The organism is Kribbella sp. NBC_00889, assembly GCF_045207705.1.
Taxonomy (GTDB): Bacteria; Actinomycetota; Actinomycetes; order Propionibacteriales; family Kribbellaceae; genus Kribbella.
In genome coordinates this window covers 8,439,598-8,552,224 of record NZ_CP108783.1, presented here as the reverse complement: position 1 = coordinate 8,552,224, position 112,627 = coordinate 8,439,598, and the positions used below count along the sequence as shown (strand labels likewise).

Here is a 112,627-nt window from a genome sequence, read left to right as displayed (position 1 = left end):
CCTCGCGGCCGACCGCGCGGACGGTGGCGACCAGCAGGATCCAGCCCAGCGACACCGGGATCAGGATCTTCCAGCCCAGCTTCATGAACTGGTCGTAGCGCAGCCGCGGCAGTGTTCCGCGCAGCCAGATGTAGAAGAAGATGAAGCACATCATCTTGCCGACGAACCACAGCACCGGCCAGAAGCCGGAGTTCGCGCCGTCCCAGATCGAGATCGGCCAGGGTGCCCGCCAGCCGCCCAGGAACAGCGTGGTGGCCAGCGCCGACACGGTCGCCATGTTGATGTACTCGGCCAGGAAGAACATCGCGTACTTCATCGAGGAGTACTCGGTCAGGAAGCCGGCCACCAGCTCACCCTCGGCCTCCGGCAGGTCGAACGGCGCGCGGTTCGTCTCGCCGATCATCGAGACCACGTAGATCACGAACGACGGGAACAGCAGGAACGCGTACCAGCCCGGGATCGGGATGTCCGCGCCGAACAGGTTGACCGACTGGTGCGAGCCCTGCGCCGCGACGATCTCCGAGGTGGACATCGATCCGGCGAACAGGAACACCGTCACCAGCGCGAGGCCCATGCCGACCTCGTAGGAGATCATCTGCGCGCTGGACCGCAGGCCACCGAGCAGCGAGTACGTCGAGTTGGACGACCAGCCGCCGAGCACGATGCCGTAGATGCCGATCGAGGCGACCGCCATCACGTACAGCACCGAGACCGGCAAGTCGGTGATCTGCAGCCGGGTGTAAATGTCGGTGAACGGGATCTTCACCGTCGGCCCGAACGGGATCACCGCGAAGGTCAGGAAGGCCGGGATCGACACGATCACCGGGGCCGCGACGAAGACGAACCTGTCGACGCCCTTCGGCATCAGGTCTTCCTTGAACATCAGCTTCATACCGTCGGCGAGCGACTGCAGCAGGCCCTGCGGGCCGTGCACGTTCGGCCCGATCCGCTGCTGCATCCGGGCCACGACCCGGCGCTCCCACCAGATGTTGAACAGCGTCAGCACGACCAGGAAGACGAAGACCAGCAGCACCTTGAGGCCCACGACCCACCACGGGTCGTGGCCGACCCCGGCGTCCGGCACCGCGAGCGGGATGTTCATGCGTTCCCTCCGGCGATCGTCACGATCGAGCCATGGTCTGCGTGCAGCGACCGGCGTACATGGGAGTCGGCCGAGTTGGTCGGCAGCCAGACCACGTTGTCGGGCATCGGAGTGATCACGACCGGCAGCCGGATCGACCCGGCGTCCGTGCTCACCACCAGCTCGTCGCCGTCGGCGACACCGACCCGGCGCGCCGTGGTGAGCGAGATCCGGGCGACCGGCGTACGGGCGGTGGCCGTCAGGTGCGGCTCACCGTCGTTCGCGCGGCTGTCGTCGATCAGCATCCGCCAGGTCGCGAGCCGGGTGGAGTCGAACGCGCCGAGCGACGGACCGGCCTGGTACGTCGGCTCCTGCGCGCGGTCACCGTCCCAGCGGCCGAGCTCGTCGTACTCCTTCTTCGCGCCGGCCGGAGTGCTGAACCCGAGCGACCGGTCCATCTCCTGCGCCAGCGCCGCCAGCGCCCGTACGTCGGGCATCGCGGCCGCGACCTTCAGTACCACCGGGAACGACCGCTCGCGGCCCTCCCAGTTGACGAAGGTGCCGTCCTTCTCCGCCGGCGGAACCACCGGGAAGACGACGTCGGCGTACTCGGTCACCTGCGACTTGCGGACCTCGAAGCTGACCACGAACGGCGCTGCCTCCAGCGCGGCCAGCGCCGCGGCCGGGTCGGGCAGGTCGTCGATCTCGACCCCCGCGACCACCAGCGCGTCCAGCGATTCCGCTGCCGCGAGGATCTCGGTCAGGTCCTTGCCTACCGTCGACGGCAGGCTGTCCACACCCCACGCGGCCTGCAGGTCGACCCGCGCCTGCGGGTCGGTCACCAGCCGGCCACCGGGCAGCAGCCCCGGGAGGCAACCGGCCTCGAGGGCAGCCCGGTCACCCGCACGCCGCGGGATCCAGGCCAGCTGGGCGCCCGTGTCGAGCGCCAGCCGCAGTGCGGTCGAGTAGCCACCCGGAACGCTCGCCAGCCGCTCGCCGACGATGATGATCGAGTCGGAGCCCAGCGCGGCCCGCGCAGCGGCTCCGGCCTCGCCCGCACTGCCGAGGTCGGCCAGTAGGGCGGCCTCCGTGCCGGGCGATGCCTGGACGACCACGCCGTCGAGCTTCTCGACTCCGCGGGACGCGTACGCCGCCACGCTGAAGACCTTGGTGCCATGCGCCCGGACGCCCTTGCGCAGCCGCAGGAACACGGCAGGCGCTTCCTCCTCGGGCTCGAACCCGACGAGCAGCACCGATCCGGCCTTCTCCAGGTCGGAGAACGTCGTACCGAGGCCGGTGCCGGCGACCGCGGCGGCGAGGAAGTCCACTTCCTCCACGGAGTGCGGCCGGGACCGGAAGTCGATGTCGTTCGTGCCGAGGACGACGCGCGCGAACTTCGAGTACGCGTAGGAGTCCTCGAGGGTCAGCCGGCCACCGGTCAGCACCGCCGCGTTGCCGCGGGCCGCCGTCAGCTTCTCGCCCGCGAAGGTCAGCGCCTCCGGCCAGGACGCCGGCCGCAGCTCGCCGTCCTCGCGGATCATCGGGTGGGTCAGCCGGTCACCGGTGGTGGCGTAGTTGAACGCGAACCGGTCCTTGTCGGAGATCCACTCCTCGTTGACCTCGGGGTCGTCGCCGGCCAGCCGGCGCATCACCTTGCCGCGCCGATAGTCGACCCGGATCGCCGCACCGGACGAGTCGTGCTCCGCCACCGACGGCACCGACACGAGGTCGAACGGCCGGGACCGGAACCGGTACGCCGCGCTGGTCAGCGCACCCACCGGGCAGATCTGGATGGTGTTGCCGGAGAAGTAGCTCTCGAACGGCTCCTTCTCGTAGATGCCGACCTGCTGCAGCGCGCCGCGCTCGACCAGCGCGATGAACGGGTCACCGGCGATCTGCTCGGAGAACCGGGTGCAGCGCGCACACAGCACGCAGCGCTCGCGATCCAGCAGCACCTCGGCCGAGATGTTGATCGGCTTGGGGTAGGTCCGCTTGATCTCGTGGAACCGCGACTCGCCGTACCCGTTGCTCATCGCCTGGTTCTGCAGCGGGCACTCGCCGCCCTTGTCGCAGACCGGGCAGTCCAGCGGGTGGTTGATCAGCAGGAACTCCATGTTCCCGTGCTGCGCCTTGTTCGCCACCGGCGAGCTCACCTGGGTGCGGACCACCATGCCGTCGGCGACGGTGATCGTGCAGGAGGCCTGCGGCTTCGGCATCCCGCGGCCGTTGCCGGCATCGGTGATCTCGACCAGGCACTGGCGGCAGGCGCCGACCGGGTCGAGCAGCGGGTGGTCGCAGAATCGCGGGATCTGGATCCCGATCTGCTCCGCCGCGCGGATCAGCAGGGTGTTCTTGGGAACCTTCACCTCGATGTCGTCGATGGTGACGGTGATCAGATCGGTCCGCTCCACCTCCGACCCGGCCGGTGGGTTCGCTTGGATCGTCATGCGCTTGCTCCAGCGGTAGCGAAGACTGTGCTTGCCATCGGGTCGAACGGGCAGCCGCCGTTCTCGAAGTGCGCCAGGTACTCGTCCTTGAAGTGCTGGATCGAGCTGGTGATCGGCGCGGTCGCACCATCGGCCAGCGCGCAGAACGCCCGGCCGGTGATGTTCTCGCACAGGTCGAGAAGCGTGGCCAGGTCGTCCTTGCTGCCCTTGCCGTGCTCCAGCCGCTCGAGGATCTGCACCAGCCACCAGGTGCCCTCGCGGCACGGCGTGCACTTGCCGCAGGACTCGTGCTTGTAGAACTCGGTCCAGCGCAGCACCGAGCGCACCACGCAGGTCGTCTCGTCGAAGATCTGCAGCGCCTTGGTGCCGAGCATCGAGCCGGCCGCGCCGACGCCCTCGTAGTCCAGCGGGATGTCGAGATGCTCGGCGGTCAGCAGCGGCGTGGACGAACCACCGGGCGTCCAGAACTTCAGCTCGTGGCCCTCCCGGACCCCGCCGGCCAGGTCGATCAGTTGCCGCAGCGTGATGCCCATCGGCGCCTCGTACTGGCCCGGGCGGGTGACGTGCCCGGACAGCGAGTACAGCGTCATGCCCTTGGACTTCTCGGTGCCCATCGAGGAGAACCAGTCGGCGCCGTTCTTGATGATGACGGGAACCGATGCGATCGACTCGACGTTGTTGATGACAGTGGGGCTTCCGTACAGACCGGCCACGGCCGGGAAGGGGGGACGCAGCCGAGGTTGACCGCGACGACCTTCCAGCGAGTCGAGCAGCGCCGTCTCCTCGCCGCAGATGTAGGCGCCGGCGCCGGCGTGCACGATCACGTCCAGGTCGTAGCCGGTGCCGAGGATGTCGGTGCCGATGAAGCCGGCTTCCTTGGCCTCGGCGACCGCCTGCTGCAACCGGCGGACGACGTGCAGCACCTCACCGCGGACGTAGATGAACGCGACCGACGCGCGGATCGCGTAGGACGCGATGATGACGCCCTCGACCAGCGTGTGCGGCGAGGCGAGCATCAGCGGGATGTCCTTGCAGGTGCCCGGCTCGGACTCGTCCGCGTTCACCACCAGGTACTTCGGCTTCGGGTTGTCCTGCGGGATGAACGACCACTTCATGCCGGTCGGGAAGCCCGCGCCGCCACGGCCGCGCAGTCCGGAGTCCTTGACGGCGTTCACCACGTCGGCCGGCTGCATCCGCAGCGCGGTACGCAGAGCGTCGTACCCGCCGGACCGCTGATACGACGCAAGTTGCCAGGAACGGATCTGGTCCCAGTTGTCGGACAGTACCGGGGTCAGCATGGTCAGTCCTCCTTCTGGGTGTCGGCGCCCTGCGTACCACCAGGGGCGGTCCAGTTGCGTTCGCGGGCCAGGCGGAGGCCGGCCAATGTCGCCTTGCCGCCGGTCGGGCCCTCGTCGGCGCGGCCGTCGGGGAAGCCGGCCAGCACGCGCTCGGCTTCCTTCCAGGTGCAGATCGTCGCGCCGCGCGGGGACTTCACCTCGTTGCCCTCACGCAGGTCGTCGACCAGCTGGGTGGCCGACTCCGGCGTCATGTCGTCGAAGAACTCCCAGTTCACCATCATCACCGGCGCGTAGTCGCAGGCGGCGTTGCACTCCAGGTGCTCGAGGGTGATCTTGCCGTCCTCGGTGGTCTCGTCGTTGCCGACGTCGAGATGCTGCTTGAGCCGGTCGAAGATCACGTCGCCGCCCATCACGGCGCACAGCGTGTTGGTGCAGACCCCGACGTGGTAGTCACCGACCGGGCGGCGCTTGTACATCGTGTAGAAGGTCGCCACCGCGGACACCTCGGCACCGGTCAGCCCGAGGATCTCGGCGCACGCCTCGATGCCCTCCGGGGTGACCCGGCCCTCGACCGACTGCACCAGGTGCAGCATCGGCAGCAGCGCGGACCGGCCGACCGGGTACCGGGCGGCCAGCTCGCGCATCTCCGCGATCGTGGTGTCGGTGATCTTCGAGTCACCGGTGCTGTACGGCACCGGGACGTCGGTCGCAGTCGCGTGATTCTCGGCCATCTATCGGTCCACTCCACCCATCACCGGGTCAAGGCTGGCGACGGCGACGATCACGTCGGCGACCTGTGCGCCCTCGCACATGATCGGCATCGCCTGCAGGTTTGCGAAGGACGGGTCACGGAAGTGCGCCCGGTACGGCTTGGTACCGCCGTCGGAGACCAGGTGGCAGCCCAGTTCCCCGCGCGGCGACTCCAGCGCCACATAGGCCTGGCCGGCCGGCACCCGGAAGCCCTCGGTGACCAGCTTGAAGTGATGGATCAGCGCTTCCATCGACTCGCCCATGATGTGCTTGATGTGGTCGAGCGAGTTGCCCATCCCGTCGGTGCCGACGGCCAGCTGGCTCGGCCAGCCGATCTTCTTGTCGGCCACCATCACCGGCTCGCCCTCCATCTTGGCCAGCCGGTCGGCGCACTGCTCGACGATCTTCAGCGACTCGTGCATCTCCTGCAGCCGGACGCGGAACCGCCCGTAGGAGTCCGAGGAGTCCCAGGTCGGTACGTCGAAGTCGTACGTCTCGTAACCGCAGTACGGCTGGGTCTTGCGCAGGTCCAGCGCGTACCCGGTCGAGCGCACCGGCGGACCGGAGATGCCCAGCGCCATGCAGCCGGCCAGATCCAGGTAGCCGACGTTCTGCAGCCGGGCCTTGAAGATCGGGTTCGCGTTGCACAGCTCGGCGTACTCCGGCAGGTGCTTGTTCATCCAGGTGATGTACTCGCGGATCTTGTCCAGCGCACCCGGGGGCAGGTCCTGGGCGACACCACCCGGCCGGATGAACGCGTGGTTCATCCGCAGGCCGGTGATCAGCTCGAACAGGTCCAGCGTCATCTCGCGCTCGCGGAAGCCGATCGTCATCACGGTCAGCGCGCCGATCTCCATGCCACCGGTGGCGATGCAGACCAGGTGGCTCGAGATCCGGTTGAGCTCCATCAGGAGCACCCGCATCACGTTGGCCTTCTCCGGGATCTGGTCCTCGATCCCGAGCAGCCGCTCGACCGCGAGGCTGTAGGCCGCCTCGTTGTAGAACGGCGACAGGTAGTCCATCCGGGTGCAGAACGTGACGCCCTGCACCCAGGAGCGGAACTCCATGTTCTTCTCGATGCCGGTGTGCAGGTAGCCGATGCCACAGCGGGCCTCGGTCACCGTCTCGCCCTCGAGCTCCAGGATGAGCCGGAGCACGCCGTGGGTGGACGGGTGCTGCGGGCCCATGTTGACGACGACGCGCTCCTCGGGCTCGTCACCGAGGCCGGCGACGACCGAGTCCCAGTCCTGACCGGTGACGGTGAAGACCTTGCCCTCGGTGGTGTCGCGAGTGGTCGCGTACGGGTCTGACTGTGTCGATTCTGTCTGGGTCATCAGTTGTACGACCTCCGCGTGTCGGGCGGCGGGATGACCGCGCCCTTGTACTCGACGTCGATCCCGCCGAGCGGGTAGTCCTTGCGCTGCGGGTGTCCGGGCCAGTCGTCCGGCATCTGGATCCTGGTCAGCGCCGGGTGCCCGTCGAAGATGATGCCGAAGAAGTCCCAGGTCTCCCGCTCGTGCCAGTCGTTGGCCGGGTAGACCGAGACGACCGACGGGATGTGCGGGTCGGCGTCCGGGCAGGAGACCTCCAGCCGGATCCGCCGGTTGTGCGTGATCGACAGCAGGTGGTAGACCGCGTGCAGCTCGCGGCCGGTCTCGTTCGGGTAGTGCACACCGCTGACGCCGGAGCAGAACTCGAACCGGAGCGCCTCGTCGTCGCGCAGGTGCCGGCAGACCTCGACCAGGTCCTCGCGCTTGATGTGCAGGGTCAGTTCGTTGCGGTCGACCACGACCTTCTCGATCGCGGCGTCGCCGACCAGGCTCTGCAGCCGCTCGGTCGCGCCGTCGAACCAGGAGCCGTACGGCTTCGGCGTACCGCCCGGCAGTGCGACCTGGCGGCGCAGACCGCCGAAGCCGGAGGTGTCACCGGTGCCGCGGACACCGAACATGCCCTCGCGCTGGTCCACCACCTCGGCCGCCGGAGTCTGAGCGTCCCCGGCCGCGGACATCGCCGGAAGGTTCTCCGGTTGCGTGTCACTCACCGAAGCAGCCCCTTCATCTCGATCGTCGGCGAGGCAGCCAGTGCGGCGACCTCCCGCTCCTGCAGCTCCGCCCGCTTGTTCGCGCCGAGCTTGCTGTGCTGGATGTCGTCGTGCAGCTTGAGGAACGCGTCCAGCAGCATCTCCGGCCGCGGCGGGCAGCCGGGCAGATACATGTCGACCGGTACGACGTGGTCCACGCCCTGCACGATCGCGTAGTTGTTGAACATGCCGCCGGACGACGCGCAGACACCCATCGCCAGCACCCACTTCGGGTTCGGCATCTGGTCGTAGATCTGGCGCAGTACCGGGGCCATCTTCTGGCTCACCCGGCCGGCCACGATCATCAGGTCGGCCTGCCGCGGCGACGCCCGGAAGACCTCCATCCCGAACCGGGCCGCGTCGTAGCGCGGCGCACCGGTGGTCATCATCTCGATCGCGCAGCAGGCCAGCCCGAAGGTTGCCGGCCACAACGAGGCCTTGCGCATGTAGCCGGACAGGCCCTCGATCGTGGTCAGCAGTACGCCGGCCGGAAGCTGTTCCTCAACACCCATAACTCAGTCCCACTCCAGTCCGCCGCGCCGCCACACGTAGGCGTACGCGATGAAGACGGTGACGATGAAGATGACCATCTCGACCAACCCGAACAGCGCCATCTGGTCGAAGGCGACCGCCCACGGGTAGAGGAAGATGATCTCGATGTCGAACACGATGAAGAGCATCGCGGTGATGTAGTACTTCACCGGGAAGCGCCCGCCACCGACCGGCTGCGGGGTCGGCTCGATCCCGCACTCGTAGGAGTCGAGCTTGGCCCGGTTGTAGCGCTTGGGTCCGACCAGCGCGCTCGTCACCAGCGTGCCCGCCACGAAGATCGCCGCGAGTACACCGAGAACGAGGATCGGTACGTAAGGGTGCATCGGTCTCGTGCTCCCTCTCCTTCAGCCGGTGGTCTGTCTTTTCTGTCTGTTTCGGAACAGCACTGTGTTATCAGTACCGCTGTAGCTCAGCTCACTCGCCCCGCCGGTCAGGCCGCCGGTGCGAGCTTGGTGAGACCGTTGATGATCTTGTCCATCACGTCCCCGTCACGCGGGTCGGTGAGGTTCGCGAGCAACTTCAAGGTGAACTTCATCAGCGTGGTGCGCGGCAGACCGTACTTCGTGCACAGCCGCATCACCTCCGGATTTCCAATCAGCTTCACGAAGATCCGGCCGAGTGTGTAATAGCCGCCGTACTCCTGCTTCAGCGCCTTCGGGTACGCCGTCAGCGCACGCTCGCGCTGGTTCGGCTGCCGGCGCAGTGCCTGGGCGGCGACCTCGGCGGCGAACGCCCCGGACTCCATCGCGTACGGGATGCCCTCGCCGTTGAACGGGTTGACCATGCCGCCGGCGTCGCCGAGCAGCATCAGGCCGCGGGTGTAGTGCGGCTGCCGGTTGAAGCCCATCGGCAAGGCGGCACCACGGATCGGGATGGTCTGGAACTCGTCGCGGAACTGCCACTCCTCCGGCGTGTTCTTCAGCCACTGCTTGAGCAGGTCGGCGTAGTCGACCTTGCCGAAGGCGTCGGAGGTGTTCAGGATGCCGAGACCGACGTTGACCGTGCCGTCGCCCATCCCGAAGATCCAGCCGTACCCGGGCAGCAGCACGCGGCCACCGGGCTGCTTCGGGTCGTCGGCCCACAGCTCGAGCCAGGACTCCAGGTAGTCGTCGTTGGTCCGCGGGCTGGTGAAGTACGTCCGGACCGCGACGCCCATCGGGCGGTCGTCGCGCTTGTGCAGGCCCATCGCGATGCTCAGCCGCGACGAGTTGCCGTCGGCGGCCATCACCAGCGGCGCCCGGAACTCCAGGTCGTCTCCGGCCCGCCGGCCGTTGTCGTCCACCGGCTTCGCGGTGACGCCGACGATGTGACCCCGGTCGTCCAGGATCGGGCCGCTCACGTTGGTCCGCTCACGCAGCCGCGCCCCGGCCTTCACGGCCTGCCGGGCGAGCATGTCGTCGAAGTCCATCCGGTTCCGGGTCAGCCCGTAGTTCGGGTGGCTGGACAGGTCCGGCCAGTCCAGTTGCAGGACATGCCCGGAGCCCTGGATGCGCAGGCCGTAGTTGCGGATCCAGCCGGCCTCTTCGGAGATGTCGATGCCCATGTTGATGAGCTGCTTGGTGCCGCGCGGGGTGAGCCCGTCGCCGCACACCTTCTCGCGCGGGAAGGCCGTCTTCTCCAGCAGCAGGACGTCGAGGCCGGCGTTGGCCAGGTGGTACGCGGCGGCCGAGCCTGCGGGTCCGGCGCCGACGACGATCACATCGGCGGTCTCGGCCTGCTGCCCGTGCGGCACGCTCTGGCTCATCTCGATTCCCGGCCTGATTTAGGGGCTGTGCGCTCGTGAAGGGATTCACTAAGCCTCGTCACCCGACAGTCTAGGACTGCCTGACGCGGACACGAAACCGGCCCTGACTCCCTTGCCTGCAAGCAAATTACGCGCAGACCTTCTTGCGTAATTACACGGGCTTGACCGCCCGGTGGATGGCGACCAGACCACCGGTCAGGTTGCGCCACTGGACCCGGGTCCAGCCCGAGGCCTCGATGGTCCTGGCCAGCGGTTCCTGGCCCGGCCAGGCGCGGACCGACTCGGCCAGGTACTCGTACGCGTCCGGATTGGTCGACACCGCCTTCGCGACCACCGGCACCGCCCGCATCATGTACTCCAGGTAAGCGATCCGGAACGGCTTCCAGGTCGGGTGCGAGTTCTCCAGTACGACGAGCCGTCCGCCCGGCCGGGTCACCCGCAGCATCTCCTGCAGGGCGACCGTGACGTCGTTCACGTTCCGCAGTGCCCAGGAGATCGTCACCACGTCGAACGTCGAGTCGGCGAACGGCAGCCGCAGCGCGTCCCCGGCGATCAGGTCGAGGTCCGGGTAGCGGCGCTTGCCGACCCGCAGCATCCCGACCGAGAAGTCGCACGACACGACCTCGGCGCCGGCCTCCCGCAACCTGATGCTGGACGCGCCGGTCCCGGCGGCCAGGTCGAGGATCCTCATGCCCTTGCGCGGCGCGATCTCGGCCAGCGTCTGTGGCCGCCAGTAATGCTTCTCCAGACCCATCGTCGCCACCGCGTTGGTCCGGTCGTACCCCTCGGCCACGTTGTCGAACATGGCCGCCACGGCCTGTGGTTCCTTGGTCAGATCTGCGCGGGTCACCTGTCTAGTGTCCTGCACCGCCTGCCGTGCGCCAGCTCCGGTGTCCAGGTGGGCACCTCATGGGCGCCGGAGATGGTGTGCGGAAGGCGGTGCAGGACGCGAGGTTGATCACGGGCCAGATGGGCGCCGAAACTCGCTGGACATCGGGCAGGCATACGCTTGCATCTCGTGAGTGCATCTCCAGTACGCAGACCGGCCACCGTGATCCGGGGCCGGAGCGCTAGCGAGGGGTGGAGCCGTGAGCTTGTCTGACCCGGTCCGATCCGGTCATCAGCCGGCACCGCATCTGGTGATCCGCAGCCAGCCCGTCGACGAAGTGTCGGCGCAGCTGATGGACCATCTGCCCACCGAGGGCGGCCTGGCCTGGGTACGACGTGGCGACGGCCACGTCGGCTGGGGCGTCGCGGCCCGCCTCGATGTTGCCGGCAGCAACCGCTTCCAGGACGCGGTGTCCTGGTGGAAGGAGCTGGTCGCGGCCGCCGTGATCCGCGACGAGGTCGGCGTACCAGGATCGGGACTGGTCTGCTTCGGGTCGTTCGGGTTCACCGACCAGGACCCGAGTGAGCTGGTCGTTCCCGAGGTGATCGTCGGCCGCCGCGGCGGCACCACCTGGGTGACCACGATCTCGCCTGCCAGCTCGCTGACCGCGCCGCCCGAGCTGGTCGCGAACGAGCCGAACCCGGTGTACGACGTGACGTTCTCCGACGGAGCCCGGTCCGGAACGGACTGGTCGAGCATCGTCGCGGACGCGGTGCAGCGGATCACGGCCGGTGAGCTGGACAAGGTGGTGCTCGCCCGCGACCTGATCGCGATCGCCGAGCAGCCGATCGACCTGCGCTGGCCGTTGCGCCGGCTCGCAGCGGCGTACCCGAACTGCTGGACGTTCTCCGTCGACGGCTTGATCGGTGCCACCCCGGAGCTGCTGGTCCGGCGGGAGAAGGGCCTGATCACGTCCCGCGTGCTGGCCGGCACGATCCGCCGTACCGGGGACGACGCGCACGACCTGGCGCTGGCCGCATCACTGGCCCGGTCGAGCAAGGACCTCGAGGAGCACGAGTACGCCGTACGGTCGGTGGCCGAGGCGCTCAGGCCGCACTGCAAGTCCATGCAGGTGCCCGAGACCCCGTTCGTCCTGCACCTGCCGAATGTGATGCATCTCGCCTCGGACGTGGCCGGCGTCGCGGCGAACGGGGCGTCCGCGCTCGGCCTCGCCGCCGCGCTGCACCCGTCCGCGGCGATCTGCGGTACGCCGACACCGGTCGCCCGCAACCTGATCGGTGAGATCGAGGGGATGCAGCGTGGCCGGTTCAGCGGACCGGTCGGATGGATGGACGCGGCCGGCGACGGCGAGTGGTGCATCGCACTGCGCTGTGGCCAGGCCGACCCTGACAACCCACGCCGGATGCGGCTCTTCGCCGGCGCGGGCATCGTGGCGGGCTCCGATCCCGTCGCCGAGCTGGCGGAAACGAACGCCAAGCTGGTTCCGATGAGAGACGCGTTGGGAGACTGATGAAGCTCACGAAGTTCACGCATGCCTGTGTGCGGATCGAGAAGGACGGGAAGGTGCTGCTGGTCGATCCGGGGTCGTTCAGTGAGGACGCCGCGTTCGAGCGGGCCGACGCGATCCTGGTCACGCACGAGCACCAGGACCACATCGACATCGATCGGGTGAAGGCGCTGGACGCGCCGGTCTACACCAACTCCGGTGTCGCTGGGCAGTTGACCGACCTGGGTGACCGGGTGAACGTGGTGGCCGGCGGGCAGTCCTTCGAGGCGGCCGGGTTCCGGGTCAGTGCCTATGGCAAGGACCACGCGGTGATCCTGCCGGAGCTGGGCGTTCCGTGCGAGAACATCGGCTTCCTGATCGAGGACGCGGTGTACCACCCGGGCGACTCGTTCACCCAGCCGGATCGCGCCGTCCACACCAACCTGGTGCCGATCTCCGGCCCGTGGTTCGCGCTTCCGCCGGCCGTCGGCTACGCCCGCGAGATCAAGTCCGAGCAGCTCGTCGGCATCCACGACGCTCTGCTCAGCCAGCTCGGCCTCGGCATGATGGGCCGCTTCCTCAACTCCGACGAGCGCCCGTACCACGGCCTCGCGCCGGGCGACACGCTCGAGATCAACTGACGACGAACCACCGCAGGTCCAGCACGTCAGGTGAAGGTATGGCCGACGAAGTCCTGGACGGGGTGGAAGCCGATGGCGGCGTAGATCTTGTTGGAGGTGGGATTGGCGAGGTCGGTGAACAGGCAGACCTCGTCGCCCGCCTCCCGCAGGCGCCGCGAGACCTCGGCGGTCAGAGCGCTGGCGTAGCCGCGGCCGCGTGACTCCGGTGGGGTGTAGACCGGCCCGATCCGGACGGCGCCGAACATCGGGCTCTGGTGCCCGACCAGGCTCACGAGGCGACCTTCGTCCTCCCACACCCACAGGCGTCCGCGCTCGATCCGCTGCTCCAGCCAGCGCCGGTCCTCCGCCGCGCCTTCCGCCACGTGACCGGCCTCGGCACGGTAGGCGCCGAACATCGGCGTGAGCACCGCAAGGTCCGTCTCCGCCGCCGGCCGCGGCGCACCGTCCGCCTTCTGCTCGACGAACCGGCCGAGCTTGTGCAGCCTGCTCCGCTCGACTTCGCGCGAACTTCTCCCGGTCCGCGCGGAGTACAGCTCGGCGAACAAGGGCACCGCGTCCTCCCTGCCTGTGACGCCGATCGAGTGCGGTGCCGCCTCGGCCAGCGGATCGGCCACGACCGGCACGAGCTCGGCGGGCAGGTTACCCAGGAGGATCCCGCGCAACGCCGTACCCAGGACCGCGCCGACCACCTCGTCGCCGTCATGTACCGAGACGAAGACCGGTGGCTCAGGATCGGCCAGGATGCCTCGGATCCGGTCCTCGGTGCCGGTCAGCAGCGCCGAGTTGAGCACCGGATCGCGTTGCAGGAAAGGGAAGACGAGGTCCTTGAACACCGCCGGATCACCTGTGCTTCGGGCGATCACGCGGCGAACTCCACGTCGACGAAGTCGGCCACCGGGCGGTAGCCGGCCTGGTGGTAGATCTTGTTGGACGTCGGGTTCGACAGATCGGTGTAGAGGCACGCCTGGTTGCCCTGGGCAAGGATCAGCGCGGACACGTGACTGGTGAGCGCCCCGGCGTACCCGTGCCGGCGCTGGTCGAGCGGGGTGTAGACCGGGCCGATCCGGCTCACCCCGAATGTCGGAAGGCGGTAGCCGACCATGCTCACCGGCTCACCGTCGGCTTCCCAGATCCACAGGGTCTCCTGGTCCAGGTGTTGCTCGGCCCACTCCCGGTGGCCGGTGCGCAGCTCGTGCGGAAACCCATCGACTCCCCAGGCGCCGACCAGGTCGAGCTCGTCCGCGCGCATCAGTCGCGGATGGCCGGCGTCTGCGGTCAGTGGCGTGAGGGTGCCCAGCTTGTGCAGCCGGGTCGCCATGGTCTCGGTCGCCCGACCGCCGCGCAGTTCACACCACCGCTGCCCGAACCGCGTGGCCGCGGGCCGATCGCCCGCGACACCGTCCAGTTCCGGCAGTACGTCGGCGTACGCCTCGGCCACCGGCTCCGCGAGGTCGGCTCGCAGCGCGCCGAGGTAGACCGCCCGCCCCGAGGTCCGCATTGCCGCCCCGACCACGTCACCGTCATGCACCGAGACGAAGTACGACGGCCCGGACTCGGCGCGGGCAGTGCCGGTCGCGCGCCGGCGGACGTTGCTCAGGATGAGGGTGTGCAGCACCGGATCACGTTGCAGGAAAGGGGAGACGGTCTGCTCGAACGCGGCCGCATCGGTCGTCACACGCACATCCATGCTCCGGGAGACTACGCCTTGACCGCTGTTCAGGGCGCCCGGATTTACACTGCGAGCATGTCCACCACGCGGTTGCTGTTGCTCGGGGTCGTGCGGATCTTCCAGCCGGCCTACGGCTATCAGTTGCGTCGTGAGTTGCTCACCTGGGACGTGGAGCAGTGGGCCAACATCAACCCGGGCTCGATCTACACGGGGCTGCGGACGCTGGCCAAGCACGGCTACCTGCAGGAGCTCGAGGAGAGTGACCAGCGGCCGGGCCGCACCTCCTACAAGCTGACGAGCGACGGCGAGACGGAGTACTTCTCGCTGCTGCGCGGCATGCTCTGGACGGTCGACAGCTTCCACCCCGACAAGATGCAGGCGGCGCTGGCCTTCCTCTGGTCGCTGCGCCGGGACGAGGTCCTGGCCGCCCTCGAGGCCCGCGTCGCCCAGGTGGAGTCGTGGCTCAAGGCCGAGCCGTTCTCCGAACGCCAGATCCTCGAGGACCCCGCCACCCCCAACCATGTGGTCGAGATGTTCCGCATCTCGACCGCCCGGGACAAGGGCGAGCTGGAGTGGACCCGCGAGTTCCACCAACGCGTCGCCGACGGCGCCTACGCGTTCGCCGGCGAACCCACCGACTGGGAACCGTACCCCGGCATGGTCACCCACTGGCGCGAGATCCCCGACCGCTCCGGCGACGGCCCGGACCGCTCCGGGAAGTGACCTGATTCGAGTTTTAATCAACATTGACTAGTCAATGTTGATCACTCAGACTGTCCGCATGATGATCGAAGCTCGCGGACTTGTCCGCACCTTCAAGACCAAGCGCGGGCCGGTGCAGGCCGTGCAGGGGGTTGATCTGGATGTCGCCGACGGGGAGATCGTCGGCTTTCTCGGCCCGAACGGGGCCGGCAAGACCACCACGCTGCGGATGCTGGCCACGCTGATCCAGCCGACCAGCGGGACCGCGACCGTGGCCGGCTGCGACCTGGCCAAGGACCCGGTCGGCGTACGGCGTGGAATCGGCTACGTGCCGCAGAGTGGGTCGACACTGCCCGAGGCGATCGCCGGGGACGAGGTCGTCGACCACGCCCGGCTGTACGGCGTACCGAAGGCCAAGGCCGCCGCGGACGGTCAGCGGCTGTTCGAGGAGATGGACCTGCCCGGGCTGTGGCGGCGGCAGTGCAAGACGCTGTCCGGCGGCCAGCGGCGCCGGCTCGACATCGTGATGGGGCTGATCCACGAGCCGAAGCTGATCTTCCTGGACGAGCCGACCACCGGCCTCGACCCGCAGGCGCGGGCGAACCTGTGGGAGCACATCCGCAGCCTGCGCGATCGCGGTGCGACAATCTTCCTCACCACCCACTACTTGGACGAGGCGGACGCGCTGTGCGACCGGATCCTGGTCATCGACCACGGCAAGATCGTTGCCGCCGGCACCCCTGAGGCGCTGAAGCAGCAGGTCTCCGGCGACGCGGTCCGGCTCAGTCTGGCCGATGCAGGCCAGGCGCCGACGGTGAGCAAGATCGTCAGCGAACTGGACGGTGCGGTCGAGGTGGAGACCGACGGCGACGTGGTCGGCTTCCGGATCCCGCGCGGCGGGTCGGTGCTGCCCGGGCTGCTCCGCTCGATCGATGCCCAGGGCATCGAGCTGCAGGGGGTCGAGGTGCACCGTCCGACGCTGGACGACGTGTTCCTGAGCATGACAGGCCGGTCGTTGCGCGACGAGGACATCACCCCGGCCCAGACCGAGGAGAAGCAGGAGGCGGTGGCATGACCACGCTTCGCGAGACCTGGATCGTGTTCCACCGGGCCATGCGGCTGTCGCTGCGGAACCCGATGTGGTCGATCCTGATGCTCAGCCAGCCGCTGATGTACCTGTTCCTGTTCGGCCCGCTGCTGAAGCCGATCACCGCGCAGATCAGCCAGGGCGCGACCACCAACGCCTACCAGGTGTTCATCCCGGGCCTGATCGTCCAGCTCGGCATGTTCGGTGCGATGTTCGTCGGCTTCGGCCTGATCGCGGAGTACCGGGCCGGTGTGATCGAGGCCGACCGGGTGACGCCGGCGTCTCGCATCGCCTTGATGGCAGGCCGGGTACTGCGTGACGTCGTCGTACTCGTGGTCCAGTCCATCCTCCTGCTGGTCGCGGCAATCCCCCTCGGCCTGCGCGCACCGTGGAGCGGCGTACTGCTGTCGCTGGTGATCGTCGCCCTGCTCGGCGCGACCTTCGCCTCGCTGTCGTACTCCGTCGCGCTCATCACCAAGAGCGAGGACGCACTGGCCCCACTGCTGAACGGCATCGCGATGCCGTTGCTGCTGTTGTCCGGCATCCTGCTGCCGATGCAGATCGGCCCGACGTGGCTGCAGCGGCTGTCCGACATCAGCCCGCTGAAGCACGTGGTGAACGGCGTCCGTTCGCTGTTCCGCGGCGACATCAGCAGCTCGTCGTCGCTGTGGGGCCTGTTCTGGGTCGTGCTGTTGACGGTCGTCGGACTGGCCGTCGGAGCCCGCACCTTCCGCAAGGAATCCGCCTGACGCAAGTTGTTGTTCATCGGGGAGTTGCCCGGCCTGCCTAACCTCCGGCTGTGCGCTCGCTGATGATCCGGGGAGTGGTCGGCTCCACCGTCGTCGCCGTCGCGAGTCTGGTGACCTCGGTGGTGCCGCCCTCGTCGTGGGTGGCGGAGCTGCCGATCACCGGCGACCTGCGGACCACTCTGGCCGGCCGCATGGTCGGACTCTCGTTCATGGTGGCCGGGCTCGGGCTGATGGCCTGGGCCTGGCTGTCGGCGGGGCACCAGGTGATGACTGGGCAGCGCACACCGTTGCTGCGGATGGCGGCGTACTGGAGTGCACCGCTGCTGCTGATCCCGCCGCTGTTCAGCCGGGACGCCTGGAGCTACGCCGCGCAGGGCGCACTGGTGGCCGAGGGGTACAACCCGTACGAGGTCGGCCCCGGCGTACTGTCCGGCCACATCGTCGAAGCGGTCGATCCGATGTGGATGCAGACTCCGGCGCCGTACGGGCCGCTGCCACTCGCGTACGGCGGCCTGATGGCCCACCTGACGATGGATCCGTACGTCCTGATGCTGACCCACCGGCTCCTCGCTGTCCTGGGCATCGTGCTGATCGCTTGGTCCGTGCCACGGCTGGCGACGGCCTGCCGCGGCGATCCGGCGATCGCGACCTGGCTGGTGGTTGCCAACCCGATGCTGATCACGCATGGCATCGGCGCCGCGCACAACGACATTCTGATGCTCGGACTGGCCTGCAGCGCCTTCGCTCTGGCCCTCACCGGCCGCTGGGGTACGGCGGCTGTGATCGCAGGTGCTGCGGCTGCGGTGAAGCTACCTGGTGGGCTCGTGGTCATCGCCATCGCCGCTGTGATGAGTCCGCTGGCCGGACGGGCGCTCCGCTTCGCCAGTCTGGTGATTGCCGGCGCGGTGTCGGTTCTCACGCTGATGACGATTGGCGAACTGACCGGTGTGGGCTCCGGGTGGCTGGGTGCGCTCGACGTACCTGGGCTGGTCCGCTCGCCGTTCTCCATCGCGAATCTGATCGGCATGGCGGCGTCCGGCGTACTGGAGTGGCTGGGCGAGGACACCGCCGCGCAGCAGTCGCTCCAGATCGTCCGACTGGTCGGCATGGTTCTGGCTGTAACGCTGATCGCCGTACTGAGCCTGCGGTCGTCCATCCATCACGCGGCGCGGGCTGTCGGCATCGCCCTGCTGGCCGTGGTCCTGCTGGGGCCGACGGCGCACGACTGGTACTTCCTGTGGTGTCTGCCGTTCCTGGCCGTTGCCCGGCCTGGCCGGCGGTTGACCACCACCATCACCGCGGTCAGTCTGATCTTCACCATCGCCGCGCCACTCAACTCGTCGCTGCGCGGTGCGACCATCCCGATCCTCACCACCACGGCGCTGGCGATCGCAACCATCGCGCCGCTGCTCAACCACTTGCGCACGCTGCAGCCCTCGAAGAAGGCCCGGGTCGCGGTTACTGCTGGCTGAGTGCTGCCACCAGCGCCTCGGTGACCGGGCGGTGGGTGGTGCGCGGGATCCGGGCTTCGACAACGTCCACACCGGCGACCGTACGGGTGAGTGCGGCGCGGAGAGTCTCTGGCGTTTCCGCGAGCGTGTACGGCGTACTGGTCGCGGCGCACAACGCACCGAGGTCGGTGTTGTGGGGTGTGCCGAAGACCCGCTCGAAGTGGGTGGCGTGGGTCGGATCGCCCTGCTCGAGGGTGGAGAAGATGCCGCCGCCGTTGTCGTTCACCACCACGATGCGCAGATCGGGCCGCGCCTCGTCGGGCCCGATGATCAGGCCGTTGGAGTCGTGCAGGAAGGCCAGGTCGCCGATCAGCGCGTACGTCGGCCCGGCGTTCGCGAGGGCCGCGCCGACGGCGGTCGAGATGGTGCCGTCGATGCCGGCCAGGCCGCGGTTGGCGATGGTCCGGATCGGAACCACCGGAGCGAGGTCGAGATCGCGCACCGGGTTCGAGGAGGCGACCACGAGCATGCCGTCGGCACCGACCGCCTCACCGACGATGGCGGCGACGCCCGGTCCGGTCAGGCCGTCCGTCACGACCTTGTCGATCGCCGGGCGGGCCAGTTGGTCCGCCCGCTGCCAGCGCTCCAGCCAGTCTGTGGTGTCTGCGCCGGTGACCTCCAGCCCGGTGACGACAGACGCGGCGCGGCGGGCCGGGTCCGGCCACGGCCCGGTCGGTGAGACTACAACCACCTCGACGTCAGGACGGGCCAGCAGCTTGGAGATCGGCCGGGACAGCGTCGGGTGCCCGAACACCAGCACCCGCTGGATCTCGCCCGCCAAAGCGTTGGCCTGCAGCAACAACCGGTACGCCGAGATGACCGCCGGACCGATCCGTGCCCGGCTGGACGGCTCGGCGAACAACGGCCACTGACCCGCCTCTGCCACCAGCCGCGCCGCCTGCGACGCACCATCGCCTGCAACCACCACCGTCTTCGGGCCGGGCGATACGGCCGTCGGCGGTCCGCCGGCCGCGTGCACGGCGGTCCAAGGCCCGGTACTACGACCAGCCAGCGACTCCGGCCAGTCGGGACCGTCGGTGGGCACCAGCGGTTCTGACAGCGGGCAGTTGAGCTGCACCGGGCCCGGATCGGCAGACCGTGCTCCCACCGCGTTGGCCACGGCGCGGGCAACCTGTGAGCGCCAGTAGGCCACCTGCCCGACCTCACGTACCGGCGTACCCATCTCGTGGAACAGCCGCACGGCGGAGCCGAACACCTTCAACTGATCCGTCGTCTGGTTCGCTCCGCTCCCCCGCAGCGCCGGCGGGCGATCCGCACTCAGGACGATCAAGGGCAGGCCGCTGTGCGACGCCTCGAGGACTGCCGGGTGCAGGTTGGCGACCGCGGTGCCGGAGGTTGTCACCACCGGTACCGGCAGTCCGGTCCCGCGGATCAGGCCGATCGCGAGGAAGCCCGCCGTCCGCTCGTCGATCCGGACGTGCAGCCGCAGTCGTCCCTCCCGGTCCGCAGCGGCGAACGCCAACGCCAGCGGGGCGCTGCGCGAACCGGGGGCAACCACAGCCTCGCGCACGCCGCTCCGGATCAGCTCGTCGACCACCACCGTCGCGAACGCTGTGGACGGGTTCATCCAGCACTCCTCTTCTGCACACGGGTCATGCGTTCCTCCCACACTGCGGTCCTGGTCGCATCCGCACGGGCCGCGGCCAGCAGCGCCGCGTCCGGCTGCACGCGTCTGACCGGCAGGAGGCCGTCCACCGGCAGCAGCGGCTCCGCGACGACCTCACTGGTGAACATCGACACCGTGGCGAGGCCGCATGCGTAGGGCAGGTCCGGAAGGGCGGCAGCCAGTGCGACGCCGGCGGCGATCCCCACTGACGTTTCCAGTGCGGACGACACCACCACAGGTAGTCCGATCTGCTCGGCGATCTCCAAGCAGGCACGGACTCCGCCGATCGGCTGCACCTTGAGTACGGCGATGTCCGCCGCCTCCAGCTTCTTCACCAGCAGCGGGTCTTCGGCTCGCCGGATCGATTCGTCCGCTGCCACGGGTACGTCGGTACGCCGTCGTACCGCGGCCAGGTCCTCCACCGCGGCACACGGCTGCTCGACGTACTCCAGGTCGAAGCGGGCCAGCTCCTTCAGGCTCTTCACAGCCTCGTCCACGGTCCAGGCGCCGTTGGCGTCGATCCGCACGCGGCCCGCGCCGATGGCGTCCCGCACCGCCTCCACCCGCTCCAGGTCGTCCGCCAGCGTCTGCCCCGGCTCGGCCACCTTGACCTTGGCCGTGCCGCACCCGGACGCCCGGACGATCTCCGCCGCCTTCGACGGACCGATCGCCGGCACCGTGCAGTTCACGGGTACGACGTCCCGCACCGGCGCCGGCCAGCCGTCGACAGCCGCCTCGCGGGCGGCCCGCAGCCAGGAAACGCAGGTGGCGTCGTCGTAGTCCAGGAACGGGCTCCACTCGGCCCAGCCCGCCGGGCCCTCGAACAGCATGCCTTCGCGCACGGTGATGCCACGGAACTTGTTCTTCAGGCCGATCGAGTACGTGATCACCGCACGGTCTCCAGCAGCCCCTGCCGATCGACCTTGCCCGAGGCAAGCATCGGCAAGGTGTCCAGGGCAACCACCTGGCGTGGCGCCCAGGTCCGCGGCAGTGCCTCCGCTACGAAGTCCCGCAGCTCGTCGCGGCCGGGCTCTCCGACGACGAAGGCGACCACTCTGGTCCCCCACTCCGCGTCTGGCACTCCCAGCACTACGGCGTCCTTCACGCCGGGATGCTCCAGTAGCCGCGCCTGGACGGTGGTCAGGGTGACGTTGACCCCGCCGGAGATCACCACGTCGTCGATCCGGCCGATCACGCGCAGACGCCCGTCCACGATCTCGCCGCGGTCCTGCGTCCGGAACCAGCCGTCCCGCAGCACCTCCGCGGTCAGCTCCGGCTGCAGCCGGTACCCGGAGAACAGCGTGGTGCCCTTGATCAGGACCCGCCCATCGTCCAGCGCGATCGACGTACCGTCCAGCGGCTCACCGGCGTACACACAGCCACTGCCGGTCTCGGTCATCCCGTACGCCGGGATCGCTGTGACGCCGGCCGCGGCGGCACGGGCCTTCAGCGGAGCCGGACTGGCGGCGCCGCCGATGATGATGGCGTCGAACGACCGCAGCGCGTCCAGATCGGTGTCCAGGTAGCGCGCTAGCTGCGTCGGAACCATCGCGGTGTAGCGGCGTGGGCCGGTCATCGACGCGGCCGCCTCGGTGAAGCTCTCGCCGAGCATCACTGGTGTTTGGCCGGCCACCACCGAGCGGGTGAGGATCTGCAGGCCGCCGACGAAGTACGGCTTCATCGGGAGCAGCCACTGCCCCGGTCCGCCGAGGCGGGCGTGCGTGGCGATCGCGGACGCGAGCAGGGCGTCGCGGGAGAGCAGTACGCCCTTGGGCTCACCGGATGACCCGGATGTGGTCAGCACCACAGCGCAGCCGTCCTCCAGCGGCTCGTCCGGTGCGGCTGCCTGCCTGACGCGGGCGGCCGCGGCCGGATCGGACGGTACTGGAGCGAACGGCGTACCACTGCCGTCCAGTACGCCGCTCAACGCGGACAACACGGCATCCGGTGTACCGGGGACCAGGCGCAGGCTAGACATGTCACTCCGAGCGTACGGCCCGGCTTCGGACCTTCGACTCGCGGCTGACAGAATCGACGGTCATGGCCACCCCTGCCCAGTGGATCGAAGGCGCGCGCCCACGCACGCTGCCCGCCGCGATCTCCCCTGTCCTCGTCGGAACCGGTGCGGCCGCGTACCTGGACGGCTTCGTCTGGTGGAAGGCGCTGCTCGCGCTCGGCGTCGCTCTGACGCTGCAGATCGGCGTCAACTACGCCAACGACTACAGCGACGGCATCCGCGGCACCGACGAGAACCGGGTCGGCCCACTGCGCCTGGTCGGCTCCAAGGTCGCCACTCCGGGACAGGTGAAGACCGCAGCCTTCACCTGCTTCGGCGTGGGCGCCGTACTCGGGGTCATCCTGTCCGCCACCTCCAACTGGTGGCTTCTGGTCGCTGGGGCGGCGTCTCTACTCGGTGCGTGGTTCTACACGGGTGGGAAGAGGCCGTACGGGTACCGCGCGCTGGGTGAGGTCAGCGTCTTCCTCTTCTTCGGGCTGGTCGCCGTACTAGGTACGACGTACGTCCAGGCGGAGACGCTGAGCTGGACGGCCGTGGCCGGTGCGGTCTCGATCGGGTCGATCGCCTGCGCCCTCCTGGTCGCCAACAACCTCCGCGACATCCCCACCGACACCGTCACCGGCAAACGCACTCTCGCCGTAGTCCTCGGCGCCGCAAACTCCCGCCGCCTGTACGCCGCCCTCGTAGTACTGGCGTTCGTCCTGGCGGCCGCCTCCGCAATCGCAACCCCCTGGACCCTCCTGGCCTTCATCGCCATCCCCCTGGCCGTCCAGTCCATCCGAGTAGTACTCAGCGACGCAGTAGGCCCAGCCCTCATCCCCGTCCTCAAAGGCACCGGCCTCACCGAACTCCTCTACGCCCTCGGCCTAGCCATCGGACTCGCCCTCGGTGGCTGATGGCCTGCAGGTCCCGGGCAAGGCTTACGTGGGGTCGGACCTCGTCAGCCGCAGGCCGGTGAAGATGGCGGTGATCAAGGTGACGGCGCCGGCAACGACGAAGGCCCTGTCGAGGCCGGATTCGAAGGAGCCGCCGCCGGATTCCCTGGTGCGGACGATGGCTCCGAGCAGCGCGACGCCGAGCACCGCGCCGATCTGCCGGGTGGTGCTGCTGATCCCCGAGGCGAGGCCTCCCTCCTGCGGGCTGACCGCCTGGATGGCGGCGCCGGTCAGCGGGGACATCGTCAACGCGAAGCCGATGCCGACGACTGCAAGCCGCCACCACACATTCCCGTAGCCGGTGTCCGCGTGCACCATGCCCAGGGTCAGCAGCCCCATCCCGGCCACCGCGAGCCCGATGGTGACCACGATCCGGAAGCCGTACCGCGCGGCGAGTCGGCCTGCGTACGGGCTGACGAAGACCATCGCGAGTGAGGTGGGCAGGGTCTGCAGGCCTGCCTGCAGAAGCGAGCTGCCCTGCACGTACACGAAGAACTGGGAGAAGAAGAACGACGAGCCCATCAGCGCGAACCCGACCACGACCATCGCCGTGTTGGCCGCAGTGAACAGCCGCTGCCGGAACAGCCGCAGCGGCAACATCGGCGCCACCCGACGGCCTTCGACTGCGACGAAGCACGCGAGCAGCACGGTCGCGGCGGCGAAGCTGCCCAAGATCACTGGCGACGTCCAGCCGCGGGACCCGCCCTCGATCAGCCCGTAGGTCAGCGCCCCTACCCCGAAGACGGACAGGATCGTCCCAGGGATGTCGACTGCGGGGGCGCTCGGATTGCGGGACTCGCCCAGGACGCGCAGACCGGCCAGCAGCAGGACGACACCGATCGGCACGTTGACGAGGAAGATGGCCGGCCAGCCGAAGGCATCTGCCAGCACTCCGCCGGCCACGGGCCCGGCGGCCAGACCGATGCCGCTGAGTCCGGCCCACAGCCCGATCGCCTTGACTCGCTGCTGAGGCACGGGATACGCGGAGGCCAGCAACGCCAGGGAGGCCGGGCTGAGCGCTGCCGCACCGACCCCCTGCAACACCCGCCCGGTGATCAGCCAACCGATCGACGGTGCGAGGGAGCACAGTACGGATGCTGCGGTGAACACCGCGACACCGGCCAGATACGCCCGCTTGCGGCCGAACCGGTCGGCGAGGACTCCGCCGGACAGCAGCAGCATGGCGACCAGCAGAACGTAGGCGTCGACGATCCATTGCAGGCCGGTCAACTGGGTGTGCAGTCGTTGCTGCATGTCGGGCAGCGCCGCGCCGACGATCGTGTTGTCGAGCAGCACCATGAACTGGCCCAAGCAGGTCAGCGCGAGCAACGCTGCCCGGCTCGATCGACCCATCGGCGGTGCAGCCGTCGCAGTGTCTTCGTACGCGCTCAAGACTCGTTCCCTCTTTCACCTGTCGATGCCTAAACGCAGTCCCTGACTGCGTTAAAACACTACGGTGCTTCGTGGCGTAAACGCAACTGAGAACTGCGTTAAGGTGGAGACATGGATGATCGAGAGCGAGCCCGGCGGCCCGGCGGGCGCAGCGCTCGTGTCAGCGCGGCGGTGCACCAGGCGGTCACCGACCTGGTCGGCGAACGCGGCTACGGCAGCTTCACCGTCGCCGACATCGCCGCCCGCGCGGGCGTGGCCGACAGCAGCATCTACCGCCGGTGGGGCAGCCTGGAAACCCTGCTCACCGACGTCGCACTCACCCGCCTCAACGCGCGATCGCCAATGCCAGACACCGGGAGCCTGGCCGGCGACCTGCGCACTTATGCGGCCGCCGTGGCCCGCGAGATCACCGGACCCGAGGGCCTGGCGGTCCTGCGCCTGACCATCGCCCTGACCGGTAGCGGCCAACAGGGCCTGCAGGCACGGGACGACTTCCTCGGCGAACGAAGGCGCCTGCTGGAGTCCATGCTCGATCGCGCCCGCGAACGCGGCGAGAACCCGCCCGACGTCCTCGACGTCCTCGACCACATCATGGCCCCGCTGTACATCCGGGTCCTGTTCGGCGCGAGCCCACTCACGCCCGATTACGTCGACGGACTGGTCGACCGATTACTGCGAGCACAACCGCCCTCACGCCGCCGAGACGAAGGAGAGCCTGCGTAGCGCGCTGGGGAAGAACTACTCGCCTGGTTCGCGCCAGCGGCCGGTGGTGGCGAAGGTTTCGAGGGTGGTGGTGTACGGCGTGATGTCGATGCCGCTCGTGCGTAGCCAGGCGTCGTCGTAGTACGTGTTGCCGTAGCGTTCGCCGCTGTCGCAGAGCAGGGTGACGATGCTGCCGCGGACGCCCGTACGCCGCATCTCCGCGGCCAGCCGGAGTGAGCCCCACAGGTTGGTGCCGGTGGAGCCGCCGACCAACCGCCCGGTGACCCGCGAGCAGAAGCGCATCGCGGCGATCGAGGCGGCGTCGGGGACCGAGATCATCCGGTCGACCACGCCGAGGACGAACGACGGTTCGACTCGGGGGCGGCCGATGCCTTCGATCCGGGAGGGGCGGCCGGTGGAGTAGTCGTCGTCGCCGGCTTCGAATGCGGGGAAGAAGGCCGAGTTCTCCGGGTCGACGACCGCGACCGAGGTGTCGTGCCGTTGGTAGCGGACGTAGCGTCCGATGGTGGCCGACGTACCCCCGGTGCCGGCACCGACGACGACCCAGCTCGGCACCGGGTGCTGCTCCAACCGGAGCTGATCGAAGATCGACTCCGCGATGTTGTTGTTCCCGCGCCAGTCGGTGGCCCGCTCGGCGTACGTGAACTGGTCCATGTAGTGGCCGCCGGTCTCCTCGGCCAGCCGCTTCGCCTCGCCGTAGATCTGGCCGGACCGCTCGACGAAGTGGCAGCTGCCGCCGTAGAACTCGATCAGCTCGACTTTCTCCGGGCTGGTGGAGCGCGGCATCACCGCCACGAACGGCAGCCCGAGCAGGCGGGCGAAGTACGCCTCGCTGACCGCGGTCGAGCCGCTGGACGCCTCGATCACCGTGGTGCCCTCGCCGATCCAGCCGTTGCACAGTGCGTAGAGGAACAGCGAGCGGGCCAGCCGGTGCTTGAGCGAGCCGGTCGGGTGCACGGACTCGTCCTTCAGGTACAGGTCCACGCCCAGCGCGTCCGGCATCGGGAACACGTGCAGGTGGGTGTCCGCGCTCCGGTTCGCGTCGGCGTCCACGATCCGGATCGCCTCCGACACCCAGGCTCGCGCCTTGTCGTCGCGCCGGTCCACCTCACGGCACACGTCAACCTCACTCATGCGGGCCAGGCTAGGGCGTACCAGGCGATTTGAGTATTCCTACGCTGAGCAACCGGTGTCCCGGACGGAACGATGAGACCCATGGTGCCCCTGGGATTCGAGCCACACTTCTCCACCGGCGAGATCGTGCTCATCGCAACCGTCGTCGTCGCCTTCGGAGTGTTCAGCGCCCTTCCGGCGACGGCCACGCTGGCGGCGGTCGGCTACCGCAGAGGCATCCGCCACCCCGGATGGAACGCCTTCTGGTACTGGCTCTGGGGCACCGCCCTCGCGCTGGCCGGCGTGGTCGGCATCCTCTTCGTACACCCGTCCTGGTGGTCCGTCCCCCTGAGCTGGCCGCTCCCGCTCCTGTTCGCCTGGATCCTCAATCCGAAGGTACGGCGACCCAGGAGCGAGCTAGGTTGGACGGACACGAGGCCCAGTCAGCAGGGGGAACGATGAGCGAGAACGAAGAGCGCCCGACCCGGCAGCGGGTCACGCTGACCGACATCAGCTCGCGGGCGTGGGAGCACCCGGCCGACCGCGGCGCGCTGGTGGCGTTGCGGCAGCTGAAGGGGTTCGACTACCTGCTCCGGAAGATGTCCGGGATGATCAACGAGCGGGCCTTCCGGCTGCAGTTCCTCGGCGGGGCGATCCGGGTCGACGAACGGCAGTTCCCCCGGGTGCACCGCCTCTACACCGAGGCCGCCAGCACCCTCGACGTCCGCGAACTGCCCGAGCTGTACATCGCCAACAACCCGATCTGGAACGCCGTCACGATCGGCATGGACCGGCCGTTCATCGTGGTCAACAGCGCGCTGCTGCAGGGCATGGACGAGGAGGAACTGCGGTTCATTCTCGGACACGAGCTCGGCCACGCGCAGAGCGGGCACGCGCTGTACCAGTCGCTGCTGCTCTGGCTGATGCGGCTGACCGGTGCGATCAACTGGATGCCGATCGGCGCGCTCGGGATCCGCGCGATCATCGCCGCGCTGCACGAATGGTCCCGCAAGGCCGAGCTCTCCGGCGACCGGGCCGGCCTGCTGGCCGTCCAGGACCCGGCGGTCCCACTCCGCGTGCAGATGAAGCTCGCCAGCGCCGGCCAGCTCGGTGAGCTCGACACCACGGCGTTCCTCGCGCAGGGGACGGAGTACGAGAGCGCCGGCGACCTGCGCGACAGCGTGCTGAAGCTGCTGCTGCTCGAGGCGCAGTCGCACCCGATGGCCGTCATCCGCGCGCACGAGCTGCGCCGCTGGGTGGACGACGGCGAGTACACCTCGATCGTGTCCGGCGCCTACCCGAAGCGCCAGGACGACGCCACCGCCTCCATGTCCCAGGAGGCCAAGAACGCGGCCAAGTCGTACTCCGACGCCTTCAGCCGCTCGCAGGACCCGCTCGCCAAGCTCCTCCGCGATCTCAGCGACGGCCTGGGCGGCGTCCGCGACTGGGTCTCGTCCAGGATCCCGCCCCGAAACTGAGTGGCGCCGGCCGCCCCGCACGCTGGATCCTGTCCTCTGTGATCGAACTACGAGACATCGGTGCGGACGACTGGAAACTGTGGCGCGACCTCCGGGTGGCCGCGCTGACGGAAGCGCCGTACGCGTTCGGCTCCCAGCTGGCCGACTGGCTCGACGCGCCCGAAGAACGCTGGCGCGAACGGCTCAGCGCACCCGGTGCCTACCAGGTGATCGCCAGTCTGGACGGTACGCCGGTCGGCATGGTCGGCGGGTTCCCCGGGGAGGAGACCGGCACGGCCGAGCTCGTGTCGATGTGGATCGCCCCGACCGGCCGGGGCCGCGGCGTCGGCGACACGCTCATCACCACCATCGCGCAGTGGGCCGCCGGCACCGGCGCCCGGGTCCTGAGGCTGTCCGTTGCGGACGGCAATGATCCGGCGCACAAGCTCTATCTCCGCAACGGTTTCGCCGACACCGACGAGCTCGGCGACCTGATGCCGGACGGCGTCCGCCGCGAGCTCGTGATGCGCAAGCAGCTCTGAGGTACGACGAAGGGCCCGCTTTCCCCTCCTCCCGTGGAAAGCGGACCCTTCGAGACTCGCGGGCTGGATCAGCCCATGTGGACCGGACCGTTCTGGTTGTCGGTGGCCAGATCCTTGTACTTGACCGACAGGCCGACCAGCGTGACCACGGCCGCGCCGAGCATCAGGAACGTCGACCACAGGAACGCGCGGGTGAAGCCGTGCGTGGTGGCGACCGCCGTGAACTGACCCTCCAACTGCTTCAGCTGAGTCGGCGACTGACCGGACTCGGCCGCCTTCTGCAGGCCTGGGGCCAGCTCGGTGAACTTGTCCTTGATCGCGCTGGTGGAGATCGTGCCCAGCAGCGCCAGGCCGATCGCACCACCGATCTGCTGGACCGTGTTCAGTACGGCGGAGCCGACACCGGAGTCCTCGTTCGCGACGCCACTGACCGCGGTCAGCGTCAGCGGCACGAAGATCAGGCCCATGCCGAACGACAGCAGCAGGATGAACGGCAGCAGATGGGTCAGGTACGACGAGTCGACGTCGAGCTGACTGAATCCGAACATCCCGCCCGAGACCAGCACCGCACCGGCGCCGGCGATCCAGCGCGGGTCCATCCGGGCGATCAGCGTCGAGGCGACCTGCGCGGCCACCACGATGCCGAGGCTGAACGGCAGGAACGCGAAGCCGGTCTTCAGCGCGCTGTAGCCCATGATGTTCTGCACGAAGATGCCCAGGAAGTAGAACATCGAGAACATCGCCGCGCCGACCACCAGCATCACGAAGAAGCTGACCCCGCGGGTCCGGTTCGCGAGGATCCGGAACGGCATCAGCGGGTGCCGCGAACGGGCCTCGATCAGCAGGAAGGTCGCGATCAGCGCCAGCCCGCCGAGGATGAAGGTCAGCGTCACCGGGTCACCCCAGCCGTCCGAGGCCGCGTGGTTCAGGCCGTAGACCAGACCGGCCAGACCGACCGAGCCGGTGATCGCACCGGGCAGGTCGAACTTCCCGCTCTGCCGGGCCGACTCGCCCAGGTACCGCAACGCCAGCACCGCCACGATCAGGCCGATCGGCGTGTTGATGAAGAAGGTCCACCGCCAGGACGCCTCGGTCAGCGCACCGCCGAGGATCAGGCCGACGGCCGCACCGGCCCCGGACATCGCGGCGTACACGCCCATCGCGCGGTTGCGCTCTTTGCCGGCCGGGAAGGTGGTGGTGATGAGTGCCAGCGCGTTCGGCGAGGCCGCCGCGGCGGCGACACCCTGCAGGATCCGGCTGGCCAGCAGCACGCTCTCACTCTGTGCGATGCCGCCGACGAACGACGCCGCACCGAACAGCACGACGCCGAAGATGAACACCTTGCGGCGGCCGAGGATGTCCCCGATCCGGCCGCCGAGCAGCAGCAGACCGCCGAAGGCCAGCGCGTAGGCGTTGACCACCCACGGCAGCGAGGCGTTGCTGATGCCCAGATCGGTCTGGATGTGCGGAAGGGCGATGTTGACGATGGTGCCGTCCAGCACCACCATCAACTGCGCCATGCAGATCAGCGCGAGCGCGATACCGAGGTTCCGGTGGCCGTGGGCGGTCTCCGTCACCGCGTCAACCGGCCGGCCCTCGGGCGGATCAGCTTTGACGACGTCTTCGGACATAGAACTATTCCCCTCTTGGGCGTAACTGCTTTGTGGTCGCGGACCGGCCCCTCACCGGTCAGCTCGCCTGCGACCCCCGCGCCGCAGGCAGAATCACGTTGTCGATCACTCGGAGGATCAGGTCGTCGGTCGGCTCGACGCCGAGCAGGAAGGCATGGTGGATGATCACGGCCGGAAGCGTGTTGGCCAGCAGTTCGACGTCGATGTCCGGGCTGACCTCGCCGCGGTCGACCGCACGCTGGTAGACCGTTGCCACCAGCCCCAATCGCGGCGCCAGGAACCGCTCCCGGAACGCGTTCTGCAGTTCGGCGTCGTGCTGCAGAGCCGTCAGCAGCCCCGCCATCACCGACATCGGCATCTCGTCGGTGAAGCCACCGGCGCCGCACGCCAGCGAGATCAGGTCACCGCGCAGGCTGCCGGTGTCGACGTTCTCCGGCATCGGGCAACCCTTGGCCCGGCTGACCGCGTCCACCACGAGCTCGGCCTTGCTGGTCCAGCGCCGGTACAGCGTCGCCTTGCTGGCCTTCGCCGCCGTCGCCACCGCGTCCATGGTCAGCCGGTCGTACCCCAGCTCGGCCACGAGCGCGACGGTCGCGGCGAGGATCTCTTCCTCACGACCACCTTCGACCCGCGGACGGTGCCGCACTCCGGCTGTCTCGACCATGACCACCCTGTGTGAGTTCGTAGTAGCAGATAGAACGAAACGGTTTCGTTCTATCCACGACCCTACGACTCATGTGAAGGGATGCACAAACAATTTTGCCAAGAACCTGACCGTGGCCTAGGTCACTCTCCGTACCAGTTGACCCAGTGGTACGCCGCCCGTCCCGTCCGCCTGATCGCGGGCCGCCTCCGCCCCGTGGGTTCACCCAGGAGATGGTGGGTTGGCTAGTCGCGTGCGGTACGCCAACCCACCCTCTGATGGGTCAACCCATCAGAGACGGGCGGGAGCGGGCTCGGCGCGAGGTGGGGTGGGGCGGGGCGGGGCGGCGCGGGGCGGGGCGGCGCGGGGCGGGGCGGCGCGGGGCGGCGCGGGGCGGGTACGGGGTGGGGTGGTGGGTCAGTCGTCGTCTTCGGCGGAGCGGGCCTGTTCGATCCGCTGCGACATCCTCGAGGCCCGGCGTTCGATCTGGCCGGCCAGCCGCTCGCGGGCGGCGCGCAGTACGAAGATGGACAGGATCGAGGACAGGATCAGTGCCAGCAGCAACAACGGGAAGACACCCAGCCGGGCGCTCAGCGAGAACCACAGAACGGCGAAGCAGACCGCGAACAACGCGGCCCGCAAGCCGGTGTAGATGGCGAACTCCTTCATCTCACACCCCGGCGTAGGAGTGCATACCGGAGACCAGCAGGTTCACTCCGACGAAGTTGAAGATGAACACGAACCACCCGACGATCGCGATCGTCGCGGCGTTCCGGCCCCGCCAGCCGGCGGTCGCCCGCGCATGCAGGTAGGCGGCGTACACCACCCAGGTGACCAGCGACCAGACTTCCTTGGGGTCCCAGCCCCAGTACCGGCCCCAGGCGTACTCCGCCCAGATCGGCCCGGCCACCAGGACGCCGAAGGTCCACAGCGGGAAGGCGAACGCGAGCACCTTGTACGCCGTACCGTCCATCGCCTCGGCACTCGGGAGCCGCCGCAGCGACGCCGACATCGTGCCGCCGGCCAGCACCCGGCGCTCCGCACGGGCCTTGACCAGGTACAGCACCGACACCAGACCGCCGATGGTGAACGCGCCACCGGAGATGGCGGCCGCGGACACGTGGATGACGAGCCAGTACGAGTGCAGCGCCGGCACGAGCGGACCGGCCGGGGTGTAGAGCGCGAGCGTCGCGAGCCCGAGTACGGCGGCGACCACGAGCGTCACGCCGAGACCCAGCCACTGCAGCTTGTAGCGCTGCACGAAGATCAGGTACACGGCCGCGACAGCCAGCGACGCCGTGATCGAGAACTCGTACATGTTGCCCCACGGCACCCGCCCCGCGGCGAGGCCGCGGGTCACCACACCCGCGAGGTGCAGCACGAAGGCCAGGTAGGTCAGCGTCAGCCCGATCCGGCTCGCCGCCTCCATCCGCTCCGCCCCGGGAACGGCGGGCTCGGCCACCCCAGCCGAAGCAGTGCCGCCCGAAGCAGCGCCGGCGGTGACCCCTTCGCCACCGGACGCGACCAGAACGTCCTGCTTCACCTCGGCGTCCTTGACCACGACGGCGCGGCCGAGCGCCCATTCGAGCGCGTGCGACATCATCGCCAGCGCGTAGATCACCGTGGCGGTCGGGACGACCAGGTTGGAGACGTGCGCGAAGGTCTCCGCACTCATGGCTGCTCCTGGGTGCTCGATCGGTCTGGTTGTGGTTTCAGGCTGTCGGTGATGGCCCGGATCTCGTCGCCGAGCCCCCGCTCGGGTCCGCGGTCCAGACCCGCGACCTCGACAACGGTACGCCCGTCTTCGGTGCGGACGCGCACCCAGGTACGCCGCGGGTGCACGAACAGCGAGCCCATCAGCCCGAGGATGGCCAGCAGGATGCCCCCCAGCGCCAGATTCGTGCCCGGGGTGTGGCTGACCTGCAGCTTCACCCAGCGGCTGTAGCCGTCGAAGGTGATCGACCCGGCCTTGTCGGGCAGCGTCGTGGTCTGCCCGGGCGCGAGCTGGAAGCGCAGCTTGTCGCCGTCCTTCTCGAACTGGGTGAGCTTCGACTTGTCCAGCTGGTACACCGACTCCGGTTTCCCGGTCTCGGGCTGCGGGCGGCCGTAGTACCCGGTCATCACCAGGGCCGGGTTCAGGTCGTCGGGGAAGACCGAGACCGGGCCTCGCTGGTCGATCACCGCGGTCGGCAGGAAGAAGCCCTCGAAGCCGAGCTGCATAGGCCGCGCGTCCGGCGCCTTGATCACGCCGAACGACGAGAAGTTGCTGTCCTGCGGCAGGAACGGCGCCGGTCCGGAGAACGCGACCTGCCCGTTGCCGTCCCGCACCGTGACCCGCGGCGCGTAGCCGTGGCCGAGCAGGTAGATGCTGCTGCCGTCGAGCTTGAGCGGGTGGTTGACCTCGAGCTGGTACGACTTCTCCGGCGCGTCCGGCGTCTCCTGATAGCTCAGCTGCGCCTTGAACTCGCGGGCCGCGCCCTTCTGCGGACCGTCCTGCTGGAACTTCACCTCGAAGTCCTTGACCGTCAGCGAGAACGGCGGCAGGTTGTCGCCGTCGAACACCCGGCCCGGCGCGAAGTCGTCGTACTGCGCCAGTGAGTTCGCAAAACCGTTGCCCACGACAACCAGAACGGTGCCGCGGTAGCCGAACAGCGAACCCCAGGCGACACCGATCAGCGCCAGGATCAGGGAGAAGTGGAAGAGCAGGTTGCCCGCCTCGCGCAGGTAGCCGCGCTCCGCGCCGACCGCGCCGTCGTACGCCTGGACGCGGAACCGGCGGCGGCGCAGCTCACGGGTGGCGGTCGCCAGGAAGTCGCCCTCGGAATCGATGGTGAAACGCTGGTAGCCGGGCAGCCGGTTCAGGTTGCGCGGCGGCTTCGGCGGGCGGGCCCGGACCGCCCTCAGGTACACGCCGAGCCGGGGCACCACACACCCGATCAGCGAGATGAACAGCAGCAGGTAGATCGCCGAGAACCAGGGCGACTTGTAGACGTCGAACAGCCCGAGCTTGTCGTAGAACGGGCCGAGCTTCGGATGCGCGGTGAGGAAGTCCGACACCTTGATCGGGTCGATCGGCGTCTGCGGGATGAGCGATCCCGGCACCGCACCCAGCGCGAGCAGGAACAGCAGCACCAGCGCGGTCTTCATCGAGGTGAGCTGGCGCCACATCCAGCGCAGCCAGCCGACCAGGCCGAGCGCGGGCGGTTCGTTCCCGGAGCCGCCGGTCGGTGCGGTGATGTGGTCCTTGACGTCGGTCACGTCACACCGCCGATCCGAAGTTGGCGACCCACTGCCTCAGGTCCGCGGTCATCGAATCCCACACTCCCGTCAGCAGCAGCAGTCCCACCGCGATCATCAGTACGCCGCCGATCCGGATCACCAGCACCTGGTGCCGCCGGACCCACGCGACGGCGCCCAGCATCCGCCGGAACGCCAGCGCCGCGACGATGAACGGAATGCCCAGCCCGAGGCTGAACACCAACGCCAGCGTCGCACCCCGCCCGGTGCTGCCCTCGGTCGCGGCCAGCGTCATCACGGTCCCGAGCGTCGGACCGATACACGGCGTCCAGCCGAATCCGAACAGTACGCCGAGCAGCGGTGCGGCCGCGATCCCGACCGCGGGCACCCGATGCACCCGCACGTCCTTCTGCAGGAACCCGAATCCACCCAGGAAGACCAGTCCCAGTACGACGGTCAGCCCTCCGAGCACCCGGGTGATCGCGGTCTGGTGCTCGATCAGCAGGTCGCCGGCGGTGCCGAACAGTACGCCGGTCAGGATGAAGACCGCCGAGAATCCCGCCACGAACAAGGCGGTCCCGGCCAGCATCCGGCCGCGCTGCTTCGAGCCGAGCTCGGCCGCGGACAGCCCGGTGACGTAGGACAGGTAGCCGGGCAGCAGCGGTACGACGCAGGGTGAGAAGAACGAGATCGCGCCGGCCAGCACCGCGATCGGCAGTGCCACCAGCATCGAACCCGTCATCGACTGCGCGAACCACTCACCCATCAGGTCAACCGGCGTCCTTGACCATGCCCAGCAGCGTCTGCTTGGTCACGTCGCCGATCACTCGCGCCGCGACCTTGCCGGTCTTGTCGATCACCAGCGTGCTCGGGATCGACGCCGCCGAGATCTGGCCGCGGAAGCGCAGCAGCGACTTGCCGTTCGGGTCGTACACGCTCGGGTACTGCACGCCGAACTCCTGGACGAACTTCTTGGCCGGCGCCGGGTCGAGATCGCGCGTGTTCAGGCCGATGAACTCCACCGACGGGCCGAGTTCCTTGTTCGCCGCGACCAGGTCCGGCGCCTCCTTGCGGCAGGGCGGGCACCACGAGCCCCAGACGTTCAGCACGACCACCTTGCCCAGGTGGTCCGACAGCGTCCAGGTCTTGCCGTCGAGCGTCGTACCGGTGAACACCGGCGCCGGCTTGCGGTCGGCCGGGGCGAAGACGGACACGTTGTGCGTCCCGCTCACGAATCCGGCCTGACCCTGCCGGTTCTCCGCGGCCTGCTGCCCGGACGAGCACGCGGTCAGCGCCAGCACCAACCCGGCCACCACAGCGGCCGCACGCTTCATCACGCGCCCCCGACGAACTTCTTCGGGTTCTTCACCGGCAGCATGTCTTTGGCCGGCTCGGCGTATCCGACGGAGACGATCGACTCGCCGTGGAAGGTGAACGAGGTCAGGCTGGCCAGGCTGCACTGCCGCTTGCGCGGGTCGTGCGGCAGTCGGCGGCCCTCGATCGCGGACCGGACGATCCAGATCGGCAACTGGTGCGACACGATCAGAGCCTCGTGCCCGGCAGCCTTCTGCCGAGCGGTCTCGATCGCGTCACGCATCCGCCGGACGATCTGCTGGTACGGCTCGCCCCAGGACGGCTTCAGCGGATTACGGAGCAGCCACCAGGCGCCCGGGTTCTTCAGGGCTCCGTCGCCGACACCGAACTTCTTGCCCTCGAACAGGTTCGCGGCCTCGATCACCCTCTCGTCGATGTCCGGGGTCAGCCCGAACACCTTGGCGATCGGCTCCATCGTCTCCTGGGCCCGCTCCAACGGCGAGCTGACCAGGTGGACGATGTCGCGGCCCTTCACGGACTCGGCGACACGCTCGGCCATCGCCCGGCCCAGTTCGGACAGGTGGAAGTCGGGGATCCGGCCGTAGAGCACACCGGTCGGGTTGTGCACCTCGCCGTGACGCATCAGGTGCACGACCGTCGTTTCGGTCACCGCTGCCGTTCCCTTCAGTTCGGTACTGCGGCCGCCGCGGCTGCCGCAAGGGCCAGGGCGGACTCGAGTTCGGCCAGCGCGTCGTCGTCGATGGCGGCGCTGACGAACCAGGCCTCGAAGGCGCTCGGCGGCAGGTAGACGCCGGCGTCCAGCATGGCATGGAAGAACGCCGCGAACCGGGGCAGCACCTGGGCGCTCGCACCGGCGAAGTCCCGGATCTCGGCAGGTCCCTCCTCCGACTCCACGAAGAAGACGCTGAAGAGGTTCCCGGCCGCCGAGATGACGTGCGGCACACCTTCCTTGTCCAGCGCGGTCGAGACCAGCCGCTGGATGGTGGCCGACGTCTCGTCGAGCTTGGCGTAGACCTCGTCGGTGGCCAGTCGCAGCGTGGTCAGGCCGGCGGTGGTGGCGATCGGGTTCCCGGACAGGGTGCCGGCCTGGTAGACCGAGCCCTCCGGAGCCAGGTGGGCCATGACGTCGGCCCGTCCGCCGAACGCCGCGGCCGGGAAGCCGCCGCCCATCACCTTGCCGAACGTCATCAGATCGGGCCGTACGCCGTCGACGCCGTACCAGCCGGAGCGGGTGATCCGGAAGCCGGTCATCACCTCGTCGGAGATGAACAGTGCGCCGTTGTCCTTGCAGGTCCTGGCCAGGAAGGCGTTGAAGTTGTCCCGGGGCGGTACGACGCCCATGTTGCCGGGTGACGCCTCGGTGATGACGGCCGCGATCTGGTCGCCGTACTCGGCGAAGGCTGCGGAGACGGCGGCCTGGTCGTTGTACGGCAGCACGATGGTGTCGGCCGTGGTCGCCTCGGTGACGCCCGGCGTACCGGGGATGCCCAGCGTCAGAACGCCGGATCCCGCCTGCGCGAGCAGCGCATCGACGTGCCCGTGGTAGCAGCCGGCGAACTTCACGATCTTCGCCCGGCCGGTGTACCCGCGGGCCAGCCGGAGCGCGGACATGGTCGCCTCGGTGCCGGACGACACCAGCCGGACCTTGTCCACCGGGGTCCGCGCGACGATCTCCTCGCCGAGCAGTACTTCGGTCTCGGTCGGCGTCCCGTACGACGTACCGCGGGCGACGGCGGCCTGGACCGCGGCGGTCACCTCCGGATGGGCGTGGCCGAGCAGCATCGGCCCCCAGGAGCAGACCAGATCGAGGTAGCGGTTGCCGTCGACATCGGTGATGTGACATCGATCACCCGATGCCATGAAGCGCGGTACGCCGCCAACGGCGCGGAACGCTCGTACGGGAGAGTTGACCCCGCCCGGCGTGACTGCGGACGCCCTGTCGAAGAGCGTGGCGGACTGTTCTGTGTGGTCGGGCACGGCCGCCATTCTTCCCGACCGGCCAGGCGGGCCGATGGGCGGGCAGCCCGGTTCGGTCCCATCGGGGGGTTCACAGGAGCGTTGTTACGCGCCAGTATGGGTACCCGGTAACCGACCGTAGATGGTCTGAGTTCGGTGCGTAACCCACGCACGGACTGGACGTTAGACCCAGTACGACGGCAACCGACAGCGACGAAATGATTTGTCCGCAGCGTGGGGCTGGACAGGTCGATGAGTCACGGAGGGATCATCGATGGCGAAGGGCAAGCGCCGCGCCACGGGTAGCGGGTGGCGTCAGGTGGCGCCGCTCATCCCGTTGGCGTTGTTCGCGAGCGCATTCACCGTCAGTGCCACGGATGATCCGGCGATCGCCACGGCGTCGCTGGAGCAGGGTCTGTCCGGCAAGAGTCCGGTCGTCGTACCGAAGCAGCCGATCGCCGAGCCGGCCAACGTGCCGGTGCCGGGCGTCGTCGGCCACGGTGTCGACCCCGGCGAGCAGCCGACCCAGGTCGTCTCCGGCCTGTCCCGCAACGGGATCCCGAACGCCGCGTTGAAGGCCTACTCCCGGGCCCAGCAGGTGATGGCGCAGGTCGATCCGGCCTGCAACCTGCCGTGGACGCTGGTGGCCGCGATCGGCCGCGTCGAGTCGAACCACGGCCGCTTCGGCGGCAACGCGCTGAACACCCAGGGCGTCGCGGTGCCAGGCATCTTCGGCCCCCGGCTGGACGGCGTGCGCACGGCCAAGATCAACGACACGGACGCCGGCGCGTTCGACGGTGACGGCGCGTTCGACCGCGCGGTCGGGCCGATGCAGTTCATCCCGGGCACGTGGCGGTCGATGGGTGTGGACGGCGACGGCGACGGCGTGCGGAACCCGCAGGACATCGACGACGCGGCCATGTCCACCGCGGTGTACCTGTGCTCCGGCAAGACCGACCTGTCCAAGGCGAGCGACCTGAACTCCGCGATCCTGCGCTACAACCACTCCCAGCAGTACGCCGATCTCGTGATCAGCATCGCCAAGGCGTACGCCGGTGGCAGTTGGATCGCGGTCGGCAACGGGACCGAGAGCGACGGCCAGGGCATCGACACCGCCGGCGACCAGGTCGGCGACCCGACCATCGACGCCCCGGCCGACAACAACCTGCCGCAGGCGAACGACCTGCCCACCTACCCGGGCGCCGCGAAGCCGACGACGGGGCCGGTCCAGGGTGGCGACGGCAAGCCAGGCACGCAGCCGACCAAGACCCCGCCGGGCAGCAAGCCGACGACGCCGGGCGACCAGCCGTCGACGGACGACCCCACGCCGACGCCGAAGCCACCGACGTCGAGCAAGCCGCCGGCGCCGGGCGTCGCAACCCTGCAGACGGCGGCCGGCCTGATCGTCGGCACGGTCGGCAGTACTGTGAACGAGCTGACCAAGGCCACGCAGTACTGCCAGGCGGAGATGAAGAAGGTGACCATCACCTCGCCGACGCAGGACCAGTTGCAGAAGTGCGTGACGGCGTACCAGACCGGTGGTACCGCGGCCGTCGACCAAGTGATCCGCAACCTGCTGTCCGTGCTCGGACTGCTGGGCGTTCTCGGTGGAGGCATCCTCGGGAGCTGATCCACACAGACCGGCGCGCCTGCCCCCACCCCTCCCTTGGCGCGCCTCTGGCGACGCCACGGAGCAACTCCCCCCGGCTTCGTGGCGTCGCCCTTTTTGATCGATCACATCACTGCATCGATCACATCACTGCACGGTCCACGCCTTCTCGATGGTCTGGCTGAGCTTGTTGCCGACCAGGTCGGTCGCCGTGACCCGGAGGTTCGCCGCCGACGCTCCTTCGGGGGCGGCCGGGATCCGTGCGGTGACCGTGCCGTCCAGTCCCTGCGGAAACAGCGTGAGCCGCTGCCACGTCGTCCCGTCGTACGAGATCTCGGCCGTGGTGCGGAAGATGCCCAGGCCGTGCACACCCGGCTGGTACGCCGGCTTGAGCTGGAGCCGGTCATCGGCCCGTTGGTAGTCGACCTGGACGAGCGGGAGCACCGATCGCCCGCTGGTCGGCTTGGACAGGAAATGCCACTCGGTGTGGGTCGCGGTCGAGGTCTTGGCCCAGCTGCTCGGACCACGCTTCTGGTCCAGCGTCAGGTCGTACCACGCGGCCTCGGCCGGCACCGCGAACTGTCCGACGGACCAGTCCTCGCTGCCGAGTTCGACACCGTTGCTGCTGAGCTTCATGCTCGTCGTGTCACCGCGGTCGCCCCAGCCGTAGACGGTGCGATCACCACTGACGTACTGCGGAATCGCGAACCGCAGCGCGTTCTCGTACCGCGCCGGCGGCCAGCCCTGCACCTCGTTCACGGCTCCCCCTCCGTCCGGAACGGCAGGACGCGTCAGCGACTCCCACCAGCCACGGTTCGCCTTCTCGTTCGGGCGGTAGCCGCGCGCGATCGTGTACTCGAAGCCGGACTCGTTCCAGTCCCCTGCCGACGTCTGCTCGTCCCAGAGGACGCCCTGCACGTCGCTGGCGAGGTAGTCGGTACGCGTGACCGGTCCGGTGACTCCACGGATCGCGCTCAGACCGGCCGGCACACCGGGCAGGTGCGCGATCCGCTCGTCGTTGTGCAGCTTGAACGCGTCGTTGCGCTGGAAGTCCGTGGTCACCACAGCCGGCCGCAGCTTCGCGACGTCATAGCTGAGCGGGCCGCGTACGACCGACGGCCCGAGGACCACGTCGTACCGGTAGGTGCTGTCACGCAAGCCGTTCAGCCGCACGGACACCGGGCCCTTGGACAGTACGTCGAGCAACTGCCGGCCTTGCTCGGCGCGCAGCAGATAGAACGGGACGCCCTGGTTGGAACTGGTCGACCAGAAGCCAGGAATCTCGTTGTACATCAGGACGAACCGCGCCCCCGCCTCCTTGGCCGCGGTGATCTGCGCCGCCGTCTGACCGGAACCCCGGAAACGCAGCAGAACCGCGGCGTCCTTGGCCCCGGCCAGCTCGGCTGCCGTCCCGTCGCCTCCGTTCACCAGGGGCAGTGTCGTGCTGCCGACGTACGACGAGTCGAAGGTCGTCTCGCTCGGGGTCGGCAACCGGAAGGTCCCGTCCACGCCGGTGACGTCGGCGGTCAGCTCGGGCTGGGCGAGATCCCACCGCTGCACGACCTGGAAGGTGCCGTTGGCAACCTTCCCGAAGTCCTGTACGTAGATGCCGCCGGTGGCGCGTTGCGGCACCGTCCAGCCGGACACCGCGTCGCGGGCGCCGACGTTGCGGTGCCACGCGAACCCGACCTTCTGCGCGTCGGCGGGCCGCGGGGTCTTGATGGTGACCTTGTTCGCCGTACGGGCGTCGAAGCTGAAGGTCCGGTCGCCGTCGATCCACTCGTCCGGATCACCGAGCAACGAGTACGAGTTGGACCAGCCGGCCTGGTCGGCGCCGACCACGAACACCATCACGGCGTACCGTCCGGTCGGTAATTCGAGGGTCCGGCTGCCGGTGGCGCTGTCGAAGGCGACCACCTTCACCGCGCCGGTGTCCTGGTTCCACAGCTGCACGCCGCTGGACCCGCCCTTGAGACTGGCGGGCTTGCCGTCGCGACCGATCGCCTTCACGGTCACGGAGTTCAGCCTCCCACCGGCCGCGAACCCCAGCCCGGTCCGGTACGACGTGTGGCCGCTGCGGGCCGTGAGCACACCGGTGTACTTGGCCGGCTGGGTCTTCGCCAGGTCGAGGGTGACGGTGGCGGACGCTGTACCGCCGGCCGGGATGGTCAGCCGCGCAGGGCTCACGGTGACTGCCGCGTTCACCTTGCCGGGCGACTGCGCGCCGACGCTCAGGTCCAGCGTCACGTTCCGGGTGGAGTTGTTGCGGTAAGCAACCGTACGGCTGACCGGCGCCGGGGCCGTCGTACCGCTCCAGGAAAGATCACCGAAGAACAGGCTGGCCGCATCCGGCAGGATCACCGGGTCGAGGGCGTTCGGGATGTCGATCCGGCCGAGGCCCTGCTGGGCGGGGGTCGCGTCCTTGGACGGCACCGCTGTCGCGGCGAGCACGGCCTTCAGTTGCTGACCGGACCAGTCCGGGTGCCGCTGGGCCAGGATCGCTGCCGCACCAGCCACGTGTGGCGTGGCCATCGAGGTGCCGCTCAGCCTTGTGTAGTACTGGCCGAGCACATGGCCTTGTTCGGTGCCGGCCGCGCGGGCGGCAGCGATCTCCACGCCGGGTGCGGTCACCTCGGGCTTCAGCGCACCGTCACCTAGCCGCGGACCACGGCTGGAGAAGCTCGCCAGCTTGTCGTCACGGTCGACGGCGCCCACGGTCAGTGCCTCCGACGCCGCACCGAGCGAACTGACGGAGTCCTCCGTACCGGCGTTTCCTGCGGCAACGACGAACAGCGCACCGCTCGACTCTGACAACCTGTCGACGGCCTGGCTCATCGGATCGGAACCGTCGGACGGCTTGCCGCCGAGGCTCATGCTGACGACCTTGGCACCCTGCTGCACCGCCCACTCCATGCCGGCGATCGCCTCGGAGTCGAGACCGTGGCCGCTGTTGTCGAGCACCTTGCCGATCAGCAGGTCGGCGCCCGGTGCGACCCCCTTGCGCGCACCGTCGGACGCCGTACCGAGGCCGGCGACGATCGACGCGGTGTGGGTGCCGTGGCCGTGCAGGTCCTGGACCGGCTGGTCCGGGACGAAGCTCTGGGACGCGACGACCTGCTGGGCGAGGTCCGGGTGGCCCGCGTCGTAGCCGGTGTCGAGCACCGCCACCTTGACGCCCTGGCCGTCGTACCCGGACCGCCAGGCGGTCGGGGCGCCGATCTGTTGCGTGGACTGGTCGAGGGTCGCCTCGGTCCGGCCGTCGAGCCAGATCTTGGACACCTGGCTGCCGGTCTTGAAGGTGGTCGGGCCGCTGATGCTGCTCCAGAACGTCTTCGCGTCGGCCTTCTCCACGCTGACCGCGGTGCTCCCGACGCTGGGGAGAGTACGGCGTACGGTCGCTGCCTGCGGGGCGGCCGGCATACTGCGCAGGGTGGACGGCGCGGCCAGGAGGAGTGGGAGTTCGTCGCTGCTCGCGTCGTCATACCCCTGCTCGACCAGCTCGGTGACGTTGAAGAGGCGCTCGTCCAGGCGGCCCTCGCTCAGCAGCGGGTACGCCGAGGCGGGGACCACGCTGAGGTCGCCGTCGAAGCTGCCGAAGCAGTACGGCTCGTCGCTGGTCAGGTGGGCCGAGACCTGGCCGTTGGAGCTCGTGGTCAGTTCGGCGACGTCACCGGTCACCAGCGTGATCCGGTGGGTGCTGCCGGCCGGCGTCGCGTGCGCGGTCGTGGCTCCGGCGTGGGCCGGGGTGGTCGCCAGCAGCAGGGAACTGGCGACCACCGCCGTCGCGAGCAGGCCCGCGGTGAGGCGTGGCGATCGAGTAGTCACGGGGCGGTCCTCCCGATGCCCCGACCCTCGCGAGGCCATCCTCGCGAGCCTGTCAGTCGCCCTCGGCCCGGTCCACCGATGCCGGTGACGGACTCCCGCCATGGCCGATTCTGGTCAGCGCCGCCTCCGTGCGTAAGGGGTCAGGCGAAACGCTTGGTGACCTGCTCGACGCGGTCCATCAGATCGAGGTCGTAGGCGACGCCGGGGACGTAGAAGATGACATAGTCGGCGCCGGCCTCGAGTGCGGCCTCGACCTTGTCGGCGATCTCGTCCTCGGTGCCGATCAGGTTGTCCCGGTCGAACTTCTCCCGGTTCATCGGGCCGAGCGCCTTCTCGGTCGCCTTCTGCGGATCGTCACCCTTGTCGATCGGGAACACGTTGAAGTTGGTCGACTTGATGATCTCGTCGTAGTCGCGGCCGACGGTCTCGCAGTGGCCCCGCAGGATGGCCGCCTTCTCCTTGAACACCTCCGGGTTGCCGCCGCCGATGTTCGCCGCGTCGCCGTACTGCGCGACCAGCTTCAGCGTGACCTTCGGGCCACCGCCACCGATCCAGAACGAAGGGTGCGGCTTGCGCACACCCTTCGGCTCGTTGATCGGCTCGTTGATCGAGTAGTGCTTGCCGTTGTAGACCGGCTTGTCCTCGGTCCACATCTTGTAGATGATCTCGGTGGCCTCCCGGAACGCGGCCATCCGCGGCGGGATGTCGGTCCACTCGTAGCCGTAGGCCTTCCATTCGTGCTCGTACCAGCCCGCGCCGATGCCGGCGTACAGGCGGCCGTGGCTGGCGACGTCGACGGTGGACGCGATCTTCGCGTACAGCGCGGGGTTGCGGTACCCGTTGCAGCCGACCATCTGGCCGATGTTGACCCGGCTGGTGTCGCGGGCCAGCGCGGCGGTCGCACTCCAGCACTCGAAGGTGGTGTTGTCACTGGGTTCCGGCACGGTGTGGAAGTGGTCGAACAACCAGATCGAGTCCCAGGACTGCTCATCGGCCCGCTTGGCGACATCCGTCATCGCCTCCCACTGCTCCACCGGATCCGCGATCTGCGCCAGATCCATCTTCCAGCCCTGCGGGACGAAAATCCCGAAACGTGTAGTCATGCCCTCATCCTTTCCGGCCACGCCGGTCAGGGTCCATCACTCTGGCTACTGAATTCGTTCTCAATCAGACCACTCCAACTTCTGAATCCCGTCCGGCGTCGTACCGCCCGTGACCAAGTTCGACGACCTCTTCGCCACCGCCGCACCCCTGATCGCCCGCGGAGACCATCAGCGGGACGAACCTCCCCGCGCGGGCGGCCGCTGGCCAGTGAGCGTCGTACTGCGTCCTCCGGCCGACGGTGATCTCGCCCAACGCCTGGATGCAGTCACAGCCGAGGCGGCGGAGCTGGCCGGTCCGGGCCACTGGCAGACCGGTCAACTGAGATCGGCCCACCTCACCGTCCGCGCCCTGGAGGGCTACCGCGCCACCATCGCCCCGGACGACCCCGCGATCGGGCGCTATCTGTCCGCTCTGCGGCGGGCCACCGCCGGCCCGACTCGCTTCCGTGTCACCGGTCTCACGCTGACCCCGGGGTCGGTGATGGCCTCCGCGATCCCCCTCGACGGAGCAGCCGACGCCTTCATGGACCGGTTCGCCACCGAGCTCGGCCCCGACGACTGGTTCGAGCGCCCGCACGGCCGCCGCGACATCTGGTACCTGAACCTGCTGCACTTCACCTCCGATATCGCGAACCCGCTGAAGCTGATCGACTGGGCGGCAGAGCGCCGCACCACCACGATCGGCGAGGTCGAGGTCGAGGCGCCCGAGCTCGTTCGTTTCTGCCTTCAGGACGGAGATCGCGCGCACATGCGGCCGATCGTGAGAGCGCTCTAGTTCCGGAACCGCTGAGGTCTTGACCGGCGGGTGGGGAGAGCTGAGAGTCAGGGCCGAACGCGGGTGTGAGGCTCGCGCGGAGTGGGGAGTCGGCCATGCGTGGTTTCCGTCAGACAGCACTGGTCGCGGCAGCGGCCCTGATCACCGGGCTACTCCCGCTGCCGGCGGTGGGCGCCGACGACCCGGCGCCGATCGTGCTGGCCGCGTTCGAAGGCGCGGAGCCGTTCGCGTCGCCGCCGAACGCCGGGATCTTCGGCTGGGGCAGCGACGCCGACGACCCGCCGACGATGGAGCTGCAGGCGCGCGCCGACGCGCCGTCCGGCGAGAAGGTGCTGCACGGCACCTACAACATCAGCGGGTACGGCGGGTTCAGCCACGACGTGACGTTCGACCAGAACCCCGGCGACTGGTCCGCGCACAAGGGCATCCGGTTCTGGTGGTACGGCCAGAACACCGCACCACTGCCACCCGGCTCGGGCAAGCGGATCTTCTTCGAGATCAAGGACGGCGGCGCCAACGCCGAGGCCTCCGAACTGTGGAACACCAGCTTCACCGACGACTGGCAGGGCTGGCACCTGGTCGAGATCCCGTTCAGCGACCTGGTGTACCGCACCGACTTCCAGCCGGTCGGCGGCATCGACCAGGTGCTGAATCTGACCCAGATGTGGGGTTACGCGATCACCATGCCGGTCGGGTCCCCGGGTGAGTTCGCGATCGACCAGGTCGAGGTCTACGGCAAGGCCGATCCCGCACTGAAGGCGAGCGTCGGCACCGATGCCGGTGTCTACCCGGTCAAGGAAGGCGGCACCGCGCAGGTCAAGATCTCCGTCGCGACCACCGGCAGCACCCCGCTCGACGAGCCGGTCACCGTCGAGTACCGCACCGGCACCGGATCCGCCGGAGCCGACGACTACAACCCGGTCACCGGCACGATCACCTTCCCAGCCGGTACGGCGTCCGGCACCGCGCGGACCGTGGCCGTCACCACCCGCAAGGACCACTCCGCGGAGGCCGCCGAGACCATCCCGCTCGAGCTCACCGTCACCGGTGCGAAGGCGCCGTCGACCCAGCCGGTCGTCGTGATCAACGCCCACGACCTGCCCTACCTGAACAGCAAGCTCCCGGTGAAGGAGCGGGTCGCCGACCTGCTCGCCCGGATGACGACGGCCGAGAAGGTCGGCCAGATGACCCAGGCCGAACGCAACGCACTCCGCTCGCGGACCGACATCGCGTCGTACGCGCTCGGCTCGCTGCTGTCCGGTGGCGGCTCGGTGCCGACGCCGAACACGCCGGCCGCGTGGGCGGCAATGGTCGACAACTTCCAGCTCAACGCTCAGGCCACCAGGCTGCAGATCCCGCTGATCTATGGCGTCGACGCGGTGCACGGGCACAACAACGTGGTCGGCGCGACGATCCTGCCGCACAACATCGGCATCGGCGCGACCCGCGATCCGAACCTGGCCCGCCGGACCGGTGAGGTGACCGCGACCGAGGTACGCGCGACCGGCATCCCGTGGGACTTCTCGCCCTGCGTCTGCGTGGTCCGTGACGACCGCTGGGGCCGGGCATACGAGGGGTACGGCGAGGACCCGGCGCTGGTGCAGTCGATGGCGACCGTGATCACCGGCATGCAGGGCAAGGCGGACGGCAGCCAACTCGCACAGAACACCCGTGTACTGGCGACCGCGAAGCACTTCGTCGGCGACGGCGGTACGACGTACGGATCGTCGGCCACCGGTAGCTACAAGATCGACCAGGGCATCACCGAGGTCACCCGTCAGCAGTTGGAGACGCTGCACCTGGCGCCGTTCGGGACGGCGGTGGATCTCGGGGTCGGGACCGTGATGCCGTCGTACTCCAGCGTCGCCATCGATGGCCAGGCTCCGGTCAAGATGCACGGCGACAGCGAGCTGATCAACGGCGTACTCAAGCAGCGGATGGGCTTCGACGGGTTCGTGATCAGCGACTGGCAGGCGATCGACCAGCTGCCCGGCGACTACGCGAGCGACATCCGGACCTCGATCAACGCCGGGCTCGACATGATCATGGTGCCGACCAACTACCAGGGCTTCACCCAGGGCCTGACCGACGAGATCGCTGCCGGCCGGGTGCCGATGACCCGGGTCGACGACGCGGTCCGGCGGATCCTGACCGAGAAGTTCAAGCTCGGCCTGTTCGAGCACCCGTACGCCGACACCTCGCACCTCGCCGACATCGGGTCCGCCGCACACCGTGCGGTCGGGCGGGAGGCGGCCGCGAAGTCCCAGGTGCTGCTGAAGAACGACGGCAACCTGTTGCCGCTGGCATCCACCTCGAAGGTGTACGTGGCCGGCAGCAACGCGAACGACCTTGGCAACCAGATGGGCGGCTGGAGCATCACCTGGCAGGGCGGCTCCGGTACGACGACCACCGGTACGACGATCCTGGACGGGATCAAGCAGGTGGTGCCGACGGCAACGTTCAGCGCGGATGCCTCGGCTCCACTGGAGGGTCACGACGTCGGCGTGGTCGTCGTCGGCGAACGCCCGTACGCCGAGGGGATCGGTGACGTCGGCAACGGTCACGACCTGCTGCTGTCGGACGCCGACAAGGCAGCGGTGGACAAGGTCTGCGGCGCGATGAAGTGCGTCGTGCTGATCGTGTCCGGCCGCCCGCAGGCGATCGCCGACCAGCTCGGCACGATGAACGCCGTGGTCGCGTCGTGGCTGCCGGGCACCGAGGGCGCCGGGGTCGCGGACGTCCTGTTCGGCAAGCGGCCGTTCACCGGTCGGCTGCCGGTCACCTGGCCGCGGACCGAAGCGCAGCAGCCGCTGAACGTCGGTGACGCCTCCTACGATCCGCAGTACCCCTACGGTTGGGGTCTGACCACCCAGGCGACGGCTCGGCAGAAGCTGACGGAGGCCCGGAACACCCTTCTGCAGAAGCACGATCCCTACGCCCTGGCCGCTGCGGTCGCCGCCTCGGTCGCTCTCCAGGCGAAGGACTGGTCAGGGCCCCAGGCAACTATTGCTCTCGCCGCTCTGACCCAATCCGCCAAGTCCCTGGAGCGCACCAAGGTGGACTCCTTCGCCGAGGGCGACGCGGTTGTCGGCGCGGCCCGCTGGATCGCTCAGAACCACATCGGCCAGAACGTCACAGAGCCGGCGTCCAAACTCACGTCGGACGCCGAGCACCTGCTCCTGACCGGACAGCTGAGTGCCGCCGTCAGCAAACTGACGGCGGCTTCCAAGCTCAGCTGATCGGCACGAGTTCCTGGTCGGGAACACTGGTTGCGGCCTGGCGGTGGAGACGGTTCGGCCACCAGGCCTTGCGGCCCAGGAGGACGAGGACGGAGGGAAGCATCACGATCCGGACCAGGGTCGCGTCGATGAGGACGGCGACGGCCAGGCCGATGCCCATCTGCTTCATCTCGAGCATGCCGAGGGTCGCGAACACGGCGAAGACCGACACCATCACCGCGGCCGCGCTGGTCACCACACCGGCCGATTCGGTGACGCCCTTGCGGACCGCATCGCGAGGCGTCAGCCCTTCGGCCACTCCTTCGCGGATCCGGCCGAGGACGAACACGTGGTAGTCCATCGACAGCCCGACCAGGATCACGAACAGGAACAGCGGGATCCACGACACCACGAAGCCCGAGGACGTGAAACCGAGCAGCCCTTCGGCCCAGCTGTGCTGGAACACCAGCGCCAGTACCCCGAAGCACGCCGCCACCGAGGCGAGGTTGAGCACCGTGGTCAGCAGCGCGATCGCCACGCTCCGGAACGTGATGGCCATCATCACCAGCGTCAGCGCCAGCACGAACGCGATCACCCACGGCAGCTTGTCCCGCTGGTTGTTGCCGTAGTCAACCGATTCCGCCTGCTCCCCGCCGACCGCCCAGGTCGGCACGGACCCGAGCGAGGCCGGTACGAAGTCCGACCGCAACTGGTTCAACGCCGTCTCGGCGTTCGCACTGCTCTCCGGCAGGACCGACACCAGCGTCAGCACCGCGGTCCCGTCCGCCTGCCGGATCGCCTCTCCTTGCGGTACGACGAACTTGCCGCTGCGTACTGCGGATTGCTGCAGCCCGGTCAACGCCGCGACCGCATCCTCGCCGCGCGCGACCACGTCGTACGAGAGACCGCCCTGTGACGGGAAGTTCTCATGCAGGGCCTTGAACGTGCGTACCTCGGGGATGCTCTGGGGCAGCGTGTTCAGGTCGGACGGTTCGGTCTTCATCCCCAGTGCCGGTACGGCGAGAGCGGCCACGGCGAGGATCGACACGGACAGTGCCGCCCGCGGATGGCTCAGTACCGGAGCCAGGATGCGACGGCTGATCCCGCCGGGACCGATGCGTCGGTTCAGCCGCCAGAGCAGCGGGACGCGGGGCCGGTCGACCCGGTGCCCCAGCTTCGCGAGCAGCGCGGGCAGCACGGTCAAGGAGCCGAGGACCGCCACGGCGACGACCACGATCGTTGCCGTTGCCATCGACGCGAACGTCATGTCCTGAGCGACGTACAGGCCGGCCATCGAGACGATCACGGCGAGACCGGAGACGACCACCGAGTGACCGGAGGTCGCCGCGGCGATCTCGACGGCGTCCAGGGTGCTGCGACCCTTGCGCCGTTCCTCGCGTTCTCGCTTGAGGTAGAAGAGCGAGTAGTCGACGCCGACCGCCATCCCGATCAGCAGGACGACGTTGGCGACCGACCCGCCGTCGGGGAAGAGGAACGACAGCGGCGCGTAGAAGCCGAGCGCGGCGCCGACCGCCGAGAACGCCAGCAGGACAGGGATCCCGGCCGCGATCAGCGCACCGAACGCCAGCAGCATCAGCACGAACGTGATCGGCAGGCTGAGCTTCTCCGCCTTGGCGAGGTCGGACCCGACCTGCTTCCAGATCCCCGCGTCCAGTGAGGCCGTGCCGGCCTGGGCGATGCTGAGGTCCGGGTTGGCCTGCTGCACCTCCGCGGTGGTGGCGACGACCTTCTCGATCGCGTCGGCCGCGTCGTCCGCCGTTCCCTTCAACTCGATCGGCAGCAGGGCGGCCTTGCCGTTCTCCGACCAGACCGGCTGACCGACCGCCTGGACCGAGTCCAGTGCGGTGAGTTTCTGCCGGAGCTGGGTCATCGCGGTCGTCGCGGCCGTCTTGTCCAGCCGACCGTCGGGATCGGTCAGGAGGACGGTCTCCGCGGGCCGATCACCCAGCCCGGCTTGCTCGATCATCTCGGCTGCCTGGCCGGACTGGCCGACCCAGGTGTCCTTGCTCTGCATCTGCTGCTTCGGGATGACCACCGACATCCCGACCGCGACGACGACGAGCAGCAGCCAAAGGCCGATCGCTCGCCATGGATGGATCGCACTCCACCGTGCAACCCGCACGGTCACGCCACCAGCGCTCACGCTGTCCCCACCTCTCGTTGTTCCGGACACAACGAGCCTCGTGGGACGGCGGGCGGAACTCAGGAGCGCTGGGTCCCCCGGCCGGGTGGACCTAGGTCTACCCCGCGACCGGTTCCGCGGTGCGGGCGCGGAGGCGGCGGAGCATCCGGGCATCCTCGAAGCCGACAGTGCGAGCGGCTGCCTCGACGGTGGCACCGTGGCCGATCAGGTGTTCGGCTCGCTCGAGGCGGAGGAGTTGCTGGTACCGCAGCGGGGTCAGACCCGTGGCATTGGTGAAGATCCGGGTCAGGGTCCGTTCGCTCACGCCGACCTCGTGCGCGAGCTCGGCGAGCAGGAGGCGGTCGGCGTACCGGGCGTCGATGACGTCCTGCACCCGGTGGGCGAGGTCGCTCAGGTGACCGCGGTACCGCAGCATCACGCTGTCCTGCAGTTCGTCGCCGTTGCGCCGCGCGTACACGACCATCTCCCGCGCCACCCGGGCCGCCGCCTCGGCGCCCCGCTCGACCGCGACCAGGTGCAGCGCCAGGTCGATCCCGCTCGCGATCCCCGCGGAGGTGATGACGCGCTCGTCCACGACGTACAGGACGTCCCGCACGATGGTCGCCTTCGGGTACCGCGCGGTCAGCTCCTCGGTCAGATCGTGGTGCGTGGTGTAGCGGTGGCCGTCGAGTAGCCCAGCAGCGCCGAGTGCATCGGCACCCGAACACACGCTGGCCACCGATCCCCCGGCTGCGTGATGACTGCGCAGGCGCTGCCTGGTCTCGGGCCCGATCGGCGGCAGCGGCGACAACCGCGGCGACCGCCAACCCGGTACGACGATCAGGTCGCCCGGACCGAGGTCGGGCCAATCCAGCCGCGCCTTCACCGGCACGCCCTGGGCGGTGGCGATCTCCTCGACCTCCGCCACGTAGCTCAGCTGGTAGCCGTAGCCGAGGTCGTTCGCGGTCGAGAAGACCTGCGCCGGCCCGGCCAGATCCAGCAGGTGCAGCTTCGGCACCAGCAGGAAGACGACCCGAGTACTACTCATGATCTGGTCAGGATGACACGGGTACGCCGGTCAGTTCGTCGAGTGTCCGAATGGTGGCGAACCGGCCCGCCAGCGCGTACTCGGTCCGCTCGGTGACGAGCTCGGGACTGAGCGTGCGCGGATCCGCCAGAATCTCGTCCAGGGTCGCGTCGGCCGGCATCGTCCAGTGCGGCAACGGGGTCGTCGCCGTGGCCTCGGTGACGAACACGACGTCGTAGCCGAGGTCCGAGGCGATCCGGGTGGTGGTCTCGCAGCACTGCTCGGTCCGGATGCCGCCGATCACCAACTCCGTGACGCCGTGCTGGGTCAGGAGTTGCTGCAGATTCGTTGTGGTGAAGGCGTTGTGCGAGGTCTTGGTGATGACCGGCTCGCCGTCGATCGGCTCGAGTCCTTCGATCAGCCGGACGTGGCCGTTGGCCGGATCGAACGCGCCGCCGGTGCCCGGCTCGGTGTGCAGCACCCAGACGACGAGGTCGCCCTGGTCCCGGGCGGCGCGGACCAGGCGGCCGACCCGGTCGGCGATGTCGGGGTGGTTGACGGCCCGCCAGTTCGGCCGGACGCGGAAGGACTCCTGGACGTCGATGACGATCAGTGCGGTTGCGCTCATACCGTCCATGCTCGCGTGCTGCCGGCGTACCGGAGAAGACCCGATCGGGGCCGGGACCGGACCGATCCGGTCAGCGGTCGGCGGACCTTTCGATACCCGTGCAGTCATCGGACGAATTCAAACCGTTACGAACTGTTCCAAACACTGGACACCCGTGCTTATCGTGCCCGGGTCGGCGTGGAAACGCTCTCGCCGACGACCGTCGACTCAGTGAGGGGAATGCGATGCCCGACCACCTGCCCCGCCGCCAGGTCCTGCGTACGGCCGGCGCCCTGGGTCTGGGTGCCGCCGCCGCGGGCGCTCTGAGCAGTACCGCGGAGGCGACCACCCAGGCCGGTTCGGCCGCTGGTACGCCCGATAAGTTGGCCGCCATGGGCGCACACCACGGCAAGCTGGAGATCCGCAAGGACCCGTTCGGCACCACCCCGGAGGGCGTTGCGGTGGACGTCTACACGTTCACCAACGGCCGGGTCACGATCTCGATGCTGACCTGGGGTGCCACCATCCAGCGGGTCGAGACCCCGGACCGGCGCGGCCGGACCAAGAACATCAGCCTGGGCTTCGACAACCTGCCCGACTACGCCGCCCTCAGCCCGTACTTCGGCGCCACCATCGGCCGCTACGGCAACCGGATCGCGAAGGGCCGGTTCACGCTGGACGGGACGACGTACCAGATCCCGGTCAACAACGGCGAGAACGCGTTGCACGGCGGCACCATCGGCTTCGACAAGAAGGTGTGGAAGGCCAAGACCGTCCGCACCGACGACTCGGTCGGCGTCGCGTTCAGCTACGTCAGCCCGGACGGCGAGATGGGCTTCCCGGGTGAGCTCAGCACCACGGTGACCTACACGCTGGACCGGCGCGACAACCTGCGGATCGACTACCACGCGACCGTCGCGGGCAAGCCGACCGTGGTGAACCTGACCAACCACGTGTACTTCAACCTGGCCGGTGAGGGCAGCGGCTCCATCGACGATCATGTGCTCGAGCTGAAAGCACCGTCGTACACCCCGGTCGACGCCGGCCTGATCCCGACCGGCGAGATCGCCCCGGTCGCGGGTACGCCGTTCGACTTCAACAAGCCGACCGCGATCGGCGCCCGGCTGCGGGGCGACCACCCGCAACTCATCGTCGGCCGCGGCTACGACCACAACTTCGTCCTGGGCGGCAAGGCCGATCACGACGGCCTCCGCTTCGCCGCCCGCTTCTGGGAGCCCGAGGACGGCCGCACCGTCACGGTCCACACCGACCAACCGGGCGCGCAGTTCTACAGCGGCAACTTCCTCGACGGCACGTTCCTGGGCATCGGCAACAAGGCCTACCGCCAAGGCGACGCCTTCGCCTTCGAGACCCAGCACTTCCCGGACTCCCCCAACCAGCCGAACTTCCCGTCCACGGTCCTCCGCCCCGGCCAGACCTACGCGACCACCACCATCTACACCTTCGGCACCAAGTAGCACCCGTACCGAAGAACAGGAGGTAGTCGGGCCGGCCGGTCCGCCGCAGGCTCACGCAGCGAGGTGGTCCCGTCACCGACGGGACCACCTCCTGTCCTTAGGTACCTCACGCATTGCCTGCACCGGTGAACGGGCGCAGGCTGGCGTTAGAGGGTGGGTGACGGGTTGTGGCGAGGGGGGCCCTGGCAGAACCGGCCCGCGGCCCCGGGCCGTGGGCCTTGTGGACGACCGTCGTGGCAGGGTTCGGCACGCTGGTCGTCTCGGTCGCCCTCGCGCTCGCCGGCGACGAACTGGTGCGGCCCGGACTGCAGGCGTTGCTGTTCAACTGGATCACCGTCCCGTACCTGATCAGCGGGACCATCGCCTGGTGGCGCCGGCCGGAGAGCCGGCTCGGCCCGCTGATGATCGCGACCGGCTTCGTGATGGCCCTGACCGCCTTGCAGTGGTCGACGGTGCCTGCACTGCTCTCCATCGGTCATCTGCTCGACCTTGTGCCGGCTGCGATGTTCCTGCACGTGTTCCTCGCCTACCCCACCGGACGGGTGGTCGGGCGTCCCCGCCAGCTGGTCGTCGTCTGCGGCTACGTGACCGCGGTGGTCCTGCAGCTCGCGAAGATCGTGCTCGGGATCAATCCGGAGAGCCTCTTCACCGTCACGACCAGGCCGCTCCTGGCCAGCCGGATCGAACAAATCCAGCTGATCACCATGAGCGTTCTGCTCCTGACCGGCACCGTTCTGCTCTTCGTACGACGCCCTGCCGCGGCCGGTACTCGCAGACGTCCGGTGACACTGCTGGTGGACACGTTCGGACTGGCCCTGATCGCGCTCGCGGTCCTGTTCGTCGCAGGTCTGCGCGGCTGGCCGCAGATCGAAACGGTCCGCCACGTCGCCTTCGCCGCACTCGGGCTCGCCCCGGTCGCGTTCCTGCTCGGCCTGCTGGATGCCCGGCTGGCCCGGACCGACGTGGGCGCGCTCCTGATGGAGTTGCGCGCCCACCCGACCGACGATCTGCGCGAACCACTGGCGCGAGCACTGCATGATCCCTCCCTGACGCTTGCGTATTGGTTGCCTCAGTACGGCACGTGGGCGGACCACGAGGGACAGGCCATCACGTTGCGGGGAGCCGAGGAGGGGCGGGCGACGCGGGTCATCAACCGAGACGGCGAACCGATCATCGCGCTGGAGTTCGACCGATCGCTCGAGGACGAGCGGGAGTTGCTGGACGCCGTCGCCGCGGCGGCGGGCATCGCGCTGGAGAACAACCGCCTGCAGGTGGAACTCCGCGCCCGGCTGCAAGAACTGCAGGGTTCACGGGCCCGGGTCATCGACGCCGGCCAGAAAGAGCGGCAGCGACTCGAGCGCAATCTCCACGACGGTGCCCAGCAGCGGTTGGTTGCCCTGTCGCTCGAACTCGGTCTGCTCGCCGGCAGCTCCGGGGGCGAGACCTCGGAACGGCTGCTGCAGGCCAAGCGTGAGGTCACCGTCTCGCTCGACGAGTTGCGAGATGTTGCCCGCGGCATCCATCCTGCCGTGCTCACCGGCCACGGCCTGGCCGTCGCGCTGGAGTCGCTGGCCGCACAGGCCGCCGTACCCGTCGAACTCGAGGTCACGGTCGGCGGACGGCTGACCGAGCGGATCGAGGTCGCCGCGTACTACGTCGTCAGCGAGAGCCTGACCAACATCGCCAAGCACGCCCACGCGACCGTGGCCTCGGTCCACGTCACGCGCTCGGCGGACACGGTCGTGGTCGAGGTCGTCGACGACGGCGTCGGCGGGGCGGACACCGAGCGCGGGACCGGGCTTCGCGGACTCGCCGATCGGGTCGAGGCGGTCGGAGGCCGGCTGCGGATCTGGAGCCCGGCCGGGAACGGGACCCGGCTCGAAGCGGAGTTCCCGTGCGAGTAGCGATCGCCGAGGACAGCGTGCTGCTGCGCGAGGGGGTCACCCGGATCCTGACTGGCGCCGGGCTCGAGGTGGTCGCGGCGTACGACAACGCCGACGACCTGCTGCGGTACGTCCGCAGCTTCCCGCCGCAGGTCGCGATCCTCGACATCCGGTTGCCGCCGACGCACAACGACGAAGGGATGCGCGCCGCTCTGCGGATCCGCGCGCAGCATCCGGGGGTCGGCGTACTCGTGCTGTCGCAGTACCTCGAACTCGGTCTCGCGATGCAACTGCTGTCGGAGTCCGCCGAGGGCGTCGGCTACTTGCTCAAGGACCGGATCAGCGACGTCGAGGACTTCGTCGCCGCGGTACGGCGGGTGGCCACCGGCGGCTCGGCCATCGACCCGAAGATCGTCTCCACCCTGCTGAAGCGCCGCCGTGGTGACGATCCGCTCGCAGTGCTCACGCCGCGCGAGCGCGAGGCGCTGGAGCTGATGGCCACCGGCGCCTCCAACCAGGGCATCGCGGACGCGCTGACGATCACGCTGCGCGCCGCGGAGAAGTACGTGTCCGGCATCTTCACCAAGCTCGGCATCCCGTCCACCCGCAGCGAATCCCGCCGGGTGCTCGCCGTGCTGCTCTACCTGCGCGCCTGACACCAGAAACCCGAACCAGTCCTCCACCGGTCGACCGGTCTCCCGAACGCGCCCAGGAGCGCGAGTCTCGGACGTAGACCGAGTCCCTGGAGGAGCAGTGCACAAGTCCCGCGTGATCCAGAACGACCCCGAGCCTCCACGCCGGCCGAACCAAGACCCAAGTCCGCAGCCGCCCCCGATCCGCAGGAGAACCGTCATGACCTTCATCCGCAATCACCCCGTGCTCAGTTTCTTCGTGCTCGCCTACGTCCTCGCCTGGGGAGCCGTCCCGTTCGGAAGCTTCTTCGCCCCGGGCGCCCTGGTCGCCGCCGTCGTCATCGTGTTCCTCACCGAAGGGCTCGCCGGTCTGCGAGCCCTCGGCGCCCGGGTGATCCGCTGGCGGGTCCGCTGGGTCTGGTACGTCGTCGCGATCGCCGTACCGCTCGCCGTCCACTTCGTCACGATCTCGCTCAACCAGGCGCTGGGCGCACCGGCGCCGGACACCGGGCAATTCACGCCCTGGTACGCCCTGGCGATGGTTGTCGGCATGATCATGGTCGACCCGACCGGTGGCCCGTTCAACGAGGAACCGAGCTTCCGCGGCTACGCGCAGCCGAAGCTGCAGGCCACCCGCACGCCGCTTGCGGCGACCGCGATCCTGGCCGTGGCGATCACCGGCTGGCACGCGCCGCTGTTCTTCATCTCCTCGTTCGGGCTCCAGCCCTTCGAGGCCCTGACCACCATCGCTGTCACGTTCTGGTACGCGTGGCTGTTCAACCACGCAGCCGGCAGCGTGCTCATCACCCTCATCGCCCACGCCACCGAAGGCAGCGTCAACACCAGCGAACTCTGGCCGACCGGCTCCGCCGACTTGACCCGCGAGACCTGGCTGTACGTCGGCGTGTGGTGGGCAGTCGCCATCGGGCTCCTGATCGTGAGCCGCCGCTTCTGGACCAGCCCCGCACCAGCCGCCGCAGTCGACAACCAGCCCCCAACCCATGCCAAGGAGGCAGTCTCATGACCACCACACCGAGCCTTACGCCAACTGTTCAGCGCTCGTGGAGCGGCCGCCGTACTCTGCTGGTTGTCGTCGGCGCCTTCTTCGGCATGGTCAGCCTCATCTTGTTCGCGATCGGCGGCTTCGGTCTGTGGGCGCAGCAGCAACGCGACAACGGCTACTTCACCGCCGGACCGGAGCGCGTCACGACCAACTCCTACGCACTGCTGGCGCCGTCACTCGATGTCGGCGGCACCGGGCCGGACGCCTTGTACGCCGACGACTTCCTCGGCGAGGTCCGCATCGACATCGAGTCGAAGAACGGCACGCCGGTGTTCGTCGGGATCGGTCCGGCTGCCGAGGTTGCGACGTACCTGAACGGCGTCAGCCACGACGAGGTCGCGGACTTCGACGTCGATCCGTTCAAGCTGTCAACCACGGCACACGCCGGGGACAAGCCCCTTGCCGCACCCGCCGACCAGTCGTTCTGGGTCGCTTCCGGCTCCAGAACCCTCGACTGGAAGGCCGTCGGAGGCGACTGGTCCGTCGTCATCATGAACGCCGACGGTTCGCCGAACGTCGACGCCGAGCTCAGCCTGGGCGGCACCCTGCCCGTGGTCGAGGGCATCACCATCGGATCCCTCATCGGCGCGGTCCTGATGCTGCTCATCGCAGCCGCCTTCATCGTCCCGGCGATCGCGACCCGCCCCTCCCCATCGACTCGCTGAGCAGCGGGCAAGGGTTACCTAAGTCGCTTAGGGTCGAAGACATGTCGGAGCCGGTGCTCGAGATTCCGTTCGAGGATGCCTTTCAGTTCGATCCCTCGCCTACGTTCGCCGAGCTGCGGGAGAACCGTCCCGTGGCTCGGGTGCGGACGCTGGCGGGGGCCGAGGTCTGGCTGGTGACGCGGTACGACGACGTACGGATGGTGCTCGCGGACCCACGGTTCTCGCGGGCCGCGGTGGTCAAGCAAGGAGCACCCCGGGTCGCGCTGGCGAAACCGATGCCGAACAGCCTGACCACGACCGACCCGCCCGAGCACACCCGGCTGCGCAGGCTGGTCGTGCCGACGTTCGCGCATCGGAAGATCGAGCAGACCCGGCCGTGGGTCGCGGAGTTGTCGGCTCAGCTCGCGGAAGATGTCGCGGCGGCCGGCGACGGTGCGGACATCCGGCAACTGGTCGCGTTGCCACTGCCGATCCAGGTGATCTGCCAACTGCTCGGCGTACCGTACGCGGACCGCGCGCAGTTCCGTGAGTGGACCGAGCTCGGGTACAGCATGAAGATGGCGGAGAAGGACCTGGTCGAGGACGCGATGACCAACCTCACCGCGTACATCGAGGACCTGGTCACGAAGAAGCTGGCGAACACCGACCAGCCCGCGGAAGACCTGCTGGACGAACTGGTCCGGGCCCGCGAGGACGGCGACCGGCTCAGCCAGGAAGAGCTGATCGCATTCGGTGTGAATCTGCTGGTCGCCGGCCACGAGACTTCCGCGAATCAGATCTCGAGCTGCGTCGCGACCCTGCTGCGCTGGCCGGAGAACTGGGCCAAGCTGGTCGCCGATCCCACGTTGGTCCCGTCCGCGATCGAGGAGCTGCTGCGCTTCAACCGCTTCAGCGAGGTCGGCCAGTTGCGCGTCGCACTCGAGGACGTCGAGCTGCACGGCGTACGGATCAAGGCCGGAGAAGGCGTGATGGCCGCGCTGAACTCGGCCAACCGGGATCCCCGCGCGTACGACGCTCCCGACGAGCTGCGGCTGGACCGGACGGACAACAAGCACCTGTCGTTCGGGTTCGGGCCGCACTTCTGCCTCGGGGCACAGCTGGCCCGGATCGAACTGCAGGAGTCGTTGCTGGCCCTGGTACGACGGTTCCCGCGGATGAGCCTGGCCAAGCCGGCCGAGGACCTCGAGTGGCGCCGCGTCCTGGTCAGTGGCCTCGCGGAACTACCGGTCAACCTCGGGAACTGAACCCGCGCCGGGGTGCGGCCGGCGCGGGATCGTCAGTTCTGTGAGGTGAACACGAGGCCGTGCTCGGCCTCGTACTGCTCGATGAAGCGTGCGGCCATCGGCTCGCTGGACGCGATCGCGTCGGCGAGCTTCTTCGCCGTACGCTCGTGTCCCTCCGGCCAGTCGGACAGCAGCGCCCACGCCCGCATCCGCTTCTTCTCCAGTGCGGTCGGTTCGGCGGCCGGCTCCTCGATCTTCATCGACTCCATCGCCGGCTTAGCCACCACCGATTCGTCCACGACCGACTTCCGCACAGGAGGTTCGGCGGGCGCCGTCGTGATCAGCGCCGGCGGCTGGGTGTCCGTCGCGTCCGCGAACGGCGACGGCGGCTGCGGCTTCTGCACCACCGGCTCGGCCTTCGGCTGCGGCGCCAGCGGCTTGAGCTTGCCATGCACCGACGCCGTCACCGACCCGTTCACCGCACCGTTGGACGCGCCGTTCTGGACGACGTGCTCCGGTTCGCTCTCGTCCTCGACGACGACCGCCTCGGCGACCGACTCGTCGTTGGGGACCTGGTAGTCGACAGCCATCAGCTCGCCGGTCCAGGCGTCCTCGTCGCGCAGCGACACCCCGGTGCCCTCGGCCCGACGCGGCTGCCCACCCTCGAGCACCCAGACCGCGGCCGGTACGGCGGGACGCTCCTCGGGCTCCGGCGGCGGCGAGATCGCCTTGGTCAGCTTGCTGGTGATGACCTCGTAGTTGATCCGCTCCTCGAGCATCCCGGCCAGCCGGTCCGGGTCGTACGTCGTCTCGGCGATCTTCGCCAGCCGCTCGTCCTGGTGCTCGGAACGGATGTACTCGGCAACGGTCCCGGCGATGGCGTCGCGCCGGGACTTGTTCCGGATCTGGTGATGGGCGGCGCGCAGGCTCTCGTACAGGCTGTACCCGTGCTCGATCGCCAGCGACCGCGCCAGCCAGGTCACGCGCGGCTCGCGCATCCACTGGACCACGCCGTACACCGGGCCGGTCTCGCGCATCTGCCCCGCCCGGCGCAGCGCGTCGCGGCGGCGGGCCGAGCTGTGGATCAGCCAGAGCACGTAGGCGAACGCGGACAGGCCGCCGAAGCCGAAGGCGAGGAACCGCTCCTCCGGGCGCCAGTGACCGACGACGTTGAAGACGACCGCGACCAGCGCCGCGAAGAACGACATCGCGCGGTAGGCGTAGGCCTGCTCACCCTTGCGCCGGCGCAGGTCGGCCAGCGCGGCGGTGGCGACACCACCGAGCTCGAGCACGGCCACCGCGGGCGTCACGACGGCGATCTTGAGGAACTGCGAGAAGCCTTCCTCGGGCCAGGGGATATGGGTCACGCCGGCCCAGACCTGGCCGACTAGTGCGGCCGCGGCCGCAGTGGCGTAGAAGGCATAGGCGACCTTGTCCGCACCGGTAAGGGGCACGTTCGCCAGTTCGCCAGTACTGGGATTGCTGGTGTTCTCCTGCAAGACGTGGTCTCCTGACCGGTTTGGGCTCTCCGGCAGTTCGTCGGGATGGATGCGGCGGCTCGGTAGGCCTCCCCCAAGGACCGCTGAACGAGGCTACCGGTTTCCGGCCCCAGAAGGGGAGGCGAATCCGGAAACATTGCGAACCTCCCCACTCCGTCCGGACTTCACACCTCGAATTCACAGGATTTACGGAGCCCAGTCTCCTAGGGTCGGGCCATGGTCCGGACCCTGCGATCGTTGCCTGACCCACGCGCTCTGAGCGCTTACCTCGGCGAGCTCTACGGCCTCCGCTTCACCGGCTGCGAGCTGCTGCGGTCACTGGTCAACGACGTCTACGTGCTGACCACCGGAGACGTCCGGTACGTCCTCAAGCTCTATCGATACGACGGACGCCACCCGGACGAAATCCGTTGGGAGGCAGGGCTTTCGGAACATCTGCGGTCCACCGGACTGCTCGTTCCAGCAATTCGTCCGTTGCCTTCCGGTGACCTTCTCGGCGTCCTCGACGCACCTGAGGGACCACGGCCGTTCACCCTGTCCGAGTTCGTCGACGGCACCACCCCACGACCGCCGTTCGACGACGATCTGTACGCTGCCTTCGGCGCGCAACTCGCCGCGTTCCACGATGCCGCCGACAACTACTCGTCGCCGTACCGGCGTCGTCCGGCGGATGTCGCCCATCGGCTCGACGAACCGCTCGAACAGATCCTTGCGATCGACCGCGCGGAGGAAAACCTGCTCCGCGAACTCGCGGCCGCAGTACGGAACAACGTCGCGCAGTACTCCGACCATGGTGTCTGCCATGGCGACGTGACTCTCGACAACGTTCTACTGACGCCGCAGGGACTGCTTTTGCTCGACTTCGACCTCGCCGCGATCGGTCCCCGGGCCGCGGACTTCACCGGCGTCGCGTCGACGCCGTACTGGTCATCGTTCAAGTCGGGGTACTGGAAGCGGCGGCCGATCGCGGCGTCCGACGAAGCCGCCATCCCGTACCTGCGGGTCGTCGGCCGGATCTTCAACCTGCGTTTCCACCTGGTCGACAAGCCGACGTTCCGCGGCACCGAGTCGCGGACCGAGGGGTGGGCTGCTGGTGAGCTCGAGGCACTGCGACAGGACGCGGCCGAGATCCTCTGACTCACAGCAATTCCCCAGCCGGCGCGGAGGTTCCTCCAGGGCTGGTTGCTCATGCTGGGGTGCATGACGCGGTTCGTGCCTGCCTCGCTGACCGCACGGGTCGCGGCCGCGGTCGTGCTGCTGGTCGCGGTCGTGAGTGTGCTGATCAGTGTGCTGACGACCGCCGCCATCAGCTCGTACCTGACCAAGCAACTCGACACCAAGGTGATGGCGACGCATGGGCGGGCGCTCGGCGTGCTGACCAACGGCGGCGGGAACAAGCCGCCGCCGGACGTTCCGCACGGGCAGGACGCCGGCACTGTGACCGTCTACCGCAGTGCGTCGGATGCCATCGGCAACGTGATCACAACCGCAGGCGAGGTCACCACCCTGTCCGACCAAGACCTCGCTGTCCTGGAGGCCGTACCCGCCGGTGGCACGAATGCGACCGTGACCGTTCCCGGTCTGGGGCAGTACCGGGTGCACGCTTCCCGGATCGGCGACGTCACGGTCATCACCGGGTTGCCGACCAAGGACATCGATGACACGGTCAACAGTCTGATCGGGTGGGAGGTGCTGTTCGGCGGCGTCGGCGTGCTGGCCGCGGGCGGTGCCGCGGTGTTCGTCGTACGACGGCAACTGCGGCCGCTGCGGCGAGTCGCGCAGACGGCTCGTGAGGTGGCGGGGTTGCCGCTGGACACCGGTGAGATCGGGGTGACGGCGCGGGTGCCGTCACGGCTGACGGACGAACGGACCGAGGTCGGTCAGGTCGCGGTCGCCTTGAACACGTTGCTGGGGCACATGGAGCGGTCGCTGGATGCGCGGCATCGGAGTGAGGTTCAGGTGCGGCAGTTCGTTGCCGATGCCTCCCATGAGCTGCGGACGCCTCTGACCACGATTCACGGGTATGCGCAGTTGAGTCTGCAGCGGCGTGATCCCGAGTTGTACGCGCAGGCGATGGGCAAGGTGATGGTCGAGGCGACCCGGATGGCGGCGCTCGTGGAGGACCTCCTGTTGCTGGCTCGTCTCGATGCGGGCCGTCCGCTCGACCGTCGTCCGGTGGACCTCAGCCGGCTGGCGCACGACTCGATCGCCGACGCGCGGATCGTGGCGCCCGAGCACGTGTGGCGGTTGAGCCTGCCGTCGGATCCCGTTGTCGTCATCGGCGACGAGCAACGCCTGCACCAGGTCGTCACCAACCTCCTCGGCAACGCCCGCCGTCACACTCCTCCGGGTACGACGGTCACGGTCGTCCTGACCTCGTCCACCGACTCCGCCGTCCTCACCATCCACGACGACGGACCCGGCATCCCCACCGACCTGCAACCCACCGTCTTCCAGCGCTTCACCCGAGCCGACACCTCCCGCACCCGAACCTCCGGCGGCGCCGGCCTAGGCCTGTCCCTCGCCCACTCGATCACCCAAGCCCACCAAGGCACCCTCACCCTCACCTCTCAGCCGGAGAGCACGACCTTCACTCTCGCACTGCCCCGCTGACGCTCGTCTACTTCAGGAGGCTCTCCACCAGCGGGCGCGCCTGGGCTGCCGGCCCGACGCTGCCGAGCGCCTGGACCGAGGCGTAGGCGCCCTCGAAGATCAGCGTGAGATGCGCGGCCAGCTGGTCCGGGTCATCGGCCTCCAGGTCGTTGGCCAAGGCAACGAACTGGTCGCGGACCCACTCCTTCAACTGGATCGCCCGCTGGTGTCCGGCCAGCTTCTCGTCCGGGAACTCGGTCAGCACCATCAGGAACGGGCAGCCCCGGCAGATGTCGGGCTGGAGCATCGCGTTCTGCTCGGAGAAGAGCGCCAGCACCCGGTCGCGCGGATCGTCGCCACCGCGTTCGAGCGACGTACGGAACCACTCGCGGTACGCCTCGTAGGCACGGTCGACGTACGCCGCGACCAGATCGTCCTTGGACGCGAACAGGCGGTACAGCGTGGTCGGAGCGATGCCGGCCTCGGCCGCGATCCGGTCCACGCCGATCGCCCGGATCCCCTGCCAGTAGAACAGCTCGTGCGCGATCTCCAGCACGTGTGCACGGGTCTCGTCCGAGCTTCTGCGGGTCCTCATGAGAAACAGGGTAGCAATGTCAGGGATCGTTCCCTTACATTGATGTTAGGGATCGTTCCGTTTCGAGAGGGGCCACGATATGAGCTTGCAGGGAAAGACGGCGTTGGTGACCGGTGGATCACGCGGGATCGGGCGGGCCGCGGCCGAGCGGCTGGCCGCGGACGGTGCGCGCGTCGGGGTGCATTACGGCACGAACGAGGCGGCGGCCAAGGAGACCGTGGAGGCGATCACCGCTGCCGGCGGAGACGCGTTCGCGGTCGGCGCGGAGTTCGGCACCGACGGCGACGTCGACACGTTGTACGACGGCCTGGTCGCCGGACTCGACGGCGCCGGTCTCGACATCCTGGTCAACAACGCCGCCGTCATCGACTACGCCGACAGCATCGACGGCATCACGCCCGAAGCGTTCGACCGGCTGATCGCGGTGAACGTCAAGGCGCCGCTCTTCGTCACCCAGCGGTTCCTGCCCCTGATGCCCGACGGCGGCCGCATCGTCAACGTGTCGTCGGGTGTCACCTGGTTCGCCCAGCCCGAGATCGGCTACGGCATGACCAAGGGAGCACTGAACGTCTTCACCCGCTCGCTCGCCCGGACCCTCGGCCCGCGCCAGATCACCGTGAACACGGTGTCTCCCGGCATCACCGAGACCGACATGAACGGCTGGCTGCAGGACCCGAACTCCGCCGCACTGGTGGCCGGCATGGTCGCCCTCGGGCGGCACGGTCAGTCCGCCGACCTCGCCGACGTGATCGCGTTCTTCGCGTCCGCCGACGCGCGCTGGGTCACCGGCCAGGTCCTCGAAGCCAACGGCGGGCTCTGGCTCGGCCCGAACGAGCGCTGACACCCGCTTCACCGGACCGCCAGGCCATCGCGATCACCAGCCAACTGCGGCGTCAGGCGGAGGAGACCTGCGCCGGCGGCGATTGTGATGGCCTGGCGGTTCTCGACCTCACCCGGCGCCTTCGACCGTCCGGATCGGGTGGAAGTAGGGCCGCGGCGACTCCAGTTGCCGATCCGTGGCCCGGTAGACATAGGTGAACAGCTCGCCGTCGCCCGCGGTGACCTGGATCGAGTGGCCGACGGCGTGGTTGCAGCCGAGGTTCTGCGTCATCGAATCTCCTGTTCCCGTGGATTCGTCCATGGCGCGCCGAGTTCGCTGAACACGGCGAGTTCGTCGGCGGCCCGATCCACCCACTTCTCCACGTCGAGCACGATCGGCCGCCGCTCGAGTCCCTCCCCCTCCCACCGGACCAGCCCGGCCGGGATCTCGACCGGCTCGTCCGCCACCCGTACCGCTTCGACCACGCGGGTGAATCCCCCGGTCGCGGCCAGCGGGACATACAGCGGTACGCCGGGATCCGCACGATGGTCGAGCAGGTTCTCCAGCAGCCCGGCCCGGCCGTACGTCGTCTCGGTCGTGCCACTGGCGTCGGTGATCTCGAGCGTGTCCGTCGTGTACCGCAGTTCGGCGCGACCAGCGGACCCGTGCACGATCACGCGCGGCTCGAGATGTTCCGACGCGCACAGCGTCACCGCGATCAGGATCGTCGTACCGCGACCCGTCACGATCCGCACCGTGGACGTGTCGTCGGACTCGATCGGGTTCGCGTGGAACAACTCCGTCTCGACGGACCGTACGTCGTCCACCCCGGTCGACCCGTCGAGCAACAACGCAGCCGCGGCCGCATGGGCCAGCGGGTTCGTCACCGCGCCGTCGACCACCGCAACACCGTCGAGCGTACGTCGACCGGCCCACCGCGCCCGCTGGAAGTACTGCGCCTTCCGCACCCACTTGCCAACGGCGCTGATCCCGCGGATCTCCCCAAGCCGCCCGTCGGCCACCATCGACGCCAACGTCAACGTGGCCTCAGATGCCTGAGCCTGAAAGCCGACCTGACAGTCCCGGCCCGTCTCAGCGACGACCGCGGACAACTTCTCGAACTCCGCCAGCGACGCCGTCGGAGGTTTCTCCAGCAGTACGTCGGCCCCGGCCCGCAACGCCGCCTCGGCCAGCGCAACGTGCGTCTGGATCGGCGTACTGATGATCACCACGTCGACCGCCGTCGACGCGAGCACGTCGTCCAGCCCACCGAAGACCTCAACCCCTGCGGGCAGGTCCTCGGCCGGCCGAGGGTCGGCGACAGCGACGAGCTGCGCCTTCCCCTCAGCGGCCAGTCGGATGACGTTGCGGACGTGGGACGCCCCGTGGCCGTGGACACCTGCCACGGCCACGCGAGGCGTCATGGCCAATCAGTTGCCGTCAGCAACACTATTTGAGCTCCCCGTTGACCTCGTCGATGAACGCAGTCGCGGCCTTGTCGGGCGTGAGCCGGCCGAACAGTACCTCGGTGGTGTAGCGCTGGGTGATCTTCTCCACCTGACCACCACCGACCGGCGGCGCCGGCGACGGGTCGCCGAGCTCCTTGCCGATGTCCTGGATGAACTTCGACGAGGCCGCGTCGGCCGGCTGCAGCTTCGGGTCGACCGCCGCGCGGATCTCGGTGTTCGGCGGCACGCCGCGCTCGGCGAGCAGGATGTTGCCGGCTGCGGTGCTGTTGGCCAGGAAGTTGACGAACTCGGTCGCCTCCTTCTGGTGCTTCGACCGCGACGAGATCGACCAGAACATCGAGCCCTTGTAGTACGAGCCGTTGTCGGCCGCCGTGCCGTCGGTGCTCGGGATGCGCAGCAGCTTGAGCTCGGTCCCGGCCGCCTTGCTGAACGCGACCAGCTGGTTGCTCCAGATGAAGCTCATGCCCAGCTTGCCGGTCGCCATCGCGGACTGGTCCAGCGGCGCGTTCATGTCCTGCGAGATGGACTCGGCCGACGGGATCGCCTTCGCGTCGCGCATCTTCAGCAGGTTCTTGTAGAAGTCGGTCACCTGACCGGCCGAGATGCCGAGCTTGCCGTCCTGGGTCCACAGCGACTCGCCGTGCTGGCGGGCCCACAGGTTCAGCGCGGCCTCGTTGGTACCGGGTGCACCGGTCCCGGACACCTTGCCGCCGGACTTGGCGGTGATCTCCGCGGCGATCCGGGTGTAGTCGTCCCAGGTCCACTTGGTGTCGTCGGGCAGGGCGACCCCGGCGGCCTTGAACACGGCCGGGTTGGCGACCACGGCGAACGAGTTGATCCCGGCGTTCAGCCCGTAGAGACCACCGTCGAACTCGCCGGCGCCGAGGGTGTCCTTCTCGAACTTGCCGGTGTCCAGGCCGTCGGCCTTCTTCAGGTCCTGCAGCGCGCCGCGGTCGGCGTACTCACGCAGGTACTTCTCGTCCATCTGGATGATGTCCGGCGCGTCGTTGGCCGCGACGGTGGTGGCGAGCTTGTCCCAGTACCCGGACCATTCGCCGAACTCACCCTTGATCTTGATGTTCGGGTGGTCCTTCTGGAAGGCCTCGATGGCCTGCTGGGTCATCTTCTGCCGGGTGTCGCCGCCCCACCAGGTGAAGCGGAGTGTGACCTCGCCGTTGGCGGAGTCGCCACCGCCGCCACCGCCGGAGTCACCACCGCACGCGCTGGCGGCCAGCAGGGTGGAAGCGATCGCGACGGCGGCCAGGGCCCGCAGGCGCCGGCCCGCGGTGGGTGGGATGAGCGGCCTCATGATGTGTGCACCTTTCAGGGGGTTACTTGATGCCGGTGGTGGCGATGCCCTTGATCAGGAACCGCTGGCCGAGCAGGAATGCGAGGAAGACGGGAACGAGGGAGACGACCGACATCGCGAACATCGACCCCCAGTTCGTACTCGAGGTCGCGTCGACGAACGACCGCAGCGCGACCGGCACGGTGTACATCTTCGGATCGGTCAGGTAGATCAGCTGGCTGAAGAAGTCGTTCCAGGTCCAGATGAAGGTGAAGATCGCGGTGGTGGCCAGGGCCGGCGTCATCAGCGGCAGGATCACCCGCAGGAAGATCCCGGCCCGGCCGCAGCCGTCGATCCGGGCCGCCTCGTCCAGCTCACGCGGGATGCCGCGGATGAACTGCACCATCAAGAAGACGAAGAACGCGTCGGTGGCCAGCAGCTTCGGCACCACCAGCGGCAGGAACGTGTTGATCCAGCCGGCCTGCGAGAACAAGATGTACTGCGGCACGATCACCACGTGGATCGGCAGCATGATGCTGACCAGCATGATCGCGAACCAGAACTTCTTGCCGTTGAAGTCGAGCCGGGCGAACGCGTACGCCGCCATCGAGCAGGACACCAGGTTGCCGATGATCGCGCCGAGCACCACCGCCGCCGAGTTCAGCAGGTAGCGGGTGAACGGTTCGGCCAGCGCGTTCCAGCCGAGCCGGTAGTTGTCGATGTGCAGGTCCCTCACCAGGATCCCGGGCTCGCGGAAGATCTCGTTGCCCGGCCGCAGTGAGCTGACCACCATCCAGATCAACGGGTAGAGCATCACCAGGGCGGCCGCGGCCAGCGCGACGTGGATCAGCACCGGGCGGACCCGGGCCCAGCTCACACCGGTGGTCCGCCGCGCGGCGAGGCTGCTGCGGATCGTCTCAGTCGTCATAGAACACCCAGTACTTCGAGGCGAAGAAGTTCGCCGCGGTGAAGACTCCGATGATCACGAGCAGGAACCACGCCATCGCGGACGCATAGCCCATGTCGAAATTGCCGAAGCCCCGGTCGTAGAGGTAGAGCGTGAAGAACATGGTCGAGTCCGACGGCCCGCCGCTGCCCCCGGAGACCACGAAGGCCTGGGTGAACGACTGGAACGCGTGGATGATCTGCAGCACCAGGTTGAAGAAGATGATCGGGGTGAGCAGCGGCAGCGTGATGCTGAAGAACCGGCGCAGTACGCCGGCGCCGTCGACCGAGGCCGCCTCGTAGTACATCGTCGGGATCTGCCGCAGGCCGGCCAGGAAGATCACCATCGGCGACCCGAACGTCCACACGTTCAGCACCACCAGCGTGCCGAGCGCCGTACTCGGGTCGGAGATCCAGCCCTTGCCGTCGACGCCGACCAGGGCGAGCAACTGGTTGAACAGGCCCTCGGTGCCGAACACCTGCCGCCACAAGACGGCGATCGCGACGCTCGAGCCGAGCAGCGACGGCAGGTAGAAGACCGAACGGTAGAACGCCATCCCGCGGACGCCGCGGTCGAGTACGACGGCGAGCAGCAAGGCGATCGCCAGTTGCAGCGGGACCGAGACGAACACGTAGGTGAAGGTCACCCGCAGCGAGTTGTGCAGCCGCTCGTCGGACAGCATCCGGGTGAAGTTCTCCAGCCCGATCCACTTCGGCGCCTGGATCAGGTTGTAGTCCGTGAACGACAGGTAGAGCGAGGCCAGCATCGGCCCGATGGTGATCAGGAACAGGCCGAGCAGCCACGGCGTCAGGAACAGGTACGCGGACAGGTTGTCCTTCTTCTTCACGTTCCCGGTCCAACGGTTCCGGTTCGGCTGCTGCCCGGCCACTTTCTTCCGCCGGAGGCTGCCGAGCTCACCCAGCGCACTCATACTTTCTTCCCTCCGGAAAGCTCCAGGCGGTTGCCGGAAAGCGTTTGCCTTGGCCGGTCAAGCTAGTACGAGAAACCGGTTTACGCAAGACCTCGGTGAGGGCCGGACTGACCGGATGCGGTCAGCTGCGAGCTCTTGACAGGACATACTCCCGAGGCAACAGTTCTGCGCAACGGGAAACCGCTTTCCTGTATTCTCCGTGGAGGCCGCCCGATGCAGCGCCGTACCTTTCTCGCCGGTTCGCTGACCACTCTTACGGTCGGTGCACTGCACTCGACCACCCAGCACCCCACCGCCGCGGCGAACGCCGCAGGAGCCACCGTGGACGACGACTTCCTGACCGTTCTCACCAACGCCAACCAGAAGCAGATCCCGCTGGTGCTCGGCAACTACCAGAACGCCTCCGACAGCATCCGGACCGTGGCCCGCAAGGCGCGGCGCCTCATCTCCGGATACGTCTGGGGCCGGTCGTCGTACCACCATGACGCCTCGCTGCTGGCGCCACTGCAGTGGCTGGTCGAGCAGTTGGCCGCGCGGCAGCACGACGACGGCCTGTACGACGTCGGCAACCTGCACTCACCGCCGGACAGCGCGTTCGCGATCCAGGACGTCTGCATGCTCTACGCCCTGCTCGACGCCGACGACCAGCCGGCCACGCTGCCGCACCGCACGATCCTCGAGCAGGTACTGCGGAAGGCCGGCCCGGCCCTGGCGAGCGGTGGGGTGCACACGCCCAACCACCGCTGGGAAGTCTCCGCAGCACTGGCGCGGACCCACCACCTGTTCCCGGATCGCCGGTACGCCGCCCGGATCGACGACTGGCTGGACGAGGGCATCGACGCGACCCCGGAAGGCTTCTACAGCGAGCGGAGTTCGACGTACGCCGCCGAGGTGACGAACCCTTGTCTGCTGACGATCGCCTGGCTGCGGGACAAGTCTGAACTGCTCGGGTACGTCCGGCGCAACCTGGATTCGACGCTGTACCTGCTGGAGCCGAACGGGGAGGTCGACACGACCGCGTCGCGCCGGCAGGACCAGAAGGGGATCCGCGAGGTCTGGTGGTACCTGACGCAGTACCGCGAGCTCGCGCTGCACGACCGGGACGGACGGTTCGCGACCGTTGCCAAGAGCATCGAGCAGCGCGGGACCGGTGAGCTCGGCGACTTCCTCGCCGAGGTGCTCGAGCGGCCGGAGCTGGCCGCGGCCCTGCCTGGCGCCGAGCCCGTACCGATCGACTTCGCCCAGCACTTCCCGACCCAGGGGTCGGCCCGGATCCGGCGCGGCGATCGGACCGCGACCGTGTTCGGCGGGACCGACTTCCACGACCTCCCGGTGATCTCGTCCGGGCTGTCCACCAACCCGACCTTCTTCAAGCTCCGCCAAGGTGCCGCGATCCTCGACTCGGTCCGGTTGTCGCCACAGTTCTTCAGTACCGGCCATTTCCGCAGCGACGGACTGCGTCGTACGGGCGATCGCAGCTTCGAGCTCGCGGACGAGGTGAAGGTGCCGTACCACCTGCCGTTGCCCAAGCGGTACCGGCGCAGGGACGGGCTGTACGCGCTGACGCCGGACGGCCGGTTCTACGCGTCGATGGACTTCCCGCACCGGCCGAAGCAGTTCCGCACGCTGCGGACCGAGGTCACCGTCGTCGAGGTCGGCAACGGCTTCGACCTGACCTTCGATCTCGACGGCGACGAGACGTCGTACGCGATCGAGCTCTGTTTCCGGCCCGGCGGCACGCTGGCCGGCGTCGAGGCCTTGGATGCCCCAGGCAACTACCAGCTGGTGAGCGGCACCGGCAGCTACACCGTCGGCTCCGACCGGATCGAGTTCGGCCCTGGCTCGGGCGCCGCCCGGGTCGGCATGGACCCGGGCGAGCGCTACACCTACCTCGGCGGCAACCTGACCCCGGACGGCCTCCGCGTGTACCTCACCGGCCGCATCCCGACCCGTCAGGTGCTCAGACTACGGACCGCCTAGGGATTGAAGTACGGATCGGACGCGAACCCGACCAGCGAGCTCAACGCCGGGTTCGCGGCCGGTGTGTCGACCCGCCAGTGGTTGTCGGTGTCGTCGCCGTCGGTGTGGAAGTAGAGGAACGCCTTGAGCTGCGGGACGTTCATCATGCGGCAGTTCTTCATCACGCTCTCCGCTGAGCCCGAGGAAGCCGGTCGCGTGGACGGTCTCGGCCGCTTCGGCCTGTTCTGGCGGGTCTGCCTCCCGCTGGCCCGGCCGGCGATCGGCGCGGTCGCCATCTTCACCTTCCTGCACAGCTGGAACCTCTACCCGGAGCCGATCGTCTTCCTGTCCAGCAAGTCCAAGTTCACCATCCCGCACGCGCTGACCCAGTACGTCGACGCGTACGGCGGCCCGATGTGGAACACCCAACTCGCCGCCGCCACCCTGTCGGCGCTGCCGGTGCTGATCATCTTCGTGCTGGCGCAACGCCAGTTCGTCGAGGGCCTGGCCCAGACCGGCCTGAAGGGCTGATCGCCTGCGGCCCGTCCGCTTCTCCGCGCGTGAGGAGTGTGGTCTACTGCGCGAAAGGGGGTGCGGGCGGATGGCCACAGCACGAGAGTTGGGCGAGGTCGAGATCGCGAACACCTCGGGGCGGCCGGTGGTGATGTTCGTGCATGGGCTGTGGTTGCTGGCCGGGAGCTGGCTGCGGTGGCGGGAGAAGTTCGAAGCGGCCGGGTACGCGACCGTCGCGCCAGGCTGGCCGGATGATCCGGAGAGCGTCGGCGAAGGGCGGGCCAATCCGGCGAGCTTCGCGGGGAAATCGGTCGGGGCGGTCACGGAGTACTACGCGGACATGATCTCGCGGCTGGAGCGGCAGCCGGCGATCGTCGGACACTCGTTCGGCGGGCTGATCACGCAGAAGCTGGCCGGGATGGGCCTCGCGACTGTCTCGGTCCCGATCGACCCGGCGCCAGGGCGAGGCATCCTGCCGTTGCCGCTGTCCGCGCTGCGGGCGTCGTTCCCGGCCCTGCGGAATCCCGCGAACCGGAAGAAGGCCGTGATGCTGACCTACGGCCAGTTCCGGTACGCCTTCGTCAACGCCGTACCGGAGGACGAGGCCCGGAAGCTGTACGACGAGTTCCCGGTGCCGGGGCCAGGGCTGCCGCTGTTCCAGGCAGCGGGCGCCAACTTCAACCCGGACAGCGAGACGGCGGTCGACCGAGCCAACCCGAACCGCGGCCCGATGAAGTTCCTCTCCGGCGAGCACGACCACACCGTCCCCTGGGCCATCACCAACGCGTCGTACCGCAAACAGCTCGTCAACCCGTCCATCACCGAGATCGAAGAAATCCCCACCCGGGGCCACTCCCTGGTCATCGACTCCGGCTGGGAACAGGTCGCCGACACCGCGCTCGCCTTCATCCAGAAACACCACACCTAATTCGTTGCTCGAAGCAACGTCTCGGGATCGGTTGTCCACAGGACGCTTGGCTGTGAATAACCTCGTGTCTTGAGATCCCTTGAGAACAAGGGGTTTTCGGAGTGGGAAACTGTCGGAGGGCCTGTCTAGAGTCCTTGGCATGGAGATCCTCGGCGAACGACCCTTCTGGTCGATGAGCGACAGCGAGAAGCTGTCGGCTCTCGACGCAGTGGTCGCCGGGGTGGCTCGGCTGGAGACGATCAAGTGGCAGCTGATCGCCGGCCTCGACCAATCCGGGTACGCCAAGGACCTCGGCGCCGGTGACACCGCCCGCCTGCTGTCCCAGCGCTACCGCATCGACGCGACCGAAGCTCACCGGGACGTCCGCGTCGCCAGCCGTCTGACCAGGCACCCCGCCACCACGGCCGCTCTCCCTGACCCGAGCGTCCCCTTCGCCAACCCGACCACCGCCCATCCTGCAGCCAGTGAGACTGAGGCACTCAGCGACCCGGACGGCTCCACGGCTGGAGCCTGGCGCGTCCATCCCGCGCAGGCCGAGGCGATCATGTCGGTCATGGCCAGGCTGCCCTCAACGGTGCCTGCCGAGGACGTCGAGTTCGCCGAACGGCAACTGATCGGCCTGGCGGCCACCCACACGCCCTCCGCGCTACGCCGCGCAGGCAAGAAGATCCACGACATCCTCGACCCCGACGGCCCCGAACCGGACGAGCAGACGGCGTACGCCCGTGAATCCCTCACAATGAAAACCGCCGATCGCGGCGTGACCTTCCGTGGCTACCTGGCCAATGAGAACGCGGAACTGCTGCGCACCCTCATCCATGCCCAAGCCAGACCACACAAGACTGTCGACGGTGAGCTCGACCCGCGTCCTCGTGACAAGCGCCAGGCCGACGCCCTCACCACGGTCCTGAACACCGCCGCCACCGCACACCTGACAAGCGGTGCCGCCCGGCACACCGACCGTGCCACGAACCCCGCGTCGTCAGCTCCAACTCGGACCGGGGAGGGTGATGGTCCGGGTGTGGATGGCGGTCCGGGTGTGGACGGTGGTGGATTCGTGCCGGGGTTCGGCCCGAAGGCACAGCTCAGCGTGACCATCGACTTCGACGATCTCAAAGCCGCGACCGCGAACGCGACCGGTGCCCTGGTGTTCGGGGACAACCTGTCGGCCGGAGCCATCCGCCGCTTGGCCTGCGATGCCGAGATCCTCCCGATCGTGCTCGGCTCCAAGTCGCAGCCCCTCGACGTCGGCACCAGCCAACGCCTCGTCACCCGACCGATGCGGCGCGCGCTGAACGCCCGCGACAAGGGTTGCGTCGTGTGCGGCGCGCCGCCGATCCAGTGCGAGGCCCATCATGTCGTGCCGTGGCTGGAGGGTGGTGTGACTGCCGTGTCGAACCTGGTACTGCTCTGCAAGCGCCACCACAACGACCTGCACTCCGGCCATTGGCACATCCGCATCATCGACGGCATAGTCCGCGTCACCCGCCCCGCCTGGACCGGCGCCACCGCGATCCCACCAGGCAGATACCGACCGCCCGTCGCTCCCCCAACTCACCAACCCACAAGCTCAACCCATGCGTCGACCCATGGAACGACGGCCCCGAGCCCGCCGTACACACGTCCACGCCACCTCCACCCACGTCCGGCGCGCCCCCACCCTTCAATCCGTGGGACGACGACACCTTCACGGCGACCGACGCCCGGCGCCCCGCGTGAACCATCACGCCTGATCCGTCGGTGATGCAGTTGCTGAGAGCAAGCACGCCAGACGTTTCACATGCCGAGCCAACACATGCCGCCCAGCGGAGACACGGGTAGGCCGGAGTGGGCGCGACGTGCGCGGGGTGGACCTCGGTGGGTCAGTGGTGGTTCAGGAGGTGTACGGCTTCTGCTGCCCAGTAGGTGAGGATGGTGTCGGCGCCGGCCCGGCGGATGGAGGTCAGGGTCTCCAGGATTGCGCGGTCGCGGTCGATCCAGCCGTTGGCGGCTGCGGCCTCGACCATCGCGTATTCGCCGGAGATGTTGTACGCCGCGACCGGGACGTTCACGTGGTCGCGGACCTGGCGGATGATGTCGAGGTACGCCAGGGCCGGCTTCACCATCACGATGTCGGCGCCTTCGGCGATGTCGAGGTCGACCTCGCGGATCGCGTCGCGGGCGTTCGCGCTGTCCTGCTGGTACGTCTTCCGGTCGCCCTGCAGCGACGAGTCCACCGCCTCGCGGAACGGACCGAAGAACGCGGACGCGTACTTCACGGCGTACGCCAGGATGACCGTGTCCAGGTGACCGGCCGCGTCGAGCGCCGTACGGATCGCGCCGACCTGGCCGTCCATCATCCCGGACGGGCCGACCACGTGCGCGCCGGCGGAAGCCTGCGCGACGCCCATCTCCGCGTAGATCGACAGCGTCGCGTCGTTGTCCACGCGACCGGAGGAGTCGAGTACGCCGCAATGCCCGTGCGAGGTGAACTCGTCCAGGCATAGGTCCGACATCACCAGCAACGCGTCGCCGGCCTCCGAGACAGCGTCCCGGATCGCGACGTTGAGGATCCCGTCCGGATCCAGCGAACCAGACCCGACCTCGTCCTTGACGGCAGGGATGCCGAACAGCATCACGCCGCCGAGTCCGAGCTGAGCCGCCTCGGCGATCGCCTTCCGCGCGGTGTCGCGGGTGTGCTGCACGACGCCCGGCATGGACTTGATCGCGATCGGCTCCCGGGCGCCTTCCCGGATGAACATCGGCAGGATCAGCTGCCGCGGCTCCAGCGTGGTCTCCGCGACCAGCCTGCGCACCGCCGCCGACGACCGAAGCCGCCGCGGCCTGACCTCCGGGAAACCACCAGACACGGACCTAGCTCTTCCTGCGTGAGCCCGAGCGCCGCTCGGACGGGCGGGTGACCGGTTCCCCGGCCTCGACCATGGTGTCACGCCGGTCCGCACCGAACCGGGCGAGGGCGTCGGCCAGCTCCTCGGCGGCCGGCGTCTCGGCCATCGCGTCGACCCGCAGGCCGTGCTCCTCGGCCGTCTTCAGCGTGGCCGGGCCGATGACCGCGATCACCGTGGACGCGTGCGGCTTGCCGGCGATGCCGACCAGGTTGCGCACCGTCGAGGAGGAGGTGAACACCACCGCGTCGAACTTGCCGGACTTGATCGCCTCGCGGGTCGGCGCGGGCGGCGGCGCGGCCCGGACGGTCCGGTACGCCGTCACGTCGTCGACCTCCCAGCCGAGATCGGTCAGGCCCGCGACCAGCGTCTCGGTGGCGATGTCCGCGCGCGGCAGGAACACCCGGTTGATCGGGTCCAGCACCTCGTCGAACGGCGGCCAGTCCTCGACCAGGCCGGCGGCCGACTGCTCGCCGGACGGGACCAGGTCCGGACGGATGCCCCAGGCACCGATCGCCTCGGCGGTCTTGTCGCCGACCGCGGCGATCTTCAGCCCGGAGAACGCCCGCGCGTCCAGGCCGTACTCGTCGAACTTCTCCCGGACCGCCTTGACCGCGTTGACCGAGGTGAACGCGACCCACTCGTACCGGCCCTCGACCAGGCCACGGATGGCCTTGTCCATCTGCTGCGGGTTGCGCGGCGGCTCGACCGAGATCGTCGGGACCTCTTCGGGCATCGCGCCGTAGCGGCGAAGCCGATCCATCAGGGGCCCGGCCTGGTCCTTGGTGCGCGGCACCAGGATCCGCCAGCCGAACAGCGGCTTGGTCTCGAACCAGGACAGCGCCTCGCGCTGCTCGACCACGGCACCGACCACGATCACGGCCTCGCCGGTCACCTTGGCCGCGCGCAGGTCAGCGACGATCGTCTCCAAGGTCCCGACCACACTGGTCTGTGCGGTCGTCGTCCCGCCGACGGTCACCGCGACCGGCGTGCTGCCGTCGAAGCCGGACTCGATCAGAGCGTTGGCGGTGTCCTTCAGAACGTCCACAGCGTTCAGCAGCACCAGCGTCTGCTTCGGGTTCAGCCGGCCGAGGTCGAGCTTGGCCTCGGCCAGGTCGAGCACGGTGACCTCGCGGTCACCCTTCATCGTCAGCGGGATACCGGCGTACGTCGGAACGGCGCTGACCTCGCTGACACCGGGGATGACGTTGAAGCCGATGCCGGCCTTCCGGCACGCGGACGCCTCCTCGGCTCCGCTGGAGAAGGTGAACGGGTCGCCGGTGAGCAGGCGGACCACGTTCGCCGAGGTCTTGGCCGTCTTCACCACGAGTCGGGCCCGGGCGGCGACCTTCAGTGCCCGGCTGCCCTCGGCGCCGGAACCGTCGATCACCTCGACGCCCGGCCGGCAGTACGCCAGGAACGCGTTGTGCTCGGGGCCCTCGACAACGACCGCGTCGGCGTTCGCCAGTACGTCGCGGCCGGCCAGGGTCAGCAAGGACGGGTCACCCGGCCCGACGCCGACGAACGTGACATGGCCGAGTGGTCTGGTCTGCTTGACCGTGCTGGTGGCGGCGGCCTTCGCCGGCACTTTCTGAGGTGTGCTGGATGCTGCGGTGGCCGCTGTCTTCGCGCTGCTCACGTCTGCCTTCGCCCTCGTCCTCGTCCTGCTCGTCTTGTGCGCCGTCTCATGGGCCCCCTTGTGGGCGGCCGTCGTTCCCCGTGCCGGTGTCATGTTCGCTCCAGCAACTCGTTCGCCAGCGCTTTGCCCAGGGCCACCGGATCGTCCACCGGCCCGTTCGCGGAGAGCCGCCGTACGCCGTCGTCCTGGCCGAGCGCGCCCCGCAGCCACAGCTCGGGGCCGTCCTCACCGTCGACCACCTCGGCGAGTGCACCGACCGGAGCCGTGCAGCCTGCCTCGAGCGTGGCCAGCAGTTGCCGTTCCGCCGTGACCGCGGCCCGGGTGGCCGCATCGTCCAGCGGAGCCAGGGCGGCCAGCACCTCGGTGTCACCCGCCCGGCATTCGATGCCCAGGGCACCTTGTCCCGGTGCGGGCAGGACCTGGATCGGATCCAGGGTCTCGGTCACCTCGGCGAGCCGTCCCAACCGGGACAACCCTGCCCTCGCGAGGACCACCGCGTCCAATTTGCCGTCGGTGACCATCCCGATCCGGGTGTCCACGTTGCCGCGGATCCCGGTGCATTCGATGCCGAGGCCGAGCGCATCGAGCTGCGCCACCCGGCGAGCCGCGCCGGTGCCGACGAGCGCACCCGATGGCAGCTCTCCCAGGGTGAGCCCGTCGCGGGCGACCAGCACGTCGCGTGGGTCCTCGCGGACCGGGATGGCACCCATGGCCAGGCCCTCGAGTGGTTGGGTCGGCAGATCCTTCAACGAGTGCACGGCGATGTCGATCTCGTCGGCCAGCAAGGCGTCGCGCAGTGCGCTGACGAAGATGCCGGTACCGCCGATCTGCTCCACCGGCGCCCTGTTGACGTCCCCGGTCGTGACGATCGGCACCAGCTCGACTTCGTGGCCGAGCTCGCGCAGCCAGTCGGCGACCATGGTTGCCTGTACGGTCGCCAGCGCGGACCGCCGGGTGCCGAGCCTGATCATGCGTGCTCACCTCCGGGCGCCTTCGGCGTGGTCACCGCGTCGACCGTCGCCTGATCGAGGGCGAAGAGTTCGCGCAGTGCGTTCGCGTACGTCGGCCCGCCCGGATCAGCGGCGAGCTCTTTCACCCGAACCGTCGGGTTGTGCAGCACCTTGTCGACCACGCGGCGGATCGTCCGGGTGACCTCTTCCCGCTGGACGTCGTCCAGGCCGGGCAGCCTGCGCTCCAGCCGGGCCAGCTCGGAGTCGACCAGCTCGGTCGCCATCGCCCGCAGCGCGACGACCGTCGGCGCGACCGACGCGGCCCGCCGGGTCGCCTCGAACGCCCCGGTCTCCTCGCTGACGATCCGGCGTACCTCGTCGATGTCGGCCTCACTGCCGCCGGACGTCCCTGCGATGTCGGCGAGGGTGACCAGCGTGACGCCCGGGATGCGCGCGGCCTCAGGAGCCACGTCTCGCGGCAGAGCGACGTCCAGTACGCCGAACGGCTGCCCGTCCGTCGCGTTCCGGATCATCTCCTCGGTCAGTACGACGCCCCGCGCACCGGTGCAGGACACGACCAGCTCGGCCTCGGCCAGCGCGTCGGGCACGTTCGCGAGCTGGATCGCCGTACCGCCGACCCGCTCGGCCAGCGCGACCGCGCGGTCGTAGTTGCGGTTGGCAATGGTCACGCTCTTCGCGCCGCCGTTGAGCAGCGTCTGCGCGGCCAGCGAGGCCATCGAGCCGGCGCCTACGACGAGCGCGCGGCGGCCTTCGAACCCGCCGAGAGCTTCCAGCCCGGCCGACACGACCGAGCGCCCGGCCGAGTCGATGCCGGTCTCGGCGTGCGCCCGCTTGCCGACCCGCAACGCGTGCTGGAGCAGGGCGTTCAGGTCGGTGCCGATGGTCTCCAGGTCCTGGCCGACGCGCAGCGTTTCCTTCACCTGGCCGAGGATCTGGCTCTCGCCGACGACCATCGAGTCCAGCCCGACCGCGACCTGGAACAGGTGTGCGACGGCACCTTCCTCGAAGTGCACGTAGAGGTGCTCGGCCAGATCCAGCAGCGGGACGCCGGTGACGTCGGACAGGATCGCGGTGACCTCGTCCATACCCGCGTGGAAGCGGTCGACGGTCGCGTAGACCTCGGTCCGGTTGCAGGTGGCGATCACCGCGGACTCGGCGACGGCCGGACTGTTCTTGACCGCCAGGGCCAGCTTGGTCGCCGCGTCCGGATCGAGCGCCACGCGCTCGAGGACGTTGATGTCAGCTGAGCGGTGGCTGATACCGACGACCAAGTAGCTCATGCCCCGACACCTCCGCCCACGCTCGGCAGATCCGTCAGACCGTTCATCGCTGGTAGCTCGGGCACCTGGGGGAGCGCCGCCTCTCCGGACTTTCGTTGTTCGTGGTACGCCAGGATCTGCAACTCGATCGAGAGGTCCACCTTGCGGATGTCGACACCGGTGGGCACGGACAGCACCACCGGCGCGAAGTTCAGGATGCTGGTCACCCCGGCGGCGACCAACCGGTCGCACACCCCCTGGGCCGGACCGGCGGGAGTGGTGATGACGCCGATCGAGACCCGGTCGGCCTTGACGATGTCCTCCAGCTCGGCGAAGTCGCGGACCTCCATGTCGCCGATCCGCTCGCCGATCAGGTTCGGGTCGGCATCCAGCAGCGCCACGATCCGGAACCCGCGGGTGCCGAAACCGGAGTAGTTCGCCAGCGCGTGGCCCAGGTTTCCGATCCCGACGATGACGACGGCCCAGTCCTGGGTGACACCGATCTCACGGGCGATCTGGTACCGCAGGTACTCGACGTCGTACCCGACGCCGCGGGTGCCGTACGAGCCCAGGTAGGACAGATCCTTGCGCAGCTTGGCCGAGTTGACTCCGGCGGCGGTGGCCAGGTCCTCACTCGAGGCGGTCGCGATACCGCTGTCCGACAGTGCGGTCAGGGCCCGCAGGTAGACCGGCAAGCGCGCGACAGTCGCCTCGGGGATACCGCGTTCGGTTCTCGTCGGCGGGCCCGGTCGACGGCTGCTGGCACGCGTCACAATTCTCCTGGGAACGGTTGCTCGGCCGCGGTCTGACGGCCGGCGGCCCGTTCCTTACTCTAGGAGCTTGTGAACGTGAGAACAAAATCGGCGAGAGTGACCCAGCGCACTACGCGGTCAAGGCCTTCGTGAGTCTCGCCGGGTCGACGCGCCAGAAGTCGTGCTGCTTGCCGTCCACGAACGTGACCGGGATCTGTTCGCCGTACTCCGTGAACAGCCGCGCGTCCTGGGTGATGTCGACCTCGGTCCACTCCACCCCGAGCTCGGCACAGACCGCGCGGACGATCTCCCGGGCGTCGTCACACAGGTGACAGCCGGGCTTCCCGTACAGCGTGACCCTGCTCACCGGTCCGCCTCCCGGAGCCGGCCCTTGGCGACCTTGCCGGTGACCGAGTGCGGCAGATGGTCGACCACCTCGATCTCCACCGGGCACTTGAACCTGGCCAGCCGCGTCCCGGCGTACTCCCGGACCTCGGCGGTGTCGACGGTCGCGCCGGCCTGCGGTACGACGAACGCCTTCACCCCTTCGCCGGTCTCCTCGGACGGTACGCCGATGACCGCGGCCTCACGGACCCCGGGCGCACCGACCAGCACCTCCTCGACCTCGCTCGGGAAGACGTTGAACCCGGACACGATGATCAACTCGCGGAGCCGGTCGACCAGGAACAGGTCGCCGTCGGAATCCAGGAAACCGACGTCGCCGGTGCGGTACCACCCGTCGCGGTCCGGGCCTTCGGCACCGTCCGGCCAGTAGCCGGAGAACAGGTTGCCGCCGCGGATCACGATCTCGCCGGGGTCGTCGCCCTCGACGTCCTCGCCCTGCTCGTCGGCGATCCGGAGCTCGACGTTCGGCAGCGGACGGCCGACCGAGCCGGGCTTCGGCTCGCTCTCCCCCAGCGTGGTGGTGACACCGGGCGAAGCCTCGGTCAGGCCGTAGCCCTGGTGCACGAACTTGCCGGTCTCACGCTCGAACCGGTCCGCCATCTCGCGGTCGAGGGTGGACGCGCCGGTCAGCACGACCTTGATCGTCTTCAGCGCGTCCCGCAGGTCCGATCGGGCCAGCAGGGCATTCAGCGCCGGCGGCGCGAGTGGCAGCCGCGTCACGCCGTACTTGCCGATCAGGTCGAGCGTGTGAGCGGGGTCGAACCGCTGGTCGATCACGAGCGCGGCGCCGGTGGCGACGGCCCAGCCCAGTACGGCGTTCAGCCCGAACGCGTGGAACATCGGCAGGACCCCGAGGACGACGTCCTCCGGGCCCATCCGGTCCTCGCCGAGCTCGGAAAGATTCTTCACGTTCGCAGCCAGGGCCCGATGGCTGAGCATCGCCGCCCGCGGATCGCCACTGGTTCCGGACGTGTACAGCAGGACCGCGAGTGTCTCAGGGTCGATCGACGGAAGTAACGGAGCGTCACCCTGGAGCGCGCCCGGACGCACCGTCCGGACCCCCTCGCCGACCTTCGCCGCAAGGTCCCCGTCGGTGACCGCGAGACGGGCTCCGGAGTGCTTCAGGACGGCCGCGATCTCGGGCTCGGTCAGCCCGGTGTTCAGCGGTACGGCGACCAGCCCGGCGCGGAGAATCCCCAGGTAGGACGTGACGAACTCGATGCTGTTGGCCATCAGCAGGACGACCCGGTACCCGGGCACCAGGCCGGCCGCGGCGAACCCCTGCGCGGTCGCGCCGACGATCTCGTCGAGTTCGCGCCAGGTCAGCCGCCGGTCGCCGTCGACCAGCGCCAGACGTTCACCGTGACGTTGCGCTGTGTCACGAAGAATGTCAGTGAAATTGAAGTTCACCAGGCGAGTCTGCCATGTCGCCGGTGCGTGCTTCCGGCACGGTTGGGGCGTTCGGCTCGCTCAGATCGGTTGCAGCAGAGCGTGACGGGCGATATACAGGTGAACTCGTGGGCGAGCTTCTGCTGAACCTCACACTGCAGAAACCGTCCAGCCGGGGTTCCTATGCGCAATTACCCCCGGCAGCAGGCTGCGCCGTTGTCCGGTGCCGGCCCGCTGGCGCATTCGTGACGACTCGGACCGGACGGAAGGCGGCACGCCTCAGGCTGTTGACAGCGAGTGCTTAAGGCATAACGCTCGGTGCTGTCTCAGCCGCTGTGGCCATTCGCGGATGTGTCAGACGACGTGTCAGTTGAACGGGGAGAAATCTTGACGACGCCGGAGCCAAGCCCGGACGGGATGAGACGTGCGGAGCTCGTCGATCGCGCCCAGGCCGGGGACGTCGGTGCCTTCGGTGAGCTGTACGACGAGTACTCGCTCACCGTCTATCGCTACATCTACGCACGGGTGTCGTCCTCGGCACTCGCCGAGGACCTGACCAGCGAGACGTTCGTCCGGGCGCTGCGCGCACTGGACTCGTTCCGCTGGCAGGGCCGGGACTTCGGCGCCTGGCTGGTGACGATCGCCCGGAACCTGATCACCGACCACTACAAGTCCGGCCGGGTCCGGCTCGAGGTGGTCACGGACGAGATCGAGACGCACGACCGGCAGACCGAGGGGCCGGAGGTCGACGTACTGGCCGCCGCCACCGCCGAGGTCCTGCGGGACGCCGTCGCGGCCTTGCCCGAGGAGCAACGCGACTGCCTGACGATGCGATTCTTCGCCGGATTGTCGATCGCGGAAACGGCCAAGGCGCTGGAGAAGTCCGAAGGCGCCGTCAAGCAACTGCAACTGAGGGCCGTACGGCACTTGGCGAAGGTTATCCCCAAGGACTTGAGGTGAGGAGGATGACAACGAATGTCTTTCGTAACCCGTCAGCGAGTTTCCTCGTTCTCCTTCGTGAGGACCTGTCGGTGACCCCGGCTGGCCATTGAGGAGAACGAGAACACATGAGTGACCTACACAGGGCTCGAGCGCGCGCGGAGTCATTCGCGCACGCCGTCGATCACGGGCCCCGTCACTCTTCGCGACTGAGCGATGACCCGGAGCTTGTGGAGGCTGTGGAGCTGGTCGGACGGCTGAGGACCGCCGGCGCAGTGGCACCGCGTCCGGAGTTCAGTGCCGAGCTACGGCACCGCCTGATGGAACAGGCGGCTGCCCGCGCGGCGACGACTCCGATGGTGGTGCACAGCACTCCCGACGGTCCGGACGACCCGCCGACCCGCGAGGACGTCGACGCGTCCGTGACACCTATCCGCCATCGTCACGGCCGGCGCATCCGGCTCGTGGCCAGTACCGCCGCGCTGGTCCTGCTCGGGGGTGGCATCGGTTCCGCCGCGGCCGCTCAGCAGGCGATGCCCGGCGACACCTTGTACGGGATGAAGCGCAGCATCGAGAACGTGGCCACCAACGTGGGCGTCGGGGACGACTCCCGCGGCCGGCGCGATCTCGAGCACGCGATGACCCGACTGTCCGAGGTCCGCGCGCTGGCCGAGCACGGCGGCGACGTGGGCACGATCAACGGCACTCTGGACGACTTCTCGGCGCAGGCCCGCAAAGGCGTGTCCCGCCTGGTCGCGTCGTACCAGCAGGACGGCGACGAGGGTTCGATCACGGCGATCACCACCTTCATCACGAACGCCCGCCAGGCTCTTGGTGAGCTCGCGCCGAAACTGCCCGCGGAGTCGCTGAAGTCCGCCGTGGAGGCGCTGGCCACGATCGAGCAACTGGCCCAGCACACCACGGCCGCCTGCCCGAAGTGCGATCAGCCGAAGCCGGCCAAGGGCACCCAGCCTGCCGGTCCGAGCGTAGGCACCGAGCCGAGCAATCCGTCCAACGGATCGCCCAGTTCGAAGTCGTCCACCGCGCCGGCGCCTGGTGCGTCCACGCAGCCGAGTGGGTCGCCGGCCAAGCTGCCGAACACCACGATCGTCGAGGAGTCCAACACTCCCCCGCCGAGTCTGAAGACGCCCCCGAAGCCCAACACCCCGAACTCGTCGACGACCCCCACGATCGTCCCGAGCCTCCCGCCAGGCACACCGTCGTGGCCCTGGCCCTTCCCGACCCTCAGCATCCCGACTCTCATCAATCTCCCCGGCGTCGTCCAGACCTTGCTCCCACCCTGGAAGTAGGCCTCAGACGCACAGAAGCCCGGCATACACGATGTGCCGGGCTTCTTCTGTGCTCGCCGGGATGCTGTCAGAAGAAGACTGAGCGGCGTCGCATCAGCAGTGTGTAGAGGGTCTGCTGGATGGTTTCGCGGACCTGGTCGGTGACGTTGAAAACGAGCATCGGGTCGTCGGCGGCGCCGTCGGGGAACTCGTCGGTCCGGATCGGCTCGCCGAACTCGATCAGCCACTTGGACGGGAGTGGGATCAGCCCCAGCGGTCCGAGCAGCGGGAAGAACGGCGTGATCGGGATGTACGGAACGCCGAGCAACCGCGCCAGCGACGCGATGTTGCCGACCAGTGGGTAGATCTCCTCGGCGCCGACGATCGAGCATGGAATGATCGGTACGCCGGTCCGCATCGCGGCGCTGACGAACCCGCCCCGCCCGAAGCGCTGGAGTTTGTACCGCTCGGAGAACGGCTTGCCGAGACCTTTGAACCCCTCCGGCCAGACACCGACCAGATTGCCCTGCCGCAGCAGCCGCTCGGCGTCGTCGTTGCTCGCCAGCGTCGCCCCGCCCTTGCGGGCCAGCTCCCCGACGAACGGCGTCTGGAACACGAGATCCGCCGCGAGCGTGCGCAGCGGCCGGTTCGTGTGATCCGAGACGACCACCTGGGTGACCAGCCCGTCGAGCGGCATCGTGCCGGAGTGGTTCGCGACCACCAGGGCGCTGCCGGTCTCCGGGATGTTCTCGATCCCCCGCACCTCGACCCGGAACCACTTCTCCACCATCGGCCGCAGCATCGGCAGCAGTACCTGGTCGGTCAGGTCGGAGTCGTACCCGAACTCGTCGAGCTCGTACTCCCCGCTCACCCGCCGCCGCAGGAACGCGAGCCACTCCGCGACCCGCCGCTCCCCGTCCTCGCCGAACAGCTCGCGCACGACCCGCTCGAGTCCCGCGAAGTCCAGCGGTGCCGCCTCGACCACCGGCTCCTGCGGTCGCGGTCCGGCCTCGACCGGCTCCGCCGCGGGCGGCTCCACCGACCGCTTGCCCGTCTTCTTCAACCGCGTTCCGGGCCCCGCGAGTGCGCGAGCAGCCGCGGACGGCGTCGTACGGCGGCCTGATCCGCGGCCCGGACGTCCGCCGGCACCGATCGGGATGACCTCCGCGTCAACCACGCAACGCTCCCAGTCCGGCCGTCAGCAGCGACGCCGCGCGGGCGACCGCGCCGGGGCCGAGCGAGTCACGGAAGTCGTCGAAGGCGGCCGCGGTCGTGTACTTCGGCTCGAACCCGAACTCGGACCGCATCCGGGTGGTGTCCACCGCGCGGCCGTAGGTCAGGAAGGTGATCTGGTCCGGCGAGAAGTCCGCGAGCCGGGCCCGGCGTACGGCGGCCGCCGTACCGGACGCGGTGAAGGACGGCAGCCGGAGCGCGGGACGGCCGAGTTTGCGGATCGCCTGGGACAGCGAGAGCACTCCGTCGCCGGCCAGGTTGAAGGTCCCGGGCAGGTCGTTCACGGTGGCGTGGTGGATCGCCTCGACGCCGTCGTCCTCGTGCAGGAACTGCAGGCGGGCGTCGTACCCGAAGACGGTCGGTACGACGGGCATCGCGAAGTACCGGGTGATCGGGGAGTCGGTCCTGGGGCCGATCCAGTTCGCCATCCGGAGCGTGGAGACGCGGACGTCGGGGCGGCGCCGGGCGAAGCCGCGCACGTACCCCTCGACCTCGACCGCGTCCTTGCTCAGCCCGGTCTGGTGGATCGCCCGCGGCGCCATCTCCTCGGTGAACATGGCCGGATCCCGCGGACCGGCGCCGTACACCGTGGTCGACGACTTCACCACCAGCTTGGCCACGCCAGGCGCCTTCTGGCAGGCGGCGAGCAGCTGCATGGTGCCGATGACGTTGATCTCCTTCATCGACGAGCGGCCGCCGGCGCTACCGGGGGTGGCCACGACGCCGGTGTGGACGACCGTGTCGACGCCCTCGGCGGCGATCACCTTCGCGATCACGGGGTTGCGGATGTCGGCCCGAACGAACCGGACCCGGCCCAGCTCGGCCCGTGGCGGCACCACATCGACGCCGAGCACCGTGCCGATCGACGGATCGTCGGCCAGTCTGCGGGCACAGCGAGCACCGGCGTCCCGGGAGACGCCGGTCACCATCACTACCTGTGCCACGAGAAACCCCCAGCCAGACAGCAACCCCACAAGTGGCCGCGCCGGCCCCCGGCGCGGCGGGAACTGCTTACTTGCCGAGCTTGCGGCGCTGCACCCGCGTCTTCTTCAGCAGCTTGCGGTGCTTCTTCTTCGCCATACGCTTACGGCGCTTCTTGATAACAGAACCCACAGTGGACCATCCAAACTCAAAGAGAACGTCGGCAAAGCTTACCCGCAGGTCAGGCGGTGAACCTAAAGCAGCCTGCTTCGATAGGCTGGGCGGTGACCTGGGGAGGCGCCGATGACAAGCAGTACGACGGCCCGGTACGACGGTCTGGCCGACTGGTACGACGCGAAGTACGTGGCCGGAGCGGAACCACATCAGCCGGGTCTGCTCGAGCTCCTCGGGCCTGGATCCGGTCCCTGCCTGGACATCGGGTGTGGCACCGGGCGCAACTTCGAGACCATTCGGGCGAGTGGGCGCAGTGTGGTCGGGGTGGACTTCTCCGCCGACCAGTTGCGGCTGGCACGGAGCCGGACCGACGGTCCGCTGATGGTCGCGGACGCCGCCGGCCTCCCGTTCGCCGACGAGTCCTTCGGCACCGCGATGGTGATGTGGATCTCCACGGACGTGGATGACTTCGCCCAGGTCGTGCGCGAGGCCACGCGGGTGCTCCGGCCGGACGGGGTGCTCGTCGTGTACGGCGTACATCCGTGCTTCAACGGCCCGCACGTCGTCTGGAACGAGGACGGCAGCCGCCTCATCCACCCCTCCTACCGCCGGCTGGGCTGGCACGAGGAGTCGCCGTACTGGGGCGACGGGATCCGGCGTCACGTCGGCATGCACCACCTCACGCTCGCCGACTACCTGAACGCCTTCCTCACTACCGGCTTGACCCTCGAACGCTTCGAGGAACCGGACACAAGAGGCGTCCCCCACTCCCTCGCCGCCCGCGCTCGCCGCTCCACCTGACGAAAGGCTGTCGGTGCCGGCTGGTTGACTGGTCGGCATGGTGACGCTGGATTCGTGGAGTAAGCAGGACTTCACCCTGCTCGAGGGCTGCAACACGCCCGAGATGACCGCTCACCTGGGCGGCCCGGAGACCCCGGCCAAGCTGCGCGAGAGGCAGCAGCGGTACGTCGAGAACGCCTTCACGGGTCAAATGTTCGTGATCGTCACCGACGACGGCGACCGGGCCGGGTTGGTCGGCTACTGGGAGCACACCGAGCCGGCCGAGACGGTCTGGGAGACCGGCTGGGCGATCCTGCCGGAGTTCCAGGGGCGTGGGCTGGCGACCGCCGCAGTAGCCGAGGTGGCGAAGGTCGCCGCTGCGGCCGGCAGGCACAGCACGCTGCACGCTTACCCCGGCGTGACGAACGCCGCTTCCAACGCGCTGTGCCGCAAGGCCGGCTTCGTCCTGCTCGGCGATCGCGACTTCGAGTATCCCAAGGGTCACTGGATGCGTTGCAACGACTGGTCCCTCGACCTCTAGGCGGCTTTGCGGGTCGGGAGCTGGACGGGGTCGGTGAGAACGACCAGGTGTGGGGTGGCGGTCTGGTTGGTGGTCGAGGCGTAGGCGGCGGGAGTGAAGGCGACGGCGGCGAGGCCGAGGGTGATGATGGTGCCTGTGGCAACGGTCTTGACGATCTTGAGCTGCATCGTGGACTCCTGGAGGTCATGGATTCGGCTGTGATTCCATCCTCAGGGCCGGTACTGCGATCGTTCTGAGAGGAAGCTGGGAGCTTCCTGGGAGTCACAGCCCCGCGACCTCCGGCACCGCTGCGGTGAGGATCCCGACCGACTCCGGCGTCCAGGGTCCGGTACGGATCACGATCGCGTGATCGATACCCCATGACGCTTGCTCGCGGCAACGTTCAACGAAGGTGCCGACAGTGTCGTCCGGGGTGAGCCGGGTCGACAGTGTCTTCGCGATCTCGTCGTACCCGCGGCCGAGTTCGTCGCAGTGCGCGCGGAGTACGTCGAGCTTGTGGCGCACCGTCGTACCTGCGTCGGGCAGGTCGAAGAGGTTGCAGGCATCGGCCCGCTGCGCCACCATCCGCAGCGTCTTCTGTTCACCCGTTCCACCGATCAGCACCGGCGGACGCCGTTCCGGCCGCGGGCTGCAGATCGGTCCCTCGAGCTGGAAATGCTTGCCCTGGTACGGCGAACTGTCGCCGGCGAACATGCGGTCCGCGATGTCCAGCAACTCCTCGAGTTGCTCGAACCGATCCTTGGTGGGCCCGAGCGGGATCCCCATCGCCCGCGCCTCATCGCCTTCCCACCCGATCCCGACCCCGAACCACGCCCGCCCACGGGTGAGCGCGTCCAGCGTCGCGATCGCCTTCACCTGAACGGCGGGCGGCCGGAACGGCACCGGCGACACGAGCATCCCGAGCCGCGCCCGGCTGGTCGTCGCGGCCAGGAACCCGAGCATCGTGATCGCCTCGTACAACTCGGCCTGCGGATGACTCGTCGGGTCGGCCTGGAACAGATGATCCGGCACCCAGATCGTGTCCAGCCCACCCTCGTCCGCGATCGACGCGATCCGCCGCAGCCCGTCCACGCCATCCGCCCAGGCGTGATCCGTCACCGTCACACTGACCTTCACTCGCCCGCCTCCGCAATCCCGGCCGCCGACATGTTGTGCCTCCGAATTCTTAGGGTGACCCTATATTTACGGTCACTCTAGAGCCACTACCCTGACCGTGTGAAGGACGCGGACGGACTGCGGGCGCGGAAGAAGCGGGAGACGCGGGAGCGGATCGCGGCGGCGGCGCGCGAGTTGTTCGTCGCGCACGGGTTCGACGCGGTCACCGTGGTCGACGTGGCCCGGGCCGCCCAGGTGTCCGAGGCAACAGTCTTCAACTACTTCCCGACCAAGGACGATCTGTTCTTCGGTGGCGGACTGGAACAGTTCCAGGCGACGACGCTGGCTGCGGTCAGCGACCGCCCGGCCGGAGAGTCGGCGATCGGCGCGTTCCGCCGGTTCACGATCGCGAACGTCGCGCACGCCGCCGACCCGGGCGCGGTCGACCTGATCACCACCGCCGCCCGGGTCGTGGCCGGCAGTCCGTCGCTGCAGGCCCGCGAGCGCGAGATCGTCGCCGCCACTACCGACGCACTCGCCACCCTGCTGCGCTCGGAGGGAACGGGACGGATGGAGTCGTGGGCGATTGCCAACGCCTTGGTCGGTGTCCAGCGATCGATCGTCACCGAGGTCCGGGCCGAGGTTCTGGCCGGACGGCACGGCCCGCAACTCGTCGCCCGTGTCCAGCACGGCGCCGACATCCTCCTCGCCCGACTCGAGTCCGCCTTCAACCGTTGACGGGTAGCCTGCCGAGATGGCCTACGTGGTGTGGACACTAGAGGTAGCTGGCAACAGGTCCGAGGGTTAGTAGGCCGGACCCGGCTCCTGCTTGTTCTGTCGCGGCTGGAGCCAGAGCGGCTCGGGCACGTGCCAGCGGTTGCTGGTGGTTGAGGATCTTGGCCGCTGCGGCAATGAGGCCCCAGTGGGCTTCCAGGAGTAGGCCAGGTGGTGGGTCGGGGATGTGGTCGAGCGCCTCGGCTGCTTCGGCGGGACGGTTCTGCGACAGCAGCACGAGCGGACGGACCCACGGCCTGTGGGGACCATAGTCGGCTTCGAGGACCGGCTGGTCGTGCCGGATGGTGTAGCAGGCCAGAGCTAGTGGGAGCAGGCCGGACTGGAGACCTGGCATGGACGCGTTGTCGAGGAGGGCGCTGGCCTCGCGGTAAGCATCGGGAGTGTCTTCGCGGAGGGCGGAGTACCACCGAGTGAAGACGGCGACCAGCGGCAACTCGTGCCGGGCGGCCAACTCGTCAGCAGCTTCGGCATGGTGGTCGGCGGCCGCATAGTCCGCCACAGCGCAGGACGACTGCAGCCGGATGAGATGGCCCAGAACCTCATAGGTAAAGAGGCCATGGCGTCGGGACAGCTCAACCAGCTCAGCACCGATCGCATCGCGGTCGCGGGAGAGGCCAGCGCGATAGCACGTCTGCAGGACGACGCCATTCAGCGCAAACGCCAGCAAAACAGGATCATCCAGGCCCCGCGCGATCGACTCAGCCTCGAGCGCCGCCTCTCGCACCCGCGGATCCAGCGAACCACGCGACTCGAGCGCAATCGTCGTCAGCAACCGCGCCCGCACCCCCGGATGCTCCTGCGTAGGCAACACCCGCTCCGCCGCCGCCACAATCGCCGCAGCGTGGGACTCATCGTCCGACCGCGTCCAGATCGCCGGTACGTCGTACGCCCCGATGACTCGCGCGGTGAGATCGGCATCGCCCAGCTCCTCAGCCGCTGCAACCGCCGCGAGACGGTGCCGACGGGCGGCCTCGAGACCGCCACCACCGGTGACGGCGAGATTCCGGAGCAGTCCCACCGTCGACTCCAGCCGAGCCCGAGTGCCCCCAACGGCCCGGTCGTACGCCGCAGCAGCATCGGCCCAGACATGTCCGGCCGCCACCGGCTCCAGGTGCGCGGCCTGGTTGAGGATGTCGGTCTCCAACCCACCGAGCGCCCGACCGGGATCCACCCCGAGCTGACCGACCAGCATCGCCCGAGCCCGACGCAGTACGGCGAGAGCGTCGCCCTGCCGACCAGTCCGGTACAGAGCGAGCGCCAGCAACCGCCACGCGTCCTCACGCCACGGATGCTCGGTCACATGCGCATCCAGCTCAGGCACAGCCTCAGCAGCAAGCCCTAGCGCCAGCCGCGCCTCCCCCAACCGCTCCACCGCCCGCAGTCGCAACTCCGTCAACCGCGACCGTTCGCCCTGAGCCCATCCCTCATCAGCAAACTCGGCGTACGCCGGACCTCGCCACAGCTCCAGCGCCTTCGTCAGCTCCGGCACCAACTCCCCGGCCGGCAACGCCGCACCGACAGCCGCTTCGAACCGCCACGCGTCAACAGCATCCGTCCGCAACGCATAGCCCGGACCATCGGTCACCAGCAGCCGAGCCGGCGACCGCGGCGCCCGCTCCGGTTCCAGCGCCCGCCGCAACGCCGCGACGAACGTCCGCACCGCGCTCAACGCACCCTCCGGCGGATCCACCCAGAGGTCGTCCACCAGGACAGTCGCCGGTACGACGCGCCCGCGCGCAACGATCAACCGCGCCAGCACGGCCCGATGCCGCGGCCCTTTCAGACCCACCGGCCGCCCGGAATCATCCCAGGCCACCACCGGCCCGAGCACCCCGAAGTCCACCCGGCCACCGTAGCGCTCATCCACTGCTCATCCGCGCGCGCGATCCTGGCCGGCATGAAGATCAACGGCTTCGACTACCACCGCAGCTCCGGCACCGGTGACGTGAAACTCAACGTCGCCGTCGGCGGTTCCGGTACGCCGATCGTCCTCCTGCACGGGTTCCCCCAGACCCATCTGATGTGGCGGCACGTCGCCACCGACCTGGCCGCCGACCACACCGTTATCTGTCCCGATCTCCGCGGCTACGGCGAGAGCGACAAGCCGGCCGACGGGTACGCGAAACGAGTGATGGCCGCGGACATCGTGGCCGTGGCGCGGAACCTCGGACACAGTCAGTTCGCCCTGGCCGGGCACGATCGCGGCGCTCTGGTCGCGTTCCGCGCCGGCCTCGACCACCCGGACACGATCACCCAGCTGATGTGCCTGGACGTGCTGCCCACCCTCGACATGTGGGACGTGATGCGCGGAACGAGCGCCGCCGTCGGCTTCCACCTCTACCTGATGGCGCAGCCACCCGGACTACCTGAGGAGCTGATCGCAGCCCGCCCGGACACGTTCTTCGGCCATTTCCTCGACCTGTGGGCGAACGATCCCACCGCGATCCCGCCCGATGTCCGGGCCACCTATCTGGACGCATGCCGGGCCGCGGTGCCGTCGATCGTCGCGGACTACCGTGCCTCGGCAGCGATCGACGTCACCCACGACCAGGAAGATCTTGCCCAGGGCAACAAGCTGCGCATGCCGGTGACGGTGATCCAGCAGGACTGGGGAGCCGCACTCGGCTTCGACGCCGCGGCGCTCTGGCAAGCGTGGGCTCCCGACCTTCACCACCAGACCACGACCGCCGGTCACTTCATGGCCGAGGAGTCCCCCGCAGAGGTCACCACCGCGATCAGAGTCTTGCTCAAGCGCTGAGACAGGCAGTCGACGTATCCCGGACATAGCGAAGCGGCCGGTCCCGAGGGATCCGACCGCTTGCTCTTCTCGTGGTTATCCGGCCTGGAAGAAGGCGCCCTTGAGGTAGTCGTGCACGGCATCCTCGGACACCCGGAACGAACGACCCACCCGCACCGCGGGCAGCTCACCGGAGTGCACCAGGCGGTACACCGTCATCTTGGACACGCGCATGGCCGTGGCGACCTCCGCCACGGTCAGGAACTTCACCTCGGCGAGCGGCTGCTCACCACCGGACTTCTTTGATGCCATTGCGCACCGCACTTCCAGCACGGATCGTGCGCCGGCTTCCCCTCCGGCACCTCCGTCCGTGCATGCAACGAGCGTAGTGGCTGTTGGTACGAATGGGAAAGAGGGGGACTCGTGTGACGACCTAGTAGGTGGGGTCGAGGCCCAGCAGCGGGAAGCTGACGTCGCGGGTCGCCTTGATCGATCGGTCCAGCCAGGTGTCCGGGTTGTAACCGGTCGACCAGTCCGTGTACGACGCGTCCTGGCCGTCGGTCATCCGCATCGGCGCGACCCGCTGGAACCGGATCCGGACCTCTTCGCGCCACGTTTCGGGCACCGGGGTCTGCGGGTCGATCGGGTTCCCCGCGACGATCGCCAGCAGGTGAGTCCAGGCCCGCGGTACGACGTCGATGATCGCGTACCCACCACCACCGGTGGCGATCCACTTCCCGTCCGTGAGCTCGTGCGCCAGGTCGTGCAACGCCAGGTACGCCGCGCGCTGCCCGTCGACCGTCTTCGTCAAGTGAGCCAGGGGATCCTCGACATGCGAGTCACACCCGTGCTGGGTCACCAGGACCTGCGGCCGGAACGCCTTCACCACGTCCGGAACGATCGCGTGGAACGCCCGCAGCCAGCCGGCGTCCCCGGTCCCGGGCGGCAACGGGATGTTGACCGCAGTACCTTCCGCGTCAGGTCCACCGGTCTCCCCGGCGCTGCCGGTGCCCGGAAAGAGCGTGGTCGGCGACTCGTGCAGACTCACGGTCAACACTCGCGGATCGTTGTAGAACACCTCTTGTACGCCGTCCCCGTGGTGCACGTCGACGTCGACGTACGCGACCCTCTCGGCACCGTGATCGAGCAGCCACTGGATGGCGACGGCCGGATCGTTGTAGACGCAGAAGCCGCTGGCGCGGTCGGGCATCGCGTGGTGCAGACCGCCAGAGATGTTCGCGGCGTGCCGGACCTCGCCCTCCCAGACGGCCCGCGCCGCCTCCACGCTCGCGCCGACGATGCGTGCGGAGACGTCGTGCATCCCCGGAAAGCAGTAGGTGTCGTCCGTGCCGAGTCCGTGCTCCAGATCCGGCACGTCCGGGTGCTCCCCGGCGCGCTTGACCGCGGCGATGTAGTCGGCCGTGTGCACGGTCTGCAACAGCGCGTCGTCAGCCGTCGGAGGCGGAACGACCTTGAGTTCGTCGAGTACGCCGAGCGCCTGCGCCAGGTGCATCGTCAATTCCACCCGGATCGGACTCATCGGATGCCCGCGCCCGAAGTCGTACGCCGTCAGACCCTCGTCGAAGACCAGCATCGCCTCACCGCTCATGCCTCCGACCTTAGCCGTCACTTCACGGGCACTGGTTTCCCGAATCTGGCGTTCAGCCGGTAAGCACCACCACGCGCGTGGAACACGGACATCAGCAGCACACCCACGACGGCTGCGACTGCTGCCGCCAGCGGATGATCGCCCACATGCGCCCAGAAGGTGAGCAGCCCGGCGATGACGAACGCGCCTACGCCGCCGACCGCGTTGCGGACCGGCGAGTTGCCGGTCAGGTTCGGGTACTCCCGGGCGGTGATGCCGAGGACGAAGTGCGGGATCCCGTTGGTCCCCATCAGCCCGGCCAGGAAGCTCAGCACGATCGCCAGTGTCATGATCAAGCCCTTTCAGTCTACGTGTGTTGACTGAAATCTAGGCGGGTTCGGCGACTGAGTCAACATGCGTAGACTGAGCGGCGTGACGACCAGGATGGAGCAGCGACGGCGGACCGAAGAGCGGATCCTGGCGGCGGCGCGGCAGTTGTTCGGCGAGAACGGGTACGACCGGACCACGATCCGCGCTGTCGCCGAGGCGGCCGGGAGCGACGCCGGCCTGGTGATGCGGTACTTCGGGTCCAAGGACAAGCTGTTCGCCCAGGCCGCGACCATTCCCCCGGACGGTCCGATCACGGGTTCGCCCGAGGAGATCGCCGGGATGCTGACGGCTGCTCTGACCGCCAAACTGGCCGACGAACCGGCAGCCGCGCTGGCGGCGATGCGGGCGATGTTCAGTCATCCGGAAGCGGCCGCGGAGGTCCGGGCGGCGATGACAGGACAGCAACGACAGATCGCCGAGCAGTTGCCGGGTGAGGACGCCGTACTGCGCTCGGGGGTGATCGGAGCGTTGACGCTCGGGCTCGTGATCGGGCGGCACCTGGTCAGGCTGGACGGACTGGACGCGTCACCCGAGGAGCTGATGGCGGTGGCCAGGCCCATCATCGAGGAACTGGCCAACGGTTCCGGCTGAGCCGACAGCGGAAACGGGCGGGCGCGGCACCCCTCCAAGGCCGCGCTCGCCCGTCCCGATCGTGCTGGTGCCAGGCATGGGCTTCATCGCGCAAACACTGCAAGGTGTTACAAGAATTGCAGGAACCTGCAATTCAGGCCGCGATTCGGTCACGGAGGGTTGCACTCGAGGCGGTCTAGGCCTCACTGTTCCATCCCGTGCGGAACGCCATGAACTCGGCGAGACCCAATCGGCGGCAGATCTTTACGGCGGGGGCCGTGGTTGCTGTTTCGACGGTGGCTGTCTCGACTGCGACATCGACTGAAGCCGCCTTCGGCGGCCCGTACGGCTCCGGTGACCTCGGGGCCTGGCGAGCCATGAGCAAGGCGATCTCGACCGAGACCCAGATCAAGCGGGTGCTCGCGACCAACGGGGTCTTCATGTTCGGCGACAGCATCGCCGTCCAGGACGGGAAGACGCTGGCGACCCGGCTGATCGGCCGCGACGGAAGCCAGATGGCGGTGCACAACTGGTCCGGGCGGCCGACGTCCGGTGCCGTCGACGCGATGGTCCAGTGGGCGACGGCGTACGGCCTGCCGCGCCGGATCCTGATGGCGGCCGGCAGCAACGACATCTTCGACCCGCCCAAGTTCGCCGCCCAGGTCGACCGGGCGATGAAGCTGGCCGGCACGAACCGGTACGTGTACTGGGTCAACGTGCACGCCACCCGGTGGTCCAAGACCGCGGCGGTGCAGATGGCCGACCAGCGCAACTCCGCCTGGGTCAACCTGCAGTTGTCCGACGCCCAGAAGAAGTACCCGAACCTGCGGATCATCCGCTGGGCCGAGTACCTGGCCGCCAAGCCGAGCCGGATCAGCTCCTACCTGCGCGACGGCGTGCACACCTCGATCACGCTCGGCCAGGACGCCCGCAACGAGCTGACCGTCCAGTCCCTGGTGGCGCCGCTGCCGGCCGCCAAGTGACCGGGCCGTCGATCGGTTATGCTGATGATGTGAACACGAACTTGCAGCTGTGGTGGGCCGTCTAGGGCGGTCCCCAGCGTTCACACGCATCCAAGAGGCCGCCTCGCCGAGGCGGCCTTTTTTGATGCCCTCGGTGAGGCATCCACGCACCGAAAGGGCATCGACATGACCACGCTTTCCGGCATCACCCCGTCCGGCCGTCTGACGCTGGGCAACCACCTCGGCGCACTGCGCCGGTTCACTGACCCCGAGGGGTTCTACTTCGTCGCGAACCTGCACGCGATGACGACCAGACACGACCCCAGACGGCTCGCCGCGCTGACCCGGGAGTTCGCGACCCTGATGCTCGCGACCGGCACCGCACCGGGCACGGTGTTCGTCCAGTCCGACGTCAACACCCACGCACAGCTCGCGTACCTGCTCGAATGCACGTCGTACGTCGGCGAGCTGTCCCGGATGATCCAGTACAAGGAGAAGGGCAAGGGCCGGCCGATGACGCGGGCCTCACTGTTCACCTACCCGTGCCTGATGGCCGCGGACATCCTGCTGTACGGCGCCGACCGGGTCCCCGTGGGCGGCGACCAGTCCCAGCACGTGGAGCTGGCTCGTGACGTGGCGATCCGGTTCAACCGCGAGTACGGCGAGACGTTCGTCGTACCGCAGCTGGCCAAGGCGGCGTACGCGACCCGGGTCAAGGATCTGGCCGACCCGACGAAGAAGATGAGCAAGTCCGAGGCCGACGACGCGGTCGGGACGATCCGGCTGCTGGACCCGCCGGACGTGATCCGGCGCCAGATCATGCGGGCCGTGACGGACTCCGACAACGAGGTTCGCCACGACGAGGCCGCGAAACCCGGGATCACCAACCTGCTCGACGTCCTGGCCGCCTGCACCGACGGCGACCCGGTGCAGCTGGCGACGGCGTACTCGTCGTACGGCGAGCTGAAGCGCGACGTCGCGGACGCGGTGCTGGCCGTGCTCGAGCCGCTGCAGAAGGAGTACGCCCGGCTGACGACCGACCCCGGCGCGATCGACGAGCTGCTCGCGCAAGGCCGCGACCGGGCGCTGGAAGCGAGCCTGCCCCGGCTCCGGGCGGCGGAGCGCGCGATGGGTTTGGCAGGATCTGCTCCATGAAGCTTCGCGCCGCCACCTTCAACATCCGCAACTCCTCAGCACCGGACGGCGACAACGCCTGGCCGGTCCGCAGGGATGCGACGGTGGCGGCGATCGAACACCTCGACGCGGACGTGGTCGGGCTGCAGGAAGTGCTGCCCGACCAGCTCGAGTACCTGCTCTGGCGCTTCCCGCGGTACGAGATCGTCGGCGTCGGCCGCGACGACGGGATGGACGCGGGCGAACGTTGCACCGTCATGGTCCGGCCGGGTGACTGGCGGGTCGACAAGCACGAGACTCGCTGGCTGTCCGACGACCCGAACACGCCGGGATCCGTCGGCTGGGACGCGCAGCTGACCCGGATCGCGACGCTGGTCTGGCTGCGCCACCGCAACGGTACGACGGTCGGCGTGGCGAACGCGCACTACGACCACGCCGGCGAGGTCGCCCAACTCCAGTCCTCGCGGCTGATCGCCCGGTGGACGACCGGTGCGCTGCCGTGGATCGTGATGGGCGACCTGAACGCGACGCCGGACTCGCCGGCCTTGAAGGTGCTGACCGAGGCCGGCCTGCGGAACGCCGTACCGATCGCGACCGGTGGGAGCTGGCACGACTTCACCGGCGCGGAGGACGACGACCGGATCGACCACATCCTGGTCAGCGCCGGGTGGACCGTGGACGAGGCAGCCGTCTCCCACTACCGCCCCGGCGGACGGCTGCCCAGCGACCACTGGCCCCTCATGGCCACGCTGTCCCTCTGACCGTCCCCCGCCCCTCCACTCCTGCCCTCGCCCCGTCCCGCCCTGCCTGATTGGCTGACCCACCAGAGCCGTCGCGGGGCCAACCGGCCCGTGGGCTGACCCACCAGACGGCGGGTTCACCCACCGCGTGCGATAGGCCAACCCATCGGCTCGTGGGCTGACCCACCAGAGCCGTCGCGGGGCCAACCGGCCCGTGGGCTGACCCACCAGACGGCGGGTTCACCCACCGCGTGCGATAGGCCAACCCATCGGCTCGTGGGTCAGCCCACGAGAGGTCGCGCGGGGTCAGATCTTGGCGAAGACTTCTTCGCGGAGGCGTTCCAGGGCGTCGAAGCGGCGGTTGCCGGCGCCGAGCATCGAGTCCGGGACGAGGACCTCGTCGATCCCGGCCGCCGGGTACTGCGCGACGGTGTCGAGCACCTCCTGGGCCGAACCCATGATCACGTGCCCGCCGCGGCTCTCCAGTCGCTCCTTGCGCTCGGCCGCCTCGGTGTCCCCCGGTACGACGACCTCCAGCATCGTCTGGGCGGAACGGCGTACCGACTGGGGGTCCCGGCCGAGGCGCTCGCAGTGCTCGGCGAAGACCTTCCCCTTGTGGGCGGCGAGTTCCGGGCCGCCCCAGTGGTTCCACTCGTCGGCGTACCGGGCAACGATGCCCAGGGCAACCTTCTCGCCGGCGGCGCCGATCATGATCGGCAGGTTGGCCGGCTTCGGCTCCAGCGGGGCACCGGTGAGCTGGTAGTAGGTGCCGTCGAAGGTGGTGCGATCCTGGCTGATCAGGCCTTTGATCACCTGGCAGGCCTCCTCGAACCGGGCCAGCCGCTCCCGCACCGGCGGCAGCTCGATCCCGTACACCTCGTGCTCGTTCACCTGCCAGCCGGCCCCGATCCCGAGCACGAACCGGCCGTTGCTCATCTGGTCGATGGTCGCCGCCTGGTTCGCGACGACGGCGGGATGGCGGTAGGTGTTGCCGACCACCATCGAGCCGACGCGCACCCGCTCGGTGCGGGCGGCGACGCCCGCGATCAGGGCCAGACACTCGTTGACCGGTACGGACAGGTCGTCACCGTTCTGCATGAAATGGTCGGCGATCCAGACACCGTGCCAGCCGGTCCGTTCGGCGTACTCCGCTCCGTCGAGCACTTCCTGCCAGGTCCGGTTGGCCGCGGGCCACAAAGAGAAATCCATGCCCCTATGTTCTCTCGTGGGTATCTATGTTCGCTCCTGGGCGTCCAGGACTGCTTCGCCGTTCTCCTCCGCCCACAGGGTGAGCATCCGGATCGGACCCATCAGGGTGCGGCCGAGCGCGGTCAGTTCGTACTCCACGCGGGGCGGGACGCCGCCGAAGTTCTCGCGGGTGACCAGGCCGTTCGTCTGCAGCCGGCGCAGTGTCTGGGTGAGCACCTTCTTGGAGATGCCGCCGATCAGTGTGATCAACTCAGTGTGGCGTCGCGGGCCGTCGTTCAGGCCCCACAGGACCACCACGGCCCACTTGTCCGCGATCACCTCGACTGCGAGCCGGGCCGGGCAGTCGGCGAGAAACACGCTCCCCGGATCCAAACCGTCCACGGGCGTCAGGGTACCCAGAGGTTCCCACGGCGGTGCCTAGCGTCTCTGTCCATGAACGGTCTTCCCGAAAGCGCACACCGGCTCTTCACCGAGCCCAAGGACGCCACAGTCATCACCATCGACCCCGACGGCTCACCCCAGGCCGCCCTCGTCTGGGCCGAACGCGACGGCGACGAGGTACTGCTCGGCATCCAGCAACCCCACCGCAAGACCCGCAACCTGCACCGCGATCCCCGCGTCACGCTCGTCATCCAGGACGATCGCGTCAGCTCCCGCGGCATCACGCAGTACCTCGTCATCCGCGGCACCGCCAAGCTCGAAGGCCCCGACATCCCCGCCGACTACAAAGCCCTGATGGACCGGATGTCCCAGCGCTACCTGAACGTCCCCGAATTCCCTTTCGGCGAAGGCATCTGGCACACCGGCATGATCGCCCGCATCACAGTCGAATCCACCACCGGCGAAGGCCCCTGGGGAAAGCATTAGCAACGTCTGATGGTTGTGCGGACCGCGGACACGTTGTGGTGACCACGGACAGCGCATTTCTTGTCCGCGGTCCCCAGATCCTGTCCGCAGGGCGGAACACGTGCCTGTGGCAACTGTTCGGGAGCTGCGGAGGGGTGAGGAGTGGGTGTGTATCTGCGGCGGGAGGCGACCGGCTAGACGAGGTGCCAGCGGAGGAGGAAGGCGCCTATGGAGAGGATGAGGTAGGTGAGGACGAGGAGGGTGCCGATGCCCGGGCGGGGGCGGTGGTGGTGGGTGGGGGTGCCGGCGGCCTCGTGGCGGATGGCTTCCATGACGGCGCCTACCTCGGCGGTGCGGTCGCGGGGGATGCCGTTGATCTCGCTCTCGTCCTGGCCGCGGGTGAGTACGACGTTGTCGTCGCCGACCTCGATCGTGTCGACGTCCTGCCAGGCGAGGCTGCGGACCAGCATGCTGGTGCGGGCGCGCAGAGCGGTCGCGGTGAGCTCGACGCGGTAGAGGACGACGCCGCCGGCGACGCGCACCACCGACGCCCCGATGATCGTGAGCAGCCCGACCGCGAGCATGTCGCGGGCGCCCATCCACAGCCAGGAGTTCAGCGCGGGCACGACGACGAACGGCGCGACGAACAGCGCCCACGCCCACCACGGCGCCGGATCCAGCGGCACCCGCCACGGCAGGTCCGGGACCTGAACCGCGCGCACGGGGGCAGGGCTCACCTGTTCGGGGCTCTCCTGCTCCGAACGATTACTCATGGGCGGGACCATAGTCGACTCATCCCTTGAACACGGCAGGAAACTGCGGCGCCAACAATAACGCCACCGGTAGCAGAGGTGTTACTCGGCGGCCAACGCGCGCGAACGGTTGCGCGCGGCCTCGATCGCGGACAGGAACGCGGCGCGGACCTTGTGGTCCTCCAGTTCGCGGACGGCGGCGGCCGTCGTACCACCCGGAGACGTCACCCGCTCGCGCAGTACGGTCGGGTGCTCGCCGGTCTCCCGCAGCAGCTTCGCCGAGCCCACCACGGTCTGTACGACGAGCTCCGTAGCGGTCCCACGCGGCAGACCCATGTGCACGCCGGCCTCGATCATCGCCTCGACGACGAAGAAGAGGTACGCCGGTCCGGACCCGGAGATCGCGGTCACCGCATCCTGCTGCTTCTCCGGCACCCGGATCACCCGTCCCGTCGCGGCCAACAGGCCCTCCGCCAACTCCAGATGGCTCTCGTCGCAGTGCGCACCACGGGAGATCGCCGCCATGCCCTCGTCGACCAGCGCCGGCGTGTTCGGCATGACGCGCACCACGGCCACACCCTCAGGCAGCCGGGACTCGATGAACCCGGTGGTGATCCCGGCGGCCAGCGACACCACGGTCTGCGACGCCCGGACAGCGGGGGCGATCTCGGCGAGCAGATCCGCCATGTCCTGCGGCTTCACCACCAGTACCAGGGTGTCAGCCTTGGCCGCCGCGTCCACGTTGGTCACCACGTCGACGCCGTACCGCTCCCGCAGCTCGGCGGCACGCTCCTCCCGGCGCTCGGTGATCAGGAGCTCCTGCGGTCGCCGCCCGGCCCGAATCAGCCCGGACAGCAACGTCTCCCCCATCACACCGGCCCCGAGAATGGCCACCTGACTAATCATGGCCAACACACTACTGATCCGGGCCGCCCGGGGACCCGAGCGCCCACCAGCCGGTTACTTCTTGCTGATCAGGGAGCGGGCGAAGAACTGGAGGTTGGCGGGACGCTCGGCCAGGCGGCGGACCAGGTAGCCGTACCAGTCCTCGCCGTACGGGATGTAGATGCGCATCGTGTGGCCGAGGCCGGACAGGCGGAGCTGCTCCTCGGGGCGGATGCCGAACAGCATCTGGTACTCGTAGCTGCCCGGCTGCCGGTTGGCGCGGTCGGCGAGCGAGCCGGCGATCGCGATCAGCCGCGGGTCGTGCGACGCGATCATCGGGTAGCCGGCGCCGTTCATCAGGATCTTCATCGCCCGGACGTACGCCTTGTCCACGCCGCGCTTGTCCTGGTACGCCACCGACTCGGGCTCCTTGTAGGCGCCCTTGCACAACCGGACCCGGGAGCCGGCGTGGGCGAGGTCGCGGCAGTCGCCCTCGGTCCGGCGCAGGTACGCCTGCAGCACCGCACCGGTCTCCGGGAAATCCTGGCGCAGCTCGCGCAGGATGCCCAGCGTGGAGTCGGTGGTGGTGTGGTCCTCCATGTCGAGGGTGACCGTCGTACCGGCGTTGCGGGCCGCGAGGCAGATCGTCCGCGCGTTCTCGAGCGCGATCTTCTCGCCGTCGCCCGGCAGCGCCTGGCCGACCGCGGACAGCTTGACCGAGACCTCGGCGTTCTTGGTCAGGCCGGCTTCGGCCAGTTTGCGGAGTACGTCGAGGTACGCGTCCGCGGTCGCGGTCGCCGCGGCCAGGTCGGTGACGTCCTCGCCGAGGTGGTCGAGGGTGACGTTCAGGCCGTTGCTGACCAGCTTCTCGGTGGCCAGCACGGCCTCCGGCGCGGTCTCACCGGCGACGAAGCGCGCGACGATGCCACTGGACACCGGGAGCGACGAAACCGCCTTCTTGATCTGGGGGCTGCGGGACATGCCCAGCAGGACTCGCCGAAGCACTACGTGTTCCTCCTCATCGACCCACCCGGCCCCATCTGCCAGTGGTGTCAGCAGGCTACGCGGCTGAACCTGAGGCTCGCGAATCGTGTGGCAGGCACCACACCACCGGGGTCACTGGTTCGGTCACCGGTCACTGCTGACGCCGGGTCGGTGACAGTACGTCGCCATCCCGGAATCACGGCCGGACGCACCCATGACCGGGAGAGGATGCGTCCATGCCCATCTTCAAGCGTCGCAAGCGGACTGCCGTGGAGGCCGACCCGATCGGCGCGTTCTGGTCCTGGTGGAGCGAATCCGGTGCGGCGCTGGTGGCCGATGCGATCGCACGCCAGGTGCCGGCGGACCTGAGCGACGTACTGACCGATCTGATCGCGCGGATCGATCCGGATCTGGAGTGGGAGCTCGGTCCTGGGTTGCACGCCGAGCACGTACTGATCGTCACGGCGGCCGGGAACCCGAGCCGCCGTGCTGTCGCGCGACGCTGGCTGCGGGCCGCGCCGCCGTCGGACCGGACCTGGGAGTACGCCGACCTGCGGCGGCCGGGGCCTGCGTTCACGATCAGGTTCGACGGGCTGCCGCCGATCCCGATCGACGAGGCCGTGGTTTCGATGGAGCCGGATTCGTCGGCGATCCATGTCGGCGTACATCATCCGGCGTTTCCCGAACTGCCGGTGGATGTGCAGCGGCGGGTGACGTTCCTGATGCTCGATCTCGTGCTGGGCGAGGAGATGGTGGAGACCTGGGTCGGGGCGATCGACACGTTGGTCGAGGCGCCGGCGGACGCTGTGCCGATCGAGACGCTGCTGCCCGCGGTTGCCGCGTTCGCCGCTGATCACACCCTGGAGGACGGGAGTCCGGCGTGGAAGATGCTCGAGGGGACGCGTGACGGGCATCGGTTGATCGCCACGGCGGAGTACCCGTTGCGGTCCATCCGGAGGCCGCACCTCGACACTCACGTCGCGGTCTCGATCCGCTACCCCGTGGTGCGCGACGACGGGCTGCCGGAGTCGGAGATGCTGGATGAACTGCGCCACTTCGAAGACCATCTGACCGACCGCCTCGGTGGCTCCGGCAATCTGATCGCCCACGAGACCTCAGCCGGGACCCGGACCCTCCACTACTACGCCGACGGCACCACTCCCGCCGGCGCTCAACTCCAGGCCGCCACCACCGGCTGGCCCCACGGCCAGGTCTCCGTCGAGGTCACCGAGGACCCCGCCTGGCACAACGTCTCCCACCTCGCCGGATGACCGGAGGCTGAGGAACGACGACCACTGGGTGTACTCCTCAGGCGGTGCGGCGTTTCAGGGTTGCGGCGCCCAGGGCCAGGGCGGCGAGGATGAAGGCGGTGACCACCAGGGCGTCGGTGCCTGCGCCGGCGCCGAAGCCGTTGCCTTGGGCAACTCCGGTGACGGCGTCGACGGCGTACGACAGGGGCAGTACGTCGCTGACGGCGTGCAGCACGCTCGGCAGTTGGTCGCGTGGGAGGAGGAGTCCGCAGAGCAGGATCTGCGGGATCATGACGGCCGGCATCATCTGGACCGCCTGGAACTCGGTCGCCGCGAACGCGCTCGCGAACAGGCCGAGCGCACTACCGAGCACGCCGTCGAGAACCGCGACGACTCCGAGCTGCCAGGCGGCACCCTCGATGCTCAGGTCGAGGGCGTAAAGCGCGATCGACACCACCACGAGGGCCTGGACAACCGCGATCAGGGCGAACGCCAACGCGTAGCCGAGCAGGAAGTCCACCTTCGCCATCGGCATCGTGAACAGCCGCGCCAACGTGCCGCTGGAGCGCTCCCGCAGCGTCGCCACCGAGGTCACGATGAACATGATGATCGCGGGGAACACCGCCAGCAGCGGCCCGCCGACGCGGTCGAAGGTGGTGGGTGAGTCGATGAACATCCACCACATCAGGCTGACCAGCAGCGCCGGCAGCACGATCAGCATCGCCACCGTGCGGTGGTCGCGGCGCAACTGGGCGAGCACCCGGGCGGCGACGGCGAAAGTGACCCGGGGCGTCATCGCGCACCTGCCTTCTGCTCGATCAGGGTGAGGAACGCCTGCTCGATGTCGTCGGTGCCGACCGATTCGAGCAGGGCTTGCGGGGTGTCGTCGGCGAGCAGTTCACCGTCGCGCATCAACAGAAGGCGATCACAACGCGAAGCCTCGTCCATCACATGACTCGAGACGAGCAGGGTCGCGCCGGCATCGGCGAGCCGGTGGAAGAGGTCCCAGAGATCCCGTCGGAGAACGGGATCCAGGCCGACGGTCGGTTCGTCGAGGACGAGGAGCTCGGGGTCGCCGAGGAGTGCGGCGGCAAGCGACGCCCGCGACCGTTGCCCACCGGACAACCGATCGACGCGTACGTCGGCATGCGACCGCAGATCGACCGCGTCGATGACCCGGCCCACGTCGTCGGCCGGGACCCCCAGCACCGCGGCGAAGAAGCGAACGTTCTCGGTCACGCTCAGATCCCCATAGACGCTGGGCTCCTGGGTGACGTACCCGATCCGGCCGCGCAGCTTGGGCGCGCCGGCGGGCAGCCCGAGGACGGAGACCTCGCCGGTGACCTTGGCCTGGAGACCGACGATCGCGCGGATCAGCGTCGTCTTGCCGCAGCCGGAGGGACCGAGCAGCCCGGTCACCGTCCCGGTCCGGAGGTCGAACCCGACCCCGTGCAGGACCTCCCGGTCGCCGCGCACCACCACGACGTCCCGGCAGCCCACCGCATTTTTCATCATGTGATGAATTTAGCGCGGAACCACACGCTTGGCAACAACCAGGGCTCCCTCAGATCACCGCGTATCCGGTGGCCGCACTCAGCGACGCCAGCTCCGGATCGCCGTAGCGGTGCCTCAGGTCGGCGAACGCGATCGCCTTGTCCTCACCCCACCGGCGGACGGCGATCACGTACGACGCGCCGCTCACGAACACCGGTGGAGTCCGCTTGCTGTGGAACTTGTCGGCGTACATGACCAGCTCCTCCTCCCGCGTCTCCGCCACGTAGTCGGCCGCCGGGATCGGCAGGCATTGCCGCAGTACGTCGTCCCGCGTGATGCCGACCCCGCTGTGACGGGAGCAGAACCGGCTGATCGTCTCCGCAAACCCGAGACCCGCCAGCAAGTCGTGCCCGAGTACGCCGTGCCGCACATAGTCCGCTGTGTCGAGCACACCAGCCGTGTAGAGACGGTAGACGCCGATGTCGTGCAGAAGCGCTCCGGCGCGGACCAGATCGGCGTCGACGTCCAGCGACAGGAGGTACTGCGAGGCGAGCTGACAGACGATCCGGCAGTGGTCGTACACGGACTCGAAGGCGTCGCGGGTAGGCGCGTGCTCGCGATGTAAGGTCTCGATCTCGCGGTCCGTCGGGATCTGCATCAACCGGTCAGGTGAAGTTGCAGGACAGGCCCGAGCCGGTCGATCAAGGTGGCAAGGTCGACGGACGCGACCGGCTCGAGCTCGATCAGGTAGCGCGCCATCGCGAGCCCGATGAGCTGCGTCGCGACCAGCGTGACGCGAAGCTGCGCGTCGGGTACGTCGAGCATCTTGGAGACCGGCTGAATGATCATCCGGGTGATGCCCTCGCGCATGATCCGGGCCACCTCGTCGCTGCTCACCACACTGCGAACGATCGCCTTCATGCGCTGCTGACCTTCGGCCGATTCCCAGACGCCGAGGAACGCGGTCGCGATCCGGCGGCCGAGTTCGTCGCGCGGACCGTCGATGATCCGCGCGGCGATCCGGCGCGGGTCGACCGGGATGGCCATCGCCTCGATGAACAGCTCGTCCTTGCTGTCGAAGTAGTGGTGCACCAGAGCCGCGTCCACCGCGGCCTCCCGGGCGATCGCGCGGATGGAGGTCGCCGTGAAGCCCTTGTCCGCAAAAGATTCCCGGGCCGCGCGGAGGATTTCGCCGCGGGTGTCCGGGCCGCCGGGACGGCGCCCCGCCCGCCCGGTGGTCGTCGTACGGGCCGCGCCGGACTCCGCCGTACCGCCGGATCCGCCGCGGGCGTTCACGACGTGAGCTCCGAGATCTCGCCCTGGGGAGTGACCGCGAACGACGACCGGCGCGACGTCCGGACGAAGTGCTTGCGGGTGAAGTCGAGCGACTCGACCAGGTCGACCTCGCGCTCGGACCGGCTGGTCGCGCGGCGGGTGTTGATCTCGATGATGATGTGGCCGCGGAAGTCCTGGTTCGCCAGGCCGGCCAGCAGGTCCGCGGCCCGTTGGGTGCCGCGGCCGGGCACCAGGTGCTCGTCCTTGGCGGAGCCGGTCCCGTCGGTCAGGTGGATGTGGGTGAGGCTCCGGCCCATCGTCGCGGCCAGCTCGACGCAGTCCTGCTCGGCGGTCGACGAGTGCGACAGGTCCAGAGTGGTGTGCGCGTAGTCCTGCTCGGTCGGGTCCCAGCTCGGCGCGTACGCCTGCAGGCCCTTGCCGGGCGCGCGCCACGGGTACATGTTCTCGACCGCGAAGACGACGCCGGTCTCGGCTTCGAGCCGGGCGATCCCCTCGACGAACCCGCGCGCGTAGTCCCGCTGCCAGCGGAACGGCGGATGGACGACGACCACGTCGGCGCCCAGATCCTTCGCTGCCTCGGCGCTGCGCTCGAGCTTGCCCCACGGATCGGTCCCCCAGACCCGCTGGGTGATCAGCAGGCAGGGTGCGTGGATCGCGAGCACCGGCAACTGGTGGTAGTCGACCAGCCGCGAGATCGCGTCGATCTGGGTGCTCAGTGGGTCGATGCCGACCATCACCTCGACGCCGTCGTACCCGAGCCGGGCGGCCAGCTCGAACCCGCTGGCGGTCGACTCGGGGTAGACGGAGGCCGTGGACAGGCCGATCTTGGCGGTCGTACTGGGGTTCATCTGGTTCACCGCGGTTGCAACTGGTCGAGCCGGGACAGGATGACACCTTCCCGCAGCGCCCACGGGCACACTTCGAGGGAGGGCAGGTTGAACAGATCCATCACGGCGTCGGCAACGAGCGCCCCGGCGACCAGCTGCGACGAGCGGCCGATCGAGACCCCCGGCAGTTCGGCCCGCTCGGCCGCGGCCATCTTGGTCAGCTTCGGCGTCCACTCGGCCAGATCGTCGCGGCTGAGCGCGCGCGACACGTACGGCCCGTCGTCGGACGGCGCCGCACCGCAGATCCGCGCCAGCGACCGGAACGTCTTGCTGGTCGCTACCGACCGCTGCGGCTTGCCTGCCCGCAGTACGGGCCCGGCCACAGCGGCCATCTCCATCCGGATCCGCTTGCGCAGTGCCCTGACCTCATCCTTGCCCGGCGGGTCCTGGGACAGACCCTCCCGGGTCAGCCGACCGGCCCCGAGCGGCACGGACACCGCCACGGTCGGCTCCTCGTCCGACCCGGCAGCGATCTCCAGCGAACCGCCGCCGATGTCGAACACCGCCAGGCGGCCGGACGACCAGCCGAACCAACGACGTACCGCCAGGAACGTCAGCCGGGCCTCGTCCTCGCCGCTGAGCACCTGCAGGTCGACCTCGGTCTCGGCGCGGACCCGGTCCAGCACCTTGTCGCCGTTGGGCGCCTCCCGCAGCGCGGACGTGGCGAACGCGAGCACCGACTCGCAACCCTTGTCCTCGGCCAGTTCGGCGGCTTCCTTCACGAACGACACCAATCCGTCGGACCCGGACTGGGCGATCTTCCCGTCCTTGTCCAGGTGCTCGGCCAGCCGCAGCTCGGTCTTGTGCGAGTACGCCGGGTACGGTGCGGCACCACGATGCGCGTCCACCACCAGGAGATGGACGGTGTTGGATCCCACGTCGAGTACGCCGAGCCGCATACCAACACGCTACTGGACTGCGGGAGTACCGCGCGTCGGCGTCTGCATTCACTGTCTGTGCGCCGGGGCGCGTACGCTTTCCAGGTGCCTGAGGTTTCTCTCGATTTCCCCCGTGCCTGGGTCGAGTTCATCGACCCCGACGATCCCGACCAGGTGTTCCGTTGCGACCTGACCTGGCTGACCTCCAACTGGACCTGCATCTTCGGCGGTGGCTGCCGCGGCATCTACAAGGGCCGGCCGAACGACGGCTGCTGCACCCTCGGAGCACACTTCTCCGACGATGACGACGAGAAGCGGGTCAAGCAGTACGTCAAGGAGCTGACCAAGGACGACTGGCAGTTCCGCAAGGAGGGCCGGAAGAACGGCTGGGTCGAGACCGACGACGACGGCGACCGCAAGACCCGCGTCTGGGAGGGTGCCTGCATCTTCCTGAACCGGCCGGGCTTCGCCGGTGGCGGCGGTTGTGCGCTGCACGGGCTGGCGCTGAAGAAGGGCGTGCACTTCGTCGAGACCAAGCCGGACGTCTGCTGGCAGTTGCCGATCCGCCGGACCTTCCGCGAGGTGGAGCGCCCGGACGGTACGACGTACACCGAGGTCGGCATCGGCGAGTACGACCGGCGTGGCTGGGGACCGGGTGGACACGACCTGGACTGGTACTGCACCGGCAACACCGAGGCGCACATCGCCGTCGAGGCGGTCTTCGAGTCCAGCCGGGTCGAGCTCCAGACTTTGATGGGCCACAAGGCGTACGACGTACTCGCGGATCTGTGCCGGCAGCATCTGGAAGCAGCCCGGCCGTTGCTGCCCCACCCGGCGTCTAAGTGATCTTGCCGTTGTCGACGAGCCACTCGATGCCGGACAGGGCAGCCTCGATCGCCGAGTAGCGCGGGCGGAAGCCGAGCAGTCTGGCGGCCTTCGCCATCGAGCAGTTCGGGCTGTGCGCGACGTGGTCCCACATGGCTCCCGCGTCCCGCTCCGACAGTTGCTCGCGCAGTTGGCCGATCGGCAGGAAGCCGAGCCGGGCCTCCTGGCCGAACCAGTCGGCGACCGCGTGGGCGTAGCCGCGCAGCGTCACCGCATCGCTCGCGACCACGTGGAAGCTCTCGCCGATCGCGGTCGAGCGGCTGGCGATCGCGGCCAGGAAGATGCCGGCCACGTCGTCGGCGTGCACCGGGTTGATCGTCTCCAGGCCGAGGTTCGGCAGCAGCAGGTCGTGGCCGTGGGCGAGCTTCTCGTACACCTCGAGGTTGAAGGTGGCGGCTGGTGTGATCGGAGCCCAGCCGGGACCGCAGATGTGGCCGGGGTGGATGATCGTGGCGGGCAGGCCGGTACGGCGGGACTGGTCGAGCAGATAGCGCTCGATCGCCGCCTTCTGGATGCCGTAGTCACCGAACGGCCGGCGCGGCGCGTCCTCCGTGGTCGGCACGGTCATGCTCGGCCCGTGCACCCAGATCGTGCCGCAGTGCAGGAGGTGCTGGACCTTCCCGTGCACGGCCTCGACGAGCTGCTTCGCACTGTCTTCGGTGAAGCAGATCAGGTCGATCACGAGGTCCGGCTCGAGCCCGGCCACGCGCTCACCGAAGGTGCCTGCGGCATCTTCCGCGGCGCGGTCGACCTGGACCAACTCGACCTGTTTCCAGCCGCCATCGCTCTGGTACGGCGACCGTTCGCCACGACTGAGCACGGTCACTTGATGCCCGAGCCGCACGAGCTCCGGGACCAGGTAAGTACCGATGTGGCCAGTTCCTCCGATGACGACCGTACGCATGGTGCAGAGCTTAGAACGTGGCCCCGACACACCCCGGGGACCACGAGTGTCGGTGGGTGGGGACACAATGACTGGCATGCGTCTGGATCATCTGTCGTACGCGTGCGGCCCTGACGGCTGCAAGGCCACGCTCGAGCGGTTGTCCGCGCAACTGGGGGCGGAGTTCGTGGACGGCGGTGTGCACCCGCGCTTCGGCACGGTGAACCACATCCTGCCGTTGGAGAACGATCGGTACATCGAGGTCGTCGACGTGCTCGACCACCCGGCCTCGGACAAGGCGCCGTTCGGCCAGGCGGTCCGTGCCCGCAAGGAGCTGGGCGGCGGCTGGCTCGGCTGGGTGGTGGCGGTCCGCGACATGGCCCGGATGGAGCAGCGCCTCGGCCGCGAGGCGGCGCCCGGCAACCGGCACCGCCCTGACGGGGTGAACCTAACCTGGCGGCAGATCGGCGTGAAGGGCCTGATCGCCGACCCGCAACTGCCGTTCTTCGTGCACTGGGACGACCTCACCGAGCACCCGTCGGTCGGCGGCAAGGGCGTCAGACTCACTGCGCTGGAAATCGCCGGCGACCCCCACCGAGTCACCGACTGGATCGGCCACCCCGCCGACCACCTCCTCGACGACCTGGACGTCGCCTGGGTCGGCCCCAACGGCCAGCCCGGCCTGGTAGCCGCCGTCTTCCAGACTCCCAACGGCGTCGTCCGCCTCTAGCACCATCCGCGGCTTGTGGTTGACCGGGGTTTGTCGCCGGGCTAACGTACAACCAAATGGTTGTAGATGGTGGTGTCGTCGACGGGTTGCTGGCGGCGTTGGCGGATTCGACGCGGCGCGACATCGTGCGGCGGTGTCTGGTGGAAGAGGCGTCCGTGTCGCGGTTGGCCGAGGCGTATCCGATGAGTTTTGCGGCGGTGCAGAAGCACGTCGCGGTACTGGAGCGGGCCGGGCTGGTGACCAAGGAACGCAGGGGGCGCGAGCAGCTGGTGCGCAGTGAAATGGACGCCGTACGGCGGGCCCGGGACGCTCTCGACCAACTCGAGGCGATCTGGCGTGGTCGCGTGGACCGGATGACGGACCTGCTGACCGAGAGCACACCGGAGCGAAGGGACAACACATGAGTGTCACGAGCGTTGACAAGGACTTCGACGCACTGACCCTGACCCTGATCGCGGATTTCGCCGCGACTGTGGAGCAGGTGTGGGAGCTGTGGGCGGACCCGCGGAAACTCGAGCGGTGGTGGGGCCCGCCGACGTACCCGGCGACGGTGATCGAGCACGACCTGACGCCGGGTGGCGAGGTGTTCTACTACATGACCAGCCCGGAAGGCGAGAAGTTCCACGGCCGCTGGCAGATCGTCGCCGTCGACCCGCCCGCGGCGATGGAGTTCGTCGACTCGTTCGCCGACTCCGAGGGCAACCCGGCCGCGGGGATGCCGGCGACCACCACGCATCTGCACCTCGGCGCGTACGACGACGGCACCCGGATGGAACTGCGGGCCGCCTTCGGCACCCGCGAGCAGATGGACCAACTCATCCAGATAGGGATGGACACCGGATTGGAACAGGGCGTCAGCCAGATGGACGCCTTGCTTTAGTGGATGTTCTCGAGGTCGGCGAGTGAGACCTCGAGCTGCGTCAGCAGCCGTTGCAGGTGCGGGACAGTCCGGCGGCAGCCGGTCAGGCCGAAGTGCAACTGGTGGTCGTAGCTGGTGACGCTGATGTTGAGCGCCTGGCCGTTGAGCACGATGCTGGCCGGATACATGCCGAGCAGGCGCGACCGGTTCCAGTACAGCGGGCTCTCGGCCGGGCCGGGCACGTTCGAGATGACGACGTTGTACGGCGGCGTCGTACGGCCGGCCACGCCGGGGAGAACCGCCGCGGGACCGGCGACGCCGAACCCGAGAGCGCCGACCAGCAGTCGCTGCAACGGACTGAGCTCGGACAGCACGCCTTTGGCATACGTGGTCGAGGCGATGATGCGGCGGATCCGCTGTTCGGGGTCCGCCTCGTCGGTGGCGAGGTCGGCAATCAAGGTGCTCAGCGCGTTACCGCCGCCGGGCGCGTCCGCCTCGCCGCGCAGGGAGACCGGCACCATCGCCGTCAACGCCTTGTCCGGAAGGGCGTTCAGCTCGAGCAGATAGTTGCGCAAGGCACCTGAACACATCGCCAGCATCACGTCGTTCAGCGTCGCCCCGGTGATCGCGCGGACTTTCTCCAACCGTTCGATCGGCCACGACTGCGCCGCGAACCGGCGCGCTCCGGTGATCGGCTGGTTGAGGATCGTCCGCGGCGCCTGGAACGCGACCGAGGAATGCTCCGCCTGCACAGTCCGGAGCAAACTCTTCAACCCGACAGGCGTAAGACCGGCAAGATCAGCCAACACCCTGACGGTGTTGACTGGCAGGCGACCGACCGCTGTCAACAACCCGGTTGACGGGATCGCCCCCGGAGCAGACGCCGGGAGGGCGAAGGTGGCGGGCATGCCAGTTGTGCCGGGGCTGGTGGTGAGGGTGTCCTGCATCCAGCGGAGGGCGGTGACGCCGTCCAGCAGCGAGTGGTGGATCTTGCTGTAGAGAGCGAATCGCCGGCCCTCGACGCCCTCGATGAGGTGCATCTCCCACAGCGGCCTATGCCGGTCCAGCAGTGTCCCGTGCAGGCGGCTGGTCAGCTCGAACAGTTCGCGGAACCGTCCCGGACGCGCCAGTGCGGACAGCCGCACGTGGTACTCGAGGTCGATGTCGTCGTCCTGCTCCCACGACCAGTAGCCGAGGTCGAGCGCCCGGTTCCGCACCCGCCGGGCGAACAGTGGATTCACCGCCGGCGCCGCGACCATGTCGTGGTACAGCTGCGACAGGTAGTCCCGAGACCCTTCCGGGAACACGTGGTCCCGTCCGGCGCCCTCAGGCAGCTCGAACACCATCAACCCGCCGACGTGCATGGGCTGCTCACGGCTCTCACCGAGCAGGAACATCGCGTCCAGCGGTCCCACCGCGGTCATGGTCCCTCCCGCTCCCGACCTGGGATCCCCGACGCTTCATCGTCGCCATCGGGGCCCGGTCCGTCTACCCCTGCCCACAGCGCTTACGGAGATTTTGTTCTCCCGTCAGCAACTGAAGCAGAAGCACCTGC

111 protein-coding genes (1 of these 111 cut by a window edge) are annotated in these 112,627 nt (G+C 68.8%); 43 read left to right on the top strand and 68 right to left on the bottom strand.

The window, feature by feature from the left end; translation table 11 throughout:
- The 10 genes from nuoH to OG817_RS42090 form a co-directional block, all read right to left on the bottom strand.
- Positions 1-1,102: the 5' portion of an NADH-quinone oxidoreductase subunit NuoH gene (nuoH, locus tag OG817_RS42135; RefSeq protein WP_406050616.1), read on the bottom strand. Its footprint begins 206 nt before the window's first position; only the first 1,102 of its 1,308 coding nucleotides appear in the window; it begins with the start codon at positions 1,100-1,102; its stop codon lies beyond the left edge, outside the window.
- Entirely contained in the window at positions 1,099-3,528 is a 2,430-nt protein-coding gene (locus OG817_RS42130; protein WP_406050615.1) for an NADH-quinone oxidoreductase subunit G, read from the bottom strand. Before OG817_RS42130 ends, nuoH begins: the two co-directional genes overlap by 4 nt.
- On the bottom strand, positions 3,525-4,826 hold the full coding sequence (nuoF, locus tag OG817_RS42125; RefSeq protein ID WP_202867532.1) for an NADH-quinone oxidoreductase subunit NuoF: 1,302 nt from the start codon (positions 4,824-4,826) through the stop codon (positions 3,525-3,527). Before nuoF ends, OG817_RS42130 begins: the two co-directional genes overlap by 4 nt.
- A 2-nt stretch (positions 4,827-4,828) precedes the next feature.
- Complete coding sequence (nuoE, locus tag OG817_RS42120; protein WP_360450356.1) at positions 4,829-5,557, bottom strand: NADH-quinone oxidoreductase subunit NuoE; 729 nt, start codon at positions 5,555-5,557, stop codon at positions 4,829-4,831.
- Positions 5,558-6,910: an NADH-quinone oxidoreductase subunit D gene (locus OG817_RS42115; RefSeq protein ID WP_396392483.1), complete on the bottom strand. Its 1,353-nt coding sequence runs from the start codon at positions 6,908-6,910 to the stop codon at positions 5,558-5,560. It abuts the gene before it with no gap.
- On the bottom strand, positions 6,910-7,617 hold the full coding sequence (locus OG817_RS42110; RefSeq protein ID WP_406050613.1) for an NADH-quinone oxidoreductase subunit C: 708 nt from the start codon (positions 7,615-7,617) through the stop codon (positions 6,910-6,912). Before OG817_RS42110 ends, OG817_RS42115 begins: the two co-directional genes overlap by 1 nt.
- Positions 7,614-8,168: an NADH-quinone oxidoreductase subunit B family protein gene (locus OG817_RS42105; protein WP_131360293.1), complete on the bottom strand. Its 555-nt coding sequence runs from the start codon at positions 8,166-8,168 to the stop codon at positions 7,614-7,616. The genes OG817_RS42110 and OG817_RS42105 overlap by 4 nt, the downstream gene beginning before the upstream one ends.
- Positions 8,169-8,171: 3 nt before the next feature.
- Entirely contained in the window at positions 8,172-8,531 is a 360-nt protein-coding gene (locus tag OG817_RS42100; RefSeq protein WP_360450344.1) for an NADH-quinone oxidoreductase subunit A, read from the bottom strand.
- A gap of 107 nt (positions 8,532-8,638) precedes the next feature.
- The gene (locus OG817_RS42095; RefSeq protein WP_131360289.1) at positions 8,639-9,952 is read right to left on the bottom strand and encodes a geranylgeranyl reductase family protein; all 1,314 of its coding nucleotides are present in this window, start codon (positions 9,950-9,952) and stop codon (positions 8,639-8,641) included.
- Between the two features lie 151 nt (positions 9,953-10,103).
- Positions 10,104-10,802: a demethylmenaquinone methyltransferase gene (locus OG817_RS42090; protein ID WP_396392485.1), complete on the bottom strand. Its 699-nt coding sequence runs from the start codon at positions 10,800-10,802 to the stop codon at positions 10,104-10,106.
- 238 nt (positions 10,803-11,040) lie between these two features.
- Here OG817_RS42090 and OG817_RS42085 point away from each other — a divergent pair, with 238 nt between their 5' ends.
- The gene (locus OG817_RS42085) at positions 11,041-12,312 is read left to right on the top strand and encodes an isochorismate synthase MenF (protein WP_406050612.1); all 1,272 of its coding nucleotides are present in this window, start codon (positions 11,041-11,043) and stop codon (positions 12,310-12,312) included.
- Complete coding sequence (locus OG817_RS42080; protein ID WP_406050610.1) at positions 12,312-12,929, top strand: MBL fold metallo-hydrolase; 618 nt, start codon at positions 12,312-12,314, stop codon at positions 12,927-12,929. Before OG817_RS42085 ends, OG817_RS42080 begins: the two co-directional genes overlap by 1 nt.
- Before the next feature lie 26 nt (positions 12,930-12,955).
- On the opposite strand, the gene OG817_RS42075 is transcribed toward OG817_RS42080, so the two are convergent.
- Positions 12,956-13,792, bottom strand: coding sequence for a GNAT family N-acetyltransferase (locus OG817_RS42075; RefSeq protein ID WP_406050609.1), 837 nt, complete (start codon positions 13,790-13,792; stop codon positions 12,956-12,958).
- The gene (locus OG817_RS42070) at positions 13,789-14,616 is read right to left on the bottom strand and encodes a GNAT family N-acetyltransferase (RefSeq protein WP_406050608.1); all 828 of its coding nucleotides are present in this window, start codon (positions 14,614-14,616) and stop codon (positions 13,789-13,791) included. Before OG817_RS42070 ends, OG817_RS42075 begins: the two co-directional genes overlap by 4 nt.
- Before the next feature lie 57 nt (positions 14,617-14,673).
- On the opposite strand from OG817_RS42070, the gene OG817_RS42065 reads away from it, so the two are divergent.
- Genes OG817_RS42065 through mptB form a run of 4 tightly spaced genes read left to right on the top strand, consistent with a single transcriptional unit; the run spans position 14,674 to position 18,608 of the window.
- Positions 14,674-15,321, top strand: a complete 648-nt coding sequence (locus OG817_RS42065; protein WP_396392490.1) for a PadR family transcriptional regulator — start codon at positions 14,674-14,676, stop codon at positions 15,319-15,321.
- Positions 15,322-15,379: 58 nt separating this feature from the next.
- A complete protein-coding gene (locus tag OG817_RS42060) occupies positions 15,380-16,375 on the top strand; it encodes an ATP-binding cassette domain-containing protein (RefSeq protein ID WP_406050606.1) in 996 nt (331 codons plus the stop codon).
- On the top strand, positions 16,372-17,136 hold the full coding sequence (locus OG817_RS42055) for an ABC transporter permease (protein WP_393380642.1): 765 nt from the start codon (positions 16,372-16,374) through the stop codon (positions 17,134-17,136). Before OG817_RS42060 ends, OG817_RS42055 begins: the two co-directional genes overlap by 4 nt.
- Positions 17,137-17,186: 50 nt before the next feature.
- Positions 17,187-18,608, top strand: a complete 1,422-nt coding sequence (mptB, locus tag OG817_RS42050) for a polyprenol phosphomannose-dependent alpha 1,6 mannosyltransferase MptB (protein ID WP_406050605.1) — start codon at positions 17,187-17,189, stop codon at positions 18,606-18,608.
- Here the strand turns inward: mptB and menD are convergent.
- The 3 genes from menD to menE are packed head-to-tail and all read right to left on the bottom strand — an operon-like array spanning position 18,595 to position 22,252.
- A complete protein-coding gene (menD, locus tag OG817_RS42045; RefSeq protein WP_406050604.1) occupies positions 18,595-20,235 on the bottom strand; it encodes a 2-succinyl-5-enolpyruvyl-6-hydroxy-3-cyclohexene-1-carboxylic-acid synthase in 1,641 nt (546 codons plus the stop codon). The two genes, mptB and menD, sit on opposite strands and share 14 nt — an antisense overlap.
- Complete coding sequence (locus tag OG817_RS42040; RefSeq protein WP_406050603.1) at positions 20,232-21,164, bottom strand: o-succinylbenzoate synthase; 933 nt, start codon at positions 21,162-21,164, stop codon at positions 20,232-20,234. Before OG817_RS42040 ends, menD begins: the two co-directional genes overlap by 4 nt.
- Positions 21,161-22,252, bottom strand: a complete 1,092-nt coding sequence (gene menE / locus OG817_RS42035; protein WP_406050602.1) for an o-succinylbenzoate--CoA ligase — start codon at positions 22,250-22,252, stop codon at positions 21,161-21,163. The genes OG817_RS42040 and menE overlap by 4 nt, the downstream gene beginning before the upstream one ends.
- Positions 22,253-22,314: 62 nt before the next feature.
- Between menE and OG817_RS42030 the strand changes: the two genes are divergently transcribed.
- Entirely contained in the window at positions 22,315-23,187 is an 873-nt protein-coding gene (locus tag OG817_RS42030; RefSeq protein WP_396392496.1) for a 1,4-dihydroxy-2-naphthoate polyprenyltransferase, read from the top strand.
- 24 nt (positions 23,188-23,211) lie between these two features.
- Here the strand turns inward: OG817_RS42030 and OG817_RS42025 are convergent, their stop codons facing one another.
- Complete coding sequence (locus OG817_RS42025) at positions 23,212-24,618, bottom strand: MFS transporter (RefSeq protein ID WP_406050601.1); 1,407 nt, start codon at positions 24,616-24,618, stop codon at positions 23,212-23,214.
- Positions 24,619-24,729: 111 nt separating this feature from the next.
- Between OG817_RS42025 and OG817_RS42020 the strand changes: the two genes are divergently transcribed.
- Entirely contained in the window at positions 24,730-25,341 is a 612-nt protein-coding gene (locus OG817_RS42020; RefSeq protein ID WP_406050600.1) for a TetR/AcrR family transcriptional regulator, read from the top strand.
- Positions 25,342-25,356: 15 nt separating this feature from the next.
- Here the strand turns inward: OG817_RS42020 and OG817_RS42015 are convergent, their stop codons facing one another.
- Positions 25,357-26,475: a PLP-dependent cysteine synthase family protein gene (locus OG817_RS42015; protein WP_406050599.1), complete on the bottom strand. Its 1,119-nt coding sequence runs from the start codon at positions 26,473-26,475 to the stop codon at positions 25,357-25,359.
- Positions 26,476-26,556: 81 nt separating this feature from the next.
- Here OG817_RS42015 and OG817_RS42010 point away from each other — a divergent pair, with 81 nt between their 5' ends.
- The 3 genes from OG817_RS42010 to OG817_RS42000 are packed head-to-tail and all read left to right on the top strand — an operon-like array spanning position 26,557 to position 28,453.
- On the top strand, positions 26,557-26,916 hold the full coding sequence (locus OG817_RS42010) for a hypothetical protein (RefSeq protein WP_406050598.1): 360 nt from the start codon (positions 26,557-26,559) through the stop codon (positions 26,914-26,916).
- Positions 26,913-27,932: a M48 family metallopeptidase gene (locus OG817_RS42005; protein ID WP_406050596.1), complete on the top strand. Its 1,020-nt coding sequence runs from the start codon at positions 26,913-26,915 to the stop codon at positions 27,930-27,932. The genes OG817_RS42010 and OG817_RS42005 overlap by 4 nt, the downstream gene beginning before the upstream one ends.
- Before the next feature lie 38 nt (positions 27,933-27,970).
- The gene (locus OG817_RS42000) at positions 27,971-28,453 is read left to right on the top strand and encodes a GNAT family N-acetyltransferase (protein WP_406050594.1); all 483 of its coding nucleotides are present in this window, start codon (positions 27,971-27,973) and stop codon (positions 28,451-28,453) included.
- Between the two features lie 68 nt (positions 28,454-28,521).
- Here OG817_RS42000 and OG817_RS41995 read toward each other — a convergent pair whose 3' ends face one another.
- The 9 genes from OG817_RS41995 to hemL form a co-directional block, all read right to left on the bottom strand.
- Entirely contained in the window at positions 28,522-30,084 is a 1,563-nt protein-coding gene (locus OG817_RS41995; protein ID WP_396392501.1) for an MFS transporter, read from the bottom strand.
- A 58-nt stretch (positions 30,085-30,142) separates the two neighbouring features.
- On the bottom strand, positions 30,143-30,748 hold the full coding sequence (locus tag OG817_RS41990; RefSeq protein WP_396392502.1) for a TetR/AcrR family transcriptional regulator C-terminal ligand-binding domain-containing protein: 606 nt from the start codon (positions 30,746-30,748) through the stop codon (positions 30,143-30,145).
- 396 nt (positions 30,749-31,144) lie between these two features.
- Entirely contained in the window at positions 31,145-31,396 is a 252-nt protein-coding gene (locus tag OG817_RS41985; RefSeq protein WP_406050591.1) for a DUF4229 domain-containing protein, read from the bottom strand.
- Position 31,397: 1 nt separating this feature from the next.
- Entirely contained in the window at positions 31,398-32,402 is a 1,005-nt protein-coding gene (ccsB, locus tag OG817_RS41980; protein ID WP_406050589.1) for a c-type cytochrome biogenesis protein CcsB, read from the bottom strand.
- A complete protein-coding gene (locus tag OG817_RS41975; protein WP_406050588.1) occupies positions 32,399-33,985 on the bottom strand; it encodes a cytochrome c biogenesis protein ResB in 1,587 nt (528 codons plus the stop codon). Before OG817_RS41975 ends, ccsB begins: the two co-directional genes overlap by 4 nt.
- 1 nt (position 33,986) lies before the next feature.
- Complete coding sequence (locus tag OG817_RS41970) at positions 33,987-34,730, bottom strand: cytochrome c biogenesis protein CcdA (protein WP_360450276.1); 744 nt, start codon at positions 34,728-34,730, stop codon at positions 33,987-33,989.
- Between the two features lie 4 nt (positions 34,731-34,734).
- A complete protein-coding gene (locus OG817_RS41965; protein WP_396392999.1) occupies positions 34,735-35,298 on the bottom strand; it encodes a TlpA family protein disulfide reductase in 564 nt (187 codons plus the stop codon).
- Positions 35,298-35,948: a histidine phosphatase family protein gene (locus tag OG817_RS41960; RefSeq protein ID WP_396392506.1), complete on the bottom strand. Its 651-nt coding sequence runs from the start codon at positions 35,946-35,948 to the stop codon at positions 35,298-35,300. The genes OG817_RS41965 and OG817_RS41960 overlap by 1 nt, the downstream gene beginning before the upstream one ends.
- A gap of 14 nt (positions 35,949-35,962) precedes the next feature.
- Positions 35,963-37,285 (bottom strand): glutamate-1-semialdehyde 2,1-aminomutase, encoded by a 1,323-nt coding sequence (hemL, locus tag OG817_RS41955; RefSeq protein WP_396392507.1) that lies wholly within the window; start codon positions 37,283-37,285, stop codon positions 35,963-35,965.
- A gap of 244 nt (positions 37,286-37,529) precedes the next feature.
- Here hemL and OG817_RS41950 point away from each other — a divergent pair, with 244 nt between their 5' ends.
- Positions 37,530-38,885: a lytic transglycosylase domain-containing protein gene (locus OG817_RS41950; RefSeq protein WP_406050586.1), complete on the top strand. Its 1,356-nt coding sequence runs from the start codon at positions 37,530-37,532 to the stop codon at positions 38,883-38,885.
- Between the two features lie 126 nt (positions 38,886-39,011).
- Here OG817_RS41950 and OG817_RS41945 read toward each other — a convergent pair whose 3' ends face one another.
- Together OG817_RS41945 and OG817_RS41940 are read right to left on the bottom strand one after the other, a co-directional pair.
- Positions 39,012-42,689, bottom strand: a complete 3,678-nt coding sequence (locus OG817_RS41945; RefSeq protein ID WP_406050584.1) for a S8 family serine peptidase — start codon at positions 42,687-42,689, stop codon at positions 39,012-39,014.
- A 140-nt stretch (positions 42,690-42,829) separates the two neighbouring features.
- Entirely contained in the window at positions 42,830-43,792 is a 963-nt protein-coding gene (locus OG817_RS41940; RefSeq protein WP_360450263.1) for an LLM class F420-dependent oxidoreductase, read from the bottom strand.
- Positions 43,793-43,901: 109 nt separating this feature from the next.
- Between OG817_RS41940 and OG817_RS41935 the strand changes: the two genes are divergently transcribed.
- Both OG817_RS41935 and OG817_RS41930 read left to right on the top strand, forming a co-directional pair.
- Entirely contained in the window at positions 43,902-44,567 is a 666-nt protein-coding gene (locus OG817_RS41935; RefSeq protein WP_406050582.1) for a hypothetical protein, read from the top strand.
- Positions 44,568-44,662: 95 nt separating this feature from the next.
- Complete coding sequence (locus tag OG817_RS41930; RefSeq protein WP_406050581.1) at positions 44,663-47,806, top strand: glycoside hydrolase family 3 N-terminal domain-containing protein; 3,144 nt, start codon at positions 44,663-44,665, stop codon at positions 47,804-47,806.
- Here OG817_RS41930 and OG817_RS41925 read toward each other — a convergent pair.
- From OG817_RS41925 to OG817_RS41915, 3 genes are all read right to left on the bottom strand, one after another.
- Positions 47,799-49,949 (bottom strand): MMPL family transporter, encoded by a 2,151-nt coding sequence (locus OG817_RS41925; RefSeq protein WP_406050579.1) that lies wholly within the window; start codon positions 49,947-49,949, stop codon positions 47,799-47,801. The genes OG817_RS41930 and OG817_RS41925 overlap by 8 nt on opposite strands.
- A 97-nt stretch (positions 49,950-50,046) precedes the next feature.
- Positions 50,047-50,976, bottom strand: coding sequence for a GlxA family transcriptional regulator (locus OG817_RS41920; protein ID WP_406050577.1), 930 nt, complete (start codon positions 50,974-50,976; stop codon positions 50,047-50,049).
- A gap of 7 nt (positions 50,977-50,983) precedes the next feature.
- A complete protein-coding gene (locus tag OG817_RS41915; RefSeq protein WP_396392515.1) occupies positions 50,984-51,583 on the bottom strand; it encodes a cysteine hydrolase family protein in 600 nt (199 codons plus the stop codon).
- A 224-nt stretch (positions 51,584-51,807) separates the two neighbouring features.
- On the opposite strand from OG817_RS41915, the gene OG817_RS41910 reads away from it, so the two are divergent.
- The 6 genes from OG817_RS41910 (at position 51,808) to OG817_RS41885 (ending at position 58,527) form a co-directional block, all read left to right on the top strand.
- Positions 51,808-53,040, top strand: a complete 1,233-nt coding sequence (locus tag OG817_RS41910) for an aldose epimerase family protein (protein WP_406050575.1) — start codon at positions 51,808-51,810, stop codon at positions 53,038-53,040.
- 167 nt (positions 53,041-53,207) lie between these two features.
- Positions 53,208-54,944 carry a sensor histidine kinase gene (locus tag OG817_RS41905; protein ID WP_406050573.1) on the top strand — a complete coding sequence of 579 codons (1,737 nt, stop codon included), beginning with the start codon at positions 53,208-53,210 and terminating at the stop codon, positions 54,942-54,944.
- Positions 54,935-55,579, top strand: a complete 645-nt coding sequence (locus tag OG817_RS41900) for a response regulator (RefSeq protein ID WP_396392518.1) — start codon at positions 54,935-54,937, stop codon at positions 55,577-55,579. The genes OG817_RS41905 and OG817_RS41900 overlap by 10 nt, the downstream gene beginning before the upstream one ends.
- Before the next feature lie 196 nt (positions 55,580-55,775).
- Complete coding sequence (locus OG817_RS41895; RefSeq protein ID WP_406050571.1) at positions 55,776-56,579, top strand: type II CAAX prenyl endopeptidase Rce1 family protein; 804 nt, start codon at positions 55,776-55,778, stop codon at positions 56,577-56,579.
- Positions 56,576-57,283, top strand: coding sequence for a hypothetical protein (locus tag OG817_RS41890; RefSeq protein ID WP_406050570.1), 708 nt, complete (start codon positions 56,576-56,578; stop codon positions 57,281-57,283). The genes OG817_RS41895 and OG817_RS41890 overlap by 4 nt, the downstream gene beginning before the upstream one ends.
- Before the next feature lie 41 nt (positions 57,284-57,324).
- Positions 57,325-58,527, top strand: coding sequence for a cytochrome P450 (locus OG817_RS41885; RefSeq protein ID WP_406050569.1), 1,203 nt, complete (start codon positions 57,325-57,327; stop codon positions 58,525-58,527).
- A 32-nt stretch (positions 58,528-58,559) separates the two neighbouring features.
- Here OG817_RS41885 and OG817_RS41880 read toward each other — a convergent pair whose 3' ends face one another.
- Positions 58,560-60,005, bottom strand: a complete 1,446-nt coding sequence (locus OG817_RS41880) for a hypothetical protein (protein WP_406050567.1) — start codon at positions 60,003-60,005, stop codon at positions 58,560-58,562.
- Positions 60,006-60,221: 216 nt separating this feature from the next.
- Here OG817_RS41880 and OG817_RS41875 point away from each other — a divergent pair, with 216 nt between their 5' ends.
- Both OG817_RS41875 and OG817_RS41870 read left to right on the top strand, forming a co-directional pair.
- Positions 60,222-61,142, top strand: a complete 921-nt coding sequence (locus tag OG817_RS41875; protein ID WP_406050566.1) for a phosphotransferase enzyme family protein — start codon at positions 60,222-60,224, stop codon at positions 61,140-61,142.
- 63 nt (positions 61,143-61,205) lie between these two features.
- Positions 61,206-62,618, top strand: a complete 1,413-nt coding sequence (locus tag OG817_RS41870; RefSeq protein ID WP_406050564.1) for a sensor histidine kinase — start codon at positions 61,206-61,208, stop codon at positions 62,616-62,618.
- A gap of 7 nt (positions 62,619-62,625) precedes the next feature.
- Here the strand turns inward: OG817_RS41870 and OG817_RS41865 are convergent, their stop codons facing one another.
- Complete coding sequence (locus tag OG817_RS41865) at positions 62,626-63,192, bottom strand: TetR/AcrR family transcriptional regulator (RefSeq protein ID WP_406050563.1); 567 nt, start codon at positions 63,190-63,192, stop codon at positions 62,626-62,628.
- Between the two features lie 79 nt (positions 63,193-63,271).
- Here OG817_RS41865 and OG817_RS41860 point away from each other — a divergent pair, with 79 nt between their 5' ends.
- Positions 63,272-64,033, top strand: coding sequence for an SDR family NAD(P)-dependent oxidoreductase (locus OG817_RS41860; RefSeq protein ID WP_406050561.1), 762 nt, complete (start codon positions 63,272-63,274; stop codon positions 64,031-64,033).
- Positions 64,034-64,141: 108 nt separating this feature from the next.
- Here OG817_RS41860 and OG817_RS41855 read toward each other — a convergent pair whose 3' ends face one another.
- The 5 genes from OG817_RS41855 to OG817_RS41835 are packed head-to-tail and all read right to left on the bottom strand — an operon-like array spanning position 64,142 to position 68,646.
- Positions 64,142-64,303 carry a DUF6807 family protein gene (locus tag OG817_RS41855; RefSeq protein ID WP_406050560.1) on the bottom strand — a complete coding sequence of 54 codons (162 nt, stop codon included), beginning with the start codon at positions 64,301-64,303 and terminating at the stop codon, positions 64,142-64,144.
- Positions 64,300-65,436 (bottom strand): Gfo/Idh/MocA family protein, encoded by a 1,137-nt coding sequence (locus OG817_RS41850; protein ID WP_406050559.1) that lies wholly within the window; start codon positions 65,434-65,436, stop codon positions 64,300-64,302. The genes OG817_RS41855 and OG817_RS41850 overlap by 4 nt, the downstream gene beginning before the upstream one ends.
- A gap of 25 nt (positions 65,437-65,461) precedes the next feature.
- Positions 65,462-66,790, bottom strand: coding sequence for an ABC transporter substrate-binding protein (locus OG817_RS41845; RefSeq protein WP_396392531.1), 1,329 nt, complete (start codon positions 66,788-66,790; stop codon positions 65,462-65,464).
- A gap of 22 nt (positions 66,791-66,812) precedes the next feature.
- A complete protein-coding gene (locus tag OG817_RS41840; protein ID WP_396392532.1) occupies positions 66,813-67,697 on the bottom strand; it encodes a carbohydrate ABC transporter permease in 885 nt (294 codons plus the stop codon).
- Complete coding sequence (locus OG817_RS41835) at positions 67,687-68,646, bottom strand: carbohydrate ABC transporter permease (protein ID WP_406050557.1); 960 nt, start codon at positions 68,644-68,646, stop codon at positions 67,687-67,689. Before OG817_RS41835 ends, OG817_RS41840 begins: the two co-directional genes overlap by 11 nt.
- Positions 68,647-68,859: 213 nt before the next feature.
- Here OG817_RS41835 and OG817_RS41830 point away from each other — a divergent pair, with 213 nt between their 5' ends.
- A complete protein-coding gene (locus tag OG817_RS41830; protein ID WP_406050556.1) occupies positions 68,860-70,626 on the top strand; it encodes a hypothetical protein in 1,767 nt (588 codons plus the stop codon).
- Here OG817_RS41830 and OG817_RS41825 read toward each other — a convergent pair.
- Positions 70,623-70,772: a hypothetical protein gene (locus tag OG817_RS41825; RefSeq protein ID WP_406050555.1), complete on the bottom strand. Its 150-nt coding sequence runs from the start codon at positions 70,770-70,772 to the stop codon at positions 70,623-70,625. The genes OG817_RS41830 and OG817_RS41825 overlap by 4 nt on opposite strands.
- Between OG817_RS41825 and OG817_RS41820 the strand changes: the two genes are divergently transcribed.
- The 3 genes from OG817_RS41820 to OG817_RS41810 all read left to right on the top strand — a co-directional run bounded on the left by OG817_RS41820 (position 70,771) and on the right by OG817_RS41810 (position 73,790).
- Positions 70,771-71,136 (top strand): carbohydrate ABC transporter permease, encoded by a 366-nt coding sequence (locus tag OG817_RS41820; RefSeq protein WP_406050553.1) that lies wholly within the window; start codon positions 70,771-70,773, stop codon positions 71,134-71,136. The genes OG817_RS41825 and OG817_RS41820 overlap by 2 nt on opposite strands.
- 70 nt (positions 71,137-71,206) lie before the next feature.
- The gene (locus OG817_RS41815; RefSeq protein ID WP_406050552.1) at positions 71,207-72,046 is read left to right on the top strand and encodes an alpha/beta hydrolase; all 840 of its coding nucleotides are present in this window, start codon (positions 71,207-71,209) and stop codon (positions 72,044-72,046) included.
- Positions 72,047-72,185: 139 nt separating this feature from the next.
- On the top strand, positions 72,186-73,790 hold the full coding sequence (locus OG817_RS41810) for a DUF222 domain-containing protein (protein WP_406050550.1): 1,605 nt from the start codon (positions 72,186-72,188) through the stop codon (positions 73,788-73,790).
- Positions 73,791-73,908: 118 nt separating this feature from the next.
- On the opposite strand, the gene hemB is transcribed toward OG817_RS41810, so the two are convergent.
- From hemB to OG817_RS41775, 7 genes are all read right to left on the bottom strand, one after another.
- A complete protein-coding gene (gene hemB / locus OG817_RS41805; protein ID WP_406050548.1) occupies positions 73,909-74,895 on the bottom strand; it encodes a porphobilinogen synthase in 987 nt (328 codons plus the stop codon).
- A gap of 4 nt (positions 74,896-74,899) precedes the next feature.
- Positions 74,900-76,570, bottom strand: a complete 1,671-nt coding sequence (locus OG817_RS41800; protein ID WP_396392540.1) for a uroporphyrinogen-III synthase — start codon at positions 76,568-76,570, stop codon at positions 74,900-74,902.
- 89 nt (positions 76,571-76,659) lie between these two features.
- Positions 76,660-77,541, bottom strand: coding sequence for a hydroxymethylbilane synthase (gene hemC / locus OG817_RS41795; protein ID WP_406050545.1), 882 nt, complete (start codon positions 77,539-77,541; stop codon positions 76,660-76,662).
- Positions 77,538-78,821 carry a glutamyl-tRNA reductase gene (locus OG817_RS41790; protein ID WP_406050543.1) on the bottom strand — a complete coding sequence of 428 codons (1,284 nt, stop codon included), beginning with the start codon at positions 78,819-78,821 and terminating at the stop codon, positions 77,538-77,540. Before OG817_RS41790 ends, hemC begins: the two co-directional genes overlap by 4 nt.
- Positions 78,818-79,573, bottom strand: a complete 756-nt coding sequence (locus OG817_RS41785) for a redox-sensing transcriptional repressor Rex (RefSeq protein WP_131360150.1) — start codon at positions 79,571-79,573, stop codon at positions 78,818-78,820. Before OG817_RS41785 ends, OG817_RS41790 begins: the two co-directional genes overlap by 4 nt.
- 109 nt (positions 79,574-79,682) lie before the next feature.
- The gene (locus tag OG817_RS41780; RefSeq protein WP_406050541.1) at positions 79,683-79,919 is read right to left on the bottom strand and encodes a glutaredoxin family protein; all 237 of its coding nucleotides are present in this window, start codon (positions 79,917-79,919) and stop codon (positions 79,683-79,685) included.
- Positions 79,916-81,367, bottom strand: coding sequence for a class I adenylate-forming enzyme family protein (locus OG817_RS41775; RefSeq protein WP_406050540.1), 1,452 nt, complete (start codon positions 81,365-81,367; stop codon positions 79,916-79,918). Before OG817_RS41775 ends, OG817_RS41780 begins: the two co-directional genes overlap by 4 nt.
- A gap of 366 nt (positions 81,368-81,733) precedes the next feature.
- On the opposite strand from OG817_RS41775, the gene OG817_RS41770 reads away from it, so the two are divergent.
- Both OG817_RS41770 and OG817_RS41765 read left to right on the top strand, forming a co-directional pair.
- The gene (locus OG817_RS41770) at positions 81,734-82,306 is read left to right on the top strand and encodes a sigma-70 family RNA polymerase sigma factor (RefSeq protein WP_238162892.1); all 573 of its coding nucleotides are present in this window, start codon (positions 81,734-81,736) and stop codon (positions 82,304-82,306) included.
- A 209-nt stretch (positions 82,307-82,515) separates the two neighbouring features.
- Positions 82,516-83,595 carry a DUF5667 domain-containing protein gene (locus OG817_RS41765; RefSeq protein ID WP_406050538.1) on the top strand — a complete coding sequence of 360 codons (1,080 nt, stop codon included), beginning with the start codon at positions 82,516-82,518 and terminating at the stop codon, positions 83,593-83,595.
- Between the two features lie 67 nt (positions 83,596-83,662).
- Here the strand turns inward: OG817_RS41765 and OG817_RS41760 are convergent, their stop codons facing one another.
- From OG817_RS41760 to OG817_RS41750, 3 genes are all read right to left on the bottom strand, one after another.
- Entirely contained in the window at positions 83,663-84,751 is a 1,089-nt protein-coding gene (locus tag OG817_RS41760; RefSeq protein ID WP_406050536.1) for a lysophospholipid acyltransferase family protein, read from the bottom strand.
- Positions 84,744-85,736, bottom strand: a complete 993-nt coding sequence (locus OG817_RS41755; RefSeq protein WP_396393000.1) for an NAD-dependent epimerase/dehydratase family protein — start codon at positions 85,734-85,736, stop codon at positions 84,744-84,746. Before OG817_RS41755 ends, OG817_RS41760 begins: the two co-directional genes overlap by 8 nt.
- Before the next feature lie 82 nt (positions 85,737-85,818).
- Entirely contained in the window at positions 85,819-85,920 is a 102-nt protein-coding gene (locus OG817_RS41750) for a 30S ribosomal protein bS22 (protein ID WP_008356322.1), read from the bottom strand.
- A 111-nt stretch (positions 85,921-86,031) separates the two neighbouring features.
- On the opposite strand from OG817_RS41750, the gene OG817_RS41745 reads away from it, so the two are divergent.
- Complete coding sequence (locus OG817_RS41745) at positions 86,032-86,703, top strand: class I SAM-dependent methyltransferase (RefSeq protein ID WP_406050534.1); 672 nt, start codon at positions 86,032-86,034, stop codon at positions 86,701-86,703.
- Positions 86,704-86,740: 37 nt separating this feature from the next.
- Positions 86,741-87,223 carry a GNAT family N-acetyltransferase gene (locus OG817_RS41740; protein WP_406050533.1) on the top strand — a complete coding sequence of 161 codons (483 nt, stop codon included), beginning with the start codon at positions 86,741-86,743 and terminating at the stop codon, positions 87,221-87,223.
- On the opposite strand, the gene OG817_RS41735 is transcribed toward OG817_RS41740, so the two are convergent.
- Together OG817_RS41735 and OG817_RS41730 are read right to left on the bottom strand one after the other, a co-directional pair.
- Complete coding sequence (locus OG817_RS41735; RefSeq protein WP_406050532.1) at positions 87,220-87,390, bottom strand: hypothetical protein; 171 nt, start codon at positions 87,388-87,390, stop codon at positions 87,220-87,222. The genes OG817_RS41740 and OG817_RS41735 overlap by 4 nt on opposite strands.
- Positions 87,391-87,484: 94 nt before the next feature.
- A complete protein-coding gene (locus OG817_RS41730) occupies positions 87,485-88,339 on the bottom strand; it encodes an LLM class flavin-dependent oxidoreductase (protein ID WP_406050531.1) in 855 nt (284 codons plus the stop codon).
- Between the two features lie 99 nt (positions 88,340-88,438).
- On the opposite strand from OG817_RS41730, the gene OG817_RS41725 reads away from it, so the two are divergent.
- Positions 88,439-89,056, top strand: a complete 618-nt coding sequence (locus OG817_RS41725; RefSeq protein ID WP_406050530.1) for a TetR/AcrR family transcriptional regulator — start codon at positions 88,439-88,441, stop codon at positions 89,054-89,056.
- Positions 89,057-89,093: 37 nt separating this feature from the next.
- Here the strand turns inward: OG817_RS41725 and OG817_RS41720 are convergent, their stop codons facing one another.
- Positions 89,094-90,980: a BTAD domain-containing putative transcriptional regulator gene (locus OG817_RS41720; protein ID WP_406050529.1), complete on the bottom strand. Its 1,887-nt coding sequence runs from the start codon at positions 90,978-90,980 to the stop codon at positions 89,094-89,096.
- A gap of 30 nt (positions 90,981-91,010) precedes the next feature.
- On the opposite strand from OG817_RS41720, the gene OG817_RS41715 reads away from it, so the two are divergent.
- Complete coding sequence (locus OG817_RS41715; RefSeq protein WP_406050528.1) at positions 91,011-91,871, top strand: alpha/beta fold hydrolase; 861 nt, start codon at positions 91,011-91,013, stop codon at positions 91,869-91,871.
- Between the two features lie 75 nt (positions 91,872-91,946).
- Here OG817_RS41715 and OG817_RS41710 read toward each other — a convergent pair whose 3' ends face one another.
- The 3 genes from OG817_RS41710 to OG817_RS41700 all read right to left on the bottom strand — a co-directional run bounded on the left by OG817_RS41710 (position 91,947) and on the right by OG817_RS41700 (position 93,794).
- The gene (locus OG817_RS41710; protein ID WP_012923942.1) at positions 91,947-92,162 is read right to left on the bottom strand and encodes a helix-turn-helix domain-containing protein; all 216 of its coding nucleotides are present in this window, start codon (positions 92,160-92,162) and stop codon (positions 91,947-91,949) included.
- Between the two features lie 121 nt (positions 92,163-92,283).
- On the bottom strand, positions 92,284-93,459 hold the full coding sequence (locus OG817_RS41705; RefSeq protein WP_406050527.1) for an acetoin utilization protein AcuC: 1,176 nt from the start codon (positions 93,457-93,459) through the stop codon (positions 92,284-92,286).
- Positions 93,460-93,476: 17 nt separating this feature from the next.
- Entirely contained in the window at positions 93,477-93,794 is a 318-nt protein-coding gene (locus OG817_RS41700; protein ID WP_406050526.1) for a hypothetical protein, read from the bottom strand.
- Positions 93,795-93,870: 76 nt separating this feature from the next.
- Here OG817_RS41700 and OG817_RS41695 point away from each other — a divergent pair, with 76 nt between their 5' ends.
- The 4 genes from OG817_RS41695 to OG817_RS41680 all read left to right on the top strand — a co-directional run bounded on the left by OG817_RS41695 (position 93,871) and on the right by OG817_RS41680 (position 97,255).
- On the top strand, positions 93,871-94,419 hold the full coding sequence (locus OG817_RS41695; protein ID WP_406050525.1) for a TetR/AcrR family transcriptional regulator: 549 nt from the start codon (positions 93,871-93,873) through the stop codon (positions 94,417-94,419).
- Between the two features lie 275 nt (positions 94,420-94,694).
- Positions 94,695-95,381, top strand: coding sequence for a hypothetical protein (locus OG817_RS41690; RefSeq protein WP_406050523.1), 687 nt, complete (start codon positions 94,695-94,697; stop codon positions 95,379-95,381).
- A gap of 165 nt (positions 95,382-95,546) precedes the next feature.
- Positions 95,547-96,515 (top strand): tryptophan--tRNA ligase, encoded by a 969-nt coding sequence (gene trpS / locus OG817_RS41685; protein ID WP_406050522.1) that lies wholly within the window; start codon positions 95,547-95,549, stop codon positions 96,513-96,515.
- Complete coding sequence (locus tag OG817_RS41680) at positions 96,512-97,255, top strand: endonuclease/exonuclease/phosphatase family protein (protein ID WP_406050521.1); 744 nt, start codon at positions 96,512-96,514, stop codon at positions 97,253-97,255. Before trpS ends, OG817_RS41680 begins: the two co-directional genes overlap by 4 nt.
- Positions 97,256-97,540: 285 nt before the next feature.
- Here the strand turns inward: OG817_RS41680 and OG817_RS41675 are convergent, their stop codons facing one another.
- Both OG817_RS41675 and OG817_RS41670 read right to left on the bottom strand, forming a co-directional pair.
- On the bottom strand, positions 97,541-98,443 hold the full coding sequence (locus OG817_RS41675) for a TIGR03560 family F420-dependent LLM class oxidoreductase (protein ID WP_406050520.1): 903 nt from the start codon (positions 98,441-98,443) through the stop codon (positions 97,541-97,543).
- Between the two features lie 24 nt (positions 98,444-98,467).
- Positions 98,468-98,824, bottom strand: a complete 357-nt coding sequence (locus OG817_RS41670; protein ID WP_406050518.1) for a winged helix-turn-helix transcriptional regulator — start codon at positions 98,822-98,824, stop codon at positions 98,468-98,470.
- Positions 98,825-98,875: 51 nt separating this feature from the next.
- Here OG817_RS41670 and OG817_RS41665 point away from each other — a divergent pair, with 51 nt between their 5' ends.
- The gene (locus OG817_RS41665) at positions 98,876-99,310 is read left to right on the top strand and encodes a TIGR03618 family F420-dependent PPOX class oxidoreductase (protein WP_406050516.1); all 435 of its coding nucleotides are present in this window, start codon (positions 98,876-98,878) and stop codon (positions 99,308-99,310) included.
- Between the two features lie 173 nt (positions 99,311-99,483).
- Here the strand turns inward: OG817_RS41665 and OG817_RS41660 are convergent, their stop codons facing one another.
- From OG817_RS41660 to OG817_RS41650, 3 genes are all read right to left on the bottom strand, one after another.
- Positions 99,484-100,062, bottom strand: coding sequence for a hypothetical protein (locus tag OG817_RS41660; protein WP_406050515.1), 579 nt, complete (start codon positions 100,060-100,062; stop codon positions 99,484-99,486).
- Positions 100,063-100,143: 81 nt separating this feature from the next.
- Entirely contained in the window at positions 100,144-100,947 is an 804-nt protein-coding gene (gene proC, locus OG817_RS41655; protein ID WP_406050513.1) for a pyrroline-5-carboxylate reductase, read from the bottom strand.
- Between the two features lie 54 nt (positions 100,948-101,001).
- Positions 101,002-101,931: a proline dehydrogenase family protein gene (locus OG817_RS41650; RefSeq protein WP_406050512.1), complete on the bottom strand. Its 930-nt coding sequence runs from the start codon at positions 101,929-101,931 to the stop codon at positions 101,002-101,004.
- 215 nt (positions 101,932-102,146) lie between these two features.
- Here OG817_RS41650 and OG817_RS41645 point away from each other — a divergent pair, with 215 nt between their 5' ends.
- Positions 102,147-103,181, top strand: coding sequence for a DUF695 domain-containing protein (locus OG817_RS41645; RefSeq protein ID WP_396392571.1), 1,035 nt, complete (start codon positions 102,147-102,149; stop codon positions 103,179-103,181).
- A gap of 37 nt (positions 103,182-103,218) precedes the next feature.
- Here the strand turns inward: OG817_RS41645 and OG817_RS41640 are convergent, their stop codons facing one another.
- From OG817_RS41640 to OG817_RS41615, 6 genes are read right to left on the bottom strand one after another with little or no spacing between them, the layout of a single operon-like run.
- Positions 103,219-103,956 (bottom strand): ABC transporter permease, encoded by a 738-nt coding sequence (locus OG817_RS41640; protein ID WP_406050510.1) that lies wholly within the window; start codon positions 103,954-103,956, stop codon positions 103,219-103,221.
- Positions 103,953-104,675 carry an ABC transporter ATP-binding protein gene (locus tag OG817_RS41635; RefSeq protein ID WP_406050508.1) on the bottom strand — a complete coding sequence of 241 codons (723 nt, stop codon included), beginning with the start codon at positions 104,673-104,675 and terminating at the stop codon, positions 103,953-103,955. The genes OG817_RS41640 and OG817_RS41635 overlap by 4 nt, the downstream gene beginning before the upstream one ends.
- Before the next feature lie 49 nt (positions 104,676-104,724).
- Positions 104,725-105,312, bottom strand: a complete 588-nt coding sequence (locus OG817_RS41630) for an HD domain-containing protein (RefSeq protein WP_406050507.1) — start codon at positions 105,310-105,312, stop codon at positions 104,725-104,727.
- Complete coding sequence (locus OG817_RS41625; RefSeq protein WP_396392577.1) at positions 105,312-105,950, bottom strand: TetR family transcriptional regulator; 639 nt, start codon at positions 105,948-105,950, stop codon at positions 105,312-105,314. The genes OG817_RS41630 and OG817_RS41625 overlap by 1 nt, the downstream gene beginning before the upstream one ends.
- Positions 105,947-106,798, bottom strand: coding sequence for a sugar phosphate isomerase/epimerase family protein (locus OG817_RS41620; RefSeq protein ID WP_360449739.1), 852 nt, complete (start codon positions 106,796-106,798; stop codon positions 105,947-105,949). Before OG817_RS41620 ends, OG817_RS41625 begins: the two co-directional genes overlap by 4 nt.
- Positions 106,799-106,803: 5 nt before the next feature.
- On the bottom strand, positions 106,804-107,736 hold the full coding sequence (locus OG817_RS41615) for a Ppx/GppA family phosphatase (protein WP_406050506.1): 933 nt from the start codon (positions 107,734-107,736) through the stop codon (positions 106,804-106,806).
- 84 nt (positions 107,737-107,820) lie between these two features.
- Between OG817_RS41615 and OG817_RS41610 the strand changes: the two genes are divergently transcribed.
- Entirely contained in the window at positions 107,821-108,561 is a 741-nt protein-coding gene (locus tag OG817_RS41610) for a hypothetical protein (RefSeq protein WP_396392580.1), read from the top strand.
- Here the strand turns inward: OG817_RS41610 and OG817_RS41605 are convergent.
- Positions 108,554-109,504: an NAD-dependent epimerase/dehydratase family protein gene (locus OG817_RS41605; RefSeq protein ID WP_406050505.1), complete on the bottom strand. Its 951-nt coding sequence runs from the start codon at positions 109,502-109,504 to the stop codon at positions 108,554-108,556. The two genes, OG817_RS41610 and OG817_RS41605, sit on opposite strands and share 8 nt — an antisense overlap.
- A 76-nt stretch (positions 109,505-109,580) precedes the next feature.
- Between OG817_RS41605 and OG817_RS41600 the strand changes: the two genes are divergently transcribed.
- From OG817_RS41600 to OG817_RS41590, 3 genes are read left to right on the top strand one after another with little or no spacing between them, the layout of a single operon-like run.
- A complete protein-coding gene (locus tag OG817_RS41600) occupies positions 109,581-110,213 on the top strand; it encodes a VOC family protein (RefSeq protein WP_396392582.1) in 633 nt (210 codons plus the stop codon).
- 56 nt (positions 110,214-110,269) lie between these two features.
- Positions 110,270-110,617 (top strand): ArsR/SmtB family transcription factor, encoded by a 348-nt coding sequence (locus tag OG817_RS41595; RefSeq protein WP_406050503.1) that lies wholly within the window; start codon positions 110,270-110,272, stop codon positions 110,615-110,617.
- Positions 110,614-111,093: an SRPBCC domain-containing protein gene (locus tag OG817_RS41590; RefSeq protein WP_406050502.1), complete on the top strand. Its 480-nt coding sequence runs from the start codon at positions 110,614-110,616 to the stop codon at positions 111,091-111,093. Before OG817_RS41595 ends, OG817_RS41590 begins: the two co-directional genes overlap by 4 nt.
- On the opposite strand, the gene OG817_RS41585 is transcribed toward OG817_RS41590, so the two are convergent.
- Positions 111,090-112,496, bottom strand: coding sequence for a WS/DGAT/MGAT family O-acyltransferase (locus tag OG817_RS41585; protein WP_406050501.1), 1,407 nt, complete (start codon positions 112,494-112,496; stop codon positions 111,090-111,092). The two genes, OG817_RS41590 and OG817_RS41585, sit on opposite strands and share 4 nt — an antisense overlap.
- Between the last annotated feature and the right edge of the window lie 131 nt (positions 112,497-112,627).

What these genes read in the sequence shown, in the direction of transcription:
- OG817_RS42065 (WP_396392490.1), top strand. Translation starts at nt 14,674, where the DNA reads ATGTCCACCACGCGGTTGCTGTTGCTCGGGGTCGTGCGGATCTTCCAG.
- OG817_RS42060 (WP_406050606.1), top strand. Translation starts at nt 15,380, where the DNA reads ATGATGATCGAAGCTCGCGGACTTGTCCGCACCTTCAAGACCAAGCGC.
- OG817_RS41845 (WP_396392531.1), bottom strand. Translation starts at nt 66,790, where the DNA reads ATGAGGCCGCTCATCCCACCCACCGCGGGCCGGCGCCTGCGGGCCCTG.
- OG817_RS41740 (WP_406050533.1), top strand. Translation starts at nt 86,741, where the DNA reads ATGGTGACGCTGGATTCGTGGAGTAAGCAGGACTTCACCCTGCTCGAG.
- OG817_RS42080 (WP_406050610.1), top strand. Translation starts at nt 12,312, where the DNA reads ATGAAGCTCACGAAGTTCACGCATGCCTGTGTGCGGATCGAGAAGGAC.
- OG817_RS41920 (WP_406050577.1), bottom strand. Translation starts at nt 50,976, where the DNA reads ATGAGTAGTACTCGGGTCGTCTTCCTGCTGGTGCCGAAGCTGCACCTG.
- OG817_RS41715 (WP_406050528.1), top strand. Translation starts at nt 91,011, where the DNA reads ATGAAGATCAACGGCTTCGACTACCACCGCAGCTCCGGCACCGGTGAC.
- hemL (WP_396392507.1), bottom strand. Translation starts at nt 37,285, where the DNA reads ATGGCGGCCGTGCCCGACCACACAGAACAGTCCGCCACGCTCTTCGAC.
- OG817_RS41640 (WP_406050510.1), bottom strand. Translation starts at nt 103,956, where the DNA reads ATGACGCCCCGGGTCACTTTCGCCGTCGCCGCCCGGGTGCTCGCCCAG.
- OG817_RS41865 (WP_406050563.1), bottom strand. Translation starts at nt 63,192, where the DNA reads ATGAGGACCCGCAGAAGCTCGGACGAGACCCGTGCACACGTGCTGGAG.
- OG817_RS41950 (WP_406050586.1), top strand. Translation starts at nt 37,530, where the DNA reads ATGGCGAAGGGCAAGCGCCGCGCCACGGGTAGCGGGTGGCGTCAGGTG.
- OG817_RS41620 (WP_360449739.1), bottom strand. Translation starts at nt 106,798, where the DNA reads ATGAACCCCAGTACGACCGCCAAGATCGGCCTGTCCACGGCCTCCGTC.
- OG817_RS41855 (WP_406050560.1), bottom strand. Translation starts at nt 64,303, where the DNA reads ATGACGCAGAACCTCGGCTGCAACCACGCCGTCGGCCACTCGATCCAG.
- OG817_RS41835 (WP_406050557.1), bottom strand. Translation starts at nt 68,646, where the DNA reads ATGAGTGCGCTGGGTGAGCTCGGCAGCCTCCGGCGGAAGAAAGTGGCC.
- OG817_RS41755 (WP_396393000.1), bottom strand. Translation starts at nt 85,736, where the DNA reads ATGGTGACCGGCGTCTCCCGGGACGCCGGTGCTCGCTGTGCCCGCAGA.
- hemC (WP_406050545.1), bottom strand. Translation starts at nt 77,541, where the DNA reads ATGATCAGGCTCGGCACCCGGCGGTCCGCGCTGGCGACCGTACAGGCA.
- OG817_RS42070 (WP_406050608.1), bottom strand. Translation starts at nt 14,616, where the DNA reads ATGGATGTGCGTGTGACGACCGATGCGGCCGCGTTCGAGCAGACCGTC.
- OG817_RS42030 (WP_396392496.1), top strand. Translation starts at nt 22,315, where the DNA reads ATGGCCACCCCTGCCCAGTGGATCGAAGGCGCGCGCCCACGCACGCTG.
- OG817_RS41735 (WP_406050532.1), bottom strand. Translation starts at nt 87,390, where the DNA reads ATGCAGCTCAAGATCGTCAAGACCGTTGCCACAGGCACCATCATCACC.
- OG817_RS41830 (WP_406050556.1), top strand. Translation starts at nt 68,860, where the DNA reads ATGCAGCGCCGTACCTTTCTCGCCGGTTCGCTGACCACTCTTACGGTC.
- OG817_RS42015 (WP_406050599.1), bottom strand. Translation starts at nt 26,475, where the DNA reads ATGAGTGAGGTTGACGTGTGCCGTGAGGTGGACCGGCGCGACGACAAG.
- OG817_RS42055 (WP_393380642.1), top strand. Translation starts at nt 16,372, where the DNA reads ATGACCACGCTTCGCGAGACCTGGATCGTGTTCCACCGGGCCATGCGG.
- OG817_RS42130 (WP_406050615.1), bottom strand. Translation starts at nt 3,528, where the DNA reads ATGACGATCCAAGCGAACCCACCGGCCGGGTCGGAGGTGGAGCGGACC.
- OG817_RS41910 (WP_406050575.1), top strand. Translation starts at nt 51,808, where the DNA reads ATGCCCGACCACCTGCCCCGCCGCCAGGTCCTGCGTACGGCCGGCGCC.
- OG817_RS41590 (WP_406050502.1), top strand. Translation starts at nt 110,614, where the DNA reads ATGAGTGTCACGAGCGTTGACAAGGACTTCGACGCACTGACCCTGACC.
- OG817_RS41940 (WP_360450263.1), bottom strand. Translation starts at nt 43,792, where the DNA reads ATGACTACACGTTTCGGGATTTTCGTCCCGCAGGGCTGGAAGATGGAT.
- OG817_RS41930 (WP_406050581.1), top strand. Translation starts at nt 44,663, where the DNA reads ATGCGTGGTTTCCGTCAGACAGCACTGGTCGCGGCAGCGGCCCTGATC.
- OG817_RS42010 (WP_406050598.1), top strand. Translation starts at nt 26,557, where the DNA reads ATGGTGCCCCTGGGATTCGAGCCACACTTCTCCACCGGCGAGATCGTG.
- OG817_RS41705 (WP_406050527.1), bottom strand. Translation starts at nt 93,459, where the DNA reads ATGAGCGGTGAGGCGATGCTGGTCTTCGACGAGGGTCTGACGGCGTAC.
- OG817_RS41595 (WP_406050503.1), top strand. Translation starts at nt 110,270, where the DNA reads ATGGTTGTAGATGGTGGTGTCGTCGACGGGTTGCTGGCGGCGTTGGCG.
- OG817_RS41745 (WP_406050534.1), top strand. Translation starts at nt 86,032, where the DNA reads ATGACAAGCAGTACGACGGCCCGGTACGACGGTCTGGCCGACTGGTAC.
- OG817_RS42095 (WP_131360289.1), bottom strand. Translation starts at nt 9,952, where the DNA reads ATGAGCCAGAGCGTGCCGCACGGGCAGCAGGCCGAGACCGCCGATGTG.
- OG817_RS41995 (WP_396392501.1), bottom strand. Translation starts at nt 30,084, where the DNA reads ATGTCCGAAGACGTCGTCAAAGCTGATCCGCCCGAGGGCCGGCCGGTT.
- proC (WP_406050513.1), bottom strand. Translation starts at nt 100,947, where the DNA reads ATGATTAGTCAGGTGGCCATTCTCGGGGCCGGTGTGATGGGGGAGACG.
- trpS (WP_406050522.1), top strand. Translation starts at nt 95,547, where the DNA reads ATGACCACGCTTTCCGGCATCACCCCGTCCGGCCGTCTGACGCTGGGC.
- OG817_RS41990 (WP_396392502.1), bottom strand. Translation starts at nt 30,748, where the DNA reads ATGGTCGAGACAGCCGGAGTGCGGCACCGTCCGCGGGTCGAAGGTGGT.
- OG817_RS41645 (WP_396392571.1), top strand. Translation starts at nt 102,147, where the DNA reads ATGCCCATCTTCAAGCGTCGCAAGCGGACTGCCGTGGAGGCCGACCCG.
- OG817_RS42100 (WP_360450344.1), bottom strand. Translation starts at nt 8,531, where the DNA reads ATGCACCCTTACGTACCGATCCTCGTTCTCGGTGTACTCGCGGCGATC.
- OG817_RS42105 (WP_131360293.1), bottom strand. Translation starts at nt 8,168, where the DNA reads ATGGGTGTTGAGGAACAGCTTCCGGCCGGCGTACTGCTGACCACGATC.
- OG817_RS42020 (WP_406050600.1), top strand. Translation starts at nt 24,730, where the DNA reads ATGGATGATCGAGAGCGAGCCCGGCGGCCCGGCGGGCGCAGCGCTCGT.
- OG817_RS41915 (WP_396392515.1), bottom strand. Translation starts at nt 51,583, where the DNA reads ATGAGCGCAACCGCACTGATCGTCATCGACGTCCAGGAGTCCTTCCGC.
- ccsB (WP_406050589.1), bottom strand. Translation starts at nt 32,402, where the DNA reads ATGAGTGCGGAGACCTTCGCGCACGTCTCCAACCTGGTCGTCCCGACC.
- OG817_RS41675 (WP_406050520.1), bottom strand. Translation starts at nt 98,443, where the DNA reads ATGGATTTCTCTTTGTGGCCCGCGGCCAACCGGACCTGGCAGGAAGTG.
- OG817_RS41860 (WP_406050561.1), top strand. Translation starts at nt 63,272, where the DNA reads ATGAGCTTGCAGGGAAAGACGGCGTTGGTGACCGGTGGATCACGCGGG.
- OG817_RS41585 (WP_406050501.1), bottom strand. Translation starts at nt 112,496, where the DNA reads ATGACCGCGGTGGGACCGCTGGACGCGATGTTCCTGCTCGGTGAGAGC.
- OG817_RS41665 (WP_406050516.1), top strand. Translation starts at nt 98,876, where the DNA reads ATGAACGGTCTTCCCGAAAGCGCACACCGGCTCTTCACCGAGCCCAAG.
- OG817_RS41820 (WP_406050553.1), top strand. Translation starts at nt 70,771, where the DNA reads ATGCGGCAGTTCTTCATCACGCTCTCCGCTGAGCCCGAGGAAGCCGGT.
- OG817_RS41850 (WP_406050559.1), bottom strand. Translation starts at nt 65,436, where the DNA reads ATGACGCCTCGCGTGGCCGTGGCAGGTGTCCACGGCCACGGGGCGTCC.
- OG817_RS41965 (WP_396392999.1), bottom strand. Translation starts at nt 35,298, where the DNA reads ATGAAGCGTGCGGCCGCTGTGGTGGCCGGGTTGGTGCTGGCGCTGACC.
- OG817_RS41600 (WP_396392582.1), top strand. Translation starts at nt 109,581, where the DNA reads ATGCGTCTGGATCATCTGTCGTACGCGTGCGGCCCTGACGGCTGCAAG.
- nuoF (WP_202867532.1), bottom strand. Translation starts at nt 4,826, where the DNA reads ATGCTGACCCCGGTACTGTCCGACAACTGGGACCAGATCCGTTCCTGG.
- OG817_RS41680 (WP_406050521.1), top strand. Translation starts at nt 96,512, where the DNA reads ATGAAGCTTCGCGCCGCCACCTTCAACATCCGCAACTCCTCAGCACCG.
- OG817_RS41985 (WP_406050591.1), bottom strand. Translation starts at nt 31,396, where the DNA reads ATGAAGGAGTTCGCCATCTACACCGGCTTGCGGGCCGCGTTGTTCGCG.
- OG817_RS41660 (WP_406050515.1), bottom strand. Translation starts at nt 100,062, where the DNA reads ATGAGTAATCGTTCGGAGCAGGAGAGCCCCGAACAGGTGAGCCCTGCC.
- nuoE (WP_360450356.1), bottom strand. Translation starts at nt 5,557, where the DNA reads ATGGCCGAGAATCACGCGACTGCGACCGACGTCCCGGTGCCGTACAGC.
- OG817_RS42115 (WP_396392483.1), bottom strand. Translation starts at nt 6,910, where the DNA reads ATGACCCAGACAGAATCGACACAGTCAGACCCGTACGCGACCACTCGC.
- OG817_RS41890 (WP_406050570.1), top strand. Translation starts at nt 56,576, where the DNA reads ATGACCACCACACCGAGCCTTACGCCAACTGTTCAGCGCTCGTGGAGC.
- OG817_RS41615 (WP_406050506.1), bottom strand. Translation starts at nt 107,736, where the DNA reads ATGCGGCTCGGCGTACTCGACGTGGGATCCAACACCGTCCATCTCCTG.
- OG817_RS41885 (WP_406050569.1), top strand. Translation starts at nt 57,325, where the DNA reads ATGTCGGAGCCGGTGCTCGAGATTCCGTTCGAGGATGCCTTTCAGTTC.
- OG817_RS41825 (WP_406050555.1), bottom strand. Translation starts at nt 70,772, where the DNA reads ATGATGAACGTCCCGCAGCTCAAGGCGTTCCTCTACTTCCACACCGAC.
- OG817_RS41970 (WP_360450276.1), bottom strand. Translation starts at nt 34,730, where the DNA reads ATGGGTGAGTGGTTCGCGCAGTCGATGACGGGTTCGATGCTGGTGGCA.
- OG817_RS41840 (WP_396392532.1), bottom strand. Translation starts at nt 67,697, where the DNA reads ATGACGACTGAGACGATCCGCAGCAGCCTCGCCGCGCGGCGGACCACC.
- OG817_RS41875 (WP_406050566.1), top strand. Translation starts at nt 60,222, where the DNA reads ATGGTCCGGACCCTGCGATCGTTGCCTGACCCACGCGCTCTGAGCGCT.
- OG817_RS41790 (WP_406050543.1), bottom strand. Translation starts at nt 78,821, where the DNA reads ATGAGCTACTTGGTCGTCGGTATCAGCCACCGCTCAGCTGACATCAAC.
- OG817_RS41810 (WP_406050550.1), top strand. Translation starts at nt 72,186, where the DNA reads ATGGAGATCCTCGGCGAACGACCCTTCTGGTCGATGAGCGACAGCGAG.
- OG817_RS42005 (WP_406050596.1), top strand. Translation starts at nt 26,913, where the DNA reads ATGAGCGAGAACGAAGAGCGCCCGACCCGGCAGCGGGTCACGCTGACC.
- OG817_RS41815 (WP_406050552.1), top strand. Translation starts at nt 71,207, where the DNA reads ATGGCCACAGCACGAGAGTTGGGCGAGGTCGAGATCGCGAACACCTCG.
- OG817_RS41870 (WP_406050564.1), top strand. Translation starts at nt 61,206, where the DNA reads ATGACGCGGTTCGTGCCTGCCTCGCTGACCGCACGGGTCGCGGCCGCG.
- OG817_RS41605 (WP_406050505.1), bottom strand. Translation starts at nt 109,504, where the DNA reads ATGCGTACGGTCGTCATCGGAGGAACTGGCCACATCGGTACTTACCTG.
- OG817_RS41710 (WP_012923942.1), bottom strand. Translation starts at nt 92,162, where the DNA reads ATGGCATCAAAGAAGTCCGGTGGTGAGCAGCCGCTCGCCGAGGTGAAG.
- OG817_RS41635 (WP_406050508.1), bottom strand. Translation starts at nt 104,675, where the DNA reads ATGATGAAAAATGCGGTGGGCTGCCGGGACGTCGTGGTGGTGCGCGGC.
- OG817_RS41630 (WP_406050507.1), bottom strand. Translation starts at nt 105,312, where the DNA reads ATGCAGATCCCGACGGACCGCGAGATCGAGACCTTACATCGCGAGCAC.
- OG817_RS41895 (WP_406050571.1), top strand. Translation starts at nt 55,776, where the DNA reads ATGACCTTCATCCGCAATCACCCCGTGCTCAGTTTCTTCGTGCTCGCC.
- menE (WP_406050602.1), bottom strand. Translation starts at nt 22,252, where the DNA reads ATGTCTAGCCTGCGCCTGGTCCCCGGTACACCGGATGCCGTGTTGTCC.
- menD (WP_406050604.1), bottom strand. Translation starts at nt 20,235, where the DNA reads ATGAACCCGTCCACAGCGTTCGCGACGGTGGTGGTCGACGAGCTGATC.